The organism is Pedococcus ginsenosidimutans, from assembly GCF_039544395.1.
In the GTDB taxonomy this organism is placed as follows: Bacteria; Actinomycetota; Actinomycetes; order Actinomycetales; family Dermatophilaceae; genus Pedococcus; species Pedococcus ginsenosidimutans.
Map to the genome: position 1 here is coordinate 283,072 of NZ_BAABLO010000011.1, position 115,343 is coordinate 398,414.

Annotated in this window: 99 protein-coding genes and 1 pseudogene (2 of these 100 only partly in view); 50 read left to right on the forward strand and 50 right to left on the reverse strand. The window is 72.2% G+C overall.

Annotation, left to right across the window (positions count from 1 at the left end):
- On the reverse strand, positions 1–874 hold the 5' portion of the coding sequence (locus ABEA42_RS12305; protein ID WP_345503682.1) for an NAD(P)H-quinone dehydrogenase. It extends 542 nt beyond the left edge of the window; 874 of the gene's 1,416 nt are visible here — the first part of the coding sequence; it begins with the start codon at positions 872–874; the stop codon falls past the left edge of the window.
- Between the two features lie 182 nt (positions 875–1,056).
- On the opposite strand from ABEA42_RS12305, the gene ABEA42_RS12310 reads away from it, so the two are divergent.
- Both ABEA42_RS12310 and ABEA42_RS12315 read left to right on the forward strand, forming a co-directional pair.
- A complete protein-coding gene (locus ABEA42_RS12310) occupies positions 1,057–1,869 on the forward strand; it encodes a purine-nucleoside phosphorylase (RefSeq protein WP_345504454.1) in 813 nt (270 codons plus the stop codon).
- Positions 1,870–1,883: 14 nt separating this feature from the next.
- The gene (locus ABEA42_RS12315; protein WP_345503684.1) at positions 1,884–3,632 is read left to right on the forward strand and encodes a phospho-sugar mutase; all 1,749 of its coding nucleotides are present in this window, start codon (positions 1,884–1,886) and stop codon (positions 3,630–3,632) included.
- Here the strand turns inward: ABEA42_RS12315 and ABEA42_RS12320 are convergent.
- Positions 3,619–4,164 (reverse strand): hypothetical protein, encoded by a 546-nt coding sequence (locus ABEA42_RS12320; RefSeq protein WP_345503685.1) that lies wholly within the window; start codon positions 4,162–4,164, stop codon positions 3,619–3,621. The two genes, ABEA42_RS12315 and ABEA42_RS12320, sit on opposite strands and share 14 nt — an antisense overlap.
- 223 nt (positions 4,165–4,387) lie before the next feature.
- Here ABEA42_RS12320 and deoC point away from each other — a divergent pair, with 223 nt between their 5' ends.
- From deoC to ABEA42_RS12340, 4 genes are read left to right on the forward strand one after another with little or no spacing between them, the layout of a single operon-like run.
- On the forward strand, positions 4,388–5,398 hold the full coding sequence (gene deoC, locus ABEA42_RS12325) for a deoxyribose-phosphate aldolase (RefSeq protein WP_425572065.1): 1,011 nt from the start codon (positions 4,388–4,390) through the stop codon (positions 5,396–5,398).
- A gap of 28 nt (positions 5,399–5,426) precedes the next feature.
- Complete coding sequence (locus ABEA42_RS12330; RefSeq protein WP_345503687.1) at positions 5,427–6,875, forward strand: aldehyde dehydrogenase family protein; 1,449 nt, start codon at positions 5,427–5,429, stop codon at positions 6,873–6,875.
- Positions 6,876–6,883: 8 nt separating this feature from the next.
- Complete coding sequence (locus ABEA42_RS12335; protein WP_345503689.1) at positions 6,884–7,798, forward strand: aldehyde dehydrogenase family protein; 915 nt, start codon at positions 6,884–6,886, stop codon at positions 7,796–7,798.
- Between the two features lie 3 nt (positions 7,799–7,801).
- Entirely contained in the window at positions 7,802–8,428 is a 627-nt protein-coding gene (locus tag ABEA42_RS12340) for a uridine kinase family protein (protein WP_345503691.1), read from the forward strand.
- A gap of 3 nt (positions 8,429–8,431) precedes the next feature.
- Here the strand turns inward: ABEA42_RS12340 and ABEA42_RS12345 are convergent, their stop codons facing one another.
- From ABEA42_RS12345 to ABEA42_RS12400, 12 genes are all read right to left on the reverse strand, one after another.
- Positions 8,432–9,622, reverse strand: a complete 1,191-nt coding sequence (locus tag ABEA42_RS12345) for an adenosine deaminase (protein ID WP_345503693.1) — start codon at positions 9,620–9,622, stop codon at positions 8,432–8,434.
- A complete protein-coding gene (locus ABEA42_RS12350) occupies positions 9,619–9,981 on the reverse strand; it encodes a cupin domain-containing protein (RefSeq protein ID WP_345503695.1) in 363 nt (120 codons plus the stop codon). The genes ABEA42_RS12345 and ABEA42_RS12350 overlap by 4 nt, the downstream gene beginning before the upstream one ends.
- A gap of 9 nt (positions 9,982–9,990) precedes the next feature.
- A complete protein-coding gene (locus ABEA42_RS12355) occupies positions 9,991–11,280 on the reverse strand; it encodes a thymidine phosphorylase (RefSeq protein ID WP_345503697.1) in 1,290 nt (429 codons plus the stop codon).
- Positions 11,281–11,419: 139 nt separating this feature from the next.
- Positions 11,420–11,728, reverse strand: a complete 309-nt coding sequence (locus tag ABEA42_RS12360; protein ID WP_345503698.1) for a hypothetical protein — start codon at positions 11,726–11,728, stop codon at positions 11,420–11,422.
- 158 nt (positions 11,729–11,886) lie between these two features.
- A complete protein-coding gene (locus ABEA42_RS12365; protein WP_345503699.1) occupies positions 11,887–12,321 on the reverse strand; it encodes a cytidine deaminase in 435 nt (144 codons plus the stop codon).
- The gene (locus tag ABEA42_RS12370; protein WP_345503700.1) at positions 12,321–13,586 is read right to left on the reverse strand and encodes an ABC transporter permease; all 1,266 of its coding nucleotides are present in this window, start codon (positions 13,584–13,586) and stop codon (positions 12,321–12,323) included. Before ABEA42_RS12370 ends, ABEA42_RS12365 begins: the two co-directional genes overlap by 1 nt.
- Complete coding sequence (locus ABEA42_RS12375; RefSeq protein ID WP_345503701.1) at positions 13,583–14,701, reverse strand: ABC transporter permease; 1,119 nt, start codon at positions 14,699–14,701, stop codon at positions 13,583–13,585. The genes ABEA42_RS12370 and ABEA42_RS12375 overlap by 4 nt, the downstream gene beginning before the upstream one ends.
- The gene (locus tag ABEA42_RS12380) at positions 14,698–16,281 is read right to left on the reverse strand and encodes an ABC transporter ATP-binding protein (RefSeq protein ID WP_345503702.1); all 1,584 of its coding nucleotides are present in this window, start codon (positions 16,279–16,281) and stop codon (positions 14,698–14,700) included. Before ABEA42_RS12380 ends, ABEA42_RS12375 begins: the two co-directional genes overlap by 4 nt.
- Before the next feature lie 140 nt (positions 16,282–16,421).
- Positions 16,422–17,468, reverse strand: a complete 1,047-nt coding sequence (locus ABEA42_RS12385) for a BMP family lipoprotein (protein ID WP_345503704.1) — start codon at positions 17,466–17,468, stop codon at positions 16,422–16,424.
- A gap of 126 nt (positions 17,469–17,594) precedes the next feature.
- Positions 17,595–18,812 carry an amidohydrolase gene (locus tag ABEA42_RS12390; RefSeq protein ID WP_345503706.1) on the reverse strand — a complete coding sequence of 406 codons (1,218 nt, stop codon included), beginning with the start codon at positions 18,810–18,812 and terminating at the stop codon, positions 17,595–17,597.
- Positions 18,813–18,936: 124 nt separating this feature from the next.
- Positions 18,937–20,532 (reverse strand): acyl-CoA mutase large subunit family protein, encoded by a 1,596-nt coding sequence (locus ABEA42_RS12395; RefSeq protein ID WP_345503708.1) that lies wholly within the window; start codon positions 20,530–20,532, stop codon positions 18,937–18,939.
- A 76-nt stretch (positions 20,533–20,608) separates the two neighbouring features.
- On the reverse strand, positions 20,609–21,103 hold the full coding sequence (locus ABEA42_RS12400) for a GbsR/MarR family transcriptional regulator (RefSeq protein WP_345503710.1): 495 nt from the start codon (positions 21,101–21,103) through the stop codon (positions 20,609–20,611).
- 54 nt (positions 21,104–21,157) lie between these two features.
- On the opposite strand from ABEA42_RS12400, the gene ABEA42_RS12405 reads away from it, so the two are divergent.
- Together ABEA42_RS12405 and ABEA42_RS12410 are read left to right on the forward strand one after the other, a co-directional pair.
- Positions 21,158–22,087, forward strand: coding sequence for an ABC transporter ATP-binding protein (locus ABEA42_RS12405; RefSeq protein WP_345503712.1), 930 nt, complete (start codon positions 21,158–21,160; stop codon positions 22,085–22,087).
- Positions 22,084–23,703, forward strand: a complete 1,620-nt coding sequence (locus ABEA42_RS12410) for an ABC transporter permease (RefSeq protein ID WP_345503714.1) — start codon at positions 22,084–22,086, stop codon at positions 23,701–23,703. The genes ABEA42_RS12405 and ABEA42_RS12410 overlap by 4 nt, the downstream gene beginning before the upstream one ends.
- A gap of 212 nt (positions 23,704–23,915) precedes the next feature.
- On the opposite strand, the gene ABEA42_RS12415 is transcribed toward ABEA42_RS12410, so the two are convergent.
- A complete protein-coding gene (locus ABEA42_RS12415; protein WP_345503716.1) occupies positions 23,916–25,037 on the reverse strand; it encodes a mannose-1-phosphate guanylyltransferase in 1,122 nt (373 codons plus the stop codon).
- Positions 25,038–25,137: 100 nt separating this feature from the next.
- Here ABEA42_RS12415 and ABEA42_RS12420 point away from each other — a divergent pair, with 100 nt between their 5' ends.
- The 7 genes from ABEA42_RS12420 (at position 25,138) to ABEA42_RS12450 (ending at position 32,169) form a co-directional block, all read left to right on the forward strand.
- Positions 25,138–26,277: a glycosyltransferase family 4 protein gene (locus ABEA42_RS12420; RefSeq protein WP_345503718.1), complete on the forward strand. Its 1,140-nt coding sequence runs from the start codon at positions 25,138–25,140 to the stop codon at positions 26,275–26,277.
- 169 nt (positions 26,278–26,446) lie between these two features.
- Entirely contained in the window at positions 26,447–26,824 is a 378-nt protein-coding gene (sdhC, locus tag ABEA42_RS12425; RefSeq protein ID WP_345503720.1) for a succinate dehydrogenase, cytochrome b556 subunit, read from the forward strand.
- A gap of 10 nt (positions 26,825–26,834) precedes the next feature.
- Positions 26,835–27,314 (forward strand): succinate dehydrogenase hydrophobic membrane anchor subunit, encoded by a 480-nt coding sequence (locus tag ABEA42_RS12430; protein ID WP_345503722.1) that lies wholly within the window; start codon positions 26,835–26,837, stop codon positions 27,312–27,314.
- Between the two features lie 28 nt (positions 27,315–27,342).
- Positions 27,343–29,127, forward strand: coding sequence for a succinate dehydrogenase flavoprotein subunit (gene sdhA, locus ABEA42_RS12435; RefSeq protein WP_345503724.1), 1,785 nt, complete (start codon positions 27,343–27,345; stop codon positions 29,125–29,127).
- Entirely contained in the window at positions 29,127–29,891 is a 765-nt protein-coding gene (locus ABEA42_RS12440) for a succinate dehydrogenase iron-sulfur subunit (RefSeq protein WP_345503726.1), read from the forward strand. Before sdhA ends, ABEA42_RS12440 begins: the two co-directional genes overlap by 1 nt.
- A gap of 15 nt (positions 29,892–29,906) precedes the next feature.
- Positions 29,907–31,202 (forward strand): D-alanyl-D-alanine carboxypeptidase family protein, encoded by a 1,296-nt coding sequence (locus tag ABEA42_RS12445; RefSeq protein WP_345503728.1) that lies wholly within the window; start codon positions 29,907–29,909, stop codon positions 31,200–31,202.
- A 25-nt stretch (positions 31,203–31,227) separates the two neighbouring features.
- Positions 31,228–32,169, forward strand: a complete 942-nt coding sequence (locus ABEA42_RS12450; protein WP_345503730.1) for a DUF389 domain-containing protein — start codon at positions 31,228–31,230, stop codon at positions 32,167–32,169.
- Positions 32,170–32,221: 52 nt separating this feature from the next.
- Here ABEA42_RS12450 and ABEA42_RS12455 read toward each other — a convergent pair whose 3' ends face one another.
- The 7 genes from ABEA42_RS12455 to ABEA42_RS12485 form a co-directional block, all read right to left on the reverse strand.
- Positions 32,222–33,301: a YihY/virulence factor BrkB family protein gene (locus tag ABEA42_RS12455; protein ID WP_345503732.1), complete on the reverse strand. Its 1,080-nt coding sequence runs from the start codon at positions 33,299–33,301 to the stop codon at positions 32,222–32,224.
- Between the two features lie 3 nt (positions 33,302–33,304).
- Complete coding sequence (locus ABEA42_RS12460) at positions 33,305–33,817, reverse strand: 2'-5' RNA ligase family protein (protein ID WP_345503734.1); 513 nt, start codon at positions 33,815–33,817, stop codon at positions 33,305–33,307.
- Between the two features lie 9 nt (positions 33,818–33,826).
- Positions 33,827–34,858, reverse strand: a complete 1,032-nt coding sequence (gene trpS / locus ABEA42_RS12465; protein WP_345503735.1) for a tryptophan--tRNA ligase — start codon at positions 34,856–34,858, stop codon at positions 33,827–33,829.
- A 4-nt stretch (positions 34,859–34,862) separates the two neighbouring features.
- Positions 34,863–37,082 (reverse strand): alpha-galactosidase, encoded by a 2,220-nt coding sequence (locus tag ABEA42_RS12470; protein ID WP_345503736.1) that lies wholly within the window; start codon positions 37,080–37,082, stop codon positions 34,863–34,865.
- Positions 37,079–37,987, reverse strand: a complete 909-nt coding sequence (locus ABEA42_RS12475; protein ID WP_345503737.1) for a carbohydrate ABC transporter permease — start codon at positions 37,985–37,987, stop codon at positions 37,079–37,081. Before ABEA42_RS12475 ends, ABEA42_RS12470 begins: the two co-directional genes overlap by 4 nt.
- Entirely contained in the window at positions 37,984–38,877 is an 894-nt protein-coding gene (locus ABEA42_RS12480; protein WP_345503738.1) for a carbohydrate ABC transporter permease, read from the reverse strand. The genes ABEA42_RS12475 and ABEA42_RS12480 overlap by 4 nt, the downstream gene beginning before the upstream one ends.
- 61 nt (positions 38,878–38,938) lie before the next feature.
- Entirely contained in the window at positions 38,939–40,285 is a 1,347-nt protein-coding gene (locus ABEA42_RS12485) for an ABC transporter substrate-binding protein (RefSeq protein ID WP_345503739.1), read from the reverse strand.
- Between the two features lie 363 nt (positions 40,286–40,648).
- Between ABEA42_RS12485 and ABEA42_RS12490 the strand changes: the two genes are divergently transcribed.
- Genes ABEA42_RS12490 through ABEA42_RS12510 form a run of 5 tightly spaced genes read left to right on the forward strand, consistent with a single transcriptional unit; the run spans position 40,649 to position 46,186 of the window.
- Positions 40,649–42,634, forward strand: coding sequence for a beta-galactosidase (locus ABEA42_RS12490; RefSeq protein ID WP_345503740.1), 1,986 nt, complete (start codon positions 40,649–40,651; stop codon positions 42,632–42,634).
- The gene (locus tag ABEA42_RS12495) at positions 42,634–43,446 is read left to right on the forward strand and encodes a DeoR/GlpR family DNA-binding transcription regulator (RefSeq protein WP_345503741.1); all 813 of its coding nucleotides are present in this window, start codon (positions 42,634–42,636) and stop codon (positions 43,444–43,446) included. Before ABEA42_RS12490 ends, ABEA42_RS12495 begins: the two co-directional genes overlap by 1 nt.
- Positions 43,443–44,558 (forward strand): galactose-1-phosphate uridylyltransferase, encoded by a 1,116-nt coding sequence (galT, locus tag ABEA42_RS12500; protein WP_345503742.1) that lies wholly within the window; start codon positions 43,443–43,445, stop codon positions 44,556–44,558. Before ABEA42_RS12495 ends, galT begins: the two co-directional genes overlap by 4 nt.
- Positions 44,555–45,718, forward strand: coding sequence for a galactokinase (gene galK / locus ABEA42_RS12505; protein WP_345503743.1), 1,164 nt, complete (start codon positions 44,555–44,557; stop codon positions 45,716–45,718). Before galT ends, galK begins: the two co-directional genes overlap by 4 nt.
- A gap of 57 nt (positions 45,719–45,775) precedes the next feature.
- A complete protein-coding gene (locus ABEA42_RS12510) occupies positions 45,776–46,186 on the forward strand; it encodes a YunG family protein (protein ID WP_345503744.1) in 411 nt (136 codons plus the stop codon).
- Here the strand turns inward: ABEA42_RS12510 and ABEA42_RS12515 are convergent.
- Entirely contained in the window at positions 46,156–46,974 is an 819-nt protein-coding gene (locus tag ABEA42_RS12515) for an exodeoxyribonuclease III (protein WP_345503745.1), read from the reverse strand. The genes ABEA42_RS12510 and ABEA42_RS12515 overlap by 31 nt on opposite strands.
- Positions 46,975–47,074: 100 nt before the next feature.
- On the opposite strand from ABEA42_RS12515, the gene ABEA42_RS12520 reads away from it, so the two are divergent.
- From ABEA42_RS12520 to ABEA42_RS12530, 3 genes are all read left to right on the forward strand, one after another.
- Positions 47,075–48,631: a S10 family peptidase gene (locus ABEA42_RS12520; RefSeq protein WP_345503746.1), complete on the forward strand. Its 1,557-nt coding sequence runs from the start codon at positions 47,075–47,077 to the stop codon at positions 48,629–48,631.
- Positions 48,632–49,104: 473 nt separating this feature from the next.
- Complete coding sequence (gene aqpZ / locus ABEA42_RS12525; protein ID WP_345503747.1) at positions 49,105–49,896, forward strand: aquaporin Z; 792 nt, start codon at positions 49,105–49,107, stop codon at positions 49,894–49,896.
- A gap of 91 nt (positions 49,897–49,987) precedes the next feature.
- Positions 49,988–52,204, forward strand: a complete 2,217-nt coding sequence (locus ABEA42_RS12530; RefSeq protein WP_345504458.1) for an NADP-dependent isocitrate dehydrogenase — start codon at positions 49,988–49,990, stop codon at positions 52,202–52,204.
- 21 nt (positions 52,205–52,225) lie between these two features.
- On the opposite strand, the gene ABEA42_RS12535 is transcribed toward ABEA42_RS12530, so the two are convergent.
- Positions 52,226–53,710: a cryptochrome/photolyase family protein gene (locus tag ABEA42_RS12535; RefSeq protein ID WP_345503748.1), complete on the reverse strand. Its 1,485-nt coding sequence runs from the start codon at positions 53,708–53,710 to the stop codon at positions 52,226–52,228.
- 200 nt (positions 53,711–53,910) lie between these two features.
- On the opposite strand from ABEA42_RS12535, the gene ABEA42_RS12540 reads away from it, so the two are divergent.
- The gene (locus ABEA42_RS12540; protein WP_345504460.1) at positions 53,911–54,294 is read left to right on the forward strand and encodes a DUF2867 domain-containing protein; all 384 of its coding nucleotides are present in this window, start codon (positions 53,911–53,913) and stop codon (positions 54,292–54,294) included.
- 10 nt (positions 54,295–54,304) lie between these two features.
- On the opposite strand, the gene ABEA42_RS12545 is transcribed toward ABEA42_RS12540, so the two are convergent.
- From ABEA42_RS12545 to ABEA42_RS12555, 3 genes are all read right to left on the reverse strand, one after another.
- Positions 54,305–54,706 (reverse strand): DUF6855 family protein, encoded by a 402-nt coding sequence (locus ABEA42_RS12545; protein WP_345503749.1) that lies wholly within the window; start codon positions 54,704–54,706, stop codon positions 54,305–54,307.
- A gap of 78 nt (positions 54,707–54,784) precedes the next feature.
- The gene (locus ABEA42_RS12550; RefSeq protein ID WP_345503750.1) at positions 54,785–55,276 is read right to left on the reverse strand and encodes a hypothetical protein; all 492 of its coding nucleotides are present in this window, start codon (positions 55,274–55,276) and stop codon (positions 54,785–54,787) included.
- Positions 55,273–56,340 carry a GNAT family N-acetyltransferase gene (locus ABEA42_RS12555; protein ID WP_345503751.1) on the reverse strand — a complete coding sequence of 356 codons (1,068 nt, stop codon included), beginning with the start codon at positions 56,338–56,340 and terminating at the stop codon, positions 55,273–55,275. The genes ABEA42_RS12550 and ABEA42_RS12555 overlap by 4 nt, the downstream gene beginning before the upstream one ends.
- 90 nt (positions 56,341–56,430) lie before the next feature.
- Here ABEA42_RS12555 and ABEA42_RS12560 point away from each other — a divergent pair, with 90 nt between their 5' ends.
- The gene (locus ABEA42_RS12560; protein ID WP_345503752.1) at positions 56,431–57,420 is read left to right on the forward strand and encodes a malate dehydrogenase; all 990 of its coding nucleotides are present in this window, start codon (positions 56,431–56,433) and stop codon (positions 57,418–57,420) included.
- 112 nt (positions 57,421–57,532) lie between these two features.
- Here ABEA42_RS12560 and ABEA42_RS12565 read toward each other — a convergent pair whose 3' ends face one another.
- The 5 genes from ABEA42_RS12565 to ABEA42_RS12585 are packed head-to-tail and all read right to left on the reverse strand — an operon-like array spanning position 57,533 to position 62,441.
- The gene (locus ABEA42_RS12565; protein ID WP_345503753.1) at positions 57,533–57,802 is read right to left on the reverse strand and encodes a DUF3017 domain-containing protein; all 270 of its coding nucleotides are present in this window, start codon (positions 57,800–57,802) and stop codon (positions 57,533–57,535) included.
- 4 nt (positions 57,803–57,806) lie between these two features.
- On the reverse strand, positions 57,807–58,664 hold the full coding sequence (locus ABEA42_RS12570) for a bifunctional methylenetetrahydrofolate dehydrogenase/methenyltetrahydrofolate cyclohydrolase (protein ID WP_345503754.1): 858 nt from the start codon (positions 58,662–58,664) through the stop codon (positions 57,807–57,809).
- A 32-nt stretch (positions 58,665–58,696) separates the two neighbouring features.
- On the reverse strand, positions 58,697–60,106 hold the full coding sequence (locus ABEA42_RS12575; RefSeq protein ID WP_345503755.1) for a YlbE family protein: 1,410 nt from the start codon (positions 60,104–60,106) through the stop codon (positions 58,697–58,699).
- Positions 60,103–61,668 carry an FdrA family protein gene (locus tag ABEA42_RS12580; protein ID WP_345503757.1) on the reverse strand — a complete coding sequence of 522 codons (1,566 nt, stop codon included), beginning with the start codon at positions 61,666–61,668 and terminating at the stop codon, positions 60,103–60,105. The genes ABEA42_RS12575 and ABEA42_RS12580 overlap by 4 nt, the downstream gene beginning before the upstream one ends.
- The gene (locus ABEA42_RS12585) at positions 61,665–62,441 is read right to left on the reverse strand and encodes an oxamate carbamoyltransferase subunit AllH family protein (protein ID WP_345503758.1); all 777 of its coding nucleotides are present in this window, start codon (positions 62,439–62,441) and stop codon (positions 61,665–61,667) included. The genes ABEA42_RS12580 and ABEA42_RS12585 overlap by 4 nt, the downstream gene beginning before the upstream one ends.
- A 152-nt stretch (positions 62,442–62,593) precedes the next feature.
- Here ABEA42_RS12585 and ABEA42_RS12590 point away from each other — a divergent pair, with 152 nt between their 5' ends.
- The 7 genes from ABEA42_RS12590 to ABEA42_RS12620 all read left to right on the forward strand — a co-directional run bounded on the left by ABEA42_RS12590 (position 62,594) and on the right by ABEA42_RS12620 (position 71,608).
- Positions 62,594–64,417: a PucR family transcriptional regulator gene (locus ABEA42_RS12590; protein WP_345503760.1), complete on the forward strand. Its 1,824-nt coding sequence runs from the start codon at positions 62,594–62,596 to the stop codon at positions 64,415–64,417.
- A gap of 109 nt (positions 64,418–64,526) precedes the next feature.
- Positions 64,527–66,080, forward strand: a complete 1,554-nt coding sequence (locus ABEA42_RS12595) for a uracil-xanthine permease family protein (RefSeq protein ID WP_345503761.1) — start codon at positions 64,527–64,529, stop codon at positions 66,078–66,080.
- Between the two features lie 84 nt (positions 66,081–66,164).
- Positions 66,165–67,052: an FAD binding domain-containing protein gene (locus ABEA42_RS12600; protein WP_345503762.1), complete on the forward strand. Its 888-nt coding sequence runs from the start codon at positions 66,165–66,167 to the stop codon at positions 67,050–67,052.
- Entirely contained in the window at positions 67,049–67,600 is a 552-nt protein-coding gene (locus ABEA42_RS12605; RefSeq protein ID WP_345503764.1) for a (2Fe-2S)-binding protein, read from the forward strand. The genes ABEA42_RS12600 and ABEA42_RS12605 overlap by 4 nt, the downstream gene beginning before the upstream one ends.
- Positions 67,597–70,053 (forward strand): aerobic carbon-monoxide dehydrogenase large subunit, encoded by a 2,457-nt coding sequence (gene cutA / locus ABEA42_RS12610; protein ID WP_345503766.1) that lies wholly within the window; start codon positions 67,597–67,599, stop codon positions 70,051–70,053. Before ABEA42_RS12605 ends, cutA begins: the two co-directional genes overlap by 4 nt.
- On the forward strand, positions 70,053–70,712 hold the full coding sequence (locus ABEA42_RS12615) for an SRPBCC family protein (RefSeq protein WP_345503768.1): 660 nt from the start codon (positions 70,053–70,055) through the stop codon (positions 70,710–70,712). The genes cutA and ABEA42_RS12615 overlap by 1 nt, the downstream gene beginning before the upstream one ends.
- Entirely contained in the window at positions 70,712–71,608 is an 897-nt protein-coding gene (locus tag ABEA42_RS12620; protein WP_345503770.1) for a carbon-nitrogen hydrolase family protein, read from the forward strand. Before ABEA42_RS12615 ends, ABEA42_RS12620 begins: the two co-directional genes overlap by 1 nt.
- Before the next feature lie 26 nt (positions 71,609–71,634).
- Here ABEA42_RS12620 and ABEA42_RS12625 read toward each other — a convergent pair whose 3' ends face one another.
- A complete protein-coding gene (locus tag ABEA42_RS12625) occupies positions 71,635–72,189 on the reverse strand; it encodes a hypothetical protein (RefSeq protein WP_345503772.1) in 555 nt (184 codons plus the stop codon).
- Between the two features lie 81 nt (positions 72,190–72,270).
- On the reverse strand, positions 72,271–73,734 hold the full coding sequence (locus ABEA42_RS12630) for an HNH endonuclease signature motif containing protein (protein ID WP_345503774.1): 1,464 nt from the start codon (positions 73,732–73,734) through the stop codon (positions 72,271–72,273).
- A 118-nt stretch (positions 73,735–73,852) separates the two neighbouring features.
- Between ABEA42_RS12630 and ABEA42_RS12635 the strand changes: the two genes are divergently transcribed.
- Positions 73,853–74,287, forward strand: coding sequence for a VOC family protein (locus tag ABEA42_RS12635; RefSeq protein WP_345503776.1), 435 nt, complete (start codon positions 73,853–73,855; stop codon positions 74,285–74,287).
- 41 nt (positions 74,288–74,328) lie between these two features.
- Here the strand turns inward: ABEA42_RS12635 and ABEA42_RS12640 are convergent, their stop codons facing one another.
- Together ABEA42_RS12640 and ABEA42_RS12645 are read right to left on the reverse strand one after the other, a co-directional pair.
- Positions 74,329–75,099, reverse strand: a complete 771-nt coding sequence (locus ABEA42_RS12640; RefSeq protein WP_345503778.1) for a hypothetical protein — start codon at positions 75,097–75,099, stop codon at positions 74,329–74,331.
- A 22-nt stretch (positions 75,100–75,121) separates the two neighbouring features.
- Positions 75,122–75,796, reverse strand: coding sequence for a LamG-like jellyroll fold domain-containing protein (locus ABEA42_RS12645; protein ID WP_345503780.1), 675 nt, complete (start codon positions 75,794–75,796; stop codon positions 75,122–75,124).
- 210 nt (positions 75,797–76,006) lie between these two features.
- Here ABEA42_RS12645 and ABEA42_RS12650 point away from each other — a divergent pair, with 210 nt between their 5' ends.
- The 8 genes and pseudogenes from ABEA42_RS12650 to ABEA42_RS12685 all read left to right on the forward strand — a co-directional run bounded on the left by ABEA42_RS12650 (position 76,007) and on the right by ABEA42_RS12685 (position 86,262).
- A complete protein-coding gene (locus ABEA42_RS12650) occupies positions 76,007–76,936 on the forward strand; it encodes a sulfotransferase family protein (RefSeq protein ID WP_345503781.1) in 930 nt (309 codons plus the stop codon).
- A 13-nt stretch (positions 76,937–76,949) separates the two neighbouring features.
- Positions 76,950–77,615 (forward strand): histidine phosphatase family protein, encoded by a 666-nt coding sequence (locus ABEA42_RS12655; RefSeq protein WP_345503783.1) that lies wholly within the window; start codon positions 76,950–76,952, stop codon positions 77,613–77,615.
- 69 nt (positions 77,616–77,684) lie between these two features.
- Positions 77,685–79,835 carry a hydantoinase/oxoprolinase family protein gene (locus ABEA42_RS12660; protein ID WP_345503785.1) on the forward strand — a complete coding sequence of 717 codons (2,151 nt, stop codon included), beginning with the start codon at positions 77,685–77,687 and terminating at the stop codon, positions 79,833–79,835.
- A complete protein-coding gene (locus tag ABEA42_RS12665) occupies positions 79,832–81,769 on the forward strand; it encodes a hydantoinase B/oxoprolinase family protein (protein ID WP_345503786.1) in 1,938 nt (645 codons plus the stop codon). Before ABEA42_RS12660 ends, ABEA42_RS12665 begins: the two co-directional genes overlap by 4 nt.
- Positions 81,770–81,778: 9 nt before the next feature.
- Positions 81,779–82,948, forward strand: a complete 1,170-nt coding sequence (locus tag ABEA42_RS12670; protein ID WP_345503788.1) for a CaiB/BaiF CoA transferase family protein — start codon at positions 81,779–81,781, stop codon at positions 82,946–82,948.
- Positions 82,949–82,993: 45 nt separating this feature from the next.
- Positions 82,994–84,109, forward strand: coding sequence for an alpha/beta fold hydrolase (locus ABEA42_RS12675; protein ID WP_345503790.1), 1,116 nt, complete (start codon positions 82,994–82,996; stop codon positions 84,107–84,109).
- Positions 84,110–84,232: 123 nt separating this feature from the next.
- Positions 84,233–85,244: pseudogene (locus ABEA42_RS12680) on the forward strand (IS481 family transposase).
- Between the two features lie 148 nt (positions 85,245–85,392).
- On the forward strand, positions 85,393–86,262 hold the full coding sequence (locus ABEA42_RS12685; RefSeq protein ID WP_345503791.1) for a class I SAM-dependent methyltransferase: 870 nt from the start codon (positions 85,393–85,395) through the stop codon (positions 86,260–86,262).
- Between the two features lie 112 nt (positions 86,263–86,374).
- Here ABEA42_RS12685 and ABEA42_RS12690 read toward each other — a convergent pair whose 3' ends face one another.
- A complete protein-coding gene (locus tag ABEA42_RS12690; RefSeq protein ID WP_345503792.1) occupies positions 86,375–87,676 on the reverse strand; it encodes a fatty acid desaturase family protein in 1,302 nt (433 codons plus the stop codon).
- A 30-nt stretch (positions 87,677–87,706) separates the two neighbouring features.
- The gene (locus ABEA42_RS12695) at positions 87,707–88,810 is read right to left on the reverse strand and encodes a ferredoxin reductase (protein WP_345503793.1); all 1,104 of its coding nucleotides are present in this window, start codon (positions 88,808–88,810) and stop codon (positions 87,707–87,709) included.
- 75 nt (positions 88,811–88,885) lie between these two features.
- Here ABEA42_RS12695 and ABEA42_RS12700 point away from each other — a divergent pair, with 75 nt between their 5' ends.
- The 3 genes from ABEA42_RS12700 (at position 88,886) to bar (ending at position 92,344) form a co-directional block, all read left to right on the forward strand.
- The gene (locus ABEA42_RS12700; protein ID WP_345503794.1) at positions 88,886–90,106 is read left to right on the forward strand and encodes a PucR family transcriptional regulator; all 1,221 of its coding nucleotides are present in this window, start codon (positions 88,886–88,888) and stop codon (positions 90,104–90,106) included.
- 121 nt (positions 90,107–90,227) lie between these two features.
- On the forward strand, positions 90,228–91,196 hold the full coding sequence (locus ABEA42_RS12705) for a carbamate kinase (protein ID WP_345503796.1): 969 nt from the start codon (positions 90,228–90,230) through the stop codon (positions 91,194–91,196).
- A gap of 5 nt (positions 91,197–91,201) precedes the next feature.
- The gene (gene bar / locus ABEA42_RS12710; RefSeq protein ID WP_345503798.1) at positions 91,202–92,344 is read left to right on the forward strand and encodes a barbiturase; all 1,143 of its coding nucleotides are present in this window, start codon (positions 91,202–91,204) and stop codon (positions 92,342–92,344) included.
- Positions 92,345–92,495: 151 nt separating this feature from the next.
- Here the strand turns inward: bar and purH are convergent, their stop codons facing one another.
- The 4 genes from purH to ABEA42_RS12730 form a co-directional block, all read right to left on the reverse strand.
- Positions 92,496–94,118 (reverse strand): bifunctional phosphoribosylaminoimidazolecarboxamide formyltransferase/IMP cyclohydrolase, encoded by a 1,623-nt coding sequence (gene purH / locus ABEA42_RS12715; RefSeq protein WP_345503801.1) that lies wholly within the window; start codon positions 94,116–94,118, stop codon positions 92,496–92,498.
- Positions 94,115–94,738 (reverse strand): phosphoribosylglycinamide formyltransferase, encoded by a 624-nt coding sequence (purN, locus tag ABEA42_RS12720; RefSeq protein ID WP_345504461.1) that lies wholly within the window; start codon positions 94,736–94,738, stop codon positions 94,115–94,117. The genes purH and purN overlap by 4 nt, the downstream gene beginning before the upstream one ends.
- Positions 94,739–94,792: 54 nt before the next feature.
- Positions 94,793–95,806: a TIGR03557 family F420-dependent LLM class oxidoreductase gene (locus ABEA42_RS12725; protein ID WP_345503803.1), complete on the reverse strand. Its 1,014-nt coding sequence runs from the start codon at positions 95,804–95,806 to the stop codon at positions 94,793–94,795.
- A 103-nt stretch (positions 95,807–95,909) separates the two neighbouring features.
- Positions 95,910–97,142, reverse strand: a complete 1,233-nt coding sequence (locus ABEA42_RS12730) for a cell division protein PerM (RefSeq protein WP_345503805.1) — start codon at positions 97,140–97,142, stop codon at positions 95,910–95,912.
- 174 nt (positions 97,143–97,316) lie between these two features.
- Here ABEA42_RS12730 and ABEA42_RS12735 point away from each other — a divergent pair, with 174 nt between their 5' ends.
- Positions 97,317–97,817, forward strand: coding sequence for an RNA polymerase sigma factor (locus ABEA42_RS12735; protein ID WP_345503807.1), 501 nt, complete (start codon positions 97,317–97,319; stop codon positions 97,815–97,817).
- Positions 97,810–99,237 (forward strand): hypothetical protein, encoded by a 1,428-nt coding sequence (locus ABEA42_RS12740; RefSeq protein WP_345503810.1) that lies wholly within the window; start codon positions 97,810–97,812, stop codon positions 99,235–99,237. Before ABEA42_RS12735 ends, ABEA42_RS12740 begins: the two co-directional genes overlap by 8 nt.
- A 125-nt stretch (positions 99,238–99,362) precedes the next feature.
- On the opposite strand, the gene sucD is transcribed toward ABEA42_RS12740, so the two are convergent.
- From sucD to ABEA42_RS12760, 4 genes are all read right to left on the reverse strand, one after another.
- Entirely contained in the window at positions 99,363–100,256 is an 894-nt protein-coding gene (sucD, locus tag ABEA42_RS12745; RefSeq protein WP_345503812.1) for a succinate--CoA ligase subunit alpha, read from the reverse strand.
- 22 nt (positions 100,257–100,278) lie between these two features.
- Positions 100,279–101,466 carry an ADP-forming succinate--CoA ligase subunit beta gene (gene sucC, locus ABEA42_RS12750; protein WP_345503814.1) on the reverse strand — a complete coding sequence of 396 codons (1,188 nt, stop codon included), beginning with the start codon at positions 101,464–101,466 and terminating at the stop codon, positions 100,279–100,281.
- A gap of 132 nt (positions 101,467–101,598) precedes the next feature.
- Positions 101,599–102,615, reverse strand: a complete 1,017-nt coding sequence (locus ABEA42_RS12755) for a DUF3048 domain-containing protein (RefSeq protein WP_345503816.1) — start codon at positions 102,613–102,615, stop codon at positions 101,599–101,601.
- 68 nt (positions 102,616–102,683) lie between these two features.
- Positions 102,684–103,655, reverse strand: a complete 972-nt coding sequence (locus ABEA42_RS12760; protein WP_345503818.1) for a threonine dehydratase — start codon at positions 103,653–103,655, stop codon at positions 102,684–102,686.
- 47 nt (positions 103,656–103,702) lie between these two features.
- On the opposite strand from ABEA42_RS12760, the gene ABEA42_RS12765 reads away from it, so the two are divergent.
- Entirely contained in the window at positions 103,703–104,191 is a 489-nt protein-coding gene (locus ABEA42_RS12765) for a hypothetical protein (RefSeq protein WP_345503819.1), read from the forward strand.
- A gap of 82 nt (positions 104,192–104,273) precedes the next feature.
- Here ABEA42_RS12765 and ABEA42_RS12770 read toward each other — a convergent pair whose 3' ends face one another.
- On the reverse strand, positions 104,274–105,827 hold the full coding sequence (locus ABEA42_RS12770) for a M4 family metallopeptidase (RefSeq protein ID WP_345503820.1): 1,554 nt from the start codon (positions 105,825–105,827) through the stop codon (positions 104,274–104,276).
- Between the two features lie 200 nt (positions 105,828–106,027).
- Positions 106,028–108,076 (reverse strand): M4 family metallopeptidase, encoded by a 2,049-nt coding sequence (locus ABEA42_RS12775; protein WP_345503822.1) that lies wholly within the window; start codon positions 108,074–108,076, stop codon positions 106,028–106,030.
- Positions 108,077–108,493: 417 nt separating this feature from the next.
- Between ABEA42_RS12775 and ABEA42_RS12780 the strand changes: the two genes are divergently transcribed.
- Positions 108,494–110,410 (forward strand): CocE/NonD family hydrolase, encoded by a 1,917-nt coding sequence (locus ABEA42_RS12780; protein ID WP_345503823.1) that lies wholly within the window; start codon positions 108,494–108,496, stop codon positions 110,408–110,410.
- Positions 110,411–110,434: 24 nt separating this feature from the next.
- Here ABEA42_RS12780 and ABEA42_RS12785 read toward each other — a convergent pair whose 3' ends face one another.
- Positions 110,435–110,836 carry a cobalamin B12-binding domain-containing protein gene (locus tag ABEA42_RS12785; RefSeq protein ID WP_345503824.1) on the reverse strand — a complete coding sequence of 134 codons (402 nt, stop codon included), beginning with the start codon at positions 110,834–110,836 and terminating at the stop codon, positions 110,435–110,437.
- 109 nt (positions 110,837–110,945) lie between these two features.
- On the opposite strand from ABEA42_RS12785, the gene ABEA42_RS12790 reads away from it, so the two are divergent.
- Positions 110,946–111,974, forward strand: coding sequence for a lipase family alpha/beta hydrolase (locus ABEA42_RS12790; RefSeq protein WP_345503825.1), 1,029 nt, complete (start codon positions 110,946–110,948; stop codon positions 111,972–111,974).
- Positions 111,975–112,106: 132 nt separating this feature from the next.
- Positions 112,107–112,916 carry a M23 family metallopeptidase gene (locus tag ABEA42_RS12795; protein WP_345503827.1) on the forward strand — a complete coding sequence of 270 codons (810 nt, stop codon included), beginning with the start codon at positions 112,107–112,109 and terminating at the stop codon, positions 112,914–112,916.
- A 66-nt stretch (positions 112,917–112,982) separates the two neighbouring features.
- Here ABEA42_RS12795 and pcrA read toward each other — a convergent pair whose 3' ends face one another.
- On the reverse strand, positions 112,983–115,343 hold the 3' portion of the coding sequence (pcrA, locus tag ABEA42_RS12800) for a DNA helicase PcrA (RefSeq protein ID WP_345503829.1). It continues 81 nt past the right edge of the window; only the last 2,361 of its 2,442 coding nucleotides appear in the window; its start codon lies beyond the right edge, outside the window; it ends in the stop codon at positions 112,983–112,985.

A 115,343-nucleotide genomic window follows, 5' to 3' on the forward strand; every position in this document is an offset into this window, starting at 1 on the left:
CCTCCTCGAGGCCGAGCCCTCCGGTCTGCGGTATCGAGCCGACGGCCAGCAGCGCGTGCGTGCCGGTGACCTCTCGTCCGTCCTCGAGCCGGACGACGACCCCGTCGCCGGTGCGCTCGACCGAGGCCATGCGCGAGCGCCCCAGGACCTCCATGCCGCGCTTGCGGAAGACGTCCTCGATGACGGTGGCGGCGTCGGCGTCCTCGCCGGGCAGCACCCGGTCGCGCGAGGAGACCAGCGTGACCCTGGAGCCGAGGCCGAGGTAGGCCTGGGCGAGCTCGGCGCCGGTGACGCCCGAACCCACGACGACCAGGTGCTCGGGCAGCTCGGGCAGGGAGTAGATCTGCTGCCAGGTGAGGATGCGCTCGCCGTCCGGCTGGGCGCTGGCCATGACGCGGGGGGTGGCGCCGGTCGCGACCAGCACGACGTCGGCCTCGAGCTCGCGGGTCGAGCCGTCCTCGAGCGTCGCCTCGACCCGGGACGGGGAGAGCAGCCGGCCGGTGCCCCGCAGCACGACCACGCCGTCGGCGTCCAGGCGCCGGCCGATGTCGCGCGACTGGGCCGCGGCGAGGGCGAGGACGCGTCGGTTGACGGCGGTCAGCTCGGCCACGGAGTCGGCGACCTCGTCGCCCTCGTGGTCCTCGAGGTGGACACCGAGGTCGGAGGCGGTCTCGAACTGCGACATGAAGTCGGCGGTCGAGATGAGCGTCTTGCTGGGCACGCAGTCGGTGAGCACCGCGGCGCCCCCGAGGCCGTCCCGGTCGACCACCGTCACCGCCGCGCCGAGGTGGGCGGCGACCAGCGCCGCTTCGTAGCCACCGGGGCCGCCGCCGAGGATGACCACCGAGGACTGAGGCACGTTCACGCAAGCCATCCAACCATCCCGTCGCCGCCGACCTGTCTCCCCCTCGCCTCATCCCCTCGCGGTACATCGCATGGCGCGGGCGTCGGTACTCTTCCCCGGTGACTGAGCAGAGCGGCCCCGCCACGGGCACCCCCGACCGCGCCCCCGCCACCGCCCCCGCCACCGGCAACGGCACCGGCACCGCGGCCGACCTGGCCGACCCGGCGACCGACCCCTTCGAGGTGGCCCGTGCGGCTGCCGCCGTCATCGCCGAGCGCAGCGGCGCCGAGCGCCACGACGTCGCCCTGGTGCTCGGGTCCGGCTGGGGCCAGACCGGAGACCTCATCGGCGAGACGCTCGCCACCATCGACAACGCCGACGTCCCCGGCTTCGGCAGGGCGGCCGTGGCCGGCCACTCGGGCACCATGCGCTCGGTCGCGATCGCCGACACCGGCCGTCGCGCCCTCGTCTACGGCACCCGCACCCACTTCTACGAGGGCAAGGGCGTCCGCTCGGTCGTGCACGCGGTGCGCACCGCCGCCGCTGCCGGCTGCTCGACCATCGTGCTCACCAACGGCTGTGGCGGCCTCAACTCCGCCTGGGCGCCCGGCACCCCCGTGCTGATCAGCGACCACATCAACCTCACCGCGAGCTCCCCCATCGAGGGCGCGAACTTCGTCGACCTCACCGACCTGTACTCGGCCCGCCTGCGCGAGGTCGCCCGCGGCGTCGACCCCGAGCTCGACGAGGGCGTCTACGTCCAGTTCCGCGGACCGCACTACGAGACCCCCGCCGAGGTCCGGATGGCCAAGGTGCTCGGCGGCGACCTGGTCGGCATGTCCACCACGTTGGAGGCCATCGCGGCCCGCCAGGCCGGGATGGAGGTGCTCGGCATCTCGCTGGTCACCAACCTCGCCGCCGGCATCAGCGACCAGCCGCTCTCCCACGACGAGGTCATCGAGGCAGGGCAGGCCGCCGCCGGGCGTTGCGGCCGCCTCCTCGCCGCCGTCGTCGCCTCCCTCTGAAAGGACCAGTGCCCATGACCTACGAGGCGAGCTACGAGGCCAGACACGGCAGCGGGGGCGGGTCCGAGGACAGCCGCGCACAGGAGCTCATCGACGCGGCCCAGGAGTGGGTCGACGACGACCCGGACCACGAGACCCGGGTCGAGCTCGGGCAGGTGCTGGCCCGCGCCAAGGAGGGCGACGCGGCTGCCGTCGCGGACCTCGAGGACCGCTTCTCGGGGATGCTCGAGTTCGGCACGGCCGGCCTGCGCGGGGCGATCGGGGCGGGCCCCAACCGGATGAACCGCTCGGTGGTCATCCGCGCGGCAGCCGGCCTCGCGGCATACCTGCGCCAGACCAGGCCGGAGCCGTTCGTGGTGGTCGGCTACGACGCCCGCACCAACTCCGACGTCTTCGCCCGTGACACCGCGGCGGTCACGGTCGGCAGCGGCGGCCACGCGGCCGTGCTCCCCCACCCACTCCCCACCCCGGTGCTGGCGTTCGCGATCCGGCACCTCGGCGCCGACGCCGGCGTCATGGTCACCGCGAGCCACAACCCGCCGCAGGACAACGGCTACAAGGTCTACCTCGGCGACGGCTCGCAGATCGTCCCGCCCTCCGACAGCGACATCGCCGGCCAGATCGCCCGTGTCCAGGCGGTCGCCGACGTCCCCCTGGCCGACGACGGCTGGCAGACCCTCGGCAACGATGTCCTCGAGGACTACGTCGACGCCACCGCGTCGGTCGTCGCCCCGGACAGCCCCCGCGACATCGACGTCGTCCACACCGCCCTGCACGGCGTCGGGAGCGACACCCTGCTCCGGGTGTTCGAGCGCGCAGGGTTCCCGTCACCGGTCCCCGTGGAGGCCCAGCGCCAGCCCGACCCGGCCTTCCCGACGGTGTCGTTCCCCAACCCCGAGGAGCCCGGCGCCATCGACGCCGCGCTCGACCTCGCCCGTGAGATCGGGCCGGACATCGTGCTGGCCAACGACCCCGACGCCGACCGCTGCGCCGTCGCCGTGCCCTTCACCGTCCAGGGCGGGCCGGACGACGGCGGCACCGACTGGCGGATGCTGCGCGGCGACGAGGTCGGCGCCCTGCTCGGCCACCACATCCTGTCCCGGGGTGTCGAGCCGGACGCCGTGTTCGCCAACTCCATCGTCTCGTCGCGGCTGCTGGCCGCGATGGCCGGGAAGGCCGGGATCCGCCACGAGGAGACCCTCACCGGCTTCAAGTGGATCGCGCGCGTCGAGGGCCTGCGCTACGGCTACGAGGAGGCCCTCGGCTACTGCGTCGACCCCGGTCACGTCCGCGACAAGGACGGCGTCAGCGCCTGCCTGATGGTCGCCGAGCTCGCCGCGTCACTCAAGGCCGAGGGCCGGGTGCTCACCGACGTGCTCGACGACCTCGCCGTGGAGCACGGGGTCCACGCCACCGACTCCTTCTCGGTCCGGGTGGCCGACCTGGCCCTCATCGGTGACGTCATGGCCCGCCTGAGGGCGACCCCGCCCACCGAGGTCGCCGGCCTCGCCGTGACCCGCACCGACGACCTGGCGCTCGGCAGCGACGCGCTCCCGCCCACCGACGGCCTGCGCTACTACCTCGAGGACGACTCGCGGGTCATCGTGCGGCCCTCGGGCACCGAGCCCAAGCTCAAGGTCTACCTCGAGGCCATCGTCCCCGTGGCGGACCACGACCGCGGGCGCCTCGAGGAGGCGCGGTCCGGCGCAGCCGCGCGGCTGGCCGAGCTCCGGGCGGAGTTCGAGCGCCTCACCCGGACCTGAACCGGCGGACGGCGCGCCTGGCGCCGAGCAGGCCCACCAGGGTCAGCACGGCAGCGGTGACGAGGCTGGAGACCCGCGTGGGCGAGCCCGCACCGTGGCCGGCGACCCACCACCCCTGCACCCAGGGTTCGGCGACGGCGCCCACCGGCACCACCGACGCGGCCACCAGGCCCCACCGGCCGCGGGCGTGGGCCAGCGAACCCACCAGGCCGAGCGGGGCACCTGTCACGGCGCCCACCACGAACCACGGCGCGTTGTCCGCGAACGACCCGGCCGGCATCAGGCCGGTGACCTCCCCCACGCCGTAGTGCACGACGAGGGCGCCCAGGCCCGTGAGCACCCCGGCGAGGGCGGCTCGCGCCGGGGTCAGCGCCCACCACCCCGCGAGCACGCTCGCGCCCGCCCACACCGTGCCCGCATTGAGCAGCAGGCTGGCGGTGCGCCGGACGCCCAGCGCCAGCGGTGCGTCGCCGGAGAGCTGCGCCTCCGTGGTGACGTTGACCAGCAACGAGGACACCCCGAGGACCACCACGACGGCAGCCGTGGCCCAAGCCGTAGAGACCCGTGTCGACCCGCTCGCGCGGCTCCCCGGCCCCTTCGTCCCAGCTGTGTCCCTGACGGCGCTCCACCCCTGCACGCCCGGCAGCGTAGCCGGGCCGTGACCGGTGACCGCAGGGGCGAGACCCCCCAGAGGTCGGTCCCCGCGCCACCCGGCCGCGGCGGGAGGAGTGCCCCGAGCGGGCTAGGATCGTCCGGTGAGCACCTCCCCCGCGCCCACCGTCGACGCGACGGCCCGGGCCCGCGACCTCCTCGGCGTCTCCCGCCTCACCAACGCGGCCCTCACCAGCTGGCTGCACGGCCTCCCCGGGGTCGACCAGGTGGGCTGCGAGGGACGTGCGGCGTCCCTCGGCACCCGGTCGATCAAGACGACCTCCAAGGCGTGGGCCATCGACACCGCCATCTCGATGATCGACCTGACGACGCTCGAGGGCGCCGACACCGCCGGCAAGGTCCGCGGGCTCGCCGCCAAGGCGCTCCACCCCGACCCCACCGACCCGGGCACCCCGAGCCCCGCAGCCGTGTGCGTCTACGGCGACATGGTCGCCACCGCGCGCGAGGCCCTCGGCCAGAGCCCGGTCAACGTCGCCGCCGTCGCCACCGCGTTCCCCTCCGGCCGGGCCAGCATGCCGGTCAAGCTCGCCGACACCCGCGACGCGATCGAGGCCGGCGCCGACGAGATCGACATGGTCATCGACCGTGGCGCGTTCCTCTCCGGCAACTACCTCGGGGTCTTCCAGGAGATCGCGCAGGTCGCCGAGGCGTGCACGCGCGCCGACGGCACCCGCGCCCGGCTCAAGGTCATCATGGAGACGGGCGAGCTCGTGACCTACGACAACGTCCGCCGCGCCTCGTGGCTGTCGATGCTCGCCGGTGGCGACTTCATCAAGACCTCGACCGGCAAGGTGTCGCCCGCGGCCACGCTCCCGGTGACGCTGGTCATGCTCGAGGCCGTGCGGGACTGGCGTGACCTCACCGGCGAGATGGTGGGCGTCAAGCCGGCCGGTGGCATCCGCACCAGCAAGGACGCCATCAAGTTCCTCGTCGCGGTCAGCGAGGTCGCCGGCGACGACTGGCTCGACCCGTTCTGGTTCCGGTTCGGCGCCTCCAGCCTGCTCAACGACCTCCTGCTGCAGCGTCAGCGGATGCGCATCGGCGCCTACTCCGGTGCCGACTACGTCACCGACGACTCCCCCAGCCTCTACTGACACCGGCGAATCCGAGGATCCTGAAGACATGGCCAAGTTCGAGTACGCACCGGCCCCGGAGTCGCGGGCGGTCGTCGACGTCGCCCCCTCATACGGGCTGTTCATCAACGGCGAGTTCACCGAGAGCCAGGGCGGCTCCGCGTTCAAGACCGTCAACCCCGCGACGGAGGAGGTCCTCTCCGAGGTCGCCGACGCGAGCGCGGCCGACGTCGACCGTGCAGTCGCCGCCGCCCGCCGTGCCTACAACGGCGCCTGGGGCCGGATGTCCGGCGCCGACCGCGGCAAGTACCTCTTCCGTATCGCGCGCATCCTGCAGGAGCGCGCGCGTGAGTTCGCGGTCCTGGAGACCCTCGACAACGGCAAGCCCATCAAGGAGAGCCGCGACGTCGATGTGCCGCTCGCGGCGGCGCACTTCTTCTACCACGCGGGCTGGGCCGACAAGCTCGAGTACGCCGGCCTCGGCACCAACCCGCGGGCGCACGGCGTCGTGGGCCAGGTCATCCCGTGGAACTTCCCGCTGCTCATGCTCGCGTGGAAGATCGCACCGGCCCTGGCCACCGGCAACACCGTCGTCCTCAAGCCCGCCGAGACGACGCCGCTGACCGCGCTGCTGTTCGCCGACGTCGTCCAGCAGGCCGACCTGCCGCCGGGTGTCGTCAACATCGTCACCGGCGCCGGCGCCACCGGCCAGGCCATCGTCGACCACCCGGACATCGACAAGCTCGCGTTCACCGGCTCGACGGGCGTCGGCAAGATGATCGCCCGCTCCATCGCCGGCACCCGCAAGAAGGCCACCCTCGAGCTCGGCGGCAAGGCCGCCAACATCATCTTCGAGGACGCCGCCATCGACCAGGCCGTCGAGGGCATCGTCAACGGCATCTTCTTCAACCAGGGCCACGTCTGCTGCGCCGGGTCGCGCCTGCTCGTGCAGGAGAACATCGCCGCCGACGTCGAGCGCCGCCTCAAGCGCCGGCTCGAGACGCTGCGCGTCGGTGACCCGCTCGACAAGAACACCGACGTGGGCGCCATCAACTCCAAGGCCCAGCTGTCCCGCATCACCGAGCTCACCGACGCCGGCGAGGCCGAGGGCGCCGAGCGCTGGGACAACGGCTGCGAGCTGCCCGCCAAGGGCTTCTGGTTCCGACCCACCGTCTTCACCGGCGTCAGCCAGACGCACCGCATCGCCCAGGAGGAGATCTTCGGGCCAGTCCTGTCGGTGCTGACCTTCCGCACGCCGCAGGAGGCGGTCGCGAAGGCCAACAACACGCCGTACGGGCTGTCGGCCGGCGTCTGGACCGAGAAGGGCTCGCGCATCCTCTGGATGGCCGACCAGCTCCGGGCCGGCGTCGTGTGGGCCAACACCTTCAACAAGTTCGACCCGACCAGCCCCTTCGGCGGCTACAAGGAGTCGGGCTACGGCCGCGAGGGTGGCCGCCACGGCCTGTCCGCCTACGTCACGACCGAAAGCAACGGGTGATCTCCGCGATGCCGACCAACCAGCGGACTGCCACCGACGCCCGCGTCGACGTGCGCAAGACCTACAAGCTCTACATCGGCGGGAAGTTCCCCCGCTCGGAGTCGGGGCGTTCCTACGAGGTCGTCGACGGCCGTGGCCGCTTCCTCGCCAACGCCTCGCAGGGCTCGCGCAAGGACGCCCGTGACGCCGTCGTCGCCGCCCGCGCGGCGTTCCCCAAGTGGGCCGGCGCGACCGCGTACAACCGCGGCCAGGTGCTCTACCGCGTCGCCGAGGTGATGGAGGGCCGTCGTGCCCAGTTCGTCGCCGAGGTGCGAGCGGGTGAGGGCCTCACCGAGCGCCGGGCCGAGGCCGTCGTCGACGCCGCGATCGACCGCTGGGTCTGGTACGCCGGCTGGACCGACAAGCTCGCGCAGGTGCTCGGCGGCCTCAACCCCGTCGCCGGGCCCTACTTCGACATCTCCGCCCCGGAGCCGACCGGAGTGGTGGGGGTCCTTGCGCCGCAACGCTCCTCGCTGCTCGGCCTGATCTCGGTCGTCGCACCGGTCATCGCCTCCGGCAACACCGCCGTCGTCCTCGCGAGCGAGCTGCGGCCTCTCCCCGCCGTCACGCTGTCCGAGGCCCTGGCCACCTCCGACGTGCCCGGTGGGGTCGTCAACATCATCACTGGTCGCACCGCCGAGGTGGCCCCCTGGATCGCCTCGCACCGCGACGTCAACGCCATCGACCTCGCCGGCGCCGCTGACGCGGAGGGCCTGGCGTGGGGCGACCTCGAGCTCGCTGCCGCCGAGAACCTCAAGCGCGTGCTGCGGCCTGCCGGCGAGGGGACCGACGCGGTCGAGCCCGACTGGGCCCGCACCCCCGACCTGTCGCGCATCACGGCGTTCCTGGAGACCAAGACCGTCTGGCACCCCAAGGGCCGCTGACCCTTGGCTGCTGTCGACCCGGCCGGCGCCACCACCGCCCGGGTGGTGGTCCTCGCGGGGCCGAGCGGTGCCGGCAAGTCCCGTCTCGCCGAGCGGCTGCACGACGCGCACGGCTGGCCCATCGTGCGGCTCGACGACTTCTACCGTGACGAGGACGACCCGGCGATGCCGCGCAGCGAGGAGCTGGGCATCGTCGACTGGGACCACCCCGACTCCTGGAACCGGGGCCTGGCCGTGCAGGCCCTGGGCACCCTGGTCGCGACCGGGTCGGTCAGCACCCCCGTCTACGACATCTCCCTGAGCCGGGCGGTCGCCTCGGCCACGGTGCAGGCCGGTCCGCACGACCTCGTGCTGGCCGAGGGGATCTTCGCGGCCGAGATCATCGACGACCTTCGCGAGTGCGGGCTGCTCGCCGGGGCGTACTGCGTGCACCACCGGCCGTTCGTCACCTTCGTGCGCCGGCTGGCCCGCGACCTGCGTGAGCGCCGCAAGCCCCCGTGGACGCTGGTACGGCGCGGCCTGGCCCTGATGCGCGCCGAGCCTTCCGTGATCGCCCGGCAGGAGGCGCTGGGCGCCACACCGGCCCGGGCCAAGGACCTCGAGCCCCTGCTGTCCGCCCTGGCCCGCTGAGGCTCAGGCGGTCGGCGTCTGCAGCAAGGCGTCGTAGCCGGGCTTGACCACGCCCTCGATGATCGCGAGGCGCTCGTCGAAGGGGATGAACGCCGACTTCATCGCGTTGATGGTGACCCAGCGCAGGTCCTCCATGGTCCAGCCCGCCTCGTCGACGAGCAGGCCCATCTCCCGCGACATCGACGTGCCGCTCATCAACCGGTTGTCGGTGTTGACGGTGACCCGGAAGCGCAGCCGCTTGAGCAACGTGATCGGGTGCAGCGCCACGGACTCCGCCGCGCCGGTCTGGACGTTGCTGCTCGGGCACATCTCGAGCGGGATACGGGTGTCGCGGACGTAGGCGGCGAGCAGGCCGAGGTAGATGTCCTCACGGTCGGCAGCGAGCGCCTTCGCGGGGTCGGCGGCGAACGGACGGTCGTTGACGAGGATGTCGTCGACGATCCGCACCCCGTGGCCGAGCCGGTCGGCGCCACACCACTGGATGGCCTCCCAGATGCTCGGCAGCCCGAACGCCTCACCGGCGTGGATCGTGAAGTGCGCGTTCTGGCGACGGAGGTACTCGAAGGCGTCGAGGTGCCGGGTGGGCGGGAAGCCCGCCTCGGCCCCGGCGATGTCGAACCCCGCGACGCCCTGGTCGCGGTAGCGCACGGCGAGCTCGGCGATCTCGGTGCTCTTGGCCGCGTGGCGCATCGCCGTCAGCAGCGCGGTGACCCGGATGGGGGTGCCCGCGTCCGCGGCCTCCTTCTCCCCCTGCCGGAACCCGTCGTTGACGGCCTCGACGACGTCCTCGAGCGCCAGCCCGGCGGACAGGTGCTGCTCGGGTGCGTAGCGGCTCTCGGCGTAGACGACGCCGTCCGCGGCGAGGTCGAGCACGCACTCCTTGGCCACCCGGCGCAGGCCGTCGGCCGTCTGCATCACGGCGAGGGTGTGGTCGAAGGTCTCGAGGTAGCGCACGAGCGAGCCGGAGTCGGCGCTCTCGCGGAACCAGGTCCCGAGGCTCTCCGCATCGGTGGCCGGCAGCGCGTCGTACCCGACCTCGTCGGCGATCTCCACGATCGTCTGCGGGCGCAGGCCGCCGTCGAGGTGGTCGTGCAGCAACGCCTTGGGCGCACGCAGGATCTGGTCCCGGACAGAACCCGGCTCGGATGCGGTCGCGCCCGTGTCGTCGCCCTTGTCCTTGCGGCCGAAGATCATTCGCCCTCCTCCTCGCGCCCGACGGTCTCGGGCGAGAACGCCGGCAGGCACACCGCGACGTACTCGGCACCCTCCGGCCCGGTCGAGTAGCGGATCCGCTCCCCCGCCCTGGTGACGACGCTCTGGCCTGCCTCGACCCGCAGCCGGCCGCCGTCGTGGTCGAGCAGGACCGCACCGGCGAGGACGAGGGTGATCTCGTCGAACTGCGGCGTCTGGAACGGCTCGGTCCAGTCGGCCGGAGCCCTCATGTGGGCGACCGAGACCGCCTCGGAACCGGTGTTGACCCGGCCGACGTGCTCGTCGATGACCTTCCCTCCGGGGACGGGGATGGTCGTGGGCGTCGTGATCAGCTGTGGCACGGACCCACCCTAGGAGATCTTCTCGATGACCAGCGGCAGCAGGTCGGGCCGGCTGCCCTCGGGCGCGATGGTGAACGCGCCGTCGAGGGACTCCAGGGCCCGCTCGAAGCGCTCGGGGGTGTCGGTGTGGAGGGTCAGGAGCTTCTCGCCGGCGCGTACGGTGGCGCCGGGCTTGGCGTGCATCTCGACACCGGCCCCCGCCTGCACCGGGTCCTCCTTGCGGGCGCGGCCGGCGCCGAGGCGCCAGGCCGCCACCCCGACCTTGAGGGCGTCGAGCTCGGTGAGCACGCCGTCGGCGGGGACGAGCACCTCGTGGGTCTCCCTGGCCACCGGCAGCGTCGCGTCGGGGTCACCGCCCTGGGCGCGGATCATGGCCTTCCAGGCGTCCATGGCCCGGCCGTCCTTCAGCGCCTCGGCGGGGTCGACGTCTCCACGTCCTGCAGCGGCGAGCATCTCGCGGGCCAGGGCCAGGGTGAGCTCGACGACGTCCTCGGGTCCACCGCCCGCGAGCACCTCGACCGACTCGCGCACCTCGAGGGCGTTGCCTGCGGTCAGGCCCAGCGGCACCTGCATGTTGGTCAGGAGCGCAACGGTGTTGACGCCGGCGTCGGTGCCGAGGTCGACCATGGTGCGCGCGAGCTCGCGGGCGTCCTCGACCGTCTTCATGAACGCCCCACTGCCGACCTTGACGTCCAGGACCAGTGCGCCCGTGCCCTCGGCGATCTTCTTGCTCATGATCGACGACGCGATGAGCGGGATCGCCTCGACCGTGCCGGTGACGTCGCGCAGGGCGTAGAGCTTCTTGTCGGCCGGGGCCAGCCCGTCGCCGGCGGCGCAGATCACCGCCCCGACGTCCTCGAGCTGGCGCATCATCTCGTCGTTGCTCAACGCCGCCCGCCAGCCGGGCACCGACTCGAGCTTGTCGAGCGTGCCACCGGTGTGGCCGAGGCCGCGACCCGACAGCTGCGGCACCGCGACCCCGCACGCGGCCACGAGCGGGGCCAGGGGAAGCGTGATCTTGTCGCCGACACCGCCCGTCGAGTGCTTGTCGGCTGTGGGCCGGGACAGCGCCGAGAAGTCCATGCGCTCACCGCTGCTGATCATCGCCGCGGTCCAGCGGGCGATCTCGCGACGGTTCATGCCGTTGAGCAGGATCGCCATGGCCAGACTCGACATCTGCTCGTCGGCGACGGCACCACGGGTGTAGGCGTCGATGACCCAGTCGATCTGGGCGTCGGACAGCTCCCCCCGACCCCGCTTGGTGATGATGACGTCCACGGCATCGAAGCGCTCACTCATGCGCTCATCGTGTCAGACGCCCGCGGTCCGGTCAGCCACGCCGTCCGGTGGCGCCGACGCCGCAAACGGCACTCCTCCGGTACCGAATGCGACCGTTCGTGGCCTTCATGCCACGACGACCGCCTTCTGTGCAGCCGGGTCACGCCCGGGAGAAGTGGAGCCGCCACTCGTCGCTGGTGACCCGCACCCGTACCCCGCGGGCGACCAACGCCGCCGGGGCCACCCCGCCGAGGAGCTCCGCAGCCGTGTGGCGCGCCGCGACGGTACCCACTGGCGCGAGGCGCAGCGCGGCCAGGGCACGCACGCGCAGCCGTGGTGCGTCGTGGGCCCGCGCGTGCACGTCGTGGAAGACCCGCCCGAAGGCCGGACCCCGGAGGCGCCCCACGCTCACCCCTGCCGCAATCGCCTCCGCGCGTGTGAACACGAGCGGCAGGGGTGCGGCATCCATGCCACGAGCCTGCCCGTTGAGGGGAGGAGGGTCCGAAGGTCATCCACAGGCGCGAGGCCTGCGAGCCACGAACGGTCGCCCCACCGCCCCGTTCACCGCCGTTCGTGGCCTCCGGGCCGCGAACGCCGACGCTGCGGTACGGGTCGAGCGGACCGGCGTCAGGCGGGCGGGGCGGCGATCGAGAGGTTGTCGGGTCCGAAGGCCTGCGGCAGCACCGCGCTCATCGGCAGCACTCCCTCCGGGGTGAGCAGCAGGCAGTCGGCACCGCCGTGCTCCCAGAGCAGCTGCCGGCAGCGTCCGCACGGCATGAGCGGCTCGCCGTCACGCCCGACGCACGAGACCGCGACGAGACGCCCCCCGCCCGTGGCCACGAGCTCGGACACCATGCCGCACTCGGCGCACAGGGCCACACCGTACGCGGCGTTCTCGACGTTGCAGCCCACGACGACGCGCCCGTCGTCGACGACGCCGGCAACCCCGACCGGGAACCGGGAGTACGGCGCGTACGCCCTGCCCATGACCTCGATGGCCCGGGCGCGCAGGGCGTCCCAGTCGACCTCGGGAGCGCCCTGCGCCGCGGCGTCGGCCGCCACTACTGGCCCTCGCCCTTGCGGTAGATCTGCCCGTCGGCCGCCGGCATGCGCAGCCGCTGGGAGGCGAAGGCGAGCACGAGCAGCGTGGTGACGTACGGCGTGGTGCCGGTGAGCTCGGCGGGCACCGCGTCGGCGGCGAGGTACCACCAGCCGACGAGCAGGCCGACGACCACGGCGAGCACTCCCTGCACCGTCCGGCGGTTGCGGACGACCTGCCAGATGCCGACCGCGACGAGGATGACGGCGAAGAGCAGGAGGAAGGCGTGCACGTTGCCGCCACCGCGCAGCTGCACGGCGTCGGTGTAGCCGAACAGGCCTGCGCCGGCGAGCAGGCCACCAGGGCGCCAGTTGCCGAAGATCATGGCGGCGAGGCCGATGTAGCCTCGGCCGCCGGTCTGACCGTCCCGGTAGATGTTCGCGGCCACGATGGCGAGGAACCCGCCACCGAGGCCGGCGAGGCCACCGGACACGAGCACGGCGAGGAACTTGTAGCGCAGCACGTGGACGCCGAGCGACTCCGCCGCCACCGGCGACTCACCGACGGACCGCAGCCGCAGGCCGAACGACGTGCGCCACAGCACCCACCACGTGCCGACGAACAGCAGCACGGCGATGATCGTGAGGACCGACAGGTTGGTGCAGACGGCGCGCAGGATCGCCGCCAGGTCGCTGACGAGGAACCAGTGCTTGCGCTCCAGGGTGCCGAGGCCGTCGGAGACGCCGGGCACGGTGAAGTCGGGCAGCGGGTCGATGGTCGGCGACTGCGTCGGGCCGCCACCGGGCTTGCCGGTGAAGAACCGCACCGAGAGGTACTTCGCGACGCCGAGGCCGATGATGTTGATGGCCACACCGGAGACGATGTGGTCGACGCCGAAGGTCACGGTGGCGAGCGCGTGGATGAGGCCGCCGAACATGCCCATGACGATCGCACCGGCGACCCCGGCCCACGGGCCCCACTGGTAGCCGCAGAAACCGGCCCCCCAGGTGCCGAGGATCATCATCCCCTCGAGGCCGATGTTGACCACGCCGGCCCGCTCGGACCACAGGCCGCCGAGGCCGGCGAGGCCGATTGGCACGGCGAGGCCGATGGCCGCCGCGAGGGCGCCCGAGGACGCGATGTCGTTGGCACCGGTCACCACCCGGAGCACGGCGATCACGGCCAGCGCACCGACGGCGACCACCGCCCACTCACGAAGGCCGAGGCGTCGCCGCGGCGGACGGGCGGTCACGGTCGTGGTGCCGACCTCGAGTCCGGCGGCGCTCATGCCGAGGCTCCTTCCGTGGCTGCGTTGGCGTGTCGCTGGGCGGCCAGCTCCCGGGCCACCCGCTGCTGCTCGAGCCGCAGGTCGGTGCGGCGGATCAGCTCGTAGGCGATGACGACGGCGAACAGGATGACGCCCTGGATGATGTAGACGATCTCCTGCGCCACGCCCACGCCGATCTGCAGGGCGTTGGACTGGATGTCGAGGAAGGCCCACAGCAGCGAGGCGACGGCGATGCCGATGGGGTTGTTGCGGCCGAGCAGGGCGATGCCGATGCCGGCGAAGCCGAGCCCCGACTGGATCGTCGTGCCGTAGTTGTGGTCCTGGCCGAACAGCTGCGGCATGCCCACCAGGCCGGCGAAGGCACCCGAGGCGATCATCGCGGTCATGACCATGCGGGGCACGTTGACCCCGCTGGCGACGGCGGCGGACTCGGACCGGCCCGTCGCGCGCAGGTCGTAGCCGAACCGCGTGCGGCCGAGCACGAACCAGTAGACCAGTCCGACGAGGACGGCGAGCACGACCAGCGTGAAGACGCGGTTGGTCGCGCCGGGGATGAGCTTGAGGCCCTCGAGCTGCGAGGACTCGGGGATCGTCTTGGTCTCGGTGATGTTGCTGCCCTCGGAGCGCTGCGCGACCTTGGCGAACAGCCAGCTCACCACGCCGGTGGCGATGGCGTTGAGCATGATCGTGGAGATCACCTCGGAGACGCCGCGCTTCACCTTGAGGTATGCCGCGATGCCGGCCCACAGGCCGGCCGCGACCATGGCCACGATGATGGCGACCACGATGTTGAACACCCCGGGCAGCCACGCCTGGCCGGCGAAGACGGCAGCGGCGAAGACGCCCACGCGGTACTGGCCGTCGACGCCGATGTTGAACAGGTTCATCCGGAAGCCGACCGCGACCGCGACCGCCGACAGGTAGTAGACCGTCGCGGCGTTGATGATCTGGACGGTCTGCCGCGGCTTGGGCACGTGCAGGATCGTCTTCCACACGTCGAGCACCGGGTCACCGAAGAGGGTGAGCACGAGCGAGGTGATGAGGAAGGCCACGACCAGGGCGAGCAGCGGGGCCGCGAGCGCGAGGCCGATGCGGCGCGGGCTGAGGCGGTTCATCGGGTCTGCTCCTTCTCGCCGGCGCCCGTCATGGCGGCGCCGAGGTCCTCGGCGGTCACCTCGTCGGGGTCGAAGTCGCCGGACAGCTGGCCGCGCAGGATCACGCGGATGGTGTCGGACAGGCCGATGAGCTCCTCGAGGTCGGCCGAGATCAGCAGCACCGCGAGTCCCTCCCTGCGGGCCGCCCTGATGTGGTCCCAGATCGAGGCCTGGGCGCCGACGTCGACGCCGCGGGTCGGGTGGGCCGCGATGAGCACCTTCGGCGAGTGGCTCATCTCGCGACCGATGATGAGCTTCTGCTGGTTGCCACCGGACAGAGAGCCGGCGGTGACGAAGATCGAGGGGGTGCGGACGTCGTACTCCTTGACGATCCGCTCGGTGTCGGCCTTGGCCGAGGCCGCGTCGATGAGCTGGCCCTTGACGTTGGGTCGCTCGGTCTGGTGGCCGAGCATGCGGTTCTCCCACAGCGGCGCCTCGAGCAGCAGGGCGTGGCGGTGGCGGTCCTCGGGGATGTAGCCGACGCCGGCCTCGCGGATCTGCCGGGTGCCCCAGTCGGAGATGTCGCTGTCGCCGAGGAACACCCGGCCCGAGGAGGGCTCGCGCATGCCCATGATCACCTCGACGAGCTCGGCCTGGCCGTTGCCCTCGACGCCCGCGATGCCGAGGACCTCACCGGCGTGGATCGTCAGCGAGATGCCGTCCAGGACCGGCCGGCCGCCGTCGCCGCCGCCCAGGACGAGGTCCTCGACCCGCAGCAGGACCCGGTCGGTGACCGTGGACTCCTCGGTGGTCGGCGAGGGCAGCTCGGACCCGACCATGAGCTCGGCGAGCTGCCGGGCGTTGACCGAGGACGGGTCGACCGTGTCGATCGTGGTGCCGCGCCGGATGACGGTGATCGAGTCGGCGACCTTGAGCACCTCGTCGAGCTTGTGGGAGATGAACAGGACGGTGACGCCCTCGTCCTTGAGGTCCGCGAGCTGGCCGAACAGCTCGTCGACCTCCTGCGGCACGAGGACGGCCGTGGGCTCGTCGAGGATGAGGATCTTGGCGCCGCGGTAGAGGACCTTGAGGATCTCGATGCGCTGACGGGCGCCGACGCCGAGGTCGCCCACGAGGGCGTCGGGGTCGATGCCGAGCTTGTAGGTGTCGGAGATCCGCTGGACCTCGCGGCGGGCCGCGTCACCGATGCCGTGGAGCTTCTCCGCGCCCAGGACGACGTTCTCGAGGACGGAGAAGTTGTCGGCGAGCATGAAGTGCTGGAACACCATGCCGATGCCGGCGGCGATGGCGTCCGCGGGCGAGTGCAGGTTGACGACGTTGCCGTCGACCTTGATCGTCCCCTCGTCGGGCCGCTGCACGCCGTACAGGATCTTCATGAGGGTCGACTTGCCGGCGCCGTTCTCCCCCACGATCGCGTGGACGGTCCCACGGCGCACCGAGAAGGTGACGTCCTTGTTGGCGACCACGCCGGGGAAGCGCTTGGTGATGCCCTCGAGCTCGACGGCCGGGGCTCCCGAGGCGGTGGTCTGCGTCAGCGGTGGGGAGGCAGTGATGGCGACACTCCTGGTCCGGGCCCGCATCGGTGCGGGCGGTTCGGCGCATTGGGTGGGCATACCGGGCGCGCGGGTTCGGGGACGGCGGGGACGTGGTGCGGCAGACGCACACGGCCCGGGTCAGACGCTACCGCGCCGCCCGGGCCGTGAACGACCACCTGGGTTGATCAGGGGGTGGTGGGCACCTTGATCTTGCCGTCGATGATCTGCTGCTTGAAGTCGTCGAGCTTGGTCTTGATGTCGTCGACCTGGCCACCGGTGGTGGCGTAGTCCACGCCGCCGGCCTTGAGGTCGTAGACGTTGTTGCCGGTCAGCTCCTTGCCGTCCGCGGCCGACTTGATGAAGTCGTAGACGGCGACGTCGACCTTCTTGATCATCGAGGTCATGATGACCGGGCGGACGTCCGCGGGGGCCGTGAGCGCCTGGTCGGAGTCGACACCGATGGCGAGCTTGCCGGCCGCCTTGGCAGCCGTGAAGACGCCACCGCCGGAGCCACCAGCAGCGTGGTAGACGATGTCCGCCCCGCCCTGGTACATGCCCTCGGCCGCCGTCTTGCCCTTGGCCGGGTCACCGAAGCCACCGAAGTCCGGCGGCTGGGTGAGGTACTGGCTGTCGATCTTGATCTTGGGGTTGACCGCCTTGGCACCGGCGATGTAGCCCGCCTCGAACTTCTTGATGAGCGGCACGTTGACGCCACCGACGAAGCCGATGTGGCCCGTCTTGGACTTCAGCGCGGCCGCCGCGCCGACGAGGAACGAGCCCTCGTTCTCGGCGAAGGTGATCTGGTCGACGTTGGCGCCCTTGGAGTCGGGGGACGCGTCGTCGACGATCGCGAAGTGGACGTCGGGGTTGGCCTTGGCGGCCTTGCCCACGGAGGCGGCGTAGGCGAAGCCCACCGCGACGACGTGGGTGTAGCCCGCGTCGATGAGCTGCTGGAGGCGCTCCTCGCGGGCGGCCTCGTTCTCGCCGTTGACGGCTGCGGCTTCCTTGATCTGCACGCCCAGCTCGGACTTCGCCTTGTCGAGGCCGGCGGCGGCGGAGTCGTTGAACGACTGGTCGCCGCGTCCACCCACGTCGTAGGCCATGCCGACCTTGAGGTCGCTCTTCTTGCTCGAGCTGGAGCTCGAGCCGCTGGAGCTGGGCTGGTCCGAGCCCGAGTCACCACACGCGGCGAGCGTCAGTGCTGCCACCGACACGACCGCTGCAACCTTCATCGTGTGACGCAAGGCTGTCTCCTGTTCTTTGGTATGCATGAGGCGCAGTGGTGCGCCACTAGGGCGTGAGGATAGCCGCAAGAACTGCGGTGTCTCAGGGCCTTCGGTCACACATCTTGCAAACCGTTACCGATCCGCGACTGACCGTTCCGGGGCGGCCTTGACCACACCCGCCATTACCGCCCCAGCCAGCAGCCGGGCGCCCTGCACGACCGATCCCTCGTCGACGACGAGGTCGCCCTGGTGGAGGTCGTAGGTGTGCCCGCCCGGGCTGCGGGTACCCAGCCGGGCCATGGCGCCGGGCACCTCCCGCAGGTACCAGGCGAAGTCCTCGCCGCCGAGGGACTGGGGCGTCCCGACCGGGCTCAGCCCCATGCCCTCCGCCGCGTGGCGCAGGACCTCGATGGCCTCCTCGTCGTTGACCACGGGGGGCACGCCCTGGATGTGCTCGAGGACCGCCGTGACGGCGTACGGCGCCACGACGTGCTCGACCGCCTCCGCGAGCAGCGGGCCCACGGTCGTCCAGGCGGTCGCGTCGAGCATGCGCAGGGTCCCGGCGACGGTGCCGCTGGAGGGGATGACGTTGGCCGCCTGGCCTGCGTGCACCTCGCCCCAGACGAGCGCGAAGGCCGTTCGGGGGTCGAGGCGCCGCGACAGCACGGCGGGGAGCTCGGTGACGACCTTGGCGAGAGCGAAGGTGAGGTCCTCGGTGAGGTGGGGTCGGCTGGTGTGGCCGCCACGACCGCTCAGGTGCACGACGACCCGGTCGGCCGCCGCGGTGATCGCGCCGTCGCGCAGGCCGACGCTGCCCACGTCGAGACTGGGGTCGCAGTGCACGGCGAAGATGGCGTCGACACCCTCCAGCGCCCCGTCGGCGACGAGCTCGACGGCGCCCCCGGGGATGACCTCCTCGGCCGGCTGGAAGAGCAGGCGCACCGCGACGCCGCGCTCGCGCAGCCGGTCCTCGTGGGCCTTGAGGGCCAGGGCGGCGCCCACCGCAGCGCTGACGTGCACGTCGTGGCCGCAGGCGTGGCAGATGCCCTCGGTCCTCGACGCCCACGCGAGCCCGGAGCGCTCACCGACGGGCAGTGCGTCGAGGTCGGCGCGCAGGGCGACGCGGTAGGCCGGCTGCTCCGCGCCGAGGTCGGCGACCAGCCCGCTGACGGGCAGGCGCCGGGTGCGGATCCCGGCTGCCTGCAGCCTCGCGTCGACCAGCGCGGTGGTCCGCACCTCGCCCCGGGACAGCTCGGGGTGGGCGTGCAGGTCCCGCTGCAGGTCCTGGAGCTCGGGGGCGAGGGCGTCGATGGTGTCGCCGAGGTCGGAAAGCAGCAGGTTGTCGCTCATGTCACGGCGCACTCTACTCGCGCACCCCCGACCCGACGCCCGGGTCGCGGGACGGCAGGATGCCCGGGTCGCCGACGGCCGAGACCCGGGTCGCCGGAGTGCAGGAGCGGGTACGGCGCCGGGGTCAGAAGGTCTCGCGCGGCACGTACAGGCCCCAGACGTCGCGCAGCGCGTGGCTGACCTCGCCACCGGTGGCGCGCAGGCGCAGGGCTTCCTTCATCGGGTAGAGCAGGTTGTCGGTGCCACGGGCTGCCGCGCGCACGGCCTCGAGGGCGCGCTCCACGGCCTCGTTGTCGCGCTCGGCCCGCAGGGCGGCGAGGCGCTCGCGCTGGTCGTGCTCGATCTGCGGGTCGACGCGCAGCGGCTCGTACGGCTCCTCCTCGTCGAGGGCGAACCGGTTGAGCCCGACGACGGTGCGCTCCTTGCTGTCGATCTGCAGGGCGATGCGGTAGGCGGAGCGCTCGATCTCGGACTTCTGGAAGCCCTGCTCGATCGCGGCGACCGCTCCCCCACGGTCCTCGACGGCCTGGATGAGCTCGAGCGCGGCCGCCTCGACGTCGTCGGTCATCGACTCGACGACGTAGGAGCCCGCGAACGGGTCGACGGTCTTCGTCACGTCGGTCTCGTAGGCGATGACCTGCTGGGTGCGCAGGGCCAGCCTGGCCGCCTTCTGGGTCGGCAGGGCGATCGCCTCGTCGAAGGAGTTGGTGTGCAGCGACTGGGTGCCCCCGAGGACGGCGCCGAGCCCCTGCAGGGCCACGCGGACCAGGTTGACCTCGGGCTGCTGCGCGGTCAGCTGCACCCCGGCGGTCTGGGTGTGGAACCGGAGCATCTCGCTCTTGGGGTTCTTCGCCCCGAACTCCTCCCGCATGATCCGCGCCCAGATGCGCCGGGCCGCACGGAACTTCGCGACCTCCTCGAGCAGGGTCGTGCGTGCCACGAAGAAGAAGGACAGCCGGGGCGCGAAGTCGTCGACGTCGAGACCGGCGGCGATGGCGGCGCGCACGTACTCCTTGGCGTTGGCGAGCGTGAAGGCGATCTCCTGCGCGGGCGTCGCCCCGGCCTCGGCCATGTGGTAGCCGCTGATGGAGATGGTGTTCCAGCGCGGCATCTCTTTGGCGCAGTAGGCGAAGATGTCGCTGATGAGGCGCAGCGACTCCTTCGGCGGGTAGATGTAGGTGCCGCGGGCGATGTACTCCTTGAGCACGTCGTTCTGGATCGTGCCCGCGAGCGCGGCAGGATCGGCACCGTTCTCCTCCGCGACGAGCTGGTACATCAGCAGCAGCGTCGACGCGGGCGCGTTGATGGTCATCGACGTCGACAGCTCCCCGAGCGGCAGGCCGCCGAAGAGGGTGCGCATGTCGTCGATCGAGTCGATGGCCACCCCGACCTTGCCGACCTCGCCGTGCGCGATGGCCTCGTCGGAGTCGTAGCCCATCTGGGTCGGCAGGTCGAAGGCCACGGACAGGCCGCCGGTGCCGTTGGCGACGAGCTCGTGGTAGCGCTCGTTGCTCTCCTTGGCGGTGCCGAACCCGGCGTACTGGCGCATCGTCCAGGGCCGGCCCGTGTACATGTTGGGGTAGACGCCGCGGGTGTAGGGGTACCGGCCCGGCTCCCCCAGCTGCTCGGCCGGGTCGAACCCGGCGAGGTCGTCCGCGCCGTACACGGCCTTGATCGGCAGGTCGGACTCGGAACGGGCTTCGGGGACGTCAGCGGCCATGGGAGCCACGATAGTGAGCCGGTACGCCGCGTCGCTGCGGCGCGTGGCCCACCTCACCGTGCGTTCGGTCACCCGGCTACAGGCCGAGCTCCGCCCTGCGCCGGTCCCACCGCTCCGAGAGCTGCTCCATCTCCTCGGTGACGAACTCGAGGAACGCCACGCTCAGCGCCAGCCGCGCCCCGGCGCCGGACCCGGCGCCCCCGACCTGGTCGACGCCCTCACGCAGCGTCTGCGTGAGCGGCGCGTAGGTCGAGGAGGAGCTCATCATGACGTCGTGCCAGGCGTCGTCGGCGACGACGTAGACGTCGCGCCGGCTCCCGGGCTCGCGCTCCCGGTGGATCATCCGCATCTGCTGCAGCGCGCGCACGGCTCCCGAGACCGAGGCCGGGCTCACGGCAAGGGCCTCCCCGATCTCGGCCGCGGTCATGCGGCCGTCCTCGTCGGCGAGCAGGCAGGCGAAGACGCGAGAGGGCAGCCGCTGCATACCGGCCGCGGTGAGCTCGGACCCGAACCGCTCGACGAACCGCTCCCGGCCCCCTTCGGGTCCCTCGTCCTGTCGCCGCCTCGTCATGCCGAACAGTTTAGAGCATTCAGAATCTTCTGAAAATTGCGTACACTCGTGGTCATGGCAGCTGTCCTCGAGGCCACCGGCCTGCGCAAGTCCTTCGGCTCCACCGTCGCCCTCGACGGGCTCGACCTCACCGTGCACGAGGGCGAGGTGCACGGCTTCCTCGGGCCCAACGGGGCCGGGAAGTCCACCACCATCCGCATCCTGCTGGGCCTGCTGCGTGCGGACGCCGGCTCGGTGCAGCTGCTCGGGCGCGACCCCTGGCGTGACGCCACGGAGCTGCACCGGCAGCTCGCCTACGTGCCCGGCGACGTCGTGCTGTGGCCGAACCTCACCGGTGGCGAGGTGATCGACCTGCTCGGCCGGCTGCGCGGCGGCGTCGACACGGGGCGGCGCGACAGCCTGCTCGAGCTGTTCGAGCTCGACCCGACCAAGAAGGGCCGGTCCTACTCCAAGGGCAACCGCCAGAAGGTCGCCCTCGTCGCTGCACTGGCCAGCGACGTCCCGCTCCTCGTCCTCGACGAGCCGACGTCGGGGCTCGACCCGCTCATGGAGAAGGTGTTCGAGGAGCAGGTTGCGCAGGCGCGGGAGCAGGGGCGCACCGTCCTGCTCTCGAGCCACATCCTCTCCGAGGTCGAGGCCACCGCCGACCGGGTGAGCATCGTGCGGGCCGGGCGCATCGTCGACTCGGGGACGCTCACCGACCTGCGCCACCTCACCCGCACCAGCGTCAACGCGACCCTCGCCCGCACCCCCGACGTCGCGGACGTCAGCTCCTGGCCTGGGGTGTCAGCAGCCAGGCTCGACCGCGACCGCCTCCTGCTCTCGGTCGAGTCCAGCGCGGTCGGCGACGTCGTCCACCGCCTCGGCGCCCACGGCATCCTGGCGCTGACGTGCCAGCCGCCCACGCTGGAGGAGCTGTTCCTCTCGCAGTACCGCGACGACGTCGGCGCCGCTGCGTCCCGTGGCGAGGAGGTCAGGGCGTGAGCACCTTCGCCGGCACGTGGCCGCTGCTGCGGCTCGCCTGGCGGCGGGACCGCTGGGTCGTCACGGCCAGCGTGGCCGCCCTCGTCCTCACCGCCTACTCCTCGATGGCGGCGACCCTCGACCTCTACCCCACCGACGCCGAGGCCGCGGCAGGCGCCCGGGTCATGGCCGACAACCCCTCCATCACCGCGCTCTACGGCCCGCTCCCCTCGCTGACCGCCGCCGCGGTCGGGGTGCTCAAGACGATCATGCTGGGGAGCCTCTTCACCGCCTTCCTCGCGTTCGCGCTGGTGCGCCGCCACACGCGTACCGAGGAGGAGGAAGGACGGTTCGAGCTGGTGGCCGGTGGCGTCGTCGGTCGCCGTGCACCGCTGGCAGCCGCAGTGCTGCTCGCCACGGCGGCGGTGCTGGCGACCGGGGGGCTGTCCGCGCTGAGCCTGGTCGGGACGGACGTCGACGCCACGGGCTCGCTGGCCCTCGGGGTCGTCGAGGTCGTCGCCGGCCTGGTGATGGTGGGCATCACCGCCGTCGCCTGCCAGCTCACCTCGACCGCGCGCGGGGCCGGCGGCCTGGCCCTGACGACGCTGCTGCTCGCCTTCGTCGTCCGCGCGGTCGCCGACACCTCGTCGAGCAGCTCGTCCGGCACCTCGACCGCCGGTGCGAAGGGTCCGGACCTCGCGTACGCGTCGTTCCTCGGGTGGGCCGAGCGGGTGAGCCCGTTCGGGGAGAACCGGCTGTGGCTGGTGCTGCCCGCCGTCGCGACCATGGCGGCCCTGCTCGTCGTCGCCGACCTCCTGCTCCAGCGCCGCGACCTCGGCTCGGGGCTGTTGGCCGCACGCCCCGGGCCGTCCCGCGCATCGTCCGTGCTCGGGTCACCCCTGGGGCTCGCCTGGCGGCTCCAGCGCGGCGCCGTGCTGGGGTGGACGATCGGCTACGCCGTCCTGGGGCTCGTCGTCGGCAGCATCGCCCGGTCCGTCGACCAGATCGCCAGCAGCCCGGGCATCGCCGAGATGTTCCGCAAGCTGAGCGGAGGACACGGCAGCCTGCTCGAGGTCTTCTTCGGCACCGAGATCCGGTTTCTCGCCGTCGGGGCCGCGGCGTTCGGCATCGCCACCTCGCTCCGGCTGCGCTCGGAGGAGGCTGCCGGGCGCGCCGAGGTGGCCCTCGCGACGAGGGTGGGTCGCTGGACGTGGCTGTCGAGCCACGTCCTCGTCGCCGTGCTCGGGTCCCTGTGGCTCTTGGTCGTCATTGGGCTGTCGGCGGGCCTGTCCGGAGGCGCGGTCAGCGACGTGGGGGTGGCGCAGGTGCTGCCCGCCGCCCTGGCCACCGCGCCTGCGGTGCTCGTGTGCGTCGCCCTGACCGTGCTGCTGTTCGGGCTCGTGCCGCTGTGGACGCCCGCAGCCTGGGGACTGCTCGCGGCATTCGTCCTCATCGGCGAGCTGGGGCCGCTCGTCAGCCTGCCCGGCTGGGCGATGGGCCTGTCACCGTTCGACCACCTCGGCAGCCTGCCCGGTGGCGACGCCGACGTCGCCGGACTCGTCGGGCTGCTCGTGGTGGCGCTGGTCGCCGGCGCGACCGGGTACGCCGCGTTCCGGCGCCGCGACCTCGTGACCTGACCGAGCCCACCACCGCGCCCCGAAGTCTGGGACTTCGGCGCATGACGCCGCTTCTTTGGCCCGAAGTCTGGGACTTCGGCGCATGACCCCACTTCTAGACCCGAAGTCTGGGACTTCGGCCCATCACGCCGCTTCTTGGCCCGAGGTCTGGGACTTCGGCGTATGGCGCGGCCCTAAGGCCCGAAGTCTGGGACTTCGGGCAGCGACGGGGCTCAGGTGAGGTCGGTGCGGCGCTGGACCCTCAGCTGCTCGACGACGCCCTTGACGTCCTGGGCACGCTCGCGCGACATGACGAGCAGCGCGTCCGGGGTGTCGACGACGACAACGTCCTCCACCCCGACGAGCGCGACCAGCCGGCCGCTCGCGGGTACGACGACACCCGTCGAGTCGACGAGGCGCACCTGCGACGCGTCGCCGAGCACCTGCACGCCCGGCATGCCCACCGCGTCCTCGAGCAGCGCGCCCAGCGAGGCGAAGTCACCCACGTCGTCCCAGCCGAACCCGCCCGGCACGACCGCGACCCGTCCCTCGGCGGCAGCGGGCTCGGCGACGGCGTGGTCGATGGCGATCTTCTCCAGCCCAGGCCACACCTCGTCCAGGCGGCTGGGGTCGGCAGCGAGGTCGCGCAACCCAGCGGCGAGGTCGGGGTGCCACTGCGCCAGGAGGTCGAGCAGCACGGTGGCGCGCACGACGAACATGCCCGCGTTCCACCGGAACCGGCCCGTCGCGAGGTACGTGCGCGCCCGTTCGCGGTCCGGCTTCTCGACGAACTGGCTGACCGCGTGCGCCGGGCCGTCCCCGAGCCGGTCGCCCAGCTCGATGTAGCCGAAGCCGGTCGCCGGATGGGTCGGCTCGATGCCGATGGTGACGAGGTGCCCGTCAGCGGCGGCAGCCACGGCACTGCTCACGCACTCGCGGAACGCGTCCTCGTCACCGATGACGTGGTCGGCCGCGAACGAGCCGAGCACGGCCTCGGGGTCGCGGGCCTCGAGGACCGCTGCCGCCCAGCCGATGGCCGCCATGGAGTCGCGCGGTGAGGGCTCGGCCAGGAGCTGGTCGGGCGGCAGGTCGGGCAGCTGGTCGCGGACCGCCTGGACGTGCGCGGTCCCGGTGACGACGAGCACCTGCGGCCCCGTCAGGGGCGTGAGCCGGTCCCAGGTCGCCTGGAGCAGCGACCGGCCGGAGCCCGTCAGGTCGTGCAGGAACTTGGGCGACCGCTCCCGCGACAGCGGCCACAGGCGGGTGCCCGCTCCCCCTGCCGGGATGACGGCCCAGAAGTGCTCGTGGGGGGTGGTCGGGGCCGCGCTGCCCGGGCGCGTGGCTGGACTCGACATGGCGCGAACGGTAGCCGACGCACCCCGTGGCCACCTGCCGCTCACCTGACACACCCCGCGTCGTCACGGGCCCCACACCGCGCCCGCGCACGCTGGTCCCGTGCGCGTCGCCATCGTCACCGAGTCCTTCCTCCCGAGCGTCAACGGCGTCACCACCAGCGTGTGCCGGGTGCTCGAGTGCCTGCGCGACCGCGGCCACGAGGCGGTCGTGCTCGCGCCCCGGCCCGCCCCCGGGAGCTGGGCCGGGTACCCGGTGCTGGGCCTCACGTCCGTACCGGTCCGCCAGTTCCCCGTGGGGCTGCCCACCGGCGAGGTCGACGCGGCCCTCGCCGGCTTCCGGCCGGACGTGGTGCACGTCGCCTCGCCGTTCGTGCTCGGGGCCGCGGCCCTCACGGCGACGGCCAGGAGGGGAGTCCCGTCCGTCGCCGTCTACCAGACCGACGTGCCGAGCTACCTGGCCCAGCACGCCCCCGGCCCCGTCGGTCGCGGGGCGGCCCGGGCGGCCTGGCGGTGGGTCCGCCACGTGCACGGCCTGGCCGACCGCACCCTCGCACCGTCCTCGGCCGCCCTGGCTGAGCTGGCCGGTCACCAGGTGCCACGCACCGCGCTGTGGACCCGTGGCGTGGACGCGGCGACGTTCCACCCGTCCTGGCGCGTCGACGCCGGCACCCGAGCCCTGCGGCGCGCGCTGGCGCCGCGCGGCGAGGTCCTCGTCGGCTACGTGGGACGGCTCGCCCCCGAGAAGGAGCTCCCCCGCCTCGCCCGGCTGGCCGGGCTGGCCGGCACCCGCGTCGTGGTCGTCGGCGACGGCCCGAGCCGCACCGAGGACGCGGCCCTGCTCGCCGCGGCCGGGCTGGACGTGGTGTTCCTCGGCCGGCGGGACGGCGACGACCTCGCCCGGGCGTATGCGGCACTCGACGTCTTCGTGCACACCGGCACCCGCGAGACCTTCGGGCAGACGCTGCAGGAGGCAGCGGCCTCGGGGCTGCCCGTCGTGGCCCCGGCGCGGGGAGGCCCGCTCGACCTCGTCGACCACAGCCGCACCGGCCTGCTGTTCGACCCCGACTCCGCCGACGGGCTGCGCGACGCGGTCGCCCACCTCGCCGGCGACCGGGCCAAGCGGGAGGCGCTCGGCCGAGCAGGGAGAGCCCGGGTGGAGCGGCGGTCCTGGGCCGGCGTCACCGACGAGCTGCTCGGTCACTACGCGCAGGTCCGCACGTCCCGTACCGCAGCCCGTTGAGCGCGCCGGCCGCGCAGGGTACCCACCGGTAACCCGGCTTGTCTGGTTTCTCACAGCAGGGCCGCGCGCGGCCGACCTGCGGCGACAGATAACCTGACGGACGAAGAACGGCCATCGACGCTCTGCGCGACTCGCCGTGACCGATCTCCTGCTTCGAAAGGGACGCGCAGTGGCGCAGGCAGCCAACGGGACCCTCTACCGCGGCCGCGAAGGCATGTGGACGTGGGTGGCCCACCGCATCAGCGGCGTACTGATCTTCCTCTTCCTCTTCGCGCACGTGCTCGACACGGCGCTGGTACGGGTCTCCCCCGACGCCTACAACGAGGTCATGAGCGCCTACAAGAACCCCGTCGTGGGGCTCGCGGAGGCCGGCCTCGTCGCCGCCGTGATCTTCCACGCGCTCAACGGCCTGCGGATCATCGCGGTCGACTTCTGGGCCAAGGGCCCGCGGTACCAGCGGCAGATGTTCTGGGCCGTGGTCGTCGGCTTCGTGGTGCTCTTCGCGCCCTTCGCGATCCGCCACCTGACCGTCGTCTTCACGCACTGAGAGGCTGATGATGAGCGCCACCACCAGCGAGAGCACCAACTACCACGCCGGTCCGGACGCGGTCTCCGCGAAGACCTCGCGCTACCGCCGGGTCTCCAAGGGCCGCGGCAACTTCGAGCTCTGGTCCTGGGTCTTCATGCGCGGCAGCGGCGTGCTGCTGCTCGTGCTGGTCTTCGGCCACCTGTTCGTCAACCTCATGCTCGGCGAGGGCATCCACGGCGTCGACTTCGCGTTCGTCGCCGGCAAGTGGGCCAGCCCGTTCTGGCAGACCTGGGACCTGCTGATGCTGTGGCTCGCCGAGCTGCACGGCTTCAACGGCGTCCGCACGATCATCAACGACTACACCGAGAAGGACAGCACCCGCTGGGTCCTCAAGGGCCTGCTCGTCGCGAGCGCCGCCCTCGTCCTGGTGCTCGGCACGCTGGTCATCTTCACCTTCGACCCGTGCGTCGACCCCTCCTCGACCCTCTCCGTGTGCACGGCACGATGACCCCGGAACACCGAAGGAACCAACCCTGATGCAGACGCACAAGTACGACGTCGTCATCGTCGGTGCCGGCGGCGCCGGCATGCGCGCGGCCCTGGAGTCCTCCACCCGCACCCGCACCGCGGTGCTGACCAAGCTCTACCCCACCCGCTCCCACACCGGCGCGGCCCAAGGTGGCATGTGCGCCGCCCTCGCCAACGTCGAGGAGGACAACTGGGAGTGGCACACCTTCGACACCGTCAAGGGTGGCGACTACCTCGTCGACCAGGACGCTGCCGAGATCATGTGCCGCGAGGCCATCGACGCCGTCATCGACCTCGAGAAGATGGGCCTGCCGTTCAACCGCACGCCCGAGGGCAAGATCGACCAGCGCCGCTTCGGTGGCCACACGCGCAACCACGGTGAGGCCGCGGTCCGCCGCTCGTGCTTCGCCGCCGACCGCACCGGCCACATGATCCTCCAGACGCTCTACCAGAACTGCGTGAAGCAGGGTGTGGAGTTCTTCAACGAGTTCTACGTCCTCGACCTGCTGATGAACACCGGCGCCGACGGCGTCGAGCGCGCGGCCGGCGTCGTCGCCTACGAGCTCGCGACCGGCGAGATCCACGTGTTCCAGGCCAAGTCCGTGGTCTTCGCGACGGGCGGCACCGGCAAGGTCTTCAAGACGACGTCCAACGCCCACACCCTCACCGGTGACGGCATGGGTGTCGCGTTCCGCCGCGGCATCCCGCTGGAGGACATGGAGTTCTTCCAGTTCCACCCGACAGGCCTCGCGGGCCTGGGCATCCTGCTGTCCGAGGCGGCCCGTGGCGAGGGCGGCATCCTGCGCAACGCCGACGGCGAGCGCTTCATGGAGCGCTACGCCCCCACCATCAAGGACCTCGCCCCGCGCGACATCGTCGCCCGGTCGATGGCCAACGAGGTGCGCGAGGGCCGCGGCGCCGGCCCCAACAAGGACTACGTCCTGCTGGACCTCACCCACCTCGAGCCGGCGCACATCGACGCCAAGCTCCCGGACATCACCGAGTTCGCGCGCACCTACCTCGGTGTGGAGCCCTACACCGAGCCCGTGCCGGTCTACCCCACCGCGCACTACGCGATGGGTGGTGTGCCCACCAACGTCGAGACCGAGGTGCTGCGCAACAACACCGACGTCGTCCCCGGCCTCTACGCCGCCGGCGAGGTCGCCTGCGTGTCCGTGCACGGCTCGAACCGCCTCGGCACCAACAGCCTCCTCGACATCAACGTCTTCGGCCGCCGCGCCGGCATCGCCGCCGCGGAGTACGCCGCGAACGCCGCCTGGGTCGAGCTCCCGGCCAACCCGGCGTCGCTCGTCGACGGCATGGTCGAGGGCATCCGCGGCCGCGAGAGCGGCGAGCGGGTCGCCGACCTCCGCCGTGAGCTGCAGGAGACCATGGACCGCAACGTCCAGGTGTTCCGCACCGAGGCCTCCATGAAGGAGGCCCTCGGCGTCATCGACGAGCTCAAGGAGCGCTACGCCAACGTCGTGGTGCAGGACAAGGGCCGTCGCTACAACACCGACCTGCTCGAGGCCGTGGAGCTCGGGTTCCTCATCGAGCTGGCCGAGGTCATCACCCTCGGCGCGCTCGCGCGCAAGGAGTCGCGCGGCGGCCACTTCCGCGAGGACTACGAGGCCCGCGACGACGTCAACTTCATGAGGCACACGATGGCCTACCGGGCCCCGCTCGCGGGCGAGGGGTTCGGGGCCGAGTCGGCGCTGTTCGCCGACGAGGTGCGCCTGGACTACAAGCCCGTGACCGTGACCCGCTACCAGCCGATGGAGCGCAAGTACTGATGACTGCCACTGCCGAGAAGCAGACCACCGAGGAGAAGAAGGCCGGGGCCGTCCCCACCTTCACGGTGACCCTGCGGGTCGCGCGCTACAACCCCGAGACCGACTCCGAGGCCCACTTCGAGGACTACCAGGTCACCGCGCACGCGACCGACCGCGTCCTCGACGCCCTGCACCAGATCAAGTGGGAGCAGGACGGCTCGCTGAGCTTCCGCCGCTCGTGCGCCCACGGTGTCTGCGGCTCGGACGCCATGCGCATCAACGGCAAGAACCGGCTCGCCTGCAAGACGCTCATCAAGGACGTCAACCCGGACAAGCCGATCACCGTCGAGCCGATCAAGGGCCTTCCCGTGGAGAAGGACCTCATCGTCGACATGGAGCCGTTCTTCGACGCCTACCGCGAGGTGATGCCGTTCCTCATCACCACCGGCAACGAGCCCACCCGCGAGCGCATCCAGAGCCAGAAGGACCGCGACCGCTTCGACGACACGACCAAGTGCATCCTGTGCGCCGCGTGCACGACGAGCTGCCCGGTGTTCTGGAACGACGGCCAGTACTTCGGCCCGGCGGCGATCGTCAACGCGCACCGCTTCATCTTCGACAGCCGTGACGAGGGTGGCAGCCAGCGCCTCGAGGTGCTCAACGACAAGGAAGGCGTGTGGCGCTGCCGCACCACCTTCAACTGCACCGACGCCTGCCCCCGCGGCATCCAGGTGACCCAGGCGATCCAAGAGGTCAAGAGAGCCCTCCTCACCAGCCGTTTCTGAGGCACACTTCTGCGCGTGCTCCGACGACGTACCCAGGCCGCCGCTGCCAGCCTCGTGCTGGCGGTCGGCGGCGTCGTCGTGCTCGGGCCCGGGGCGCAGGCGGCAGGCCCGGCGGTCGCGCCGGGCGTCGTGCCGGTCGCTGCTGCGCCCGCCGTGGTCACCGCGGCCAAGCCGAAGCCCACTCCCCTGCCGGTCCCGCGCGACACGGTCCGGCCCGAGCTGGCCATCGGTGGCCCACGGCTCGCCTCGACCGGGCTGGTCACCGACCTGCCGCCCGGCGTACCGCGCCCCCCTGCCCTGCGTGACGTCTCCTGGCTGCTCGCCGACCTCGACACCGGCCAGGTCATCGCGGCGAAGGCACCCCACGCCCGCCTGCGACCGGCGAGCACGCTGAAGACCCTGACGGCGCTGACGCTCATCCCCAGGGTGTCGCCGGACCGGGTGGTCGTGGCGACCCAGGCCGACGCGAATGCCGACGGCACGAGGGTCGGCATCGTGCCCGGGCTCGGCTACACGGGCCGCCAGCTGTTCCAGGCCCTGCTCATGTCGTCCGGCAACGACGCCGCGTACGCACTCGCCGCAGCAGCCGGCGGCCGGAAGGCCACGGTCGACGCCATGAACGCCGAGGCCGCCCAGCTCGGCGCCCACGACACCGTCGCCGTGGACCCCTCTGGCCTCGACGCGCCGGGGCAGACCTCCAGCGCCTACGACCTGGCCCTGATCGGGCGGGCGGCCCTGCAGCTGCAGGACTTCCGCCAGTACGTCACCACCAAGCAGGCGCCGTTCCCCGGCCGGCGCGACCCCAGGACGCACAAGCGGTACTCCTACGTCATCAACAACCACAACAAGCTGCTCTACAACTACCCGGGCACGATCGGGGTCAAGAACGGCTACACCGTGGCAGCGCACCGGACCTACATCTCGGCGGTCACGCGCGGCGGGAAGACCTACCTGCTCACCGAGATGTACGGGTTGGACTCCTCGTGGCGGCCCCAGGCCGCGATGTACGACTGGGCGTTCAGGTACGGCGCCAAGGCCCGGCCCGTGGGCACGCTCGTCGCCCCCGGCACCGTCACGACCCCGCCCACGTCGACGCCCTCGCCCGGGGCGCGGATCGGGGCAGGCGCTCCCGCGGCGCCGGGAGCAAGCCCGTCGCCTGCGACGGCGGCTGCTGCGGCCCTGCCCGGCATCGGGTTGGCCTCGCGCGACAAGGCGCCCTGGCTCGGGGTCGGGGTGCTGGTGGCGATCGCGATGCTCCTGCTGGTGCTGGGGTCCAGGGCGACCGCCCGGCGCCGCGCAGCCCGCCACTGAGGCCGGCCACCGCTAGGGTCGCTGCGTGCTCCACCTGCGCCTGGCCGTCCCCGCCGACCTGTCCGCCGAGGTCCTCGAACTGCTCGAGCCCAGCCGCTCCGTGTGCAACCTCGCCATCACCCGCGGCGGCAGCCTCAAACCGGCCGGCGACCTCGTGGAGGCCGACGTGGCCCGCGAGGCCACCGACGGGCTCCTCAAGGAGCTGGCCGCGCTGGGGCTGCACGACCGCGGCGGCATCACCATCCTCGCCGTGGAGGCGTCGCCGTCGCGCAACGCCGTCGACGCCGAGAAGCACGCGCCGGGTGCCCCGGACGACGCCGTGGTGTGGGACGCAGTGCTCGACAGCGCCGAGGGGCAGTCGCACGGTTCCTGGTCCTACTACGCCTTCCTGTGCCTGGCCACGCTGATCGCCTCGGTGGCCGTGGTGACCGACTCGGCGATCCTCGTGGTCGGCGCGATGGTGGTGGGGCCGGAGTTCAGCGCCGTGGCATCCCTGGCCGTAGGGCTGGCCCTGGGACGGCGACAGCTCGCCGCCCGAGCGCTCGGGCTCCTGGTGCGCGGCTTCGCCATCGCGATCGCGCTCACCACCCTGCTCGCGCTAGTCGCCGTGGCAGCGGGATGGTTCGACGCGTCGACGGTCGCGTCGCCGCGGCCGCTGACCGGGTTCATCTGGCGACCGGACCGCTGGTCGCTCGTCGTGGCCGTGCTGGCCGGCGCGGCCGGCGTCCTGTCGACCACGGCGGGTCGCAGCAACGCCCTGGTCGGCGTCTTCATCTCCGTCACCACCGTGCCGGCGGCCGGCGACTTCTCCGTCGCCCTGGCGTCGGGGGCGTGGAGCCAGCTCGGCGGTGCCGCCGCGCAGCTCGGCCTCAACATCGTCGGCATGACCGTGGCCGGTGTGCTCACGCTGCTGCTCCAGCGGGCCCTCTGGGACCGGCTGCGGCGCCGTACGGCCGTGGCTGCCTGACCGCCCGCCGGTGGCGGCACCCGTCCGCCTCGTGGCGGTACGGAGCGGGGCGTCAGCCCCGGCGGACCAGGCGGCGCAGGCCGCCCGCGAGCGAGCCCACCGCCACGGCACCCACGGCCCCGAGCACTGCACCGGCCGCGACGGAGGTGCGGTCGGCAGCGCGCTGGCCGAACGTCGGCAGCCCGGCGTCGGTGCGGTCGCGGATGCTGTCCAGGGGCTCGGGCGCCGGTCCCTCCACGAGCTTGTCCTTCTGCGCCTCGGTGATGCGACCAGCGGCCTGCGCGTCGGCGTCGTTGGCGGCCCAGGCCGCGGCGACGAGCATCACCCGGGAGATCAGGTTGAGCCACACGAGCAGGCCGACGACGACGGCGATCGAGGCGAACAGGGGGTTGCCGGTCGTGCCGGCGACGAGCCGCGACCCGCCGACCTTGAGGACGGTGAGGGCCACGCCCCCGAAGACCGACCCGGCGCGCAGGGCGGTCCACGGCATCGGGACCCCGCTGAGCACCCTCAGCATCAGCGCCATGAGCCCGGTGTCGAGCACGACGCCGATGACGAACCCGACGACACCCACGACCCAGGACTGCGACCCCAGTCCGACGAGCTCGGCGACCTTGGCGGCCACGCCGCCGGCCGCGACGGTCACGGCTGCCGACACCACGACACCGATCCCCAGCACCAGCATGACCCCGAGGTCGCGGAGCTTGAGCATCACGGCGTTCCCGGGCTGGCCCGGCGCATCGAAGATCGCCCGGATCCCGTCACGCAGGGCCCCGAGCCAGCCGAGGCCGGCCAGCACGAGGCCGCCGACGCCGATGATGCCGGTGATGGTCAGCGCGTTCTTCTGCGGGATGGTGATCGGGATGACGCCCTTGCCCGTGCGCTCGTTCTTCACGAACCCTGGCAGCGTCTGGTCGACGTACTGGCGCACCTCGGTCAGCAGCTCGGGGCGGTCGCGCAGGACGATGCCGCAGATGGTGAAGGCGAGCGCGACGGCGGGGAAGATCGAGAAGAAGGCGAAGTAGCCGACGCCGCCGGCGAGGACGTTGCCGCGGTGGTCGCCGTAGCGCTTCCAGGCCTGCCACGCGTGGGTGGTCTGGAGGCGGGCCCACCACCTCTTGAGGGTCTGCACGCCTCAGCCGCCGAGGGTGAAGGAGCGGACGGGGCGCCACACGCCGTCGTCGCCGTGCTCGTAGAGGTGGAACTCGTCCACCTCGAAGGCGCACTCGAAGTCGGACAGCTCGGTGAACGCCTGGTCGAGGTTGGGCTCCGGCACGTGGTGGGCCACGGTCACGTGCGGGTGGTAGTAGAAGTCGAGGGGGCGGTCGAGCGGCCCCTGCCGCACCTCCTTCTCCAGCAGCTCGCAGTCGGCGATGCCACCGGACACCTGCACGAAGACCACGGGTGAGGTGGGCCGGAAGGTGCCCGTGCCCCGCAGCACCATCGGGAAGGGGCGGCCCTGGGCCGCGACCTCCTCCAGGTGCTTCACCGCCGCCTCGAGCTCCTCCTCGGCCACCTCGGTCGGCGGGAGCAGCGTGACGTGGGTCGGGATGCACTCCGCGAGGGGGTCGCCGAACGACGCACGCTTGGCCTGGAGCATCTCCGCATGGGGCGAGGGGATCGCGATCGAGACGCCGATGGTGGGCACGTTTCGACCCTATCGAAGACTGGGGAGCAGGCCCACGCGGTCGCGCACCCGGGCCATCGTCGCCTGCGCGACCTCCCGCGCCCGCGACGCCCCGTCGGCGAGGATGCGGTCGAGCTCGGCGGGGTCGGCGAGCAGCTCGGACATCCGCTGCTGGAACGGCGTGAGCGCCTCGACGACGACGTCCGCGACCTCCTTCTTGAGGTCGCCGTAGCCGCGCCCGGCGAAGGACGCGGCGACGTCCTCGACCGGGGTGCCCGAGAGCACCGAGTGGATGACGAGCAGGTTGGACACCCCGGCCTTGGTGTCGGGGTCGTAGCGGACCTCGGCCTCGGTGTCGGTCACCGCGGACCGGATGTTCTTGGCGATCCTCGCGGGGTCCTCCATGAGGTCGATGAGGCCCTTGGGCGACGACCCCGTCTTGCTCATCTTCGACGTCGGGTCCTGCAGGTCCATGATCTTCGCCGCGCCCTTGACGATGTAGGGCTCGGGCACGACGAGGGCCTCACCGAAGCGGTGGTTGAAGCGCTCGGCCAGGTCGCGGGTGATCTCGAGGTGCTGGCGCTGGTCCTCCCCCACGGGCACGTAGGCCGCGTCGTACATGAGGATGTCGGCCGCCATGAGCATGGGGTAGGTGAGCAGGCCGACGTTGGCGTTCTGCCCCTTGGCGACCTTGTCCTTGAACTGGGTCATGCGCCGGGCCTCGCCGTCGGCGGTGAGGCAGTTCATCACCCAGCCGAGCTCGGCGTGCTCGGTGACGTGGCTCTGGCAGAAGACGGCCGAGCGCTTGGGGTCGACCCCGCCTGCGAGGAACTGGGCGGCCGTGACCCGGGTGCGGTGGCGCAGCACGGCAGGGTCCGTCGGCACGGTGAGGGCGTGCAGGTCAGCCACGAAGTAGTAGGCGTCGAAGGTGTCCTGCAGCGCCACCCAGTTGACCAGCGCCCCGAGGTAGTTGCCGAGGTGCAGGGAGTCGCTGGTGGGCTGCATGCCGGACAGGATCCGGGGCAGCACCGCGGGGGCGGGCGTGGCAGACATGCCCGCCATTGTGTCAGGTGAGGTGGAGCAGGAGACCTTGGGCAGGGGCGAGCACCGGCATGGGCAGGCCGACCTGGCCGAGCAGCGCCCCGCTCACCCGGACACCGTCCTCGAGCGCCTCGTCCCACCACCGGGGGCCGCGCTTCTGCACGGTCGCGGGCAGCCCGGCCTGCGACCGGACGCGCACCGTGTAGGTGCGTGCGGGGTCCAGCCCCGGGAAGGCCACCAGGCCCGGTACGGCGGCGGCGCCCGTGTGGGTCTGCAGGACGGTGTATGCCGCCTGCGCGCGGTCCGCGGCCACCGTGCCGGTCACGAGCAGCCCCTGCTCCTCGGGGAGGTCGGCGCGCACGAGGTCGCCGGTGTGCAGCAGCGGTCGGAGCTCACGGTAGAGCGAGGACCAGGCGCGGAGGGAGTCGAGCTCCTCGGGGGTGCACGTCTCGATGTCCCACTCCAGCCCCGCGTGGCCCTGCAGCGCGACGAGCATCCGGAAGGACAGGTCGAGGGTGCGGTGGGTGGTGTGCGCGGTCGGCGGGCCGATGTGGGTGCCCATGAGCTCGGCCGGCACGAGCAGCGACGTCCACCGCTGGATCGAGGCGCGCTCGAGCGCGTCGTTGCAGTCGCTGGTCCAGATGCGGTCGGTGCGGGCCAGGACGCCGAGGTCGACCCGGCCACCACCGCTCGCGCACGACTCGATCTCGAGGCCGGGGTGCGCGGCGCGGAGGCGGTCGAGCAGCGCGTAGAAGGCGGTGGTCTGCTCGTGCACCGCGGGCCGGTCGACCCCGCGGGCGTCGGAGCGGACCGCCTCGTGCAGGTCGCGGTTGTGGTCCCACTTGACGAAGTCGACGCCCAGCTCGCCCACGAGGGCGCTGATCTGGCCCTCGACGTGGGCGGCGGCCTCGGGGTTGGCCAGGTCGAGGACGTGCTGCTGACGGGAGGGGCGCGGCAGGCCGGAGCGGGGGCCGAGCACCCAGTCGGGATGGGCCCGGACGAGGTCGGAGTCGACGTTGACCATCTCGGGCTCGAACCACAGCCCGAACTCCATGCCCAGGCTCTTGACGTGCTCCACCAGCGGCTGCAGGCCACGGGGCCACGCGTCGGTCGACACGACCCAGTCGCCGAGCCCGCTGCTGTCGTCGCGCCGGCTCCCGAACCAGCCGTCGTCGAGGACGAAGCGCTCGACGCCGATGGAGGCCGCCGTGTTGGCGAGCGCGGTGAGCCGGTCGAGGTCGTGGTCGAAGTAGACGGCCTCCCAGGTGTTGAGCACGACGGGCCGCGGGGTGTTGCTGTGCACGGCGCTCGCGCGCTGGCTGCGGTGCAGTCGTCGCGAGAGGCCGTCGAGGCCCTCGACCGAGTGCAGGAAGACGACATCGGGAGCCGTGTAGGTCTCACCCGGCGCGAGGCGGACCTCGCCGGCCTCGAGGAGCTCGCCCCCACCGAGCACGGCGGCGTGGACGCCCGCCCCCTCGGGGAGCCTCTCGACGAGGTGCTCGTGGTTGCCGCTCCACGCGACGTGGACCGACCACACCTCGCCGGCTCGGAAGCCGAAACCCTCGGTGCCGACGGTGAGCAGCAGGGTGGCGTCGTGACCGGTCCGTCCGCGCCGCGACGCCCGCAGGTGGGTGCCGTCGCGCAGGCGGGAGCGCTGCGGCGCCCGCTCGCGGCACCAGCGCCCGGTGAGGTCGAGCACCTCGGTGGCGCGCGTCGGCAGCGGCAGCACCGCACGCAGCGCCCCGAGGTCGAGGGTGGTCGCGTCGTCGGCGGCCCCGGACGAGGCCGCCCCGCCCGTGTCCGCCCCGTCCGTGTCCGCGGAGGGCCCGCGGTTCGTCACCGACTGGCTCACGCGCAGTACGCCGTACTCGTCGAGCGCGTGGCGCAGGACCAGCTCCGTCGCCCCGGACACGGCCGTGGTCACGACCTCACGGTCTCCGGGCTGGGTCGTCGTGGCCACCCAGCGTGGCGCCGCCGCACCGCCGGCGCGGTGGGCGGCATACGCGGGGGTACCGAGCCAGCCGTCACCGCCCGTGGGCAGGACGGTGAGCGGCCACGGGTCGTCGAGGGCGTTGTGCGGCACCGGTCCGGGCAGGAGCCCGGGCAGCTCCGCGACGGTCTCGTCGGGCAGGTCGGCACCCCAGTGGAGCACCTTCGGCAGACCCTCCTCGGGGACTTCCAGGACCAGGCACGTGCCGGCGGACCGGAGGGTCACCGTCGAGGGGGCGGCGGAGGTGGAGGTCATCCCTTGGTGGCTCCCAGCGTCAGGCCGGCGACGAACTGCTTCTGCAGGAGGAAGAAGACGATGAGCGTCGGCAGGGCGATGACCACGGAGCCGGCCGCGACGAGGTTGTTGTCGGTGAAGAACTGGCCACGCAGGTTGTTCAGCGAGCTCGTGATGGGGAACTTGTCGCCGGACTGGAGCAGCACGGTCGCCCAGAAGAACTCGTTGTAGATCCAGGTGACCTCTAGGGTGGCGAGGGCCGCGAGGGCGGGCCGGCACAGCGGCAGCGTCAGCTGGAAGAACTGGCGCAGCACCCCGGCACCGTCGACGACGGCCGACTCGTAGAGCTCGCGCGGCAGGGCCTTCATGTAGTTGGAGAGGACGAAGGTGCAGAACCCGGTCTGGAAGGCCACGTTGACGGCGATCAGGCCCCAGAAGCTGTCCAGGAGGGTGCCGGAGTCGCTGAACCAGAACGGGACCTGAATGGCCCGGAACATCCGGTAGACCGGGATGAGCAGCGACTGCGGGGGCAGCAGGTTGGCCGCGGTGAAGAGCCCGAGGAGCGCGAGGTTGAAGCGGAAGGAGAACCGCGCCACGACGAATGCCACGCAACAGGACAGGAACAGCGTCAGCAGCACCGCCGGCACCGTGACGATGGCCGAGTTGATGAAGTGCCGCGTGAAGTCGCCTTGCTGCCAGGCGTTCTTGTAGTTGTCGAGGGTGAAGCCACCCCAGGAGACGTAGCCGTGCTTGGCCGTGTAGGCGTAGTCGCGCAGCGAGCTGATGAGTGCCAGCGCCAGCGGGAAGAGCCACATCAGCGACACCACCGTGAGGAACAGCGGCACTCCCCAGCGGTTCCCCGAGGACCCCGACTTCTGCTTGGGAGCGCTATCGAGGATCTTGGTGGTGGCGGTCGTTGTGGTCATGAGTCCTCCCGCATGATGATGCGCAGCTGGATGGCGATGAAGACCGACGAGATGAGCAGCATGATCGTCGCCAGTGCCGAGCCGAACCCGATCCTGCTCGCCTCGCCGATGACGTTCTGGACGACGAGGGCACCGATGAGTTCGAGGCCGTTGCGTCCCTTGTTGATCACCCAGACGAGGTCGAACGCGCGAAGCGCCTCGATCACGGTGACGACGAGGACGATCATGTTGATCGGCCGCATCACGGGGAAGATGATCCGGAAGAAGATGGAGCGCTCGCTGGCGCCGTCGACGCGCGCCGCCTCCCGCAGGCTGGGGTCCACGCCCTTCAGGCCGGCCAGGTAGAGCAGCATGATGTAGCCGGCGTGCCGCCATATCTGCGCGACGAGCACGGCCCAGAGGTTCACGCTGGAGTCGCCGTACCAGTCGGTCGTGCCGCCGGTCGCGGCGTTGAGGATGCCCTGGTCGCGGCTGTAGACGAGTTGCCAGATGAAGCCCACGAGCGCGGTGGACAGCACCACGGGCATGTAGAGCGAGGTCTGGTAGAAGCGGCTGCCGCGGACGCCCTTGTCGATGAGGACCGCGAGGAACATGCCGAACGGCGTCGCGATGAGGAAGAGGACCGCGAACCAGATCAGGTTGTGCTGCACCGCCGGCCAGAACGGCGGGTAGATGGTGAAGACGTCGTGGTAGTTCTTCAGGCCGATCGTCTTCACCTCGGAGATCGGGCCGATACCGTCCCAATTGGTGAAGGACAGCAGCACCGACGCGACGGCCGGGAGCCACACCAGGGCGACCACGATCAGGGTCGGGATGACGACCATGAGCGAGACCGTGAGCCGATCTCTTCCCGAGAGCTGGTCGATCCCTTTGTACTTGCGTCTCGCCACGAGAACCTCCTCGGTAGGGGCGAGCTGGTCCGGGCGGGCGGTGCCCGCCCGGACCACTTGCTCAGGAGGCGAAGATGCTCTTCTTCTGGTTCTCGATGCTGTTGCAGAGCCCGTCGATGTCCTTGGGGTTCTTCAGGAAGGACTGGATGGCCGGGATCATCACCGTGGACGCGAAGTCGGGGCGGGTGTCGCGGTCCATGAACTGGGCGATCGACTTGGCCTGCGAGACGAACTCCACCGACTTCTTCTGGAGGGCGGTGTACGAGGCCTTGTCGGCCTTGTCGTTCGTCGCGATGACGCTCGGGTCGGCCTTGACGACGATGTTCTGGGCATCCGCCGAGCCGACGTAGCCGAGGAGCTTCTTGGCGGCGGCCTCGTTCTTCGGGCGCTTGGCCATCATGTAGCCGTCGATGGGCGCCTCGATGGCGTCCGCGCCGATGGTGGAGTCGATCTCCGGGAAGTTGAAGAACGTCAGGTCCTCCTGCTCGGCGCCCTTGCTGAACTGCTGGGCGACGAACGACCCGAGCAGGTAAGTGCCGGCCTTCTTCTGCTGGAGCGCCTGGGCGGCCTCCTGCCAGGTGCGGCCGAGGGCGTCGGGCTGGTGCAGGTCGAGCAGCCCGGCCCAGGTGTCGAAGACCTTCTTGACCTTGTCGCCGTTCCAGGCCTCCTTGCCGGCCATGAGGTCGACGTGGAACTGGTAGCCGTTGACGCGCAGGTTGAGCTGGTCGAACGTGCCCATCGCGGGCCAGCCGTCCTTGTCGCCGAAGGCGATCGGGACCAGGCCGTCCTTCTTCATCTGGGTGCCGAGGGTCTTGAACTCGTCGAGGGTCTTCGGCTCGGAGTAGCCGAACTTCTCGAAGACGCTCTTGCGGTAGAACATCGCCCACGGGTAGTAGGTCGAGGGGACGAAGTACTGCTTGCCGTCGTCACCGGTCGACGCCTTCTTGAGCGCGTCGGACATCCCGTCGAGGTTCTTCCACACGTCGGAGATGTCACCGGCGAGGCCCTTGCTGGCGAAGAACCGCATGCGGTAGCCGGAGAACCACATCCACACGTCGTCCGGGGAGCCCTGGAGGTAGTTGTTGATGTTCTCCTGGAACGTGTTGTGGTCGATCGTGTTGATCTTGGTGGTGATCCCCGAGTTGGCCTTGTGGAAGGCGTCCATGACGGCCTGGATGGCAGCCTTCGGCACGGCGTCGGACTGGTTGGAGCCGACGGTCACGGTGCCGCTGGCGGAGCCGGTGGACGAGGAGCCCCCGCTGCCACCACAGGCGGCCAGGAGCGAGGGGGCGGCGAGCAGGGTGCCGGCGCCGAGGGCGCCGCGCAGGAGGGTCCGACGGCTGACACCGCGGACGGAGGCGGGGACGAGGCTGGCGAGGTACTCGGCCTCAGAGGTCGGGCGGGTCATTTCGAGTCTCCTTTGACACGGTTGCACCGGCGCGATGGCTGACTCCGTCATCCGACAGATTCGATCAAAAACCATCAACAAGTTCCGAGGATGGCGCTGCCAACCAGCACCTGTCAAGGGCTTGCCCATCACGAAATAGCCGCGCGCGTCATACACCGCGGCCGGGCCACCCGATCAACCCTCCTGGCTGCGAATTCGGCTCAACCGCGCCGTAAGTCCGCAAGAACCAATGGGTGCACAACGGACACCGCCGACCTCACCGAGGGCGGCGTTACGGTGACGTGGGAAAGGTCTTCCGCGGACCCGGGACCCGGTGTTTGTTTTTGTTGACATCACACCGGATCCGGGACGAGACTGTCCGGCATGCGTTCATGGCCGAACCGTCGGGTCGCCCTTGGTGGCGACTACAACCCCGAGCAGTGGCCGCGCGAGGTCTGGTCCGAGGACATGGAGCTCATGCGCGAGGCCGGGGTCTCGTTCGTCACCCTCGGCGTCTTCTCCTGGTCGTGGCTGGAGCCCGCGAAGGGCGAGTACGACTTCGCCTGGCTCGACGACATCATGGAGCTGCTCCACGCGAACGACATCGCGGTGGACCTCGCGACGGCGACGGCGACCCCTCCCCCGTGGCTGTCGCAGGCCCACCCCGAGATCCTCCCGGTCGACCACGAGGGCCACACGCTCTGGCCGGGCAGCCGCCAGGCCTGGTGCCCGAGCTCCCCGGTGTACCGCGACTACGCCCTCGCCCTGACGACCCAGCTGGCCCAGCGCTACCACGACCACCCGGCACTGGCGATGTGGCACGTCTCCAACGAGTACGCGTGCCACAACATCCCCTGCTACTGCGACACCTGCGCCGCCGGCTTCCGCGTGTGGCTGCAGCGGCGCCACGAGACGCTGGAGCGGCTCAACGACGCGTGGGGCACCGCGTTCTGGAGCCAGCGCTACACCGACTGGGAGCAGGTCCTGCCTCCCCGGCTGACGACGACCTTCGCCAACCCGACCCACGTGCTGGACTACAAGCGGTTCCAGTCCGACACCCTGCTGGACTTCTACCGCAGCGAGAAGGCGGTGCTCACCGAGCTCTCCCCCGGTGTCCCCGTGACGACGAACTTCATGACCCTCGCGCACTTCGACCACCTCGACTACCACCAGTGGGCTGCCGAGCAGGACGTCGTCAGCACGGACCACTACGTCGTGGCGACCCTCGAGGACCCTCAGGCGGAGCTGGCGTTCAGCGGTGACCTCACCCGCGGGCTCGCAGGCGGGCGACCGTGGATGCTGATGGAGCACTCGACCAGCGCGGTCAACTGGCAGCCCGTGAACCCGGCCAAGGTCCCCGGTGGCACCCTGCGCGACAGCCTCGCGCACGTGGCCCGCGGCGCGGACACCCTCGGCTTCTTCCAGTGGCGCCAGTCCCGCTCGGGCTCGGAGAAGTTCCACTCCGCCCTGGTCCCCCACGCGGGGCGCGACAGCGCGCGGTTCCGGGAGGTCGTGGAGCTCGGCCGGGTGGCGAAGCGGCTCGGTGAGGTGCTCGGCTCCCGCGTGGAGGCCGACGTCGCGATCCTCTGGGACTACCAGGCGCAGTGGGCGGCCTCGGGGCCGGCCATGCCGTCCAGCGCCCTTGGCTACGCCAGGACGCCGCACGCGGTCCACCGCCGGCTCCGTGAGCGGGGCATCACCGCCGACGTCGTGCACCCGAGCGCGGACCTGACCGCGTACAAGGTCGTCGTCGTCCCTACCCTCTACCTCGTGAGCGACGAGCACGCCTCCGCCGTGGCCGCCGCCGCCGAGGCCGGCGCCCAGGTGCTGGTGACCTTCTTCTCCGGGATCAGCGACGAGGACGACCACGTGCGCCTGGGTGGCTACCCCGGAGCCTTCCGCGACCTGCTCGGCGTCCGCGTCGAGGAGTTCTTCCCCCTGCTCGCCGGCGACGAGGTCGCCCTCGAGGGCGGCACCGGGCGGCTCTGGTCGGAGGACGTGACGGCCCTCGACGCGCAGGTGCTCCAGCGCTACACCTCCGGCCCGCTCACCGGCCGGCCCGCCGTGACCCGGCGGGCCACCGGACGCGGCGCCGCGTGGTACCTCAGCACGCTGCTCGACGACGCCTCGCTCGGGGCGCTGCTCGAGCAGGTGACCTCGGCAGCCGGCGTCTCGCCGGTCGTGGAGGTCCCCGCGGGTGTCGAGGCGGTCCGCCGCCGCGGCGCGGACGGCTCCTGGGTCTTCCTCGTCAACGACACCGACACCGAGCAGCACGTCCCGGTCACCGGCCACGACCTCGTCGGCGACCGCGAGTTCACCACGACCACCGGTCTCGCACCCGGCGCCGTCGCGGTGGTCAGGGAGGCCTAGTGCTCGCCAGCCAGCGTCGCGCGACCATCCTCGGCCTCGTCGAGGACAGCGGCGCCGTGCGGGTGTCCGAGCTCGTGGAGCAGCTCGGGGTCTCGGACATGACCGTGCGACGGGACATCGAGCAGCTCGCCACCGAAGGACTCGTCGAGCGGGTCCACGGCGGGGCGCTCGCCGTCGGGGGCCGCTCGAGCGAGGAGCCGGGCTTCACCGCCAAGTCGGCCCTCATGCAGGCCCAGAAGAACTCCATCGCCATGGCCGCCGCCCAGCTCGTCGAGCCCGGAGCGGCCATCGGCATCTCCGCGGGGACGACGACCTACGAGTTCGCCCGCGCGGTGCGCACGGTGCCCGACCTCACCGTCGTCACCAACTCGGTGCCCGTCGCCCAGCTGCTCCACGAGTCCGGCGCCCCGGGGCAGACGGTGGTGCTCACCGGCGGGATCCGCACCCCGTCCGACGCCCTCGTCGGCCCCGTCGCGGTCGCTGCGCTGCGCATGCTCCACGTCGACCGCCTCTTCCTCGGCGTGCACGGCATGGACGCCCGCGCCGGGCTCACCACCCCCAACCTCGTCGAGGCGGAGACCAACCAGGCCCTCGTCGAGACGGCCCGCCAGGTGTGCGTCCTCGCCGACCACAGCAAGTGGGGCACGGTCGGGCTCAGCACCATCATCCCGCTGGCGTCGGTCGACCTCCTGGTCACCGACCCGGGCCTCGGCCCGCGCGCCCAGCAGGCACTCACGGACGCCGGGGTCGAGGTCGTCCTCGCAGCCCCCACGACGGCCCGGACTGCCAGGAACCAGAGGAGCCAGGCATGAGGCTGCGACGCACCAGCCGGCGGCTCGCCGACGGCCGCGAGATCATCTACTTCGACGACACCCCGGGCGCGCCCGAGCGCACCGCGGAGGACACCCGCCCGCTCGGCGAACGGGCAGCGTCCGGCGAGATCCGCTTCGACGCCCTCGTCGGTGATTGGGTCGCCGTCGCCGGTCACCGCAGCAACCGGACCTTCCTGCCGCCCAAGGACGAGTGCCCCCTGTGCCCCACCGGCACGGGGAGCGTGCCCTCGGAGGTGCCGGAGTCGACGTACGACGTCGTGGTCTTCGAGAACCGCTTCCCCTCCTATGCGCCCGTCTCAGCCCACACCCCCGGCGAGCTGCGTATCGGCGACCTCATCCAGAGCCGGCCCGCGCTGGGCCGCTGCGAGGTCGTCTGCTTCACCAGCGACCACGAGTCGACGTTCGCCGACCTGACGCCGGAGCGGGCCCGCACGGTCATCGACGCCTGGGCCGACCGGACGGCCGAGCTCGGGGCCGTGCCCGAGGTGCAGCAGGTGTTCTGCTTCGAGAACCGGGGCCAGGAGATCGGCGTCACCCTGCACCACCCGCACGGCCAGATCTACGCCTACCCCTACCTGCCCGACCGCAGCGGCTCGATCCTGGCGCAGGCCACCGAGCACCACGCCCGCACCGGGCGGCTGCTCGGGGCCGACATCCTCGCCGCCGAGCTGCACGCCAAGGAGCGGGTGGTCATCGACACCGAGCACTGGACCGCCTACGTCCCGTATGCAGCCCGCTGGCCGGTGGAGGTGCACCTCGCCCCCCGCCGCGACGTGCCGGACCTCGTCGCCCTCACCGACGACGAGCGCGACGACCTCGCCCGGGTCTACCTCGACCTGCTCGGGCGCCTCGACCGCTACTACGTGACCAAGGACGGGTCGCCCATCCGGCTGCCGTACATCGCCGGCTGGCACCAGGCCCCGGCGAAGCAGGGCCGCGACGTCTCGCGGCTGCACCTGCAGGTGATGTCGGTGCTGCGCTCGCCCAAGAAGCTCAAGTACCTCGCGGGCTCGGAGTCCGGGGTCGGTGGCTGGGTGAACGACATCCCGCCGGAGCGCATCGCCGCACGCCTGCGCGAGGTCGCCCAGTGACGGCACAGCGCGCGGCAGAGCTCTTCCGCGAGACGTTCGGCGAGGAGCCGGACGGGGTGTGGTCGGCGCCGGGGCGGGTCAACCTCATCGGCGAGCACACCGACTACAACGGCGGCCTCTGCCTGCCCATCGCCCTGCCCCACCGCACGTGGGCAGCCCTGCGCCGCCGCGACGACCGTCGCCTGCGCATGGTGTCGGCCCAGGGCGACGGGCTCGTCGAGACCACCCTCGACGAGGTCGGTCCCGGCGCTCCCGGGGGCTGGGCCGCCTACGTCGCGGGCGTGCCGTGGGCCCTGGCCGCGGCGGGTCACGAGGTGACCGGGTTCGACGTCGCCGTCGACGGCGGGGTGCCGCTCGGGGCGGGCCTGTCGAGCTCGGCCGCGCTCGAGTGCGCCGTCGCCGCGGCGGTCAGCGACACCACCGGGCTCGGGCTGCTGGACTCGCCCGCGGGACGGACGGCCCTCGCGGCCGCCTGCGTGGAGGCCGAGAACACCGTGGCCCAGGCGCCCACCGGGGGCATGGACCAGTCGGCGGCGCTGCTGGCGACGGCCGGCCACGCGCTCCTGCTCGACTGCCGCGACTCCACGACCGAGCAGGTGCCCTTCGACCTCGACGCCCACGGGCTGGCGCTGCTCGTCGTCGACACCCGGGCCGAGCACTCCCTCGTCGACGGGCAGTACGCCGAGCGCCGCGACTCGTGCGAGCAGGCGGCCCGCGAGCTCGGCGTGCAGACGCTGCGCGAGGTCCCCCTCGACGGCCTCGACGCCGCGCTGGCGTCACTGTCCGGTGACCTGCTCCGGCGGCGCGCACGGCACGTCGTCACCGAGATCGCTCGGGTCGAGAAGGCACGGGAGGCGTTGCGCGCCGACGACTTCCAGCGCCTCGGCGAGCTCTTCCTCGAGTCGCACGCCTCGATGCGCGACGACTTCGAGATCTCCGTCCCCGAGCTCGACACCGCCGTCACCGCGGCCACCGCTGCCGGGGCGCTCGGCGCCAGGATGACCGGCGGCGGCTTCGGCGGGTCGGCGATCGCGCTCGTCCGCCGCGAGGACGCCGACGCCGCGCAGGCCGCCGTCGAGAAGGCCTTCGCCGAGCAGGGCTTCACCGCGCCCGCGTGCTTCGTCGTCGCCGCCTCCGGGCCGGCTGCCCGCGACCTCTGACCGCGGCTGGGGGCGGCTGGGGGCGGCACTGTCAGGGGCTGCTGGGAGGGTCCGGCCATGACGATGACGCCTGAGGACCTGCTGCCCCACTTCCGGGCGGCCTGGGGACCCGACACCTGCTACCCCGACAGCCGGGAGGAGTGGACCCCACGCAACCCGTCGCGCGACCATTGCGGCATGACGGCCCTGGTCGTCCAGGACGTGCTGGGAGGCGACCTGGTGCTCGCCGAGGTCCACGTGGACGGGGTCAAGGTCGGCCACCACTACTGGAACCGGCTTCCCGACGGGTCCGACGTCGACCTCACCGGAGACCAGTTCCTGCCGCAGGAGGAGGTCGTGGGCGGCACGGTGGTCATCCGGCCACCGGAGGGCCCGCGTCGCCACCGGGAGCAGTACGAGCTCCTGCGCCGCCGCGTCCTGGACTCCCTCGCCCTCGCTCAGACGGTGACGTCGAACCCCAGGTCGTAGTCGACCGTGACGGCGGCGTGGTCCGACCATCGCTGGTCGTACGCCGCCGCGCGGCCCACCGAGGCTCGGACCGCACGGTCCGCGAGCGGGCGGCTCGCGAGCTGGTAGTCGATCCGCCATCCCGCGTCGTTGTCGAAGGCCTTCCCGCGCCACGACCACCAAGTGTACGGGCCGGGCCCCGGTCCGTGGAGGGAACGGTGCACGTCGGCCCACTCGCCGTCGGTGAACCACCGGTCGAAGTAGGCCCGCTCGACCGCGAGGAAACCCGACTTCTTGAGGTTGCCCTTCCAGTTCTTGAGGTCGTGCTCGGCGTGGGCGACGTTGAGGTCGCCGGTGACCACGGCGAGCGCGCCGTCCGCCGTCCACCGCCGCAGCCGCGCGTCCACGGCGTCGAGGAAGCGCAGCTTCTCCTCCTGGCGTGGCGTGCCGGCCTCCCCGGTGTGCACGTAGGTGGACACGACCGTCACGGTTCCCGCGGGGGTCGCGAGGTCGACCTCGACCCAGCGGCCTGCCCCGTCGAACTCCTCCGGCCCCACGGACGTGCCGACGCGCAGGTGCGGGTCCCGCGACACCACCGCGACCCCGGCCCGACCCTTGGCCGCCGCCTCGGTGTGCGCCACGTGCCACCCGGCGAAACCGTCGGCGTCAAGCGCTTCGGCGAGCTGGTCGTCGTCGGCCCGGACCTCCTGGAGGCAGAGCACGTCCGCACCCTGCTCGGCCAGCCAGGCCACCCCTCCCCTGCGTGCTGCCGCGCGAATGCCGTTGACGTTGGCCGTGATCAGACGCATCCGGCCATTCTGACGGGCACCCGTCGGGCGGCAGGGACCGGCCCCGCAACGCCGTCCGAAGTCGACCCCCGGAGGCTGCCCGCGCACTAGGGTGGCGCGCATGCCCGAGGACTCCTCCACCCCTCCCTCCGCTGCGCCGTCACCCGGAACCACCCCCGGGACCACCCCCGAGCCCGGTGCGACGGTCACGACGACGACCGACACCCGGACCGTGACGACGACCCCCGCACCGCCGGAGGACGACCTCGTCGAGACGCGCCACACGCTCGCGGTCGGGCGGCGACGGCTTCGCTACACGGCCACGACCGGTCGCGTCGTGCTGCGCGAGGAGGTCTTCGAGGACGGCGCGTTCAAGGGACACCACGCCAAGGCCGAGCTGAGCATGACGTCGTACGTCGTCGACGCCCCGGCGGGGACCCGGCGACCGGTGACCTTCGCGTTCAACGGTGGCCCGGGCTCGAGCTCGGTGTGGCTCCACCTCGGCCTGCTCGGTCCGCGCCGGGTCGACTCCGGTGACGCGGGCGCCCTGACCCCTCCGCCCTACGCGCTGCTCGACAACCCCGAGTCCCTGCTCGCGGTGTCCGACCTGGTCTTCATCGACCCCGTCTCGACCGGCTACTCCCGCGCGGTCGAGGGCGGCAAGCCGCAGGACTACCACGGGTTCACCGCCGACATCGAGAGCGTCGGCGAGCTCATCCGGCTCTGGACGACCCGCAACAACCGCTGGCTGTCGCCCAAGTTCCTCGCCGGTGAGTCCTACGGCACCATCCGCGCCGCAGCCCTGGCCGACCACCTGCAGTCCCGGTACGGCTACTACCTCAACGGCGTCATGCTCATCAGCTCGGTCCTCGACCTCGCCACGGTCGACTTCGAGTTCACCAACGACCGCGCGCACGTCGACTACCTGCCCACCTATGCCGCCACCGCGCACTACCACGGCAGGCACGGGCGCAAGTCGCTGCGGACCGTCCTCGCGGAGGCCGAGGAGTACGCCGCCCGCGACTACCCGTGGGCCCTCTCGCGTGGCCACCGCCTCACCGCGGCCGAGCGCGCCGAGCACGTCACCCGCCTCGCCGCGCTCACCGGCCTGAGCGAGGACTACGTGGACCGGGCCAACCTGCGGATCGAGCACGTGCGGTTCTTCACCGAGCTGCTGCGCGACGAGCGGCTCGCCGTCGGGCGCCTCGACAGCCGCTTCACGGGGCCGCTGGCGAGCGGGACCGCCGAGACGTGGGACGGGGACCCCTCGATGCACGCGATCCTGGGCCCCTACGCCTCGGCCTGGAACCACTACGTCCGTGACGAGCTCGGCTACTCGAGCGACCTCCCCTACACGGTGATCTCCGAGCGCGCGTCCCGCGAGTGGTCGTTCAAGGAGTTCGAGGGCAAGCCCGTCGACGTCTCGGCACAGCTGGCGAAGGCGATGCGGGCCAACCCCCACCTCAAGGTGCACCTGGCCTACGGCTACCACGACGGCGCCACGCCCTACTACGGCGCGGAGGACGTGGTGGCCCACCTCGAGATCCCGGAGTCGCTGCGGTCCAACCTCGAGCACGCCTACTACGAGGCCGGCCACATGATGTACGTCCACGAGCCGTCCCGCGTCCAGCAGAGCCGGGACCTCGCCGACTTCGTCACCCGCGCCAGCGGCCTCTGAGCAACGCCACGAGGGGCGGTGCCGTCGCTGCTGCGACGTCACCGCCCCTCGTGCCCTGCGGGACCGGCCCGGACGAGGCGCCGTGCGCTCCGTCCGGCCCGGACCCACGCACACCCCCATGTGCGGAGCCTGAACTCCAAGTCCATGGCTCCCGAGCTCTCCCCCAAGAAAGCTCAGGAGCCATGAGAGAAAGGTAAAGCGCCAGGTGCGTCTTCACCAGCAGTTGGTAAAGACGGCCAGTGGCACCTGTCGCATTTGGCGCGGTATCCACCCACTCCTCTGTCCCAACGGGGGATGCGCGCCTCGTCCGAACGGATGAGACGGGTGGTCCAGAGCAGCGAGCCGGCCCCCGCGACGCGCCCGAGACTCGGTCGACCAGACCTCCGCGCCGGCCCCTTGCTGGCTCCCGCCACGGCCACCACCATGGACTGACCGGGGGCGACGGGCCTCCCCTCCATCCGCAGGAGACCCTGATGCGCACTCCCCCTCTCACCTCACGACTGGGCGCCGAGGCGCTCGGTACCTTCTGGCTCGTCTTCGGCGGGTGCGGCAGCGCGGTCTTCGCCGCGAAGTTCCTGGCACCCAACGTCGTCGCAGGGCAGAGCATCCAGCTCGGCATCGGGTTCCTCGGCGTCGCACTCGCCTTCGGCCTGACGGTGATGACGATGGCGTACGCCGTGGGCCACGTGTCCGGCGCCCACTTCAACCCCGCGGTGACGCTGGGGGTCGCCGTGGCGAAGCGCTTTCCGTGGCGGGACGTGCCGGCCTACGTCGTGGCCCAGGTCCTCGGCGGCCTGCTGGCCGGGCTCGCGCTCTGGGGAGTCGCCCGCGGTGTCAGCGGCTTCAAGGTCACGGGCAACCTCGCCGCCAACGGCTACGGCGAGCACTCGCCCGGCGGCTACACCCTCGTCGCGGTGCTCGTCGCCGAGGCCATCCTCACCGCCTTCTTCCTCTACATCATCCTCGGCGCCACGGACGAGCGGGCCCCGGTCGGCTTCGCCCCCATCGCGATCGGCCTCGGGCTCACGCTCATCCACCTCATCTCGATCCCGATCAGCAACACCTCGGTCAACCCGGCCCGGTCGACGGCCGTGGCCTTCTTCAACGGCAACGGCGCGCCCGGCCAGCTGTGGGCGTTCTGGGTGGCACCCCTCGTCGGAGCCGCCATCGCCGGGGCCACCTACCACCTCGTCACCGGCATCGACCGCCGCGACGAGGACATCACGGGCATGGTCGACCCCGAGGACCTCCGCCCGGCGACCTGACCCGTCGCGGCGACCGGGCCGTTCGATAGCCTGACCAGTGCCTCGCCCGCACGGTGCGGGCGCCCACGAGCCCAGGGAGCGAGCCGCCGACATGGCCAAGATCATCTACACCCTCACCGACGAGGCGCCCATGCTGGCGACCTACTCCTTCCTCCCGGTGATCGAGGCCTTCGCGTCCACCGCAGGGGTGGAGGTGGAGACCCGCGACATCTCGCTCGGCGGGCGCATCATCGCCGCGTTCGACGACCTGCTGCCCGAGGACCAGCGCGTCGGCGACGCCCTCGGCGAGCTCGGCCAGCTGGCCACCACGCCCGAGGCCAACATCATCAAGCTCCCCAACATCTCGGCCTCCGTGCCGCAGCTCAAGGCCGCCATCGCCGAGCTGCAGGCGCAGGGCTACGCCCTCCCCGCCTACCCCGACGAGCCGCGCACCGACGAGGAGAAGGACGCCCGCGCCCGGTACGACAGCGTCAAGGGCAGCGCCGTGAACCCCGTTCTGCGCGAAGGCAACTCGGACCGCCGCGCCCCCGCCGCGGTGAAGAACTACGCGCGCCGGCACCCCCACTCGATGGGCGCCTGGAGCCCTGACTCCAAGACGCAGGTCGCGACGATGGGCAAGGACGACTTCCGCTCCAACGAGCAGTCGGTCGTCCTCCCGGCAGCCGACACCCTGACCATCCGGCTGGTGACCGACGCGGGCACCACCGTCCTCAAGGACGGCCTCAAGGTGCTCGAGGGCGAGGTCGTCGACGCGACCGTCATGCGCGCCGCGGCCCTCGACGCGTTCCTCGCCGAGCAGGTCGCCCGCGCGAAGGCCGACGGCGTGCTCTTCTCGGTGCACCTCAAGGCCACGATGATGAAGGTCTCGGACCCCATCATCTTCGGCCACGTCGTCCGGGCCTTCCTGCCGGAGGTCTTCTCCCGGTACGGCGCCGAGCTCGCCGCCGCGGGCCTGTCCGCCAACAACGGGCTCGGCTCGATCCTCGACGGGTTGGACGCGCTGCCCGAGGGCACGCGCGAGGAGGTCCGCGCCGCGATCGAGGCCGGGCTGGCCGACGGCCCGAAGCTCGCGATGGTCAACTCCGACAAGGGGATCACCAACCTGCACGTCCCGAGCGACGTGATCGTCGACGCCTCGATGCCGGCCATGATCCGCACCTCCGGCCACATGTGGGGCCCGGACGGCGAGGAGGCCGACACCCTGGCCGTCATCCCCGACAGCTCCTACGCCGGTGTCTACCAGGCGGTCATCGACGACTGCCGCGAGCACGGCGCGTACGACCCCACCACGATGGGCTCGGTGCCGAACGTCGGCCTCATGGCGCAGAAGGCCGAGGAGTACGGCAGCCACGACAAGACCTTCGAGATCTCCGAGGCCGGTCGTGTGGAGGTCGTCAACAGCGCCGGCGACGTGCTGATGTCGCACGACGTCCAGCCCGGCGACATCTGGCGCGCCTGCCAGACCAAGGACGCCCCGATCCGCGACTGGGTCAAGCTCGCGGTGACCCGCGCCCGCGCCTCGAAGACCCCGGCGGTGTTCTGGCTCGACAGCGAGCGCGCCCACGACCGCAACCTCATCGCCAAGGTCGAGACCTACCTCGCCGAGCACGACACCGAGGGCCTCGACCTCCAGGTGCTCTCGCCCGTCGAGGCGGCCAAGCTGTCGGTCGAGCGCATCCGCAAGGGTGAGGACACCATCTCGGTGACCGGCAACGTGCTCCGCGACTACAACACCGACCTCTTCCCGATCCTCGAGCTCGGCACCAGCGCCAAGATGCTGTCGGTCGTGCCGCTCATGAACGGCGGCGGGCTGTTCGAGACCGGGGCCGGTGGCTCGGCGCCCAAGCACGTGCAGCAGCTGGTGCAGGAGAACTACCTGCGCTGGGACAGCCTCGGCGAGTTCCTCGCCCTCGCCGAGAGCCTGCGCCACATGGCCACCACGACCGACAACGCGCGGGCAGCCCTGCTGGGCGAGACGCTCGACAAGGCCACCGAGCGGCTGCTCAACGAGAACAAGGGACCGGCCCGCAAGGTCGGCCAGATCGACAACCGCGGCAGCCACTTCTACCTCGCCCTCTTCTGGGCCCACGAGCTGGCGCAGCAGACGCAGGACGCTGCCCTGGCCGAGGCCTTCCGGCAGGTGTCCCAGACGCTCACCGAGCAGGAGGACACCATCAACGGCGAGCTGCTCGGCGTGCAGGGCCACCCGGCCGACATCGGCGGCTACTACCGTCCCGACGAGGCCAAGGCCTCGGCCGTGATGCGTCCGTCGAAGACGTTCAACGAGGCGCTGGCAGCGCTGCGCTGAGCCACGCCGCACCGGAACGGGTCAGGGGGCAGCTGCTCCCCTGGCCCGTTCCTGCTCCACCGCCGCGTCGAGGTCGGCGAGGCGGTGGCGCTGCTGGAGCGGACGCGCCATGCGTGGGTTGCCCTCGAGGCGGTCGGCGGTGCGGTCGAGGTAGGCCCAGTAGCCGGCGGTGAAGGGGCAGGCGTCCTCGCCGACACGGACCGTCGGGCGGTAGCGGCAGCCGCCGCAGTAGTCCGACATCTTGTTGATGTAGGCGCCCCCCGACACGTAGGGCTTGGTCGTCATCGCGCCCCCGTCGGCGTACTGGCTCATGCCGACGACGTTGGCCGGCATGACCCAGTCGTACCCGTCGACGAACCTGGTCTGGAACCACTCGGTGAGCGCGTCGGGGTCGTAGCCACGCTCGGCGGCCCAGTTGCCCAGCACCATCAGGCGCGGGATGTGGTGGACCCAGCCCCGGTCGCGAACCCCCGCGAGGACGTCCGACAGGCAGGCCGCCTCCACGGCGTCCGCGTCGAGGTCGTCGAACCACTGCGGCAGCGGCTCGCGCGCCCCGAGCCCGTTGCGGCTGCGGTAGGCCGGACCGAAGTGCCAGTAGAGGTGCCAGACGTACTCACGCCAGCCGACCACCTGGCGCACGAACCCCTCGACGGAGGCCAGCGGTGCGTCCCCGTCGTGGAACGCTCGCACCGCGCGCTCCGCGACCTCGACCGGGTCGAGCAGGCCGAGGTTGAGCGGCACCGAGAGCAGGCTGTGGGCCATCGCCCAGTCGCCGCGCAGCATGGCGTCCTCGTGCGGCCCGAACGCCCCCAGCCGGTGGGTGACGAACCGGTCGAGGGCGGCGAGCGCCTCCCGCCGGGTGACCGCGAACAGGCGCGGCCCGTCGCGGCCGACGGTCTCCAGGCCCTCGTCGCGCTCCCAGCGGTCGAGGTCGGCCCTCACCTGCGCGTCGACGTCGTCCTCGCGTGGGCGGTACGGCGCGGGCACGTCGAGGTGGTCAGCCCCCTTGGGCGGGGGCTCGCGGTTGTCCTCGTCGAAGGACCAGCGACCACCCACCGGGTGCCCGTCACCCTCGACGAGCAGGCCGAGCCGCTGGCGCTGGAAGCGGTAGAAGTCCTCCATGCGAAGGCGCCTGCGGTCGCCGGCCCAGTGCTGGAAGTCGTTGCGGGACAGCGAGAACCCCGGTGTCGGGTCGACCGCCTCGACCCGACCGTTCTCGAGCTGGCGGGACACGAAGTCGGCCGCGGAGCGCGAGGTCGGCTCGTACACGCGCACCGGCTCCCCGAGCTCGCGCAGCGCCTCGCCGTAGGTGTCGGTGCGCAGCAGCACCGCGGAGTCGCCGAGCTCAGCGGCCCGGTGCCTCAGCGCGGACAGGACGAGGTGCAGCTTCTGGCGGTGGTAGCGGCGGCGACCCAGCGCCCTGCGGCTCTCGACGAGCAGCACACCGTCACGGCCGACGTCGAAGTGCGGCCCGAGCTGGTCGGCGAACAGCCACCGCCGGGTCATGGGGCAGCCACCCTTCCCGGAGCCACGCGTCCCTGAGCCACCCGCCCCAGTCTGGGTCACCCGGCCCGGCACAGCGACTCGGGCGGACCCGCGCGGGCCCACCTACGGTGGGTGGATGGACACGGTCATCGGCGGCACCCGCAGCTCGCACGTCGACGCCCCACCCGAGGTGGTGTGGGACGTGGTCAGCTCGGTGGGTGGTGACACCGGCTGGTTCACCCCCGAGGTGGTGTGGCGGGCCCGCTGCGGCGTGGACCGGCTGCTCGGCGGCCCGGGGCGCCCGGCGCCAGCGCCCCGACCGGCCCCTGCGGGTCGGCGACCGCGTGGACTTCTGGACGGTCACCGGTCTCGAGGCCGGGCGCAGGCTGGTCCTGTCACCGGACACCCGGCTGCCGGGCCACATGGACCTCGAGCTGGAGGTCCACCCCGAGGGCGACGGGTCGCGGCTGGTGCTGCGCCACGGCTTCACCCCGGACGGGCCGGCGGGCCGGCTCTACGGTGAGGCGACGCGGCTCGGCGACGTCGCGCTGTACGCGTGGATGCACCGCAAGCTCGTCCTCGCCGCACAGGCACGCACCGCCTGACCCCACTGCGTCAGAGCGCGCGCATCCGGTTGTTCCGGGGCTGGTGCTCGACCTCGGCCAGGCCCAGCGCCTCGAGCAGCGGCGGGAGGTACATCCCGACGCGACCGCGGTACCCCTTGCGCAGGCCGTACCACCCGCCGACGGGGTTGTCCGCGGACCGGCCCCACGCCTCGACCGTCCCCTCCTTGGCGGGCTTCTGCTCGTCGGCGGACCCGAGTGGCACCCAGTCGCCCTGCTCACGGAGCCAGGCGTGCAGGTCCTCGACGACGCGGGCGTCGTACAGCAGCCGGGTCGACCCGACCTGGCAGACCAGCTGCGGCGGGTCGGTGTCGTCGTCGCGGTACATCGTGTAGTCCCCGGTGCCCGGCGGGGTCCTGAGCTCCCACGGGTCGTCCTTGGTTCCGCTGCCCATCACACCCGCCCGTCCGTGGAAGCCGTCAGGACAGTTCTACTCCCCCCTCTCCTGCCGGGACAGGCGGTTCGGTCGGCGTCAGCCGCGCGACTCGACGCGACAACCCAGGGCACGCAGGATCCCAGGCCAGCTGCGTCGCAGCGGCCCACCTGACCGAAGCGACGCCGCGGCGTCGGCCGCCTCCCCCAGCGCCGCCAGCCCGGCGAGCGCGTCGACGAGGCCGTCGGCACCCCCGCCACCGGACATCCCGCCGGCGAGGCCGGGGACTGGCATCCCTGCACCCTTGAGCTGCTCGACCTGCTTGGAGGTGAAGTTGGGCGACCAGTTGGCCCCCTGGCGCTGCAGCGCGTGGCGCCGCCCACCGTGCGTCAGGTGCATGAGCCCGAACCGGCTGAAGCGTGCCGACACCTCGGGGCCCGGGGCGTCGAGCTGCACGCGCTCCTTGTGGTCGACGATCCGCAGCCTGCCGTCGGCGACGGTGAGGACCACCGGCCGCAGCACCAGGTAGTTGCGGTAGCGCGGGCGCAGGTAGAAGCCCTGCGTGACGGCGATGTCCCCCGGGTCGCTCATGCGCCCAACCTGGGGGAGGTGGTGGCAGCCGACCCCCCGGGCCGCTCGCCACCGAGGTCGAGCTTGAGGCCCTCGTGCGACATGGCGAACCCGAGTCGCTCGACGTAGAACCGCTGTGCGTCACTGCGCCGCTTGTCCGTCGTGAGCTGCACGATGGCGCACCCGCGGCGCCTGGACTCCTCGATGCCCCAGCGCAGCATGGCCTCGCCGAGACCGTGCCCGCGCAGCGACGGTGCCACCCTGACGGCCTCCACCTGGCTGCGCAGCGCCCCGCCGCGGGAGAGCCCGGGCAGGAACGTGAGCTGCATCGTCCCGGCCACCGCCCCGTCGGCCTCGAGCACCAGGAGCAGGTGCGCCGGGTCGGCGTCGACGTCCTCGAACGCGTCGAGGTAGGGCGCGAGCTCGCGCCCCTGCTCGCGGCCCGAGCCGAGGACGTCGTCGGCGAGCAGCTGGACGATGGCGGGCACGTCGGTGCGCACCGCGCGCCGCAGGACGACGTCACGGTCGCCGGCGGGGAGTCGGGTCAACGCTTCGGGCCGCGTGGGACGGGCCGCACCGGGGACGGCCGGGCCTCGGTCGAAGCCTGCCGGGGCGCCCTCGAACCAGGTCGCGCCCTCGTGCGCGAGCGCCCGCTCGAGCCGCCGGTGCGAGGTCTCCGCGAGCGGCTCGGGGAGCGCGTCGACGGCGAACCAGCCCACCTCCAGCGACTCGTCGTCGTTGACCCTCGCCTCGCCCGACACGTGGCGCGCCAGGAAGCACAGGTCGAGGTACTGCGCGCGGTCGCCGTTGGGGTAGCCCTGCTCGGGCATCGTCTCCACCGCGACCAGGGCCTCGATGCGCACGACGACCCCGGTCTCCTCCTCGACCTCACGGACGAGGCCCGCGGCCGGCTGCTCGCCCGGTTCGAGGATGCCGCTGACCACGGCCCACTCCCCGGTGTCGGCGCGACGACCCAGCAGCACCTCGCCGCGGTCGTTGCGGACCACGGCGGAGGCGCCGGTCAGCCAGAGCAGGTCGGTGCCGACCTTCTCGCGCAGGGCCAGGATGAAGTCAGGGGTGGGCATGGGTCCGACCCTAACCACCGGGAACCGCTGCGCTGCACCCCTGCTAGCGTCGGGACAGCTGTCCCACCCCACCGACGTGAAGGGCCCACCGTGAGCACTACCCCCGTCAAGGTCGCCGTCACCGGCGCCGCCGGCCAGATCGGCTACAGCCTCCTCTTCCGCATCGCGAGCGGGTCGCTCTTCGGCCCGGACGTCCCCGTGGAGCTCCGTCTCCTCGAGATCACCCCGGCGCTCAAGGCGCTCGAGGGCGTCGTCATGGAGCTCGACGACTGCGCGTTCCCGACCCTGGCCAAGGTCGAGATCGGCGACGACGCCGAGAAGGTCTTCGACGGCGTCAACCACGCCCTGCTCGTCGGGGCCCGCCCCCGCGGCCCGGGCATGGAGCGCGGCGACCTGCTCGAGGCCAACGGCGGCATCTTCGCCCCGCAGGGCAAGGCCCTCAACAAGGTCGCGGCCGACGACATCCAGGTCACCGTGACGGGCAACCCCGCCAACACCAACGCGCTCATCGCCATGAGCAACGCGCCCGACATCCCGCGCGAGCGGTTCGCGGCGCTGACGCGTCTCGACCACAACCGCGCCATCTCCCAGCTCGCCGCCAAGCTCGGCGTGCCGGTCACCGAGATCCGCAAGATGACGATCTGGGGCAACCACTCCGCGACGCAGTACCCCGACCTGTTCCACGCCGAGGTCTCCGGGAAGAACGCCGCCGAGACCGTGGGCGACCAGGAGTGGCTGGCCGGCACGTTCATCCCGACCGTCGCCAAGCGCGGCGCGGCGATCATCGAGGCGCGCGGCGCCTCGTCGGCCGCCTCGGCTGCCAGCGCCACCGTCGACCACGCCCGTGACTGGGCGCTCGGCACCCCCGACGGTGACTGGGTGTCGATGTCGGTCTGCTCCGACGGCTCGTACGGCGTGCCGGAGGGCCTGATCTCCTCCTTCCCCGTCACGGTCAAGGACCGCCAGTGGTCCATCGTCCAGGGCCTGGAGATCGACGACTTCTCCCGCGGCAAGATCGACGCGTCCGTGAAGGAGCTCGAGGAGGAGCGCGACGCGGTCAAGGGTCTCGGCCTCATCTGAGGGGCGCCCCACCCCTCCACGCAGACGGCCGGTCCCGGGTCACCCGGGACCGGCCGTCGCGCGTCCGACGTCCTGCGTCCTGCGTCGCGCGTCCGGAGTCACGTGTCCGGCGTCAGCGGCGCGGGGTGAGGTCCAGGCTGTAGGTGATCACGGCCAGGACGAGGCCGAACATGCCCATGGTGAAGACGTCCACCAACCGTGACCGGACGACCAGGCCCCCGCTCAGGGCGTTCGGCAGGACGAGGCGCAGCACCGCCGCGAGTCCGAGCCCTGCCGCCATCGTGAACCCGGCGAACCGCACGTGGCCGAGCCAGAACGCCACGACCCCGACGAACAGCACCGGGGCGGCGACCCACCACCAGCCCAGGCGCGGAGCGGTCACGGCGTCAGGCCGTGGCCGCGGCGAGCTGCCGTTCGGCGGCGACGACGATGTTGGTGAGCAGCAGGGCCCGGGTCATCGGACCCACCCCGCCGGGGTTGGGGCTGACCCAGCCCGCGACCTCGGCGACGTCCGGGGCCACGTCGCCGGCGATCTTGCCGTCGACCCGGCTGACGCCCACGTCGAGCACCGCGGCACCCGGCTTGACCATGTCCTTGGTGACGATGCCGGGCACACCCGCGGCGGCGATGACGATGTCGGCGCGGCGCACCTCGGCCCCGAGGTCCTTGGTGCCGGTGTGGCACAGCGTGACCGTGGCGTTCTCGCTCTTGCGGGTGAGGATGAGCCCGAGCGGACGGCCGACGGTGAGGCCGCGGCCGATGACGACGACGTTGGCGCCGTTGATCTGCACGTCGTGGCGGCGCAGCAGCTCGATGCAGCCCATCGGCGTGCACGGCAGGGGCGCCGGCTTGCCCAGCGCGAGCCACCCGAGGTTGGTCGGGTGCAGGCCGTCGACGTCCTTGTCCGGGGACACCCGCGACAGCAGCGCCATCTCGTCGAGACCGGTGGGCTGCTGGACCAGGAAGCCGGTGCAGGCCGGGTCGGCGTTGAGCTCGTCGATGATGGCCTCGACCTCGGCCTGGGTGGCGGTCGCCGGCAGGTCGCGGCGGATGCTCGTCACGCCGATCTCGGCGCAGTCCTTGTGCTTGGCGTTGACGTACCAGTGGCTGCCCGGGTCGTCACCCACGAGCACCGTGCCGAGCCCGGGGACGACCCCGTGCTCGCGCAGCGCGTCGACCCTGCCGCGCAGCTCCCCCTTGATCGTCGCGAGGACTGCCTTGCCGTCGAGGATGCGCGCTGTCACGGTCCCGTATCCTGCCACGCCCCCACGGCGCGTCAGGCCCCCGCCTGCTCCGCGAGCGCCTCGAGGGCGGCGGTGAAGCACTGTGCCGGGGGGTTCACCAGCCCCGCCCCGACCTGCCCCGTGCCGGCCACCCGCCCCGCCATACCGGTGTTGATCTGCGGGAGGATGCCGGTCCGGACCACCGCGGCGACGTCGATGCCGGTGGGTGTGCCCCGGAACTCGAGGATGGGCACCTGGTACGCGGTGTGCTCACCGACGGTGATCTCGTACATCGTGCGCGTGGCCCGCAGGGCGAAGGGGACGTCCCCGCCCACGAACTTCACGATGGCCGGGGCCGCCGCCATGGCGAAGCCTCCGATGCCTGCCGTCTCGGTGATGGCGCTGTCGCCGATGTCGGGGTTGGCGTCGCCAGGACCATAGGAGCCGAGGAAGAGGCCCTCGGGGGTGTTGGCCGGCCCGGTGAACCAGCGGTCGCCGGTGCCTGCCGTCCGGATGCCGAAGTCGGTGCCGTTGCGGGCCATGGTCGTCACCACGGTCGAGCCCGGGATCCCCTCGGCCGCCATGGTCGACAGCTTGCAGGCAGGCATCCCGAGGTTGAGGAAGAAGTGCTCGTTGGCCCCCGAGAACCGCACGGCCTCGGCGATGTCGCTCGACGAGCCGTCGGCGGTGACCAGGGTCGGCAGCAGCTCGCGCAGCAGCATGAGCGAGCCGGCACGGTTGCGGTTGTGGCCCTCGTCGCCCATCTGCAGCATCTGGGCGACGACTGCCTTGATGTCCACCGGCCCCCGCGCCCGCACGGCCTGCTGGAGGAGCGGGCCGAGCACCGTGTTCATCCAGTGCAGCCGGTCGATGACCTCGGGGCCGTAGGCGCCGTAGCGCAGCACCTTGCCCAGGCCCTCGTTGAGCGAGCACCAGGAGGTGTGGTCGTGGACCTCGTCGCGCAGCTCGTAGACCCACATCGACGGCGAGACGACCCCGGCCATCGGGCCCACGGCGTCGCGGTGGTGGCACGGCTCCAGGGTGATGCCGTCGCCGCGCGCGAGCGCCGACTCGGCCTCGTCCGGCGTGTCCGCCATCCCCTCGAACAGCATCGCCCCGACGAGCGCGCCCCTCATCGGGCCCGAGGCGCGCTCCCAGTCCAGCGGTGGGCCGGCGTGCAGGAACGTGCCTCGCTCCAGGCCCAAGGCCTCGCTCGCCGGGCGGACGTCGACGAGGTCCGCCCCGGCCGCGGTCATGCGTTGCAGCGCAAGGGCGTTCGCGTCTGCCCTTCTCCGGTCGGCCAGCACCCGCGTCAGGGCCGGCAGGGACACCTCTGGCGGCGGGCGCCAGTCGACCTCGCTGACGACGACCGCCTGATCCCTGAGCGCCTCGGCGAACATCCCGGCCCCGGCCGTGGCGACCACGGGGTCCTGACCGAGCAGCCCGCGCAACGGGTTCGTCATGGCTGCCCCTCGTCGCTGCCGGGCCGCCGACCGGGGCGGGGCGACAGGAGATCCACTGCGGCCCGCGTCGCGGCGGCGTTGGAGAGGTGGACGACGGCCCCGGCCGCCGCGAGCGCCTCGGCGGTGCGCTCCAGCCCCTGCGGGTCGCCGCGGGTGCCGGTGAGCGACACCACGACCGGCAGGTCACGGCCCGCGGCAGCAGCCGTGGCCCTGGCCCCGGCCACCGCGGAGGCGAGCTCGGGGCCCGGGTCGGCGTGCGCGCCGTACCCCAGCACGAGGTCGAGCAGGAGCACCCCGCACGACGGGTCCGTGGCCTCGGTGGCGATGCGTTCGAGGCGCAGCGTGGGGTCGATCATCGGGTGGGCGCGGCCACGGGTCAGGGCGTCGTCGCCGAAGTCGACGACGACGTGGTCCTTCGCGGTGAGGTCCGTCCCCAGGGCGAGCTGCGGTGAGAGCGGGATGTTGGACCGTATGCCGCCCAGCGCCGGTGAGGCGATCAGCATCGCCTCGTCGGCCAGCGTGCCCCCGCAGAACAACCCGCGCAGGTGGCGGTCGCCCGGGCCTGTGCCCGGCTCTCCCGTGGCGTCCACCGCCGCGGCCGGCGTCCAGCGAGGCCACGCCGGGACCTCGTGGCCCGTCGCCCGGAGCAGCGCCTCGACCGCCGCCGTGAGGTCGGGGCTGCCCGGCCCCAGCGTGGCCCAGTGGACGGGCGTACCCAGCTGCGCGGCGTACGCCTCGAGGTCGGCGAGGACCTCCGGCGCCGGCGGTTTCGAGACGACGAGGATGCGCTCGGTGGCGGGGTCGGCGTCCAGGGCGGCCAGCGCCTGGCGCGTCGACCGGCCCGCGACGGCCGCGGACAGGTCGCGCCCGCCGACGCCGAGGCAGTGGCTGGTGCCGACCCCGGCCGCGTCGAGCAGCGCCATGACCTGCTGCGCCCCCGTGCCCGAGGCGGCCACGATGCCCACCGGCCCACGGTCGACGACGTTCGCGAACCCGAGGGCCACCCCGGCGACCACGGCGGTCCCGCAGTCGGGACCCATGACGAGGACGTCGCGAGCAGCAGCGGCGTCCTTGAGCCGCACCTCGTCCTCGACCGGGACGTTGTCGGAGAACACCATCACGCTCACGCCGCGGTCCACGGCGTCGAACGCCTCGACGGCGGCACACCGGCCCGGCACCGAGACGAGGGCGAGGTCGGCCCCGGCGACCGCGACGGCCCGTCCCAGGGTGCGTGGCGGGACCGCCTGCCCGGTGGCGCCCTCAGCGGCGCCGCCGGTCCCCCGGCCTCCCGGGCGCAAGGCGGCGAAGGCGGCCTCCACCGCAGCCAGCCCTGCACGCAGGTGCTCCTCGTCGTCGGCACGCACGGCGACGACGAGGTCGTTGGGTGCGGCGTGCCCGGGCACCGCGAAACCCATGCCCGTGAGCACCTCGACGTTGAGGTCGGTGGCCATCGCGACCTGGGCGGCCCGCACGCCGGGGGTGGCGGCGACCTGGCGGGAGACCTGCATCAGGCCGACCGAGTCAACGTAGACGCCTGAGCGCAGCTCGACGTGGTCGCTCATGCGTGCGCCCCCGCGAGGGCGGGTCGGACCGCTCCGGTGGAGTGGTGCGCGCGAGGAGCCGGGGGTTCGGCGAGCGCCGAGAGCGCGCCGGCCAGGCCCGCGAGCAGGTCGGCGCCGGACGAGTGCCCGATGCCGGCGACCTCCCGGACCGCCCGGCGCAGGACGGCCATCGAGTCCGGCCCGACCCCGGCGCCCGCGAGAACGGAGCCGAGGTGCACGACGGCCGGCACGGCGTACCCCTCGGCGGACTCGGCGAGCAGTGACGCGGAGAGGCTGGTGGTGGCGCCGAGGCGCGGTGCGACGGCTGCCCACACGGCCGTGACGGCGCGGGGCACCGGGCGCAGGCCGAGTTGCAGGCCGCACAGCACGTCGTCCCCGCTGGGCGTGAGGCCCTGCCCGCTGCCGACCATGCCGGCCACGGCGCCGGTCACGTCGTCACCGCGCAGGGCGGCGCGCGCGACCGCGAGAGCCCGCGCCCGCCACTGCGCGCTGGCCGACGCAGCCACCACCGGCAGCGAAGCCCCGGTCCCGGCGTTCACCGGGAACCGCACCGGCACCCAGGTCCGCACCACGCGCACCGTCGCGGTGGGCAGCACGACCTCGGCGGCACCGACGACGACGTGGTCCCCTGGCCGGACTCCCCACCCGTCCGTCGGGCCCTTCGAGCCGAGCACGAGGGAGCTCGGAAGGCGCAGGCCGGAGCCGGTCACCACCGGCAGCACCGACCCGTCGTCGCAGCGGAGGTAGAGCGCCTGCGGGAGGCTCGCGAGCACGGTCGCCCCTGCGCGCGGACCGGCCAGCGCGGGGGTGGCACGCGCCGAGGCGGCCGCCGGCCACGACGTCGCGCGCTGCGCCACAGGACCTCCGGGGCTCGGACTGGTGGGACCGACGGTGCGACGCTACCCAGTGCCGTTACAGTCCCCTCATGGTGAATGTTGCCAACGATCCGGCCGTCCGTGACGCGGAGTTGCCAGCCGCCCGGACGACCGCGGCGTCGCCGTCGCCGTCGGCTTCGTCGGCGGCAGCCTCGTCGCTCCCCACTCGCGAGCTGGTCGCCGGCCTCACCCTCGAACGCCTCCTCGAGCTGCCCTCCCTCGCGGGCGCCACCGTGCACGGCCCGTCCTCCGGGCCCGGTGGGGACGCCCCCCGGCCTCCCGGGCCCCCCGTCGTCACGCGGGCCTGCCTGGTCGACGACGCGTGGCTCCTCGCCCCACCCGGTGCCGCCGGCCACGCGGGGTACGCCTCCGGGGCCCGACGACGGGCCGGTCACCAGCTCCTCTGCGTGGACCCGCAGGCGGTGTCGCCGCGGCGGCTCCGCGAGCCCGGCGCCGCCGCGGCGCTCCACGACGCCGCCGCCGTCGTCGTCACGCGAGCAGGAGGCACCGACCCGTCGGCCTGGCTGGCGCTCGGCGAGCAGACGGGCACGCCCGTCCTGCTGGCCGGCGCCGCGACCGCCGAGCGCGTGGTCACCGAGGTGCTCGGCGCCCTGCTCGACCAGCAGGCAGCCATCCTCGAGCGCGTCGACGAAGCCCACCAGATCCTCGTCGGGGTCGTCCTCGCCGGAGGCGGGTTGCAGGACCTCTGCCAGCGGCTGGCGGGGTTCCTCGGTGGCGCGACCATGGTGACCACCACCGACGGGCGGGTCGTCACGAGCGCCGGCGCCGAGGCCGACCTCGCAGCCGCCATGGCGCTCGACTGCTTCGACCGCACCGGGCGGCTGATCACCGAGCACGAGCCGGTGGGCACCCGCGACCCCCGGGGCGGCACCGCGCGGCGCGCCCTCGTGCGGATCGTCGCCGGCCAGCTCGACCACGGGCTGCTGTGCGCGTTCGTCGTCGACCGCGACCTCACGGCCGACGACGTGCACCTGCTCGAGCGCGCCGCCACGGTCGCCGCCCTGGCCATCACCAAGGAGCAGGCCGTCTCAGCGGTGGAGGGCAAGTACCGCGCGGAGTTCCTGCGCGACGCCCTCTCCGGCCGCGCAGGCACCCCGGCCGACGCGGTCGCCCACGCCAGCGCCCTCGGCTGGGACATCGACCGGCGGCTCGTGGTCGTCGTCGCCGAGACCGACGAGGACGACAGCCGCACCACCCGGACGCCCGAGGAGGTGGCCTCGCTGCAGCAGCGGTTCGCGCGGGCGTGGATCCAGGCAGTCGGCGTGCGCGACCCCCTGGCGCCCGTCGTCGGGTTCAGCCAGGAGGTGGTCGCCCTCCACGCGGTCCCCGCCGACGCCGACACCGAGGCCGTCATGCGCGCGGTGGGCGACGTCGTACGGGTCGTGCGCGGCGACGGCGGCGGAGGTCGCCGCACGTTCTCGACCGGCGTCTCGCGCCCCATCGACTCCGTGGCCGACCTGCCCGCCGCCTACGAGGAGGCGCTCAGCGCGGTCAGCGTCGGCCGGCAGCTCCACGGCGCCTCGGCCCTGACCCACTTCGACGGGCTGGGCATCTTCCGGCTGTTGTCCCTGATCCCCGACAGCGCCGACCTGCGCCGGTTCGTCGAGGAGTCCCTCGGCCCGCTCGCCTCGGACGACGTCCCCGAGCACGCCGACCTGCGCCAGACGCTCAGCGTGCTCATCGACACCAACATGAACGTCGCGGAGACCGCCCGGATCCTGTTCTTCCACTACAACACGCTGCGCTACCGCATCGCCAAGCTCGAGCGCATGCTCGGCCCGTTCACCTCCGACCCGCAGCTGCGGCTCAAGCTGGCCCTGGCCCTCAAGGTCCACCAGATGCGCGGCATCTGATAGCAACTATTGCCCAACGCAGGACCCACCCCGCCCGCTAGTTTGCGCGTATCCCCGGCAGACGGGGCCCGAAGGGTTCGCCGCGGCGCGACGGTTTAAAGGAGTCCTCATGGCACTGGGCTGGAAGCTGCACGGCGACGGCAACCTCGCCGGACCGGACGACGTCGTCGCCCCGGACGAACGCCTCGGCTGGGGCAAGACGGTCGGGCTCGGAGCCCAGCACGTCGTGGCGATGTTCGGTGCCACCTTCGTCTTCCCCATCGTGATGGGCCTCAACCCCCAGCTCGCGATCATGATGAGCGGCATCGCCACGATCCTCTTCCTGCTGATCGTCTCCGGGCGGGTGCCGAGCTACCTGGGCACCTCGGCGTCGTTCGTCGGCGGTGTCGCCGCGATCCGCGCGCAGGGCGGCGACTCCAAGGAGGTCACCGGCGCCATCCTCGTCGCGGGCCTCGTGCTCGCCGTCGTCGGCCTGCTCATCCACTTCCTCGGCTCCGGCCTGCTGCACAAGGTGCTGCCCGCCTCCGTGACGGGCGCGGTCGTCATGCTGATCGGGTTCAACCTGGCCCCCGTCGTCGCCGGCATCTACTGGCCGCAGGACCAGTGGGTGGCCCTGCTCGTCATGGTGTTCACGATCGTGTGCGCGGTCGCCTTCCGTGGGTTCGCCGGGCGCATCGCGGTGTTCCTGGCCCTCATCTTCGGCACGATTCTCTCGTGGGTCCTCGACAAGACCGCGGGCCAGCTCACCAGCGTGCTCCCCGGCCAGAACCTCGTCGACGCCGCCGGCAAGGCGTGCAAGGCCGCCGGCACGTACTGCGTGGCCGCCCCGTTCGAGCACTACCGCACGGGCTTCGACGCGGTCAGGAAGGCGGCGTGGTTCGGCTTCCCGTCGCAGACGACCATCGCCGCCGACGGCAAGGAGGTCGTCGGCTGGCACACCCCGTCCTTCTCGATGGCCGCGATCCTGCTCGTGCTGCCGGCCGTCATCGCGCTCATCGCCGAGAACACCGGGCACGTCAAGGCCGTCGCCGAGATGACCGGGCACGACCTCGACCCCTACATGGGCCGGGCCATCGCCGCGGACGGCATCGGCACCGCGCTGGCCTCGTCGGTGGGCGGCTCGCCGACCACGACCTACGCCGAGAACATCGGGGTCATGGCCGCCACCCGGGTCTACTCGACCGCGGCCTACTACGTCGCGGCCCTGGTGGCGATCCTGTTCGGTCTCTCCCCCAAGTTCGGGGCGCTCGTCGCCTCAGTGCCCGGCGGCGTCCTCGGCGGGATCACCGTCGTCCTCTACGGCATGATCGGCCTGCTCGGCGCCAAGATCTGGAAGGAGAACGGGGTCGACTTCGGCAACCCCATCAACCTGGTCCCGCTCGCGGCCGGCATCATCATGGGGATCGGCAACGTCTCCATCAAGTTCACCGACAACTTCTCGCTGAGCGGCATCGCCCTCGGCACCATCGTCGCCGTCGGCGGCTACCACCTGGCCAAGGCAGTGGCCCCCCGAGAGCTCCGCGACCGCGCCAACCGTCCGGGCGGCGCCGGCATCGTGCTCGGCCGTGACACCTACGGCGAGAGCGACGTCGACGACCTCTACCAGGCCGGCGACCCCGAGCGTCCCTCGTCCCCGGAGGGCACCCGCGGCGGCCGCCCCTGACCCCGGCACCACGGGTGCGCCCCCGACACGACGTCGGGGGCGCACCCCCTTTCCCCCTCCTCCCCGAGCAGGCAGGATCAGCCCGTGAAGCCAGCACCGTTCGTGCACCACGCGCCTCGCACGGTCGAGGAGGCCGTCGAGGTGCTCGGGCAGGTCGGTCACGACGGCAAGGTCCTCGCGGGCGGGCAGAGCCTCATCCCCATCCTCAACATGCGGCTCGCGTCGCCTGCGCACCTGGTGGACATCAACGGCGTCGCCGGGCTCGACGAGGTGACCGTGGCCGACGCCGCGGTCCGCGTCGGAGCGCTCGTCCGGCACTCCTGGCTCGAGCTGGACGACGCCGCCCACGCCGCGTCACCGCTGCTGCGCCAGGTCGTACGGCACGTGGCCCACCCGGTGATCCGCAACCGTGGCACCACCGTGGGCTCCATCGCCCACGCCGACCCGGCCGGGGAGATGCCGGCGGTGCTCGCCCTGACCGGGGGCGTCGTGGAGGTGTCAGGCCCCCACGGTGCCCGCGAGATCGCCTGCGACGACTTCTTCCTCGGCCCCCTCGAGACCTCGCTGGCGCCCGACGAGCTGGTCGTCGCCGTCCGCTTCCCCCTCCTGGCCGCGCACACGGGGACCGCCTTCGCCGAGCGCGCTCGCCGCCACGGTGACTACGCGCTGGCCGGTGTGGCCGCCGCCGTGACCGTCGAGGACGGCCTCGTGACGTCGGCACGGCTGTCCTTCGTGTCGGTCACGGACGTACCCGGTGTCCTCGACGTGACCGAGGCGGTCCGCGGCCGGGAGCCCGACGACGTCGACTGGTCGGCCTGCGACGACCTGCTCCGCGGACACCTCGCGCCGGAGGACGACATCCACGCGACGGCCGAGTACCGGGCGATGCTGGCGACGCGCCTCGCGCACCTCACGCTCGCCGAGGCCGCCCACGACTCGCTCACGTCCAGCGCAGGAGGGTCCGCCGCATGAGCGACCCGGTGCCCGAGGAGCTGCTCGACGTCACCGTCACCGTCAACGGCGTCCCCCGGCACGCCCGGGTGCCCGCACGCAGGCTGCTGTCCGACTTCCTGCGCCACGACCTCGGGCTGACCGGCACCCACGTCGGCTGTGAGCACGGGGTCTGCGGTGCCTGCACGGTGCTCGCCGACGGCGCCCCCGTGCGGGCCTGCCTGATGTTCGCCGTGACCGCGCAGGCCCACGCCATCACGACCGTCGAGGGCCTTGGCACGATCGAGGCGATGGGCCCGGTGCAGCAGGCGTTCACCGAGTGCCACGGCCTGCAGTGCGGGTTCTGCACCCCCGGCTTCCTCACGACGGTCACGGCGTACCTCGAGGACCATCCCCACCCGACGGCGGACGAGGCGCGCGAGGCGATCTCCGGCAACCTGTGCCGCTGCACCGGCTACCAGAACATCGTGAAGTCGGTCCTGCGCGCGGCGGAGCTCAGGGCGGAGGCCGCCGCCGACGCGAGCAGCACCGCGGCACGCGCCGTACCGGGCGACGGGGGCGGGTCGTGACCACCCAGATGTTCGGCGCCCCGATCCGCCGTCGCGAGGACCCGCGCCTGGTGACCGGGGGCGGTCGCTACCTCGACGACCTCGGGCGGGGGGCCCTGGCCGCCGCCTTCGTCCGCAGCCCCCACGCCCACGCCAGGGTCGTCGACGTCGACGTCACCGACGCCCTCGACGTCGAGGGGCTCGTCGCGATCTACACCCACGAGGACCTGCCCGGCCGGGTGGGCGAGCCGCTGCCGCTGCTGATCCCCCACCCGGCACTCACCCACGGCCGCACGCAGTACGCCCTGGCCAGGGACGAGGTCAACCACGTCGGCGAGCCCGTGGTCATGGTCGTGGCCCGCGACCGCTACCTCGCCGAGGACGCCTGCGCCAGGATCCGCGTCGACTACGAGCCGCTGCCACCGGTGGTCGGGATCGAGGCGGCCCGCGCCGCCGAGCTGCTCGTCCACGAGGACGTGCCCGGCAACGTCGCCGCCCACATGCTGCAGGAGGTCGGTGACGTCGAGGCCGCCCTCGCCGCCGCACCCCACGTCCTCGACCTCGACCTGGCCATCGAGCGCAGTGCCTGCATGCCGTTGGAGGGCAAGGGCGTCTACGCACGCTGGGACGCCGATCGCGACGAGCTGCGCATCTACTCCTCCACCCAGACCTCCACCGGCGTGCGCGCGGCCGTCGCCGCAAAGCTCGATATGCCGCTGGCGAAGGTGGAATGCATCGCGCCCGACGTGGGCGGCGGCTTCGGGGTGAAGATCAACCACCCCTGGCCCGAGGAGGTGCTCGTCCCCTGGGTCGCCAAGACGCTCGGGGTGGAGGTGAAGTGGGTCGAGGACCGCCGCGAGCACTTCATCTCCTCGGCGCACGAACGCGGGCAGCTCCAGCAGGTGCGCGTCGGCTTCGACGACGACGGACGGCTCCTCGCGCTCGACGTGAGGTTCTGGCACGACAACGGTGCCTACACGCCGTACGGGATCATCGTCCCGATCATCACCTCCACCCAGCTGCTCGGCCCCTACAAGCCGGGGGCGTACCGCTGCGAGTTCTGGTCGCTCTACACCAACACCGTCCTCGTCACGCCGTATCGCGGCGCGGGGCGACCCCAGGGGTGCTTCGCCATGGAGCGCACCATGGACGCCATCGCCGACGAGCTCGGGCTCGACCGCGCCGAGGTGCGCTCGCGCAACTTCATCCTCCCCGCCGACATGCCCTACGACCACGGGCTGCTGTTCCAGGACGGTCGGCCGCTGAAGTACGACTCCGGCGACTTCCCCGCGTCGCTGGACAAGCTCAAGGCCCTGGTGGGTTGGGACGACTTCGCGCATTACCGCGACCGTGCCCGTGCCGAGGGACGTTCCGTGGGGATCGGTATCGGGTGCTACGTCGAGGGCACCGGCGTCGGCCCCTACGAGGGAGGACACGTCCAGGTCGAGACCAGCGGCCGGGTCAACGTCTCGACCGGCCTGACCTCACAGGGCCAGGGCCACGAGACGGCGTTCGCCCAGGTGGTCGCGCAGGAGCTCGGGGTGCCGATCGAGGACGTGTTCGTCACGACCGGCGACACCCGGCGGATGCCCTACGCGGTCGGCACCTTCGCGTCACGGGCGGCGGTGATGAGCGGCAACGCCATCGCGCTGGCGGCCCGGCAGGTGCGGGCCAAGGCGCTGCGGATCGCCGCCGACGCCCTGGAGGTGGCGGCCGACGACCTCGAGATCGTCGACGCCATCATCCGCGTCAAGGGCGCCCCCGACACGTCCATGTCGCTGGGCACCGTGTCGGTGATGAGCAACCCGCTGCGCTACGCATTCGACGAGGCGGCCAAGGCTGCCACCCAGTTCGCCGGCAGCAACGACCCGGACAGGCCGCCGGTCGCCGACGACGACGAGCCGGGGCTCGAGGGCCGCGACTTCTACTCCCCCACCCAGGCGACGTTCGCCAACGGCATGCACGCAGCGGTCGTCGAGACCGACCCGGTGACGGCGGAGATCCGCATCCTGCGCTACTGCGTGGTCCACGACTGCGGGCCGATGATCAACCCGATGATCGTCGAGGGCCAGGTCCACGGCGGCGTCGCCCAGGGTGTCGGCGGCGCGCTCTACGAACGCATGGTCTACGACGAGTCGGGGCAGCTCCTCAACGCCTCGTTCATGGACTTCCTCATGCCCTACGCCTCCGAGGTCCCGCACATCGAGACCGACCACCTCGAGACGCCGTCGCCGCTGAACCCGTTGGGTATCAAGGGCGCCGGTGAGGCCGGCTGCATCCCGGTGAGCGCCGTCATCGCCTCGGCGATCTCCGACGCCGAGGGTTTCGCCATCACCTCGATGCCCATCTCACCGGTCGAGCTGTGGGAGCTGCGCCGGCGCCACGCGGCCGGTGGGCTCCCCTCGCTGCGCGACCGCGCGCCACACCCCTCCGGATCCCCCGCGCAGACCGACGACACGACGACGAGGACCTGATGAAGATCTCCGGCACGGCCGCCCTGACCTCGACGCCCGAACAGGTGTGGGACGCCTTCCACGACCCGGCCGTCCTCGCCCGGTGCCTGCCCGGGTGCGAGTCCCTCACCCAGGTCGGGCCGGACGAGTACGCCATGACGGTCACGGCCGGGGTCGCCGCCATCAAGGGCACCTACGACGGCAAGGTCGCCCTGCAGGACCCACGACCGCCCGGCCAGTTCACGATGAAGGCCGCGGGCGCCGGCGCGCCCGGCACGGTGGACGCGGAGGTCGTCGTCCGCCTCACCCCGGCCGCCTCCGGCGGCACCGACCTGACATACGACGCCGACGCGGCGGTGGGCGGTGTCATCGGCGGGGTCGGCCAGCGGATGCTGGCGGGCGCCACGCGCAAGATGGCCGCGCAGTTCTTCGCCTCCGTCGACGCCGACATCGCCGGGGTGCGCCCCGTACCCATCGAGTCCCCGGTGCTCACCCGCGCACCCGGCGCCCCCGCCGGGGCCCCCGTCTACGCCGGGGTGGCGGCGACCCCCGCCGCCGAGCTGGGCAGGACCGGCGCCGCACGCCGCGCGGACCGCAGCTGGGCGTACGGCGTGCTGACCGGTGGGGCGGTGGCGCTCGCCGGGGTTATCGTCGGGTGGAACCTAGGGAGGCGACGCTGATGCGCGCATTCACCGCCGCGGCCGTGCAGCTGGCACCGGTCCCCGGGCCCCTGTCGCCCGAGGTCGTCCGCAAGAACCTCGACAAGTGCGTCGACCTCACCCGCCGCTGCGTCGACGCGACCGGCGCCGAGCTGGTCGTGCTGCCCGAGACTGCGACCACGGGGTTCACGCCCGACTGCTCCACCGAGGAGCTCTGGGACCTCGTCTCCGAGATCCCCGGCCCCGTCACCGAACCAGTGCAGCAGGTCGCCCGGGACCTCGGAGTCCACGTCTGCCTCGGCACCTACGAGCGTGGCCGGGAGCGCGGCACGGTCTACAACGCCTCGGTGCTCATCGACCCTGAAGGCGAGGTCGTCGGTGTCTACCGCAAGACCCACCCGTTCTGCACCGAGCACGTCGACGGCGGCGGCTGGGTGACTCCCGGCGACACCGTGACCGTGGTCGACACCGCGCTCGGGCGGATCGGCATGATCATCTGCTTCGACGGCGACTACCCCGAGCTGTCGAGGATCCAGGCGGTGCAGGGTGCCGAGGTCATCCTGCGGCCGTCGGCCCTGCTGCGCTCCGCCGACATCTGGGAGCTCACCTCCAGGGCACGGGCCTACGACAACCACGTGTTCGTCGTCGGCGCCAACGCCACCGGCGTCGACGCCGCCGGGGTCCTCTACTTCGGCAACTCCCACATCGTCACGCCCGTCGGCCACATCGTCGCCAAGGCGGCCTCCCACGAGGGCTGGGTCTCGGCACGGTTGGACCCCGCGACCGCGCTGGCGTCACTGACCCCGGGATCCAACATCGGGCAGGGTTTCGACCACCTGCGCGACCGCAACCTCGACCTCATCCGCAACCACCGCGACGACCTCGAACGCCCCGCACAGACGTCGTTCCCCCACTGAGGCCACCCGTCCCAGAACGCGTCTTCTCAGACCGCTCGTGGTGCGTCGGGGCGCCAGTGGATGCGGACCGGGACGTCGCTCCCGGCAGTGGCCTCCTCGAGGCGCTCGACCAGCCCGAGGTCGGGTCGACGCGCCTCGACCTCCACGACGGAGCGGTAGGGGTCGAAGCCCAGACCGGTGACGCTGCTCCCCATCACCCCCGTGCCCTCGATGCTGTCGCGGACGGCGTCGGCCTCGGCCCGGCTGACCCTGCGCGCCTCCAGCCGGACGGCCGAGGACACCCCCGCCTCCGTCAGCGCCCTCCGGGCCGTCGCCTCATCCACATCCACGAAGGTCGCCACGAGCGCATCGCCGTCGACGAACGACCCGCCCCAGTGGCTGGGGTCGGCCTCGACCAGCTGGTCGACCAGGATGCCGTCGCGCGGGGGTCCGACCACCTGGCCCTGCGGACCGGGGAGCTCGAACAGCTCGATCCTGACGCGCGACCCGGGCGGGAACCCGGCGAACGACCCGAGCGCGCCGAGTGCAACGGCCACCACCAGTGCCGTGCCGACGCTCGCGACCACCCGCCTGCGCGCCATACCGCCTCCCTCCGCACGACTCCCCTGGGACGCCGGGGCACGAGCTCAGGTTCCCACGCGGGCACCTCACGGGTGCGCGGTTCAGAGGACGCGGATGAGGCCGCGGTCGGGGTTGGTGAGGTCGTCGAGCCAGGACACGAACTCGGGCGCGCCTTCAGGTTCGGGTGCCGCGTCGGGTGCGGTCTCAGGTGGTGGCACGGCGGTGAGGTGTCGTCGGCCGAGGTCGGTGTCGGGTGGGAGCTCGAGGTCGATCCATCGGAGGGGTCCGCCGGCGGGTGGGCGGTACGTGCCTATGGGTGGTTCGGGGTCGCCGTCCGGTGGTGGGGCGGTCTCGGCCGGTTGGGGTGGGCGGATGGTCAGGCCGTACCGGTTGGTGACGATCAGCCCGCCAGGGCGGGTGGGGTCGCCGGTGATGGTGTGGTCGCCGCGGTCGATGCCGTCGTGGTGGGTGGGGCAGAGCAGGATCTGGTTGTCCACGTCGGTGCGGCCACCGTCAGACCACGCCTCGAGGTGGTGGACCTCGGTGAACGCGGTGGTGGTGCAGCCGGGGAACCGGCACCCGCGGTCGCGGTCGTGGATGAGGCGTCGGGTGCGGTCGGGCAGGATCCGCATCGCCCGCCCCACGGAGACCGGGGTGCCCTCGGTCTCCCAGACGGGCTGCACCGTGCCGTCGCTGAGGAACCGGCCGAGCAGCCGCAGTGGGATCGCGTGACCACCGGTGGCCCAGGCACCGTCGGTGTCCAGGTGCAGGTACACCCGGTAGTGCGACGCCCGGCTGGTCGACGTCACCGACGCGAGGGACCGGTTGGCCATCTCCTCCAACGCATCGGCGTACGTGGGCAGCCCAGCATGCCGGTCCTCGACCACGGGCTGGTCGGTGTCGCGGCGGCGGGTGAACAAGGCGTCCTTGGCTTCCTTCACCGCCTGTTCGACCAAGGCGCCGATGGTCGCCGGGGCGGAGTAGCGCAGCTGGAACCGGCCGTCGGCGTCGTAGCTCATCGACAGCTCCGGCTTCACACAGGCCCGCTGCTCTGAAAGCGACCTGGTGTCAGCCGGGACCAACTGCGGCTCGCCATCGGTGGCGGCATCGTCCTCAGCGGGGCTGTCGGCCGGGTCGGGAGCCGGCGGGGCGGGGAAGGCGTGCCGGGCCACCGCGCGGCGCAGCTGCGGCACCGTGGCCTCCCGGGCCAGGGCGGTGACCGAGGCCTGGTACCCGGCCGGGACGGCGCGGGCGATGACCGCGACCTGGTCCAGCGACAGCTCACCGGCGCCCAGCGCTGCCGACGCCTCGACCAGCTCGGACCTACGGCGGGCGACCCGCACCACGTCGCCGGCGTGCGCCGGCGACAGCCCCGCCCGCACGACCAGGTAGTGCTCCGGGGTCTTGAACCCGCCATCACCCCAGTGCCGGTCCTCGATGAGCTCGGCAGCGATGTCGACCAGCTCCGCCTGCGCCCGGTTCAACCGCCCCGCCACGGCGGCGGTGCGCGCCCACAGCTCCTGCTGCCGGCGGTGCCGGGACTGCGCAAGGGGGCTGGTCGACATACTCAATCGTACAGGTGTTCGAACTACAACGGAAGGGCTGTCCACACGAATCTGTTTGCAGCAGAACATGATTCACGCGCTCTGGCGCGATGCGCACCGGACGCGGCAGACTCCGGCCATGGACTGGACCCTGGAAGTCGTCATCCTGCCTGTGCGCGACCTCGACGCGGCGGTGGCGTTCTACCGCGACAAGGTGGGGTTCCACCTCGACCACCGCACGACCAACGAGTACATGGACGTCGCCCAGCTCACTCCGCCGGGCTCCGGCTGCTCCATCGTGGTCGGCACCCTCCCCTCACAGCAGGAGATGGCGCCGGGCTCCATGCGCGGCCTGCAGCTCGTCGTCGCCGACGCGGCCGCCGCCCGTGCCGAGCTGGTCGACCGGGGCGTCCCGTGCAGCGACGTCACCGTCTTCGACGAGCGCGACGGCGGGACCTTCTTCGGCTTCGAGGACCCCGACGGCAACACCTGGGCGGTACAGCAGATCAAGGCTCGCGCCGACAAGCCCTTGATCCCCGTCGAGCACCGAGGTCGCTTCGGCGCCGACGCCTGACGAGGCGCGCGGTCAACTTCGACCGTTGGCCCGCCAGGGTGTCAGGCCGTGGCGACCAGCACGGCCCCGAACCCGCCGATCAGCACCGTCAAGAGCCCCTGGTAGGCGGTCTGGCCGGCCATCCGGAAGAGCAGCCGCCCCACCAGCCAGTACGACGCGAGCGCCACGGCCGGCAGGGCGAGGTAGAGGTACAGCGGGATACCCGGCGGGGTCGTGAGCTCCACCACGGCCAGCTGCAGGACCGCCATGAGTCCGTAGCAGAAGGCGATGTGCCGGCGGACGTCCGCCTTGTCGCGGTAGGCCGACGCGACGATGACCGTCAGGACGCCGCCACCGAGGTTGGTGAGCCCGTGCAGCACCCCCAGCGCCAGGGCGAACACCCCCAGCCTGCGCGTCACGACGGCGCTGATCCGCGCCCGCACCCCCTCCGAGACGCGCAGGGCAGCGGTGAGCAGGAGCATGGACCCGACGAGCAGGCGCAGGTCGAGCTTGGCACCGAGCGCGAGCGCGACCACGGTCCCGGCCACGACGGCGGGGGCGGTGAGGCGCAGGAAGGTCCGGCGGATCGGCTCCAGGGTTAGGCCGCCGCTCGTGGCCACCTGCGCGGTGCTCACGACGATGGAGCACGGCAGGAGGCAGCCCAGCACGACCGGGAACGGCAGGCCCATCAGCAGCAGGGTCGGGGTGCCGAAGACGAGCAGCCCGACGCCGAAGACCGACTGCACCGCCGCGAGCACCAGGACGACGAGGGCGATGACGGCCAGGCGTCCCGGCGAGTCGAAATGCTCCGCCGGGGCCAGAGTCGCGTACACGGTCTCTGCCCCGGCCCCTTGCTCAGCCCACCCAGACGCGGGCGTAGTCGAGCTCACCAGTGTACGGGTCCGCCCCGGTGGGCTTCGCCCCCATCGCCAACGGGTCCTTCGTCGTCACACTGCCGATGGCGATGGTGCGCTTGGCGACCTCCACGCCGTCGACGAGAAGGGTGACCGACGTGTCCGTCTTCACGCACCGCGCGACGTGCCACGCACCGTCGGCGAGGTGCGGTCCCCCGCTGAGCACCAGCGACGCCTTCGACCCGCCGTACCCGCACGCCGCGACCGCGATGGAGCGCTGCTTGCGCGCCACGACCTCGATCCGCCAGCCGCCGCCCGGGGTGCCCCGCAGGATGTCGTAGTCGCCGACCGTGGCGCTAGGCACCTTGCTGAAGCGCAGGCGGGCCTCCATCGTGAACGGCTGGGCGCCCAGGGCCAGGGCGCTGCTCCCCGTCGCCGTCACCACGCCGCTGCCGGTGAACGCCAGGGTGCTGCCGGTGGTCTTGACGCCACCCTTGAGGGTGCCCGTGAGGTGGTGAGGACCCGAGTCCACGACCTTCGTGGAGCCGGCGGCGTCGTTCATCTCCCACGCGGCCGCCAGAGTCTGCGTCGTCGCAGCACCGGCCACCGCGGCAGGTCCGGCCGCCAGCGTCGTGGCCAGCAGCACCGCCGTGGAGAACATGGTCGGTCCCAGCACGGGATCACCCCCCTTTGTCTTGGTGTGGGGAGAGTGAACCGTGCAGGTCCCGGGGCGCCCAGCCACAAAATACGTAGCCCACCCACCACCGGCGCGGTAGGCACGGGCTCGTCAATGCGGGGGGTTCTTGCGTCGGACCGCGGTGGAAGCGTTGCGACATCAGGACGCCGGGCTCCTCCCGGACGCCCGGTGCTGTCGTAGGGGGTGCACATGCTGTCGTTCGTACTCGGCAGTGGTCGGTGCGGCTCCACGCTGGTCACCGAGCTGGTCGCACGCCACCCCGACGTCGGCTTCGTGTCCAACGTCGACGACAAGCTCGCCCGGCTCAACCTCAAGGGGCAGTGGAACAACGCGCTGTTCGCCCGCTCGGCGGAGCGCGACCCGTCCCTGCGTCCCTTCCGCGACCGCCGCCGCCCCCTCGAGCGCGGCCGCCTGCGCGTCGCCCCCTCCGAGGGCTGGGTCGTGCTCGACCGGCAGGTCTCCAACATCTTCCCGCAGCCGTGCCGCGACCTGACCGCCAGGGACGCCACTCCCTGGCTCACCGGGCGCATCACCGACTTCTTCGACAGCCGCATGCAGGCCCAGGGCAAGCCGCACTTCGTCCACCACCTCACCGGCTGGCCGCGCTCCGGGCTGCTGCGCAGCGCCTACCCCGACGCGCGGTTCGTCCACGTGGTCAGGGACGGCCGGGCAGTCTGCAACTCCTGGCTCCAGATGGGCTGGTGGGACGGCTACCGCGGCCCCGACAGCTGGTACCTGGGCCCGCTGTCCCCCGGCGACCGCGAGGAGTGGGAGGCCTCGGGTCGCTCGTTCGTCGTCCTCGCCGGGCTGGGCTGGCGCCTGCTGCTCGACGCGATGGACGAGGCCCGCCGGCTCGTCCCCGATGACCAGTGGCTCGACGTCCGCCTCGAGGACCTGATGGACACCCCCCGGGAGACGCTCGGCCAGGTCCTCGACTTCCTCGGCCTGGAGTGGTCGGCCGAGTTCGAGGCCGGCTTCAGGCTCCACACGTTCCAGGCGAGCCGGGGACTCGCCTGGAAGCGCGACCTCGGGGACGAGCAGGCCGCCCTGCTCGAGGGCGTCATCGCCCGCCCCCTGACCAGGTACGGATACCCGCTGCTCCACAGCCACGCCCAGTGAGTGAGGACCCACCATGACCCAGAACACCACCATCTCGCGCTCGGGGACGGACGCCGAGGAGCCGTCGACCCGGGCCAGCTCCCTGTACGTGGTGCGCCACGGCACGACCACCATGAATGTCGAGAACCGGTACCGCGGGCGCTGCGACGTCCCGCTCGACGCCCAGGGCTACCAGGACGCGGTGGACGCGGCCCGGCAGCTGTCGCCCATGGGCCTGAGCGCGGTCTACGCGGGCGGGCTGCGGCGCACGATCTCGACGGCGCAGATCATCGCCGACGAGGCCAGGATCCCCGACATCCGGATCATGCACGGCCTCATCAACGTGGACTACGGGGCCTGGGAGGGACTGACCTCGCAGGAGGCCCAGATGTACGACCCCGAGGCCTTCCACCTCTACAAGACGTCACCGTCGAAGGCCGTCTGCCCCAACGGTGAGCGCCTGCGCGACGCCCAGAAGCGGATGCTGGAGGCCCTGGCCCTGATCGGTTCGCGGCACCCCGGCGAGAAGGTGGCGGTGGTCACGCACGCGGTGATGATCCGCCTCGCCGTGGCGGCCATCGAGGGCACCGAGGGCGAGCAGTGGCGCATCCCGGTGGGGCGCGGCTCGTACACGACGATGGCCACCGAGGGCGACCGCATCTGGCTCAAGGAGCTCCCCGCCGGGGACGACGTCGACTGACCACGACCCGCCGCCCCGTTGGCAGGTTGTGCCAACGAAACGGCGACGAGGGGTCGGTTGAATCGTCCCGTGACGACTCAGCCGCAACGCCGGATCCGGATCGGCATCGACACCGGCGGCACGTTCACCGACGTGGTGGCCCTCGACGAGGACTCCGGTGAGCTCGTCACGACCAAGACGCCGTCGACGCCGAGCGACCCGGCCGACGGGTTCATCGACGGCGTCCACAAGGTCCTCGGCCTCATGGGGGCCACCGGCCGCGACATCACGGCGGTCTGCCACGGCACGACGGTCGCGACCAACCAGCTCCTCGAGGGCAAGGTGGAGTCGCTCGGCTTCATCACGACCGAGGGCTACGAGTTCATCCTCGAGATCGCGCGCCAGGCCGTCCCCGACGGCTACGGCAACTCCTACTTCTGGGTGAAGCCACCACGCATCGTGCCTGCCGACCTCGTGCGCACCGTCGGGGGACGCCTGGACTTCCAGGGCAGGGAGATCCGCCCGTTCGACGAGGAGTCCGCCGTGGCCGCGGCCCGGTGGTTCCGCGAGCGGGGCATCAAGGCCGTCGGGGTGTGCCTGCTGCACTCCTACGCCGACGACAGCCACGAGCGGGCCGTCCGCGCGGTCCTGCGCCGAGAGCACCCCGAGGCCGTCGTCTCCATCTCCAGCGAGGTGCTGCGCGAGTACCGCGAGTACGAACGCTCGATGACCACCCTCGTGGACGCAGCGGTGAAGCCGAGGGTCGCCCGGTACGTCGCCAACATCCACGACCGCCTGGACGGGCTCGCCCCCGGGGTGGCGTTCTCGATCATGAAGTCCAACGGCGGTGTGCTCTCGGCCGACGAGGTGGTCAAGCAGCCGGTCACCACCGTCCTGTCCGGGCCGGCCGCGGGGGCGCTGGGGGCCGGGCTCGTCGCCCACCGCGCCGGGTACCCCAAGGTGCTCACCTGCGACGGAGGGGGCACCTCGACCGACGTCAGCGTCGTGCTCGACGGCGAACCGACCCTCACGACCGAGGGGACGGTCGGCGCCTACCCCAGCAAGATCCCCATGATCGACGTGGTGACGGTCGGGGCGGGCGGTGGCTCCGTCGCCTGGGTCACCCCCGAGGGCACCCTCAAGGTCGGGCCGCGCTCCGCCGGCGCAGACCCCGGCCCGCTCTGCTACGGCAAGGGCGGCACCGAGCCGACGATCACCGACGCGCACGTCGTCCTCGGCCGGATACCCCCGCACCTTCTCGGCGGCGAGATCCCGCTCGACGTCGCCGCGGCCCGACGCGGCATCGACGAGCTCGCCGCCCGGCTCGACCTCGACCCGGTCCGCTGCGCCACCGGCATCCTCGAGATCTCCGCGTGGAACCAGGCCAACGCCCTGCGCCAGGTGTCGGTGAAACGGGGGCTGGACGTCAGGGACTTCATGCTGGCCACGTTCGGCGGGTCCGGCTCGCTGCTCGCCTGCCGACTCGTCGACGTCCTCGACCTCGCCGGGGTCGTCGTGCCCCAGAACCCGGGCAACCTCTCGGCGTTCGGCCTGCTCACCGTCGACGTGAGGAACGACTACGTGCAGACGGCCGTCGCCCGCCACGACGCGCTCGACCACGCCGCCGTCCAGGAGGTGTTCGACGCGCTCACGGACCGGGCTGCGAGAGCCCTTGACACAGAAGGCTTTCCGCGAGGCGACCACCGTTACCTCCGCACCGTGGACCTGCGCTACTTCGGCCAGGCGTTCGAGGTCCGGGTGCCAGCCCCGGACGGGCCGGTCGACGCCGCGTACGCCGCGTCGGTCGCCGACGCGTTCCACGCGGAGCACCGCGCACTCTACGGCTACGACTTCCGCGGCGACCCCACCCAGCAGGTCGAGTGGGTGAACCTGCGGGTCACCGGGGTCGGTCCCATCACGCGGCCCCAGCTGCGCGAGCTCCCGACCCGCGACCCCGGCACCCTCCCCACCCCCGGGTCTTTGAGCGATCCGGCGGGCCAGGACCCGTCGGATCGCTCAAAGACACGCGTGAGGCGACCGGTCTGCTTCGACCCCGACGACGGCTTCGTCGACACCCCCGTCCACTGGCGCCCGGACCTGCGAGCCGGCGACACCTTCGAGGGGCCCGCGATCGTCGAGGAGTTCGGGTCGACCGTGCCGGTGCACCCCGGGTTCGGCGTCCGTGTCGATGCGCTCGGCAACCTCGTGATCACCCGCACCACCACCGGAGGCGACCGATGAACACCGCCGGCATGCCCACGGCGTACGAGCACGGTGGGAGGCTCACCCAGGCGGGCACGACGGTCGACCCCATCCTCGTCGAGATCGTGCAGGGCACCCTCGCGAGCGTCGAGATGGAGGTGGAGACGTCGATCGCCCGCACCAGCCGCTCCCCCATGATCCGCGACGCCCACGACTTCCGGGCGGGCATCCACGACCGGCAGCTGCGCAAGCTCACCGGGCGCTCGTACTCCGCGCTGGTGCACCCGGTCGCGCGCGACTTCCCCCTCGCCGAGATGGCCGAGGGCGACGTCTACTTCCACAACGACGTGTACGAGTCCGAGGGCGGTATCGGGCACCTCCCCGACCTCTGCGTGACGGTGCCGGTGTTCCACGAGGGAGAGGTCGTGGCGTTCGTGCAGGCGTTCGGCCACCACGACGACATCGGCGGGGCCGTGCCCGGCTCGATGCCGAGCAACGCCACGAGTGTCCACGAGGAGGGCCTCGCCGTCCCGCCGATCAAGCTGTGGGACAAGGGAGTTCCCAACAAGGCGGCCCTGCGGATCATGACCCGCAACTCGCGCATGCCCGACTCCCTCGCCGCCGACCTCGACGCCGAGTGCTCGGCCTGCCTGATGGGGGCTCGGCGGCTCGGGGAGCTCTTCGCCCGGTACGGCCGCGCCGACATCGAGGCGGCGTTCGACACCATCCTCGACCAGACGACCGAGACCTACCGCCGCGAGATCCTCTCCCAGATCCCCGACGGCACCTACGTCTGGGAGGACTACGCCGAGCACGACGGGGTCGACGACCCGCGGCTGCACACGCAGCGGATCACGCTCACCAAGGTGAGCGACGCCCCGGCCGACCCCGAGAACGGTCGTCCCGCCGGTCCGCGGCTGATCATCGACTTCACCGGCACCGCGCCCCAGGCCAAGGGGCCGATCAACCACTGCGGCGACTACGTCGGCGGCAACTTCCTCAAGAAGTGGCTGGCCCCGATCCTGCGCAACCTCGCGGACAGCCCGGAGCGGATGGCCGAGCTCGACGTCAACGAGGGGGTGGTGCCGCTGATCGAGATGCGCTTCCCCGACAAGGGCACGCTGCTCACGCCGGTCTTCCCGGCTCCCACCAACGCACGGACGTTCGTCATCCTGCGGCTGCTCGGCGTGCTGGCCGGCGTGGTGGCCAAGGCGGTCGACGGCCGGATGCCGGCCGACCAGGAGACGATCCGCTACACCGGCGTCTACGGCAAGGACCGCGACGGCAACGACTACCTCATGCGCGAGGTGCTCGGAGGGGGGTCAGGTGGGCGCTACTACGCCGACGGCGAGGACACCATCCACGTCGTCCCCGACTCGAGGAACCTGCCGACCGAGTTCACCGAGAGCCGCTTCCCCTTCCTCGTCGAGCGGCTCGGCCTGGCGGTGGACTCGGGCGGCGCGGGCCTGCACCGCGGCGGCCTCGGCTACGAGAAGCACATCCGCATGCTGCGCGACGCCCACTTCATGTCCATCGCCGACCGCTCGATCCTCGCCTGTTGGGGGGTCAAGGGGGGCAGGGCCGGTATGCCGTTCAGCGTCACCGTCGACCTCGGTGGCCCGGACGAGCGTGAGGTCGACGCCCTCGCAGACGCCGAGCCGGTGAGGGCCGGGCAGGTGATCCGCATCCGCACCACGGGTGGCGGTGGCTGGGGCGACCCGCTGGACCGCCCCTACGACGCCGTCGAGCGCGACCTGCGCTGGGGCAAGGTGTCGTTCGAGGGCGCGCGCCGCGACTACGGCGTGGTGGCCACGGGCACCAAGGACGCGCCGACCATCGACGTGGAGGCGTCGGACCGGTTGCGCGACGAGCTCCGCGCGGACAGGCCCGAGCAGGAGCCGTTCTTCGACCGCGGCCCCGGTTACGCTCGGCTGGCCGACGGGCGCCCGAGCGCCGACGTCGACTGGCTCTGAGGAGGACTCGTGACCGCACCGCTGGGCGACATCACCGTCGTCGACCTGTCGCGCGCGCTCGCCGGCCCCCACGCGGGAATGATGTTGGGAGACATGGGCGCTCGCGTCATCAAGGTCGAGACGCCAGGCACTGGCGACGAGTCGCGCGGGTGGGGGCCGCCCTTCGTCGGGCCGGAGGACGACCCGGTGTCCACCTACTTCCTGTCGTGCAACCGCAACAAGGAGTCGATCACCCTCGACCTCAAGTCCGACGACGGGCGCGACGTGCTCACGCGGCTGGTGCGCCACGGTGACGTCCTCATCGAGAACTTCCGGCCCGGCGTGCTCGACCGGCTCGGGTTCACCGTCGAGCACCTCCACGAGCTCAACCCCCGGCTCGTCGTGCTGTCCATCAGCGGCTTCGGTCACGACGGGCCCCAGGGCGGTCGCGCCGGGTACGACCAGATCGCCCAGGGCGAGGGCGGGCTGATGTCCCTCACGGGACCCGACGCGCAGACGCCCATGCGCGTCGGCGTGCCCATCGGCGACCTGCTCGCCGGCATGTACGGCGCGTACGGCGTCGTCGCGGCGCTGCACGAGCGCGCGACCACCGGGGTGGGTCGAGTCGTGCGCACGTCCCTGCTCGCCGCGATCGTGGGCGTGCACGCCTTCCAAGGCACCCGCTACACCGTCGCCCACGAGGTGGGCCACGGTCAGGGCAACCACCACCCCTCGATCTGCCCGTACGGCCTGTTCACCTGCGCCGACGGCATGGTCCAGATCGCCTGCGGCAGCGAGGCACTGTGGGCACGGCTCGCGACGGCCTTCGGGATCGACCCCGCGACCCCGGGCCTCGCCACCAACCGCGAGCGCGTCGCGAGGCGTGACGACGTCATCCGGCTGCTCGACGAGGCCTTCGCCCCGTACGGACGGGCAGAGCTGCTGGCCCGCCTCGACGAGCTGGGCGTCCCCGCCGGCGAGGTGCGGACGCTCGACCGGGTCTACGACTGGGACCAGACCCGGTCGCAGGGCCTGGTCATCGACGTCGACCACCCGCTGCTCGGCCGGATCGAGGTGCCCGGTCCACCGATCCGCTTCGACGACAACGCGTACGCCGGTGGTCGCGAGGTCCACGAGGCACCACCGCTGCTCGGCCAGCACGACGAGTCGATCCGGGAGTGGCTCGACGGCCTCGGCTGAGAACAGCCGGGCCGGCCGCGCGGCCCCGGTCGTACCATCGGTGCCATGGCGAGCCAGCCGCCGGTGCCGCGGCAGGAGATCAGGTTCTGCCGCGCGCCGGACGGCGTGCGGATCGCGTATGCCGTGCACGGGTCGGGACCGCCGCTGGTCGTCGACTCCTGCTGGCTGAGCCACCTGCAGTACGACTGGCAGTCGCCGGTCTGGCGGCACTACCTCGACGAGTGGAGCCGCGGGCACACCGTCATCAGGTTCGACGAGCGCGGCCACGGACTGTCCGACCGCGGTGTCACCGACCACGGCCTCGGTGCGCGCCTCGGTGACCTCGAGGCGGTCGTCGACGACGCAGGCCTCGACACGTTCGACCTGCTGGCGATGGCGCAGGGCGGCCCAGTCGCCATCACCTACACCCACCGGCACCCCGAGCGCGTCTCGCGGCTGGTCTTCTACGGGAGTTACTCCGGCCAGCCCGACAAGGACCCCGGCGAGGCGGAGATGAACGACACCCTCGACCGGCTCATCAAGGTCGGCTGGGCCCGACCCGACTCGGCGTTCCGCCGCGTCTTCACCTCGCTGATGATCCCCGAGGCCACCGAGGAGCAGCACGTGTGGCTCGACGAGCTGCAGCGGGTGGCCACGGATGCCGACACCGCTCGAGCCTCACGCCGTGAGCGCCTGGCCGCCGACGCCTCGGCCCTGCTCGCCGAGCTCGACGTGCCGACCTTGGTCCTGCACTCGCGGGGTGACCGGATGAACAGCTTCGAGGAGGCCCGGGGACTCGCCGCGGGCATCGGGGGCGCCCGCCTGGTCGCCCTCGAGAGCAACAACCACATCGTGCTCGACACCGAACCCGCCTGGGACGTGTTCCGTGCGGAGCTCCGGGCGTTCCTGCAGGAGCCGGTGGCACCGCGCACGGTCCAGCAAGCCGACCAGTCCACCAGCGGGCCCGCAGACCGGCCCACGGACCTCGACGCGCTCTCGCCGCGCGAGCTCGAGATCCTGCACCACGCGGCCAGGGGCCAGGACAACGACGAGATCGCCGCTGCCCTGCACCTGAGCACCCGCACCGTCGAGCGCCACCTCAGCAACGCGTACGCGAAGCTCGACCTGCACGGCAAGTCCGCCCGCACCGCCGCGGTCGCGCGCCTGCTGACGCGCGCCTAGCTGTGATGTCCAGTCACGTTGGTCGAGCCAGTGCGACAACACGCTCTGATTGGTGACAGGTGAAGACCTCCCGGTGTGGAGTGGAGCTGCTTGAGGGTTCCGCTCCACCATCGGGAGGTCTTCGTGTCTCACGCTACCCATGCCAACGCCGTTCTGACCCCGCGTGCCCGGTTGCGGTTGGGTCGTCTGGTCATCGACGACGGCTGGCCAGTCGCCCGGGCCGCGGAACGGTTCGAGGTGTCGTGGAAGACCGCGCACAAGTGGGCCCAGCGGTAACCGGCTCGAGGGTCCGGAAGGGATGGTGGACCGCTCCAGCGCCCCGCACCGCCAAGTGCACCGCACGCCGCCACCGGTGGTCCGTCGGATCGTGAGCCTGCGGCGTCGTCACCGTTTGGGACCGGTCGCGATCGGGGACCTGATGGGCCTGCCGTCCTCGACCGTCCATGCCGTGTTGGTGCGGTGTCGGTTGAACCGGCTCACCTACCTGGACCGGGTCAGCGGGGAGCGGATCCGCCGGTACGAGCATGACCGCCCCGGGGACCTGCTGCACGTGGACGTCAAGAAGCTCGGCAAGGTCCCCGACGGAGGTGGGTGGCGCTACGTCGGCCGTGAGCAGGGCGAACGGAACCGGGCTGCGACCTCGCTGCGGACCGGGAACCCCAAGAGCAAGTACCGTCAGCCGCTGATCGGGACCTGCTACCTGCACACGGTGATCGATGACCACTCCCGGGTGGCCTACGTCGAAGCCCACCAGGACGAGACCAGCCAGACCGCCGCGCTGGTGCTGCGCAACGCGGTCGCCTGGTTCGCCGAGCGTGGCGTGACCGTGCGGCGGGTGTTGTCCGACAACGGCGGCGCCTATCGGTCCTACCTGTGGGCCCAGACCTGTACCGAGCTCGGCATCACTCCTAAGCGCACCCGCCCCTACCGGCCCCAGACCAACGGCAAGATCGAACGCTTTCACCGCACCCTGATCGAGGGCTGGGCGTTCAAGACGTTCTACCCATCCGAGAACGACCGCCTCGCCGCGCTGTCACCATGGGTGCACCAGTACAACCACCACCGGCCCCACTCAGCGATCGGGAAGGTCGCACCCATCACCCGGTTGGACAACCTGGCTGGACATCACACCTAGCCCTACGCGCACCCCGTCACCGCCGTGGCCACCACCCCTCAGATCCGGCGGACGGCTACGTGCATCCGCCGATGCGCCCCACTCCCCCGCGCTCCTACCGTCGTGGGTGCAGGGGGAAGAGCACAGGACCGAGCACGGGGAGACCACCATGAGCACGACCAGCACGACACCGGGCACGACCGGTACGACCCGCATCACCGACACCGCCGAGGACCACGCCCTCAAGGCGAAGCACGCTGCCATGTGGGCGCTGGGTGACTACCACGCGGTCGCCCGCGAGGTCATCGCCCCGCTGGGCCCGATCCTGGTGCAGGCGGCCTGTATCGGGCCGGGCCAGCGGGTCCACGACGTCGCCGCAGGGACCGGCAACGTCGCCCTGCCCGCGGCTCGCACCGGTGCGACCGTCGTCGCCAGCGACCTCACGCCCGAGCTGCTCGCCGAGGGGAAGGCCGACGCCGAGGCTGCCGGCCTCGACATCACCTGGCAGACCGCCGACGCCGAGGCACAGCCGTTCGGGGACGGCGAGTTCGACGCCGTGGTCTCGTGCGTCGGGGTCATGTTCGCGCCGCACCACCAGCTGGTGGCCGACGAGATCCTCCGGGTCACCCGGCCGGGCGGCACGATCGGTCTGCTCAGCTGGACGCCGGAAGGGTTCATCGGCCAGCTCTTCGCCACCATGAAGCCGTATGCGCCGCCGCCGCCCCCCGGCGCCTCGCCGCCACCGCTGTGGGGCCACGTGGACCACGTGCGCGGCCTGTTCGGCGACCGGGTCGAGGGGCTCACCGCCGTCCAGCAGGACCTCGTCGTCGACGTGTTCCCAACGCCGGAGGAGTTCCGCGACTTCTTCAAGCGGACCTACGGGCCGACCATCGCCGTCTACCGGGCGATCGCGGACGACCCGGCCAAGGTGGCCGCGCTCGACCGGGACCTCGTCGAGCTCGCGCAGCGGTTCGACAGGGGAGACGGGCACACGGTGCTCGACTGGGAGTACCTGCTCGTGACCGCCCGCCGGACCTGACCGGGCGCCCCACGCGCGAAGGCGCGCGCCATACGGGCGAGGCGGCCCACCTCCCCCTCACGGGAGGTGGGTCGCCTCACCTGCACGGTGCGCGCCGCGTGGGCGGGAGCACTCAGGCAGTGCGGGGGGCGCTGCGACGCAGCTTGCGACGCACGCGCTTGCCCACGGCCTCGGCCGCGATCGACACCCGGGAGCGACCGGGCTGCGGGTTGGGCAGGGACAGGATCACGACCTGCTTCCACGCGGAGGCGACCTGCTTGGGCAGCGGTCCGGTGGTGTAGCTGAGGCCGTAGCGCTCGCAGATCTCCTGGATGCGCGGGGCGATCTCCTTGTAGCGGTTGCTCGGGAGGTCGGGGAACAGGTGGTGCTCGATCTGGTGCGACAGGTTGCCGGTCATGAGGTGCATCGCGGGGCTGCCGCTGATGTTGGCCGAGCCGACCATCTGGCGCAGGTACCACTCGCCTCGGGTCTCGCCCTCGATGGAGGACTTGGCGAAGGTCTCGACACCCTCGGGGAAGTGGCCGCACATGATGACCGAGTGGGTCCACACGTTGCGGACCGTGTTGGCGACGAAGTTGGCGCCCATGGTGTGGAAGAACGACGGGCCCGACAGCAGGGGGTGGATCAGGTAGTCGCGACGGACCTGGCGCCCGATCTTCTTGAGCACCTTGTTGGCGTCCTTGCGGAACACCTCCTTGGGCTTGCCGCGGCCCTTGACGTAGGCGCCGAGCTCGAGGTCGTAGGCGGCGATGCCGTACTCGAAGAACAGCATGTTGAGGAAGTTGTAGACGGGCTGGCCGAGGAACGCCGGGGTCCACTTCTGGTCCTCGTCGACGCGCATGATGCCGTAGCCGAGGTCGTTGTCACGGCCGATGACGTTGGTGAAGGTGTGGTGGAGCTGGTTGTGCGAGTGCTTCCAGAACTCCGACGGGGACGCGTTGTCCCACTCCCACTCCTGGCTGTGGATCCGCGGGTCGCGCATCCAGTCCCACTGCCCGTGCATGATGTTGTGGCCGAGCTCCATGTTCTCGAGGATCTTGGCCACGGACAGGCCGGCGGTGCCCACGAGCCAGGCCGGGGGGAAGAGCGAGAAGAGGAGCACGGCGCGGCTGCTCATCTCGAGGCCGCGCTGCCACTTGAGGACCTTGCGGATGTACTCCGCGTCGCGCGTGCCACGCGACTCCAGGACCTCCTGGCGCAGGGCGTCGAGCTCGAGGCCGAGGGCCTCGATGTCCTCGGCGGTGAGGTGTGCGGCGGGGTCCGGCTTGCCGGAGGGCTTGGGGCTGTGACGACGCTCGGTGGTCACGACCGACAGGCGGCTGTTGACGCTCTTGGTGCGCTGCGGCGCGCGGGGCGTGCCGGCGGCGGCGCCGTCGATCGTGAGGTCGAATCCTTCGGTGGTTGCGGCAGACATGTCTGCTCCCATCTGGTCGAAGTGCGTGGTCTAGAGGTCGATCTCGCAGGCGCCGGCAGCTGCCGACACGCAGGTCTGGATGCGGACGTCGTCGTCCGGGGTGGCGACGGTGAGCTCACCGTTGCGCAGGTCGCGCACGGCCCCCTCCCGTAGGGGGAGGACGCAGCCGAAGCAGATGCCCATGCGGCACCCCGACGGCATGAGGACGCCGGCTTCCTCGCCGGCGTCGAGGATCGGGGTCGCGCCGTCAGCCTCGACGACGGTGCCGTTCCTGCGGAAGGTGACGGTGCCGCCCTCCCCCTCGGCGACGACGACGGGGCGGAAGCGCTCGGTGTGGATCCGGTCGGCCAGGCCAGCCTGAGCCCAGTGCTCCTCCATCGTGTCGAGCATCCCGGTGGGACCGCAGCACCACGTCTCCCGCTCGCGCCAGTCGGGCACGAGCGTGTCGAGGTCCGCGGGCGACAGCAGGCCGTCGGTCTCGGTGTGCAGCTCGACGAGGCGCAGCGACTCGGCCTCGGCCCAGCCCCGCAGCTCGGCGCCGAAGATGACGTCGTCGCGGGTGGGGGCCGAGTGGACCATGACCGCGTCGGGCAGCTCGGCGAGGTGGTTGCGCAGCATGCCCATGACGGGCGTGATGCCGCTGCCGGCGGTGAGGAACAGGGCCTTGCGGGGGCGCTCGAGCGGCAGCGTGAACTCGCCGGTCGCCTGGTCGAGGTGGATGAGGGTGCCGGGCGCGAGCTCGCGGACGACGTGGTTGCTCACCTTGCCGCCGTCGATCGCCTTGACGGTGACCGAGACGGTGCCGTCGGGCTCCCCGACGAGGGAGGTCACCGAGTACGCCCGCCAGTTGCGGACGCCGTTGACGTCCACGCCGATGCGGATGTACTGGCCGGGGACGTGGCCGCGCCAGCCGCGGCCGGGCCTGATGCGGACCGTGGCGGCGTCGCGCGTCTCGGGGGTGACCGAGACGACCTTGCCGCGCAGGTCGGCGCCGCTGCGCAGCGGCGCGATGAGGTCGAGGTACTCGGCGGGGACGACCGGCGTGGTGACCGCCTCGGCCGCCCGGGCCAGGACGTCGCGCAGGGAGCGCCGAGGGGCGTCTCGGCGTGCGCGGTTGGGGAGAACTGCGGTCATGTTTCCATCATGCGGCTCCCGGGGTCTAAAATCCTGACCACGAGGTGTGAGTTCTCTCCAGAGAGTTGTTCGCAGATGACAAAAGAGCAGGAACCCGCCGCAGAAGCAGGCACCGTCACCGCGGACCGGGCCGCGGCTCTCACCCTCTCCTCCGACGTGCAGCGCGCCCTGAGGGCGGCGCTGCCCCGGGTCGCCGAGCACGCCGTGGCCGCCATCATCGTCGAGGTGCCTGTGTATGCCGCGGCGCGCAGCTTCATGGTGGACAACATCGAGGCGGCGGTCCAGATGGCCCTGGGCAGCTTCCTCACCCTGGCGGCGCGGTCCGGGGACGCGAGCACCCCGTTGCGGCCGGCGCAGCAGGGTTCCTACGAGCTCGGGCGCGGCGAGGCCCGCAGCGGCCGCAGCATGGACGCCCTGCTGTCGGCGTACCGCGTGGGGGCCCGGGTCTCGTGGCGGGAGCTGTCCGGGGTGGCGGTGGAGGCAGGCATGAGCGCCGCCCTGCTGGCGCAGTTCGCCGAGCTCGTGTTCGCCTACATCGACGAGTTGTCGGCGGCGAGCGTGGCGGGCCATGCCGACGAGCTCGCCACCTCCGAGCGGCTGCAGCGCCAGCACCGCGACCGTCTGGCCCTCGACCTGTTGAGGGGCTCGTCGGAGGAGCTGCTGCTACGCCGGGCGGACCGGGCCCGGTGGGAGCGGCCGACCTCGTTGACGGTGGTGCTGGCCCGCGACGCGGACCTGCACGTGGTGCGCGGCCTGGTCGACGCCCGCTCCCTGGTCCTCGCCGAGGACCTCCCCGACACCGTGCCCGACGACGACGTGGCCGCGCTCCTCGTACCCGACCTCGCCCCCGGCGCCCGGGCGCGGCTGGCGCGGTCGATCGGGGCCAGGTCGGTGGTCCTCGGCCCGCCGAGGCCGTGGTTGCTGGCCGTGGCGTCCTACCGGCGGGCCCTTCGGGCCCACCGCCTGCTGCGCGAGCACGCCACCGACGCCCCGGCTGCCTACGACACCGAGGCCCACCTCGCCGACCTCGTCCGGGGCGCCGACCCCGAGGCGCTCGCGGACCTGCGCCGCACGTCGCTGGCGCCCCTCGACGACCTCACCCCGGTGGCCCGGGAGAAGCTCGAGGAGACCCTGCGGCTGTGGCTGCTGCACCGGGGCACCCGGGAGGCCGTCGCCGAGGCGCTGTTCGTCCACCCGCAGACCGTGCGCTACCGCGTGGGGCAGCTGCGCGAGCTGTTCGGCGACACGTTGGAGGACCCGGAGACGGTCCGCGACCTCGTGGTGGCCCTCGGCTGAGCCGGCGCGCACATCTGCCAACGCGGCACCACGCATTGGGCAGGTCCTGCCGACGTCACGTGTCGCGCGGCGTCCCTAGGCTCGCCGCACAGTCGTCCGGGCGAGCGGTGGGGAGGTGGCCATGCTGGTCCTCGTCGCCCTCGGCGGCAACGCCATGACGGGTCCCGACGGCAGCGCCACCCCGCACGCCCAGCGGGAGGCGATCGGGCGCGCGATGCAGCGGGTCGCCGACCTCGTCGAGGCCGGTCACGACGTGGTGGTCACCCACGGCAACGGCCCCCAGGTGGGCAACCTGCTCGTCAAGAACGAGCTCGCCGCCCACGTCGTCCCACCCGTCCCGCTGGACTGGTGCGGCGCCCAGACGCAGGGGACGATCGGCTTCACCGCCGTCGACACGCTCGAGGCCGCCTTCGCCTCCCGAGGCCTGCGCCGCCGTGCCGCCGCGGTCATCACCCGTACCCTCGTCGACGCGTCCGACCCCGGGTTCACCACCCCCACCAAGCCGGTCGGCCGGTTCCTCCCCCACGAGCAGGCCAAGCGCCTCATCGAGCACGGTGAGACCTGGCAGGACCGCGGGGAGCACGGCTGGCGTCGCGTCGTCGCCTCCCCCGAGCCGCTCGAGGTGCTCGACACCCACGCCGTCCTGACGCTGCTCCACGCCGGCTACGTCGTCGTCGCGGCGGGCGGCGGCGGCATACCCGTCGTGCGCACCCCCGGCGGCACCGTCCACGGCGTCGAGGCGGTGGTCGACAAGGACCTCACCGCGGCCGTGCTGGCCCGCGCCCTCGGCGCCGACGTCCTCGTGACCGCGACCGACGTCGAGCACGCCGAGGTCGGCTTCGGCACCCCCCACGCGCGCCCGCTCGGCCGGGTCTCCCTCGAGGAGATGGAGGGGTATGCCGCGGACGGCCAGTTCGCGTCCGGCTCCATGGGTCCCAAGGTCGAGGCGGCGCTGCGGTTCGTCCGGGGCGGTGGGCGTCGCAGCGTCATCACCGCCCTCGACCGCATCGCCGACGCCGTCGCCGGCGAGGTCGGCACGATCATCGAGTCCCCCACGCCCGCAACGCCCACCCCCACGACAGACAGGTGAGTCACGTGCCCGAGCCCATCGAGGTCCGCAAGGTGCCGCTGCACAGCGTCACCGACGCCAGCGAGCTGGCCAAGCTCATCGACGACGGCGTCATCGAGGCCGGCCGCGTCATCGCCGTCATCGGCAAGACCGAGGGCAACGGCGGCGTCAACGACTACACCCGCATCATCGCCGACCGCGCGTTCCGCGAGGTGCTGGTCGCCAAGGGCGCGGACCCGGAGCAGGTGAAGCAGGTGCCGATCGTGTGGTCCGGCGGCACCGACGGCGTCATCAGCCCCCACGCGACGATCTTCGCGACGCTGCCGCCCGAGGAGGCCGAGCAGTCCGACGAGCCCCGCCTCACCGTCGGCTTCGCCATGAGCGAGGTGCTGCTGCCGGAGGACATCGGCCGGACCGCGATGGTGACCAAGGTGGCCGACGCCGTGAAGGTCGCCATGGAGAAGGCGGGCATCACCGACCCGGCCGACGTCCACTACGTGCAGACCAAGACGCCGCTGCTCACCATCGACACCATCCGCGACGCCAGGACCCGCGGCCACGACGTGTTCACCGAGGACACCCTTGCGTCGATGGACGTGTCCAACGGCGGCACTGCCCTGGGTATCGCCGTGGCGCTCGGCGAGATCGAGATGCCGCGCGACGAGGACGTGCTGCGCGACCGCAGCCTCTACTCCTCGGTCGCCTCGTGCTCCTCGGGCGTCGAGCTCGACCGGGCCCAGGTCGTCGTCGTCGGCAACGCGCGCGGCATCGGTGGCCGCTACCGCATCGGCCACTCCGTCATGCGCGACGCCCTCGACGCCGACGGGGTCTGGGCCGCCATCAAGGACGCCGGGCTCGAGCTGCCGGAGCGCCCCCACTCCAGCGACCTCCAGGGCCGGCTCGTCAACGTGTTCCTCAAGTGCGAGGCCAGCCAGGACGGCCAGGTCCGCGGTCGCCGCAACGCCATGCTCGACGACTCCGACGTCCACTGGCACCGCCAGATCAAGGCGGCGGTCGGCGGTGTCACCGCCTCCGTCACCGGCGACCCGGCCGTGTTCGTCTCCGTGTCAGCAGCCCATCAGGGCCCCGATGGCGGTGGCCCCGTCGCCGCCATCGTCGACCTCGGCCCAGGCGACCCCACCGGCTACCGCGGCCCCCAGCCCAGCTAGACGAGGGACGCCCGGCCCGCTCGACGGGCGGGCCGGGCGTGTGCGTCCGTAGGGCCGTGGCGGGCCTGGCGGGAGCACGCAGCGAAGCGGAGTGCGGATGGTAGGCCCGAGGACGCACACCCCGGGCCGCCCAGCAGCCCGCGGAACAGCCTCAGTGGGCGAAGTGGCGGGTGCCGGTGAAGTACATCGTGACGCCCGCTGCCTGCGCGGCCTCGATGACCTCGGCGTCGCGCATCGACCCGCCGGGCGCGACGACCGCCCGGACCCCGGCGTCGAGCAGCACCTGGAGGCCGTCGGCGAACGGGAAGAACGCGTCCGAGGAGGCGACCGCACCGCGGGCCCTGTCGGCGCCGGCCCGCGACACCGCGAGGTGGCAGGAGTCGACGCGGTTGACCTGGCCCATGCCGATGCCGACCGCGGCGCCGTCCTTGGCGAGCAGGATCGCGTTGGACTTCACCGCGCGCACCGAGCGCCACGCGAACGCCAGGTCCGCCAGCGTCGCCTCGTCGGCCGCCTCGCCCGACACGAGCGTCCAGCGCGACGGGTCGTCGCCACCGGGCTTGTCTCCCTCGACCACGGCGTCGACCTTGTCGACGGTCTGCAGCAGCAGGCCGCCGCTGATCGGGCGCATCTCGATGGCGTCAGCGTTGCGCGAGGCCTCCGCGGGCAGGCGCAGGATGCGGATGTTCTTCTTGCCCTGGAGCACCTCGAGCGCGTCGGCGTCGAAGTCCGGGGCGATGATGACCTCGGTGAAGACGTCCTTGACCTGGTCGGCCATGGCGCGGTTCACGGTGCGGTTGGCGGCGATGATGCCCCCGAAGGCGGACACCGGGTCGGTGGCGTGCGCTGCCGCGTACGCCTCCTCGATGGAGGAGCCGACCGCGATCCCGCAGGGGTTGGCGTGCTTGACGATCGCGACGGTGGGCTGGTCGCCGTGGTCGTGCGCGGCACGCACGGCGGCGTCGGTGTCGACGTAGTTGTTGTAGGACATCTCCTTGCCGTGCAGCTGCTCGGCCGAGGCGACGCCACCGCGCCAGTGGCGGTAGAGCGCCGCCTTCTGGTGCGGGTTCTCGCCATAGCGCAGGACGGCCGCGCGGGTGAACGTCGCCCCGGTCCAGGCCGGGAAGCCGGTGCCGTCGGAGGTGTCGGTGTAGACGTTGCCCATCCAGTTGGCGACGGCGTTGTCGTAGTCGGCGGTGTGCACGAACGCCTGTGCGGCCAGCAGCTTGCGCTCGGGGAGGGTGAACCCGCCGGCCGCGACGGCGGCCAGCACGGCACCGTACGCGGCGGGGTCGGTGACCACGGCGACGCTCGGGTGGTTCTTCGCGGCGGCGCGGACCATGGACGGGCCGCCGATGTCGATCTGCTCGATGACCTCGTCGGGGGCGGCACCCGAGGCGACCGTCTCGCGGAACGGGTAGAGGTTGACGACGACGAGCTCGAACGGCTCGACACCCAGCTCCTCGAGCTGGCGCACGTGGTCGTCCTTGCGGGTGTCGGCGAGGATGCCGGCGTGGACGCGGGGGTGGAGCGTCTTGACCCGGCCCTCGAGGCACTCGGGGAAGCCGGTGAGGTCGGCGACCTCGGTCACGGGGATGCCGAGGCCCTCGATGAGCTTGGCCGAGCCCCCGGTCGACACGATGGCGACGCCAGCCTCGTGCAGCCCGCGCGCCAGCTCCTCGAGCCCGGTCTTGTCGTAGACGGAGACGAGCGCCCGGCGGACGGGGCGCCGTCCGGAGTCGTCGGCGGGCTGGGGGCTGGACTGCTGGGTCACGGAATGCTGGCCTTCCCATCGGTGACGGTGATCCCCTCGCGGGCCGCGCGGCCCACGAGGGTGACGAGCAACGGGTGCTCGACGGCTTTGATGCGCTCGTGGAGCGTGTCCTCGGTGTCGTCCGGCCGCACCTCGACGGTGGCCTGGGCGAGCACGGGACCGGTGTCGACGCCCGCGTCGACGACGTGGACGGTGCACCCCGTGACCGTGGCGCCGGCGGCGAGGGCGTCGCGGACGGCGTGGGCGCCCGGGAACGCCGGGAGCAGCGCGGGGTGGGTGTTGAGCACGACGTGCTGGCCCAGGACGCGCGGGCCGAGGATCTTCATGAAGCCCGCCGACACGACGAACGCGGGCTCGTGGTCGGCGATGCGCTCGGCGAGGGCCTCGTCCCACGCGGCACGGGTCGCGTGGTCCTCCACCCGGCAGACGAACGTCGGGATCCCGGCAGCCGCAGCGCGGTGCAGGCCCGAGATGCCGGCCCGGTCGGCGCCGACGGCGAGGATGCGCACGCCGTACGCGGGGTCCGCGGTGGCGTCGATGAGGGCCTGGAGGTTGGTCCCGGAACCGGAGACGAGGACGACGATCCCCGTGGGCTCAGGCGCGGTCACGGCCACGACCATACCGACCGGGGCGCGGGGGACGGCACCCGCGTCCACGGCCGGCGACGTGAGGGGTCAGGGCGCGGCGGCGCGCAGCTTCTCCAGGAGCGGCTCGGCCGCCTCGTCGAGGAACCTCTGCTGTCCCTCGTCCCCCACCTGCACCAGGGCGATGTCGGTGAAACCGGCCTCCCAGTAGGCGGAGACGGCCTCGACGACGGCATCGAGGTCGGGTCCGCAGGGGATCGAGTCGGCGACGTCGTCGGGGGTCACGAACTGCGACGCGGCGGCGAAGCCGGCCGGGGTCGGCAGGTCGGCGTTGACCGCCCAGCCACCGCCGAACCACCGGAACTGCTCGTGGGCGCGCTCCTTGGCCCGGTCGGCGTCGGGGTCCCAGCTGATCGGGATCTGGCCGATCGCCCGGGCCGGCCCGGCCGCGGAAGTGCCCTCGGCACTGCCGTCGCGCGCCGCCGAGCGCCGGGAGTCGAGGAAGCCCTTGACCAGCTCGCCGTCCGGCTGCACGGCGATGACGTGGTCGGCCAGCGGCCCGAACCGCTCGTACGACTTCTCCCCCGACACCGCGACACCGATCGGCACGCCGCCGTCGGGGCAGTCCCAGACACGGGCGGAGTCGACCCGGAAGTACTCGCCCTGCCACGTGACCAGCTCGCCGGTGTGCAGCTCGCGGATGATGTGGATGGCCTCCTCGAGCATGTCCTGCCGCACGCCGACCATGGGCCAGCCCTCGCCGACGACGTGCTCGTTGAGGTTCTCGCCGCTGCCGAGGCCGAGGGTGAACCGCCCCTCGCTGAGCAGCTGCAGGGTGGCGGCCTTCTGCGCGACGACCGCGGGCTCGTAGCGGATGGTCGGGCAGGTCACGTAGGTCATCAGCTCGAGGCGCTCGGTCGCCTGCGCGACCGCCCCGAGGACGGTCCAGGCGTACGGTGCGTGCCCCTGTTCGGTGAGCCACGGCGAGTAGTGGTCGCTGCTCACCGCGAAGTCGAAGCCACTGCGCTCGGCGTCGACGGCGTAGCCCACCAGCTCGCGAGGTCCTGACTGCTCGGTCATGAGGGTGTACCCGAATCGCGTCATGGCTCCACCGTCACACGGGGCCCCCGGGTCCTCCACTCGAGCGCGTCCGCTCTCGGCGAACACGAAGCCGCAGGTCAGGGCTGCGAACCTGCCGGCAGCGGCGTCAGCGCCGGAGCTTCCAGCGGTCCCAGAGCAGCACGAGGGCTGCCCCGATGGCGAGCTCCACGAGCAGGGCGAGCGTCATGGCCCCGGCAGGGGCGCCGATCGACGAGAGCCGCGCCGACCCGAGCGAGGAGCCTGCCACGACGTCGACCAGGCCGACCAGGGCCGCGGCGACCGTGACCGACACACCGGTCACGGTCAGCTTCGTCCGGGTGCGCGAGAGGCGGGCCACGGAGCGCAGCGACCGCCACCCGACGAAGGCGCCGACCGCCACGGGCACCAGGACGACCAGCGGCACGATGCCGGGGAAGGCGCCCGGCTCGGGGAGCGCACCGAGCACGGGGACCATGGGCAGGAGCGAGGTCCGCGAGCCGGTCCACGTGGCCGAGGCGCCCTCGACGGCGGAGAACCCGGTCCCTGCCATGAAGGACACGGCCCACAGGCCGAGGTTGGGCAGCACGAGCAGCTGGGCCAGGGAGAGCACGACGCCACCGACGACGCCCGGGGCCAGCTCGCCCTGCAGGTGGGCGATGCGGCCCCAGTGCAGGACCACCAGGACGGAGCACGCGACGATGCCCGCACCCAGCAGCCCCACGGCACCCTCGACGCCGGGGCGCAGGGCCCGTCGGACCACCTCGGGCAGCCAGCCGGGCCGGCGCAGACCCGGGCCGACGAGCTCGGGCCGGGCGCGCACACAGCGGCCGAGGGCGATGGCCGCAGCCGCGACCGGGACCACGACGACGGGAAGGATGAGCGTCCACAGGACGGGTTCGGGACCGGCCGCGTAGGCGACCACCGACCACAGCGCCGCCGCGGCGGCGTACCCCGCGATCCAGGCAGCCAGCGCGAGGCCGAGCGGGCGGTGGACGACGTCGGCGGCCAGGGTGACGGTCCGGTCCTCGGCCGGCTCGCGGACGGCCCTGCGCGCCGCCCACGCGCCGCCGGCGACGGCCAGCGCGAGGAAGAGCAGCGGGACCACGGTCACGGGAGTGTCGCCCAGCGCGAGGTGCGCGCCACCCCCGAGCAGCCAGAGGCTGGCCCCGACGCCGAGCGCCGTCGTCCACTCCACCGTGCTCTGCGACGCGGCGACCCACACGAGGAGCGCGGGGAGCACGAAGGCGAGGGCAGAGGCGCTCGCGGCGCCGGCACCGGCGAGGAAGGTGCGGTGGTGCCCCCTCGGGTCGGGCCCGCCCGTGGTCGACGTTCCCTTGCGCAGCAGCTCCATCACAGTCATGTCCTGCCCATCGTCGCCGACGACGACGTGCTGCCGCCGCAGCAACGCCGGGCCGCGGCGAGAAATGTCCGAACGCGCCGCAACCGGAGCGCGCACGAGCGCGTCTGCTGCGGTGTGATGGCCGTGATGGATCCAGGCGCCGACACCGCGGCGCCGCACAGGCGGGGGGTGGGGATGGGCGCGCAGTCCGCCGAGGCGGAGTTCGACGCGTTCTACCGTGACACCGCCCGCCGGGTGGTGCACCTCGTCTACGCCTTCACCGGTGACCTCACGGTCGCGCAGGACAGCACCCAGGAGGCCTACGCTCGGGCCTGGCAGCAGTGGTCGACGGTCCGGACCCACGAGGACCCGTTGTCGTGGGTGCGCACGGTGGCGCGCAGGGTGGCCATCTCCGGGTGGCGCAAGAAGACGACCCAGGACCGCGCCTACGAGCGCCACGGCACCCACGACACGACGGGCCCACCGACGGAGGACCGGGTCGCGGTCGTCGCCGCGCTGCGCACGCTGCCGGCCCCGGTCCGGGAGGCCGTGACCCTGCACTACATCGGCGACCTGAGCATCGACCAGATCGCCCACGAGACCAACACCCCCGCAGGCACCGTCAAGGCGCGCCTGCACCGGGGCCGCGCCCAGCTGGCGCAGGCCCTGCGCCACGAGGAGGGCAGCCATGGCTGAGCACGAGGACTGGACGGCGGGCGACGACGCCCAGCTGCGCCGTGCCATGGCCACGCTGCGGCACGATGTCGAGGCCGTACCCCTGCCCGACGTCCGCTTCGTCAGGGCGAGGGGGCGGGCGCGTCGGCGCCACCGATTTCTCGGGCTGACCGCTGCGGCGGCCGCTGCCGCCGTCGTCGCAGGCACCGTCGGGTATGCCGCGTGGGGTCCCTCCTCGTCGCGGACACCTCTGACGCCGGCCTCCAGCGCACGGACCGCCGCCACCACCCCGTCCTCGACCACGAGCACCACCATGGCGGCGAGCTCCCTCGACCAGCCCGGCGCACTCCCCCTGGTGGGCGAGTGGGCGTCCTCGCTGGAGCTCACCGGCTCGGTCCTGCTCACCCCGGTCAAGCCGTTCGGGCCGGTGGAGTGCCTGCAGTCCGAGCCGGGCACCAAGGTGCAGCAGGAGGAAATCACCCGGGCCCCGGAGGTGCAGGGCGGCCAGGTGCGGTTCCGGATCGGTTCGGGCCAAGACGCGGCCACCGCCGCGGACGGGGTCGCCTCGGACATCGCCGGCTGTCGGCTCGCCCCCGGCTACAAGGTCACGCCCGCGTCGTCCGGCACCGGTGAGCGCGTCTACTCCTACACCGCCGGCGACGCCGGTTCGGGCTGGTGGGCCGTGGTGGCCGGCAAGCACGACGTCGTCGTCCTGCAGGTCAACCAGAACGACCGCCCGAAGTCGGGCTTCACGCTGGCGCAGGTGCAGGAGCTCGTCTCCATTGCGCAGAAGCGCCTCGCGCGGTACGGCACCGGCACCAAGGCCACCGCCTCCACGACCAGCAGCCCGACGTTCACGGGCCCCAAGGCGGTCGACGAGCAGATGCCGGTGGTCGGGCCGTCGCCCGTCCCGTCGTGGAAGCTGTTCGTGGCCGCGTCCCAGTGGCGGTCGCAGCCGCTGAGCAGCGGGGCCGCGACCAGCGCGGGCCCCGGCGCCATGGAGGGGTCGACTGCCGTCGCCTCGTGCGAGACCGACCAGGAGCAGGCCGGCATCGGCGGTCGAGTGGGCGTCGTCTCGGTCCGGGTCGGCAGCAGCAGCACCGGCTACGTGGGCAAGCAGCGGGTCCAGCTCGACGACTCGTCCGGTGCCGACGTGCAGCAGTCCTACGTCGATGCCCGCCTGGCCGAGGCGAAGGCATTGTTCGGCAAGGGGTGCTCGACGGGCAACGGGACGGTGAAGTCGACGCCCGGCCCGACCGCCGGCACGTGGCGGCTCGACACCGTCGCCCCGGACGGCAGCCCGATCTTCTCGGAGTGGGTCGGCGTCACGGCGCAGAAGACGCCGGGGGCGGTCTCCACGATCGTCGTCACGAAGCTGGCCGACCCCAAGCAGGGGTTCGCCGAGCTGGACCGGCTGATCATGCTCGCCCGCCAGAAGTAGGCACAGCCAGGACCAGCCAGACTCCGCGTGGCCGGCAGCAGCCGCCGGCCACGCGGGACACGGGACGACGAAGGCCGCCACCCCGGATGGGATGGCGGCCTTCGTGGAATCCCTTGCGGGACAACCTACTTCTGCAGGCCCTGCATGATCTCGCGCATGAGGTCGGCGGTCGCGGACGGCGTCTTGCCGACCTTGACGCCAGCGGCCTCGAGGGCCTCCTGCTTGGCGGCAGCGGTGCCAGCCGAGCCGGAGACGATGGCGCCGGCGTGGCCCATGGTCTTGCCCTCGGGGGCGGTGAACCCGGCGACGTAGCCGACGACCGGCTTGGTCACGTGCTCCTTGATGTAGGCGGCCGCTCGCTCCTCGGCGTCGCCACCGATCTCGCCGATCATGACGATGGCGTCGGTCTCCGGGTCCTTCTCGAACGCCTCGAGGCAGTCGATGTGGGTGGTCCCGATGATCGGGTCACCGCCGATGCCGACGGCCGAGGAGAAACCGAAGTCCCGCAGCTCGTACATCATCTGGTAGGTCAGCGTGCCCGACTTGGACACCAGCCCGATGCGACCCGGGCCGGCGATGTCGGCCGGGATGATGCCGGCGTTGGACTTGCCGGGGCTGATGAGGCCGGGGCAGTTGGGCCCGACGATCCGGGTGGTGCCCTTGCTCTTGGCGTAGGCGTAGAACTCCGCGGAGTCCTTGACCGCGATGCCCTCGGTGATGACGACCGCGAGCGGGATGGCCGCGTCGATCGCCTCGACCACGGCGGACTTCGCGAACGCCGGCGGGACGAAGATGACCGACACGTTGGCGCCGGTCTCCTTCATCGCCTCGGCGACCGTGCCGTACACCGGCACCGAGACGCCGCCGTCGAACTCGACCGTGGTGCCGGCCTTGCGCGGGTTGACGCCGCCGACGATCGAGGTGCCCGAGGCGAGCATGCGCTGCGTGTGCTTCATGCCCTCGGAGCCGGTCATGCCCTGGACGATGACCTTGGAGTTCTCGTCGAGAAAGATTGCCATTGTTGTGTTCTCCCGGCCCTTGTCAGTTCGTCGCGGCCGAAGCCAGCTCGGCGGCCTTGCGGGCCGCCCCGTCCATGGTCTCTTCGATGGTCACGAGCGGGTGGTTGGCCTCGGCGAGGATGCGCCGGCCCTCCTCCACGTTGTTGCCGTCGAGGCGCACGACCAGCGGCTTGGTCGCCTCGTCGCCGAGCGCCTCGAGGGCACCCACGATGCCGTTGGCGACGGCGTCGCAGGAGGTGATGCCACCGAACACGTTGACGAACACCGACTTGACCTGCTCGTCGCCGAGGATGATGTGCAGGCCGTTGGCCATGACCTCGGCCGAGGCGCCGCCGCCGATGTCGAGGAAGTTGGCGGGCTTGGGCGAGCCGGGGAGCTCCTCACCGGCGTAGGCGACGACGTCGAGCGTCGACATGACCAGGCCCGCGCCGTTGCCGATGATGCCGACGGAGCCGTCGAGCTTGACGTAGTTGAGGCCCTTGGCCTTCGCGGCCGCCTCGAGCGGGTCGGCCGCGGCCTTGTCCTCGAGCGCCTCGTGGTCGGGGTGGCGGAAGTCGGCGTTCTCGTCGAGCGTGACCTTGCCGTCGAGGGCGACGATGTCGCCGTCCTCGGTCTTCACCAGCGGGTTGACCTCCACGAGCGTGGCGTCCTCGTCGCGGTAGACCTCCCAGAGCCTCTCCAGGACGGGGGCGATCTTCGCGCCGGTCTCGGCGTCGAACCCTGCAGCCTCGACGATCTCGGCGGCCTTGGCCGCGTCGATGCCGGTGTTGGGGTCGACGGCGATGCGCGCGAGGGCCTCGGGGCGCTCGACCGCGAGCTGCTCGATCTCCATACCGCCCTCCTTGCTGCACATCGCGAGGTAGGTGCGGTTGGCCCGGTCGAGCAGGACCGAGAAGTAGTACTCCTCGGCGATGCGCGCGCCCTGGGCGATCATCACGGTGCCCACGGTGTGGCCCTTGATGTCCATGCCGAGGATGGCCTGAGCGTGCTGCTCCGCCTCGTCGGCGCTCTTGGCGACCTTCACGCCGCCGGCCTTGCCGCGACCGCCGGTCTTCACCTGGGCCTTGACGACGGTGACCCCGCCGCTCTTGGGGCCGATGGCCTCGGCGGCTTCACGAGCCTGCTGTGGGGTGGTGGCGGTGGCGCCGGCCAGCACGGGTACGCCGTGCTTCTCGAACATGTCTCGAGCCTGGTATTCGAACAGATCCACGTCTGACGTCCTCGTCTGCTGATGGGTGAGGTTCGGCCCCGAGACTAGTCCTGTCGTGCGCGGACGGGCTCCGCGGGTGCGACGGGTGGGAGCAATCTCACGACGAGCGGCGTGCGGGCGCGGTCTCGAGCCTCAGCGGACGGTCGCGACCCGGCCCGTCGGCACGAGGAGGACCCAGACCGGGCCCTGGGGCGCGAAGGTCACGACCTTGCCCCCGGCCGTGAACGTCGTCGGCGACGTGGCACCGGGGCGGGACCACGTGGCCTGCCACACCCGCCCGCCGCGCAGCACGGTGGCCTTCCCCGACCCCACGAGCTGCTCCACAGGTGTCGGGCGGCCGTTGACGTCACGGTTCGCGGAGTCCTTGGAGGCGACGTACTGGACGACGACGGTCGAGGCTCCGTACTGGGTGCCCGCGGGGCTGACGTCCGGCCGGCCGTCGGTGACGACGAGGTACTGCGCGCGCTTGGCGTTCCAGCGCAGCGCCACGGTGGACGCCGGCCAGCGGGCCTCCACCGAGGTCGCCGGTGCCCCACCGGCGGTGGGCGGCCCGTACCGGAAGCCGATGTCCCCGGGCCTGACACTGCCGCCGGCACGGGAGAGGAGGGCCTTGGGGTCCCCGATGAGGTTGTACGGCGCGGGGCGCGAGTGGTCGCGCCGGTAGCCGCGCCCGGACTGGTCGTTGCTGAGGTTCACCTGCGCCCCGCGGGCCAGCACCTTGGCGGTGTAGGTCGACGAGCCCGAGAAGGCGAAGGCGACCTTGCCCCAGTTGGCGAGGATGGTGACGTCGGACTCGCGCCCGCTCCGCACCGGCCCGACCTCCCGGGGCTGGTGGCGGCTGAAGACGGCCAGCAGCCGCGTCAACCCGCCCTCGACGGGCTCGACGTAGACGACGTCCGCCAGGTCCAGGCCGATCCGCGGCCGGGCCGACGTGGTGTTGTCGATCTTCACCGCGAGGACTGGGCCGCCGGTCAGGGGCACGGGACCGGACGGGGTGGCCCTGGTCGTGGGGGTCGTGGTCGTCGTGGTGGTGGCTGTGGTGGGGCGCCCGCACGACGGTCCCGAACAGCCGCCGGAGCAGGCTGCCGCACTGCCGACGACGGCCAGGGCCAACGCTGCACCGACCGCCTGACGGGCGCCGCTCCTCATGGCGTCAGGATAGGTGGGCCGGCCCCGCCACCCGGGCCAGGCGCGACGGCGCGCCGCTGGTCGGGAGGTCAGGCTGCGGGCGTCCGACCCGCCAGCACCTCGGTGAGGATCGAGGTGTCGCAGTTGCCGCCGGACAGGATGACGCCGACACGGCCGCCAGCCACCGCGTCCCGCTCGGCGAGCAGCCCCGCCAGGGCGATCGCCCCGGCGGGCTCGGGCAGCTGGTGGGTCGTGCGGAGCAGCACCCGCATGGCCTCGGCGGTGTCGTCCTCCCCCACCCTCACGATGTGGTCGGCCCCGGCGACCATCGTGGCGACCGCCTCCGGGTCCGGGGTGCGGCACGCGACCCCGTCGACGAACGTCGCGGCCCGCTCCGTGGTGACGACCGACCCGGCGGCGAAGGACAGCGCGGTGGCCGGCGCCTGCTCGGCCACGACGCCGATGACCTCCGTGGGCAGCCCCAGCAGGTCGCGGACCCCCACCAGTCCGGCGATGCCCGACCCCATGCCGACCCCGACGTAGACCTTGTCCAGCGCACCGGCGGCCTCGAACAGCTCCTTGGCGTAGGTGGCCACGCCGACGACCAGGTCGGCGTGGAACGACGGGACGGTCTCGAGCCCGAGCTCCTCGCCCAGCCGGGCGGCGTGCTCGCGAGACTCCTGGAAGTCGGCCCCGTGGACGACGAGCTCGGCCCCGAAGCCGCTCATCGCCGCGTTCTTGTCAGGGCTGTTGCCCTCGGGCACGACGATGACGACGCGCAGCCCGGCGGCCGCCCCGGCGTACGCCAGCGACTGGCCGTGGTTGCCCCGGGTGGCCGAGACGATGCCTGCGACGTCGGGTCGCTCGCGCTTCAGGCGGTCGACGTAGACGAGGCCGCCGCGCACCTTGAACGCGCCCGTCGGCGTCTGGTTCTCGTGCTTGACCCAGACCGTGGCCCCGACGTGCTCGCCGAGCAGCGGCCAGGCGAACTGCGGGGTGGCCGGGAAGTGGCGGCGCACGACCGCGGTGGCGGCGTCGAGGTCGGTGGCGGTGATGGGCATGAGCGATTCTCCCCCCGCCACCACGTGGTCGTGGCAGGGTGTCCGGTATGTCGCGATCAGCCACCGCGCCCGTGCCCGTGTCCGCCCGCGCCGCAGCCTTCGGCGCGCTGCTCACCGTGGTGCTCACGGGTTGCGTGGCGAAGACCCCGGAGATCCCCCGGGCCCCGGCCACCGCGTCGACCTCCACCACCCCGTCGGTGGACTACCCCATCGCGCTCCAGCGCTTCGGCGGCGTGGCCGGCTTCTCCGACACCGTGAACATCGACGTCGACCGCAGCGTCCTGGCGAAGGTCGGCAGGCAGAACGTGTCCTGCACCCTCGACGAGGCCAGCTTCGCGGCCGTCACCAAGGCTGCGGTTGCCGTCGGCGACAGCGGCAACGACAGCACCCCCACGATGGCGCACCCCGACGACATGCTCGTGCTGCTCAACGCCGTCCCGACGAGCGACGACCGGATCAAGGACGTCGAGCCGGTCGTGACCGCGCTGTTCGAGGACCTCATCAAGCCCAAGGCGAAGCGCACCGTCTGCCGCTGATGCCCCTCCGGTCCCGGCACGCCAGTGCGCCGCCGACCTCGTGGTCGACGGCGCACTGGCGTGTGGTGCGGTTGCGGTCAGGTCAGCAGGTCTGCGAGCCCGAAGGCACCGCGATGGCGTCGAACGCCGACTTCACCGCGACGCAGGTCGGCGAGCCCGCGCCGTACAGCTCCTTGGCCGAGGCGATCGCGCCCTCGCGAGCGGCCTTGTAGTCGCTGCGCGACGTGAGCTTGGTGGACAGCGTGCGGTACCAGACCTTCTCGATGTTGGTCCGGCCCGCCCCGGTGACCGCCGGCGCACCGCCACAGGTGGGGCTGTTGTAGGCGACGCCGTTGACGGTCCTGGCGCCAGACCCCTCGGAGGCGAGGAAGAACCAGTGGTTGAGCGGACCCGAGGAGTAGTGCGGGTCGAGGTTGCGGGTGCCGGTGGTCCAGCAGTCCTGGGAGCGGCCGTCCTTGCTCGGCTTGTCCATGTAGCGCAGCGGGGTGCCGTTGCCGTTGATGTCGATCTTCTCGCCGATGAGGTAGTCACCGGGGTCGACGGCAGAGTTCGCGTAGAACTCGACCGCGGTGCCGAAGATGTCGGAGGTCGCCTCGTTGAGCCCGCCCGCGTCGCCGCGGTAGACGAGTCCGGCGGTGTTCTCGGTGACGCCGTGGCTCATCTCGTGACCGGCGACGTCGATGGCGGTCAGCGGCTTGGCGTTGCCCGCGCCGTCGCCGTAGGTCATCTGCGTGCCGTCCCAGAACGCGTTGTTGTACGCGTTGCCGTAGTGCACCCGGCTGCGGGCACCGACACCCGTGTCCCAGATCCCGTTGCGGCCCTGGACGTTCTTGTAGTAGTCGAACGTCTTCTCGGCGCCGTAGTGCGCGTCGACCGCGGCTGTCTGGCGCGAGGACACCGAACCGTTCCCCCAGACGTCGTCCGCGTCGGTGAACTGCGTCCCCGTCCCGGTGGTGGCCCCATTGAGGTCGGTCGTGTAGTTGCCAACGGCGTCCTTGAGCTGGAAGCTCCCGCCGGACGGCGTCGTGCCCAGGGCCACCGAGCCGGAGTACTGCGACGCGCCGGTCCCCTCGACGATGTCGTCGTACCGGTCCAGCGTCGCACCGCTCCTCGCGTCGACGATGGTGTGGAGGCGGCTCGGCGTCTGGTCGGCCCTCACGCCCTCGCTGACCACGTCGTAGGCGAGGCGCGGGCCGGAGTCCGCGGCGTACACCACGAGGGCGGAACCGGAGGTGGTGGCGGCGCGGGCTGCGCTGCGCGCCTGGCCCGCGGACAGGGCGGGGGACGTGGCGACGTCCACCGCCTTCGTGGCGTTCCAGCGCACGGACCTCGTCGCGCCGGCGGCGGAGCGCTCGACGACGAGGTCGCCACCGATGACCCGAAGACCCTGGTAGGTCCGCTCGTAGCGCACGTGCCGGGTCCCGTCAGGGTCGGTGACGACGCCCTTCACCTGGAGGGCCTGGCCCGCTCCGAGACCGAGGGCCCTGGCTGCGTCGGCGACCTTCGCCTGCTCTGCGGCGACGGCCGGCGCCGGTGCACCGTGCCCGGCGGGGACGGCCTGGGCTGCGCTGAACGGGGTCGCCACTGCGGCTGCGACGACCACGCCGAACGCCATACCTGCTGACAGCTTCTTCACGGGTTCTCCTTCAGGGGGATGTGCGCCGGGTGGCGCGGCGGTGACGGCGGGGCGGGGCTGGAGGTGTGCCCTGCCCCGCCGTCACCCGTAGGGGTCGGCGAGCCGTGTGCGGCGGTTCGCCGGGCGGGCGCCCGTGGCGGGCGCGGCTGTGGCGGCTGGCTCAGGCGTGGGCCGGTCCGGCGACCGACCCACCCCTGCGGTCAGCTGGTGGCCAGCGACGTGTCGTCGACCACGAAGGACGTCTGCAGCGACGAGTCCTCGTTCATGAGGAACTTCACGGTCACCGTCTTGCCCTTGTAGGCCAGCACGTTGAACGACTTCTGCGCGTACGTCGCGCTGGTGCCGACGTTGGAGTAGGTCGCGAGCGTGGTGGTGGTCGCACCGTCGACGATCTGCACCTTCATGGTGTCGTAGGCGGTGCTGCCGGTCTCCGCCGTGTCGCTGCGCAGCCAGAAGGAGAGGGACGCGGCCGTGGCGGTGGCCGGGATGGTCACGCTCTGCTGCTCGCTCTCCGTCGCCGTGGTGCCGTTGCCGCCGAGCCACATCTTCCAGGAGCCCGTGCGGGCCGGGCGCCCGGTGTCGTTGGTGATCGGGCCGGCCGAACCGGTCCAGCTCACGGCGCCCGACTCGAAGCCGGGGTTGAGGAGCAGGTTGCCGCCGGTGGGGGGCGGCGTCGTGCCACCGCAGCTCTGGGTGCCGGCCGGGACCGAGATGGCCGTGAAGGCCTTCTCGACGGCGAGGCAGGTCGCGCTGCCGGCGCCGTACAGCTCGATGGCCGACGCGATCGCGCCCTCACGGGCGTTGAGGTAGGTGCTGCCCGAGGTGAGCTTGGTGGAGAGCGTGCGGTACCAGACCTTCTCGATGTTGCTGCGGCCGCCGCCGGTGACGGTGGAGCCGTCGCAGGTGGGGCTGTTGTAGGCGACGCCGTTGACGGTCTTGGCGCCCGAGCCCTCGGAGGCCAGGTAGAACCAGTGGTTCAGCGGGCCCGAGGAGTAGTGCGGGTCGAGGCTGCCCAGGGTCGAGGACCAGCAGTCCTTGGACGCGCCGTCCTTGCTCGGCTTGTCCATGTAGCGCAGCGGGGTGCCGTTGCCGTTGATGTTGATCTTCTCGCCGATGAGGTAGTCACCCGGGTCCGCGGAGGAGTTGGCGTACCACTCGACCGCCGTGCCGAAGATGTCCGAGGTCGCCTCGTTGAGGCCGCCCGCGTCACCGGTGTAGTTGAGGCCGGCCGTGTTCTCGGTGACACCGTGGCTCATCTCGTGCGCGGCGACGTCGATGGACGTGAGGGGCTTGGTGTTGCCGGCCCCGTCGCCGTACGTCATCTGGGTGCCGTCCCAGAACGCGTTGTTGTAGGCGTTGCCGTAGTGGACGCGGCTGCGCGCGCCGGCACCGGTGTTCCAGATCCCGTTGCGGCCCAACACGTTCTTGTAGTACGCGAAGGTCTTCTCGGCGCCGTACTGGGCGTCGACCGCGGCGGTCTGCCGCGACGAGGTGGTGCCGGTGCCCCACACGTCGTCGGCGTCGGTGAACTGCGTGCCGTTGCCGGTCGTCGCGCCGTTGAGGTCGGTCGTGTAGTTCCCGACGGTGTCCTTGAGCTGGTAGGTGCTGCCCGAGAGGGTGGAGTTGAGGGTGACGCTGCCGGAGTACATGGAGTTGCCCGTGCCCTCGGCGATCTCGTCCCACGAGGTCAGGACGGCACCGCTCCTGGCGTCGACCACGGTGTGCAGGCGGCTGGGCGTCTGGTCGGCCTTGACCCCCTCGGTGACGACGTCCCAGGCCAGGCGCGGCGAGCCGGTGCCGGCCCAGACGACGAGCTCCCCGTCGTTCTTCTTCGGCGCGTAGCCGGCACGCCTGGCGCCCGAGCTCTCGGCCGAGGTCTCGGCGACGGCCGGGGTGGTGGAGGCCACGGCGGCCTTGCCGTTGCCGTTCCAGTGGACCTGGCGGACGCTGCCCGAGGCAGCCTTGTCGACGACCAGGTCACCGCCGAGGACGCGCAGGCCCTTGTAGGTGCGGTCGTAGCGGACGTGCTGGGTGCCGTCGCGGTCGGTGACGACGTTGCGCACGACGAGCTTCTCGTCGCTGGACAGACCGAGGGCAGTGCGGTCCTTGTCGGCCCCGGCCTGGGCTGCGGTGACGCCCGGTGCCTGGGTCGGTGCCGCTGCGGGGGCGGCGGATGCGGCGGACAGTGGGGTGGCCACTGCCGCGGCGACTGCGACGCCGAGTGCAGCGCCTGTGGACAGTCGGATCACGGGTTTCCTCTTCTCGGACAAGGGTGCTCGGGGGGTTCCTGCACCACGAGGCGACGTCGATTCCCCCTCCGTTGACGGGCACTGCGTGACCGTGGGCGTCGGCGCCGAGCCGACCCAACCCCGCGCTTTGCAGCAAGGTCAACGAATCTGGCGAAGACTTGACCAAATGCGTGGCAACCTGCGGCGAGAGGGGATCTGCGCCGTCGAATCTTCTGCAGTTGGCCAAGGCGGCGTCATCGCCAGCCCGCGGCGCGAGGTCGCAGGTCCACGCTCCGGTACGACCGGCCCACCATGTGGTCACTGCGCGAGAGCGCCCGGCCGGCCCCCTGAGCACGGCGGACGTAACCGCAGGGGTGCCGACGTCGTTGTCCGTCCACGAGGGCGGTCACCGGACCACCCCTGCACCGTGGAGGCCCGATGACGCGCCGATCCCCGTTCCGTGCCCGAGGACGCCGTACGGCCGTCCTGCTCCCCGTCGCCGCACTCGCCGTGGCCGCAGGACCCGCCGTCGCCGCGGCCGCCGCTCCGGCTGCGGCAGGGTCGACGCAGGCCACCACGCTCCAGCCGGTCGACACCTACACGGGGCTGCGGTTCGTGGTGCCCGCCGGCAACGACGACCTCGGCCGGCCGCAGACGTGCACCATCGACGCCGACCTCTACAAGCCGCACGCCGCCGGACCCGCGGCCCGCGTGCCGGCGATCCTCACCACCAACGGCTTCGGCGGGAGCAAGGCCGACCAGGCCGGCCTGGGGAAGGCCTTCGCCGCGCGCGGATACGCGGTGCTGTCCTACACCGGGCTCGGCTTCCCCGACAGCGGCTGCAAGATCTCGCTCGACGACCCCGGCGTCGACGGGGTCGCCGCCTCCTCGCTGGTGACGTTCCTCGGCGGCGGGGGCACGGCGCCGTACGCGTCCTCCGACGTCGCCGGCACGACCGGTGGCCCGGGGACGCTGGGAGTGGACTTCACCGTCCTCGACGACGCCGCCACCCACGACCCGCGGCTCGGCATGATCGGCGGCTCGTACGGCGGGCAGATCCAGTTCGCCACCGCAGCACGGGACGCCCGCGTCGACACCCTGGTGCCCCTCATCACCTGGAACGACCTGCGCTACTCGCTGGCCCCCAACAACACCAGCCTCGCCCGGGGCGTGACCTACGCCGACTCGGCCCCGGGCACGCAGAAGATCGGCTGGACCGGCCTGTTCTTCGGGGTCGGGATCCTCGACGGGCTGCAGGGCGCCGCGATCGACCCCGCCCGCAACGTCGGGTGCCCCAACTTCGTCCTCGAGGCCTGCAAGGCCAAGGCCACGCTCGACACCCTCGGATACCCGACGTCCGACACCTACCGGCTCACCGACCGGGTGTCGGTGGGTCACTACGTCGACCGGGTGAAGGTGCCGACGTTCCTCATCCAGGGCGAGAACGACACGCTCTTCAACCTGCAGGAGTCGGTGGCGACCTACCGCGCGCTGAAGTCACGCGGCGTCCCGGTGACCATGGCCTGGCAGTCCTGGGGCCACTCGGGCGGCACCGGCGACAACACCGGCGCGGCTCCCGGGGAGCTCGACCTCACCGGCCAGCACATCGAGGACACCTACCTCGGCCTGCGCATCAGGAACTGGTTCGACCACCAGCTCAAGGGCTCGAAGGTCTCGACGGGGCCGGAGTTCGCGTACTTCCGCGACTGGGTGCCCTACACCGGGACCGCCGCCCCGGCGTACGCCACGGCCTCCTCGTACCCGGTCGGCACGCGCCGCACCTGGTACCTGTCCTCGGCGGACGACCTCGTCGCCTCACGCAGCGCCGTGCTGCCCGGGTCGACCTCGTGGTCGAACCCCGGGCTCGGCGCCCCCGCCTCCTACTCCGAGGTCTCCGGCCTCGAGGGGCAGGTCTCCCTGCCGGACGGGCTCACGACGCCGTACGACACCCCCGGCACGTTCGGCGCCTGGTCGACCGCACCGCTGGCCTCGGCGGTCGACGTCGTGGGCTCCCCCACCCTGGACGTGAGGTTCGACTCGCCAGCGGTCGCGCTGACCCAGGCGGCAGGCCCCAGCGGCCAGCTGCAGGTCTTCGCCAAGCTCTACGACGTGGCCCCCGACGGCTCGAAGACGTTGGTGCACAAGCTGATCAGCCCCGTGCGGGTCGCGGACGTCACGCAGCCCGTGCACATCGAGCTCCCGGCGATCGTCCACCGGGTCGAGGCGGGGCATCGGCTCCAGCTCGTGCTGGCCAGCACCGACGCGGCCTACAAGAACGCCTATGCCGTGCAGCCGGTGACCGTCCACGCGTCACCGACCGCGCCGGCCACCCTCAGCATCCCGGTCGTGCCGTAGTCCCCGGGGGCGGGGACGGTGGGACTACTGCTGGGTGACGTTCGTCCGGACCCAGTCGACGATCTCGGTCGTCGTGGCGCCGGGGGTGAAGACCTTGGCGACCCCGATCCGCGTCAGCTCCGGGATGTCGCCGTCGGGGATGATGCCGCCGCCGAAGACGACGATGTCGGAGGCGTCGCGCTGCTCGAGCAGCTCCATCACCTTCGCGAAGAGCGTCATGTGGGCGCCGGACAGGACCGACAGGCCCACGGCGTCGGCGTCCTCCTGGATGGCCGCCTCGACGATCTGCTCGGGGGTCTGGTGCAGGCCGGTGTAGACGACCTCCATGCCGGCGTCGCGCAGGGCGCGGGCGACGACCTTGGCGCCTCGGTCGTGTCCGTCGAGACCAGGCTTGGCCACGACCACGCGCAACGGTGAGCTAGTCATGGCCGCAGACTATCCACTCCGTGGACACATGCCGACATCGCGTGCCCGGCGCCACACGCCGCGGCACTGACGCGCGCATGCCGCACTGCTGCACTAGGTTCGGGATGTCATGTCGCAGAGCACCTCGCGCTCGCACCGACCCCCCGCAGCGAAGCGGGCGTCGTCGGGGGCGTCCGCGCGCGTGACACCGCCGTCGTCGGGGCTCGGAGCCCTGCGCTCGGCCGCGGCCAGGACGCTCGGTCGCACCGCGGGACACGTCGCCGACGCCACGGCCACTGCGCAGGACGTCGTGGGCGGCGCAGCCAAGGCCCTGGCCACGCCGACCGGCCTCGTGGGCGCCGCGGTCGAGGCGGCCTGGCTCACCACCCACCTGGCGCTGTACCCGTGGGGGGTCTTCGGGCGCCACGGGCGCGACAGCCACCTCGAGTACCGCGTGGAGCACCTTCCGCCGACCCAGCGCGGCCTCGTGGTGTCCGACGTCGAGGCGGCCGGCACCCCGATCCTGCTGGTGCACGGCATGGTCGACAACCGCTCGATCTTCACCCTGCTGCGCCACGGGCTTCGTCGCCGGGGCTTCGGACGCGTCACGAGCATGAACTACTCGCCCTTCACCGCCGACGTCCGCGTCGCCGCGGTCAGGCTCGCCGAGGAGGTCGAGGCCCTCGTCGCCGAGACCGGGTACGAGCGCATCCACGTCGTCGGGCACTCCATGGGCGGCCTCATCGCCCGCTACTACGTCACCCGCCTGGGCGGGGACGCCCGCGTGCACACGCTGGTGACCCTGGGGACCCCCCACCACGGCACCTACACGGCCTACGGCTGGCACAACCAGCTCACCCGGCAGCTGCGCCCCGGCAGCGGGCTGATGCGAGAGCTCGAGCAGCCGGTCCCCCAGTGCCGCACCCGCTTCGTCGTCTACTGGTCGGACCTGGACCAGATGGTCTTCCCCCAGCGCAACGCGGCCCTGCACCACCCCGACCTCAGCGTGCGCACCATCGACCTGCACGGGGTCGGCCACATGTCGCTGCCCATCATCGGTAGCGTGGTCCACGGCATCTCCACGACGCTGGCCCACCTCGACTCCGAGGGCCACACCGTCACCCCGGGGGTCACCGAGCTGCCGCGCCGCGGTTCCTGACCCGCGGCATCGTCGCAGGTCAGCGGCGAGCGGGCGGATGTTAGCCGCCTCGTGCAGAATGCGCATTTTGGATAACGAAGTGGTCACGCTACCCTCGTGACTTCCGTGTCCCCGCACGAAGGTCACCCCTCTGTGAGCACATCCCCCTCCTACCAGGGCCGTCACCGCGCCCCGGGCCGTCACCGCGCGCCGCGCCGCGGACCCCGCGTCCCCGTCGGGTTCCGCGGCGGTTTCGTGCTGCCGAGCGCCGCTGCTGCCGCCCTCGTGGTCACCGCGACCGGCGCCACGGTGGCGGAGTCGTCACCCGCGCACCTCGACCTCACCGGCAGCAGCGCCAAGCTGCAGGCGCGCAGCGCCGCCCTGGCCGACTTCGACCACCTCGAGTCCGTGCAGCAGCGCGAGGCGCAGAGCAGTGCCGTCAAGGCCCGCGTGCAGGAGTCGCAGCACAAGGCACAGGTCGCCCGCATCGCGCGCGACGCCGAGCGCAGGGCCGTGGCGAAGCGGCGCGCCGCCGCCGCGGCGCTGCAGAAGGCCGAGGCCGAGCGCAAGGCACGCGAGAGCTGGATCATGCCGATCAAGGGCGCCGTCTTCACCTCCGGCTTCGGCTGGCGCTGGGGCCGGATGCACCAGGGCGACGACTTCGGCACTCCCGTCGGGACCCCGCTACACGCCATGTCCACCGGCACGGTCGTCTTCGCGGGCTGGCAGGGCGGCTACGGCAACAAGGTCGAGATCGAGTACTGGGACGGCACCGTGTCGGTGTTCGGCCACATGAGCGTCATCTCCACCTCGGTCGGCGCCAAGGTCGCCCCGGGTGACGTCGTCGGCCAGTCCGGCAACACCGGCCACTCCACCGGGCCGCACCTGCACCTCGAGATCCACCCCCACGGTGGCGCCGCGATCGACCCTGCCCCCTGGCTGCGCGACCACGGCCTCCAGTAGGCCCCGGCACCACCCACATCCAGAAGCGCCCCGCGGACGTCCGCGGGGCGCTTCTGTCGTCCTGCCCTAGAGCTTCTCGAGCGGGGCGTAGCGCAGCAGGAAGCGCTTGACGCCGGTGTCGCCGCCGAAGTCGACGTGGGCCTGGGTCTTGTCGCCCTCGCCCTCGGTCTTGACGACGGTGCCCATGCCGTAGCTGTCGTGGGTGACCTTGTCGCCGGAGTGCAGCGAGATGAGCGGCCGGTTGCCGGGCGAGCGGACCCCGGGGCGCTGCGCCAGGCGGGCCACTGCCGGCGTCGAGGACCGCCGGAAGCTGGTGGCGGCCTCGGCACGCTGCCAGTCGACGAGGTGGCCGGGGATCTCGTCGAGGAACCGGGAGGCCGGGTTGTACTGGGGCGCACCCCACGCGGAGCGCACGGCGGCGCGGGACAGGTGGAGCCGCTCGCGGGCCCGGGTGATGCCCACGTAGGCGAGGCGGCGCTCCTCCTCCAGCTCCTTGGGGTCGCCCAGGGAGCGCAGGTGCGGGAAGGTGCCGTCCTCGAGCCCGGTGAGGAAGACGACGGGGAACTCCAGGCCCTTCGCCGTGTGCAGCGTCATCAGCGTCACGACCCCGAGGTCCTCGGCCTCCTCGCCGTCGGGGATCTCGTCGGCGTCCGCCACGAGGGACACCTGCTCCAGGAAGTCCTCCAGCGAGGCGACCTCACCGGTCTCGGCGCGGGTCTCGTCGAACTCCTGCGCCACGGCGACGAGCTCGGCGAGGTTCTCGATGCGGGTCTCGTCCTGCGGGTCGTGCGAGGCACGCAGCTCCGCGAGGTACCCCGACTTCTCGATGACCGCCTCGAGCAGGGCACCGACGCCCTGCTCGTCGTCCTCGTGGACCCTCCCGAGCTCCTCGAGCAGGCCGGTGAAGCCCTTGATGGCCGCGACCGAGCGGGTCGCGATGCCGGGGGCGTCCTCGGGACGGCCGAGGGCCGCGACGAACGGGATCCGCTCGCGCTCGGCCAGGGCGGCCACGCACGCCTCGGCGCGGTCGCCGATGCCGCGCTTGGGCACGTTGAGGATGCGGCGCAGGTTGACCGTGTCGGTCGGGTTGGAGATGACGCGCAGGTAGGCCAGGGCGTCCTTGACCTCGCGGCGCTCGTAGAACCGCGTGCCGCCGACCACCTTGTAGGGCAGGCCGACCCGGACGAAGACCTCCTCGAGCGCACGGGACTGGGCGTTGGTGCGGTAGAAGACCGCGACGTCCTTGGGCTTCACCCCGGCGGAGTCGCCGAGCTCGTCGATGGTCTTGGCGACGAACGCCGCCTCGTCGTGCTCGTTGTCGCCGACGTAGCCGACGATCAGGGCGCCGTCGCCGCTGTCGGTCCACAGGTTCTTCTTGCGGCGCTCGGGGTTCTTGGCGATGACCGAGTTGGCGGCCTGCAGGATCGTCTGGGTGGAGCGGTAGTTCTGCTCGAGCAGGATCGTCCGCGCGTCGGGGTAGTCCTCCTCGAACTCGACGATGTTGCGGATCGTCGCGCCGCGGAAGGCGTAGATGGACTGGTCGGCGTCACCCACCACCACCAGCTCCGCCGGGGGCACCTCGGGGCCGTCGCCCTTCGGCACCCCCGCCGTGCCCGCGGCGCCGCCGACCAGCTCACGCACCAGCTGGTACTGCGCGTGGTTGGTGTCCTGGTACTCGTCGACGAGGACGTGGCGGAAGCGGCGCCGGTAGTGCTCGGCGACGTCCGGGAACGCCTGGAGGATGTTGACCGTGGTCATGATGAGGTCGTCGAAGTCGAGGGCGTTGGCCTGGCGCAGGCGGCGCTGGTAGCCGGAGTAGGCCTCGGCGAGCATCCGCTCCTGGTGGGTGCCCTCGGCGACCCGGGACGCGAACGTCTCCTCGTCGACGAGCTCGTTCTTGAGGTTGGACACCTGGTGGCTGAACGACCGCGGCGGGTAGCGCTTCGGGTCGAGGTCGAGGTCACGCATGACCATCGCCATGAGCCGCTGGCTGTCGGCGGCGTCGTAGATGGAGAACGTCGACTTCAACCCCACCTTGCCGGCCTCGCGGCGCAGGATGCGGACGCACGCGGAGTGGAAGGTCATGACCCACATGGCCTTGGCGCGAGGGCCGACGAGGGCGGCGACGCGCTCGCGCATCTCGGCGGCGGCCTTGTTGGTGAAGGTGATGGCCAGGACCTGGCCGGGCTGCACCCCGCGGGCGCCGAGGAGGTAGGCGATGCGGTTGGTGAGGACGCGGGTCTTGCCCGAGCCGGCGCCGGCGACGATCAGCAGCGGCGAGCCCTCGTGGAGCACGGCCTCGCGCTGCTGGGTGTTGAGCCCCTCGAGCAGCGCCTCGGGGTCGGTGTGGCCCGACCCGGCGTCGGGGCCGTGGCCCTCCGCGGCCGCCTGCGCCCACGTGGGGACGCCGCGCTCGTCCACGGCGGT

What these genes read in the sequence shown, in the direction of transcription:
- ABEA42_RS12315 (WP_345503684.1), top strand. Translation starts at nt 1,884, where the DNA reads ATGACCTACGAGGCGAGCTACGAGGCCAGACACGGCAGCGGGGGCGGG.
- ABEA42_RS12330 (WP_345503687.1), top strand. Translation starts at nt 5,427, where the DNA reads ATGGCCAAGTTCGAGTACGCACCGGCCCCGGAGTCGCGGGCGGTCGTC.
- ABEA42_RS12335 (WP_345503689.1), top strand. Translation starts at nt 6,884, where the DNA reads ATGCCGACCAACCAGCGGACTGCCACCGACGCCCGCGTCGACGTGCGC.
- ABEA42_RS12345 (WP_345503693.1), bottom strand. Translation starts at nt 9,622, where the DNA reads ATGATCTTCGGCCGCAAGGACAAGGGCGACGACACGGGCGCGACCGCA.
- ABEA42_RS12355 (WP_345503697.1), bottom strand. Translation starts at nt 11,280, where the DNA reads ATGAGTGAGCGCTTCGATGCCGTGGACGTCATCATCACCAAGCGGGGT.
- ABEA42_RS12360 (WP_345503698.1), bottom strand. Translation starts at nt 11,728, where the DNA reads ATGGATGCCGCACCCCTGCCGCTCGTGTTCACACGCGCGGAGGCGATT.
- ABEA42_RS12370 (WP_345503700.1), bottom strand. Translation starts at nt 13,586, where the DNA reads ATGAGCGCCGCCGGACTCGAGGTCGGCACCACGACCGTGACCGCCCGT.
- ABEA42_RS12375 (WP_345503701.1), bottom strand. Translation starts at nt 14,701, where the DNA reads ATGAACCGCCTCAGCCCGCGCCGCATCGGCCTCGCGCTCGCGGCCCCG.
- ABEA42_RS12380 (WP_345503702.1), bottom strand. Translation starts at nt 16,281, where the DNA reads ATGCGGGCCCGGACCAGGAGTGTCGCCATCACTGCCTCCCCACCGCTG.
- ABEA42_RS12385 (WP_345503704.1), bottom strand. Translation starts at nt 17,468, where the DNA reads ATGAAGGTTGCAGCGGTCGTGTCGGTGGCAGCACTGACGCTCGCCGCG.
- ABEA42_RS12390 (WP_345503706.1), bottom strand. Translation starts at nt 18,812, where the DNA reads ATGAGCGACAACCTGCTGCTTTCCGACCTCGGCGACACCATCGACGCC.
- ABEA42_RS12395 (WP_345503708.1), bottom strand. Translation starts at nt 20,532, where the DNA reads ATGGCCGCTGACGTCCCCGAAGCCCGTTCCGAGTCCGACCTGCCGATC.
- ABEA42_RS12400 (WP_345503710.1), bottom strand. Translation starts at nt 21,103, where the DNA reads ATGACGAGGCGGCGACAGGACGAGGGACCCGAAGGGGGCCGGGAGCGG.
- ABEA42_RS12405 (WP_345503712.1), top strand. Translation starts at nt 21,158, where the DNA reads ATGGCAGCTGTCCTCGAGGCCACCGGCCTGCGCAAGTCCTTCGGCTCC.
- ABEA42_RS12415 (WP_345503716.1), bottom strand. Translation starts at nt 25,037, where the DNA reads ATGTCGAGTCCAGCCACGCGCCCGGGCAGCGCGGCCCCGACCACCCCC.
- ABEA42_RS12430 (WP_345503722.1), top strand. Translation starts at nt 26,835, where the DNA reads ATGAGCGCCACCACCAGCGAGAGCACCAACTACCACGCCGGTCCGGAC.
- sdhA (WP_345503724.1), top strand. Translation starts at nt 27,343, where the DNA reads ATGCAGACGCACAAGTACGACGTCGTCATCGTCGGTGCCGGCGGCGCC.
- ABEA42_RS12440 (WP_345503726.1), top strand. Translation starts at nt 29,127, where the DNA reads ATGACTGCCACTGCCGAGAAGCAGACCACCGAGGAGAAGAAGGCCGGG.
- trpS (WP_345503735.1), bottom strand. Translation starts at nt 34,858, where the DNA reads ATGGCGGGCATGTCTGCCACGCCCGCCCCCGCGGTGCTGCCCCGGATC.
- ABEA42_RS12470 (WP_345503736.1), bottom strand. Translation starts at nt 37,082, where the DNA reads ATGACCTCCACCTCCGCCGCCCCCTCGACGGTGACCCTCCGGTCCGCC.
- ABEA42_RS12475 (WP_345503737.1), bottom strand. Translation starts at nt 37,987, where the DNA reads ATGACCACAACGACCGCCACCACCAAGATCCTCGATAGCGCTCCCAAG.
- ABEA42_RS12485 (WP_345503739.1), bottom strand. Translation starts at nt 40,285, where the DNA reads ATGACCCGCCCGACCTCTGAGGCCGAGTACCTCGCCAGCCTCGTCCCC.
- ABEA42_RS12490 (WP_345503740.1), top strand. Translation starts at nt 40,649, where the DNA reads ATGCGTTCATGGCCGAACCGTCGGGTCGCCCTTGGTGGCGACTACAAC.
- galT (WP_345503742.1), top strand. Translation starts at nt 43,443, where the DNA reads ATGAGGCTGCGACGCACCAGCCGGCGGCTCGCCGACGGCCGCGAGATC.
- ABEA42_RS12510 (WP_345503744.1), top strand. Translation starts at nt 45,776, where the DNA reads ATGACGATGACGCCTGAGGACCTGCTGCCCCACTTCCGGGCGGCCTGG.
- ABEA42_RS12515 (WP_345503745.1), bottom strand. Translation starts at nt 46,974, where the DNA reads ATGCGTCTGATCACGGCCAACGTCAACGGCATTCGCGCGGCAGCACGC.
- ABEA42_RS12520 (WP_345503746.1), top strand. Translation starts at nt 47,075, where the DNA reads ATGCCCGAGGACTCCTCCACCCCTCCCTCCGCTGCGCCGTCACCCGGA.
- aqpZ (WP_345503747.1), top strand. Translation starts at nt 49,105, where the DNA reads ATGCGCACTCCCCCTCTCACCTCACGACTGGGCGCCGAGGCGCTCGGT.
- ABEA42_RS12530 (WP_345504458.1), top strand. Translation starts at nt 49,988, where the DNA reads ATGGCCAAGATCATCTACACCCTCACCGACGAGGCGCCCATGCTGGCG.
- ABEA42_RS12535 (WP_345503748.1), bottom strand. Translation starts at nt 53,710, where the DNA reads ATGACCCGGCGGTGGCTGTTCGCCGACCAGCTCGGGCCGCACTTCGAC.
- ABEA42_RS12545 (WP_345503749.1), bottom strand. Translation starts at nt 54,706, where the DNA reads ATGGGCAGCGGAACCAAGGACGACCCGTGGGAGCTCAGGACCCCGCCG.
- ABEA42_RS12550 (WP_345503750.1), bottom strand. Translation starts at nt 55,276, where the DNA reads ATGAGCGACCCGGGGGACATCGCCGTCACGCAGGGCTTCTACCTGCGC.
- ABEA42_RS12555 (WP_345503751.1), bottom strand. Translation starts at nt 56,340, where the DNA reads ATGCCCACCCCTGACTTCATCCTGGCCCTGCGCGAGAAGGTCGGCACC.
- ABEA42_RS12575 (WP_345503755.1), bottom strand. Translation starts at nt 60,106, where the DNA reads ATGACGAACCCGTTGCGCGGGCTGCTCGGTCAGGACCCCGTGGTCGCC.
- ABEA42_RS12580 (WP_345503757.1), bottom strand. Translation starts at nt 61,668, where the DNA reads ATGAGCGACCACGTCGAGCTGCGCTCAGGCGTCTACGTTGACTCGGTC.
- ABEA42_RS12590 (WP_345503760.1), top strand. Translation starts at nt 62,594, where the DNA reads ATGGTGAATGTTGCCAACGATCCGGCCGTCCGTGACGCGGAGTTGCCA.
- ABEA42_RS12595 (WP_345503761.1), top strand. Translation starts at nt 64,527, where the DNA reads ATGGCACTGGGCTGGAAGCTGCACGGCGACGGCAACCTCGCCGGACCG.
- ABEA42_RS12605 (WP_345503764.1), top strand. Translation starts at nt 67,049, where the DNA reads ATGAGCGACCCGGTGCCCGAGGAGCTGCTCGACGTCACCGTCACCGTC.
- ABEA42_RS12615 (WP_345503768.1), top strand. Translation starts at nt 70,053, where the DNA reads ATGAAGATCTCCGGCACGGCCGCCCTGACCTCGACGCCCGAACAGGTG.
- ABEA42_RS12620 (WP_345503770.1), top strand. Translation starts at nt 70,712, where the DNA reads ATGCGCGCATTCACCGCCGCGGCCGTGCAGCTGGCACCGGTCCCCGGG.
- ABEA42_RS12625 (WP_345503772.1), bottom strand. Translation starts at nt 72,189, where the DNA reads ATGGCGCGCAGGCGGGTGGTCGCGAGCGTCGGCACGGCACTGGTGGTG.
- ABEA42_RS12630 (WP_345503774.1), bottom strand. Translation starts at nt 73,734, where the DNA reads ATGTCGACCAGCCCCCTTGCGCAGTCCCGGCACCGCCGGCAGCAGGAG.
- ABEA42_RS12635 (WP_345503776.1), top strand. Translation starts at nt 73,853, where the DNA reads ATGGACTGGACCCTGGAAGTCGTCATCCTGCCTGTGCGCGACCTCGAC.
- ABEA42_RS12650 (WP_345503781.1), top strand. Translation starts at nt 76,007, where the DNA reads ATGCTGTCGTTCGTACTCGGCAGTGGTCGGTGCGGCTCCACGCTGGTC.
- ABEA42_RS12655 (WP_345503783.1), top strand. Translation starts at nt 76,950, where the DNA reads ATGACCCAGAACACCACCATCTCGCGCTCGGGGACGGACGCCGAGGAG.
- ABEA42_RS12665 (WP_345503786.1), top strand. Translation starts at nt 79,832, where the DNA reads ATGAACACCGCCGGCATGCCCACGGCGTACGAGCACGGTGGGAGGCTC.
- ABEA42_RS12675 (WP_345503790.1), top strand. Translation starts at nt 82,994, where the DNA reads ATGGCGAGCCAGCCGCCGGTGCCGCGGCAGGAGATCAGGTTCTGCCGC.
- ABEA42_RS12685 (WP_345503791.1), top strand. Translation starts at nt 85,393, where the DNA reads ATGAGCACGACCAGCACGACACCGGGCACGACCGGTACGACCCGCATC.
- ABEA42_RS12690 (WP_345503792.1), bottom strand. Translation starts at nt 87,676, where the DNA reads ATGTCTGCCGCAACCACCGAAGGATTCGACCTCACGATCGACGGCGCC.
- ABEA42_RS12695 (WP_345503793.1), bottom strand. Translation starts at nt 88,810, where the DNA reads ATGACCGCAGTTCTCCCCAACCGCGCACGCCGAGACGCCCCTCGGCGC.
- ABEA42_RS12700 (WP_345503794.1), top strand. Translation starts at nt 88,886, where the DNA reads ATGACAAAAGAGCAGGAACCCGCCGCAGAAGCAGGCACCGTCACCGCG.
- ABEA42_RS12705 (WP_345503796.1), top strand. Translation starts at nt 90,228, where the DNA reads ATGCTGGTCCTCGTCGCCCTCGGCGGCAACGCCATGACGGGTCCCGAC.
- purN (WP_345504461.1), bottom strand. Translation starts at nt 94,738, where the DNA reads ATGGTCGTGGCCGTGACCGCGCCTGAGCCCACGGGGATCGTCGTCCTC.
- ABEA42_RS12725 (WP_345503803.1), bottom strand. Translation starts at nt 95,806, where the DNA reads ATGACGCGATTCGGGTACACCCTCATGACCGAGCAGTCAGGACCTCGC.
- ABEA42_RS12730 (WP_345503805.1), bottom strand. Translation starts at nt 97,142, where the DNA reads ATGACTGTGATGGAGCTGCTGCGCAAGGGAACGTCGACCACGGGCGGG.
- ABEA42_RS12735 (WP_345503807.1), top strand. Translation starts at nt 97,317, where the DNA reads ATGGGCGCGCAGTCCGCCGAGGCGGAGTTCGACGCGTTCTACCGTGAC.
- ABEA42_RS12740 (WP_345503810.1), top strand. Translation starts at nt 97,810, where the DNA reads ATGGCTGAGCACGAGGACTGGACGGCGGGCGACGACGCCCAGCTGCGC.
- sucD (WP_345503812.1), bottom strand. Translation starts at nt 100,256, where the DNA reads ATGGCAATCTTTCTCGACGAGAACTCCAAGGTCATCGTCCAGGGCATG.
- ABEA42_RS12755 (WP_345503816.1), bottom strand. Translation starts at nt 102,615, where the DNA reads ATGAGGAGCGGCGCCCGTCAGGCGGTCGGTGCAGCGTTGGCCCTGGCC.
- ABEA42_RS12760 (WP_345503818.1), bottom strand. Translation starts at nt 103,655, where the DNA reads ATGCCCATCACCGCCACCGACCTCGACGCCGCCACCGCGGTCGTGCGC.
- ABEA42_RS12765 (WP_345503819.1), top strand. Translation starts at nt 103,703, where the DNA reads ATGTCGCGATCAGCCACCGCGCCCGTGCCCGTGTCCGCCCGCGCCGCA.
- ABEA42_RS12780 (WP_345503823.1), top strand. Translation starts at nt 108,494, where the DNA reads ATGACGCGCCGATCCCCGTTCCGTGCCCGAGGACGCCGTACGGCCGTC.
- ABEA42_RS12785 (WP_345503824.1), bottom strand. Translation starts at nt 110,836, where the DNA reads ATGACTAGCTCACCGTTGCGCGTGGTCGTGGCCAAGCCTGGTCTCGAC.
- ABEA42_RS12790 (WP_345503825.1), top strand. Translation starts at nt 110,946, where the DNA reads ATGTCGCAGAGCACCTCGCGCTCGCACCGACCCCCCGCAGCGAAGCGG.